Origin of the sequence: Erwinia sp. E602 (assembly GCF_018141005.1) — a bacterium.
Lineage (GTDB): Bacteria > Pseudomonadota > Gammaproteobacteria > Enterobacterales > Enterobacteriaceae > Erwinia.
In genome coordinates this window covers 4345629-4460971 of sequence record NZ_CP046582.1, presented here as the reverse complement: position 1 = coordinate 4460971, position 115343 = coordinate 4345629, and the positions used below count along the sequence as shown (strand labels likewise).

Below are 115343 nucleotides of genomic sequence, written 5' to 3'. Positions count from 1 at the left end.
AATATCGGCATCGGCGGCTCGGATCTCGGTCCGTTTATGGCCACCGAAGCGCTGCGCCCGTACAAAAACCACCTGAATATGCATTTCGTCTCCAACGTGGACGGCACCCATATCGCCGAAACGCTGAAGGACCTCAGCCCGGAAACCACGCTGTTCCTCGTGGCCTCCAAAACCTTCACCACCCAGGAGACCATGACCAACGCCCTGAGCGCGCGCGACTGGTTCCTCAAAGCGGCCGGCGACCAGCAGCACGTCGCGAAGCATTTCGCCGCGCTGTCCACCAACGGCAAGGCGGTGGCGGAGTTCGGTATCGATACCGACAACATGTTCGAGTTCTGGGACTGGGTTGGCGGCCGCTACTCGCTGTGGTCGGCGATTGGTCTGTCGATCGTGCTCTCCATCGGTTATGACAACTTTGAGCAGCTGCTGAGCGGCGCACACGCGATGGATCAGCACTTCGCCAATACCCCGGCTGAGCAGAACCTGCCGGTGCTGCTGGCGCTGATCGGCATCTGGTACAACAACTTCTTCGGTGCTGAAACCGAAGCGATCCTGCCGTACGACCAGTATCTGCACCGTTTTGCCGCCTACTTCCAGCAGGGCAATATGGAGTCTAACGGCAAGTACGTTGACCGTAACGGCAACCCGGTGGATTACCAGACCGGCCCGATCATCTGGGGCGAGCCGGGCACCAACGGCCAGCACGCGTTCTACCAGCTGATCCACCAGGGCACCAAGCTCATCCCGTGCGACTTTATCGCGCCGGCGATCACCCACAACAAGCTGGGCGACCATCACAATAAGCTGCTGTCCAACTTCTTCGCGCAGACCGAGGCGCTGGCCTTTGGTAAGAGCCGTGACGTGGTGGAGAAAGAGTTTGCCGATGCCGGTCTGGCCGCCAGCGCCGTTGAGCACGTGGCGCCGTTCAAGGTGTTTGAAGGCAACCGTCCGACCAACTCGATCCTGCTGCGCGACGTGACGCCGTTCAGCCTCGGCGCGTTAATTGCTCTGTATGAGCACAAGATTTTCACTCAGGGTGCGATTCTGAACATCTTCACCTTCGATCAGTGGGGCGTGGAGCTGGGCAAACAGCTGGCGAACCGTATTCTGCCTGAACTGGCCGATGGTACAGAGGTAACCAGCCACGACAGCTCAACTAACGGCCTGATTAACCGTTATAAGTCCTGGCGTTAATCGGGCTTATCGCAGAACCGCATCACCACCCCGGGCAACCGGGGTTTTTTAACAGTCGTCTTTTTTCGTTTTTTCCAGCATCGGCGTGTGGAAACTGTGCGCCCCCTCTCTAGGATTAATCTTAAAATGCGTTTTTTTTCCTCGCATTTTACGCCGATTTTTTTGAAAATATCCCGCGTTTATCTCTAGTTATGTCCGCTAATGTAAAGTTTAACTGGATGATTTTATAAACTTTTATTTGCAAAAATGACTAATTATTACCATCATGTCGTGCTTAATCTGATTTAAGGCGCTTTTACCATAACAGGGTGTTGTTGCCGCCTTTAATTGGCATTAAGTTTCGTAAAATGGCTATTTTGCATAATTTAATGTGCAAAAAAGCGGTTTGTTGAGCATGGATTAGTGAAACTGACCGGCTAAAGCGACTATTATTAGTCCGCTGATTTCTGGAGTTTTATTCCCCATACTATGAGTGCCGGGTTCCATTCTGGCCCCGGTGTTCATTCATTTCATGAAGGAAAGTGCAATGAAAAAACTGTTATGGGCTGCTGCAGCCTCTGTGTATTTAGTGGGTGCTTCTGCTGCGTTTGCTGCACCTGGTGACGCTGCTGGCGTTGAAGCTGGCGCGCTGTCTTCTGGTGCTGCAACCGCAATCGGCGTCGGCGTTGTTGCCGTTGTTGCTGGCGTTGCAGTCGGTGCAGCAGGTGGCAGTAACGGTTCTAATACCGGAACCACCACTACTACCACCACCAGCACCACCCGCTAAGTATCACTTTTAAACATAACCACACGTCCGTGTGGTTATTTTTTACGTCACCTATTTGCTCAGGGATCCTAACCGGTGCGAAACCTACCTCTGCTGCTAATCTGCCTGCTGTTACAGGCCTGTACCGCCACTCAAAAAGGCTTGAGTGACGCCGCGACCCAGGCTTTCCTTGGCCCCGATGATATTCAGGTGACCGCTGAACGCATTAACGCGCTGCCTTATGCCAGCATGTATTTGCGTGTCGCTGACGGTCAGCAAATTTTCGTGGTACTGGGCTTCAATGAAAACGGCCAGCAGAAGTGGATCACCAGCGATAAAGCGATGGTGGTGACGCAGAACGGCCGCGTAATCAAAACCCTGGGCCTGAGCGACAACCTGAACCAGGTCAGCAACCTGCAGCAGGATCCGCTGCGTAACCCGCTGCAGCTGACCGAGGGGGCCGGCTGGACCCGAACGCTGAGCTGGACCGAACAGGGCCAGCTGCGCGCCGGCGAAGCCGTCTCGCGCTTTACCCGTCTGAAGGATGAGGTGCTGCAGTTAGCCGGGAAGCCGGTCGCCTGCCGCGTCTGGCAGGAAGAGGTCTCTATGGCCAGCAACGGTAAGTCCTGGCGCAATACCTTCTGGATCGATACCACCAGCGGCCAGATGCGTAAAACTGAGCAAGACCTTGGCGCAGACTATCTTCCCGTGACCACCACTATCCTGAAGCCGGCAAAATCATGAAAAAACTGATCGCTTTATGCGCAGGGATAGCGGCCTCGCTGTCGCTGCAGGCCCTGGCCGACAGCCAGGTTACGGTGTTTTATCCCGGCCAGCAGCAGACCGCACAGGTCAGCCACGCCGCTAACCTCGCCCAGCTGGTGGCCAGCCCGGCGCTACAGGGGAAAACCTGGTGGCCCGGCACGGTCATTGCTGAAAAACAGGCCACTGCGGTGGCGCTGCAGCAACAGCAGCAGCTGCTGGCACGCCTGGCGGGCTGGCGTGATGCGCTGCGCGGCGATGATGATGCCGCCCAGGCCGCGGTGGTCGAGAACGTGCGTCAGCAGGTTGCCGCGCTGAAGGTTACCGGCCGTCAGCTGGTCTCCCTCGACCCGGATCGGGTTCGCCTCTCGTCCTCCGCCAACCGCCGGCTGGTGGGTGACTACAGCGTCTACACCCTGGCCGAACCGACCTCCGTTACCCTGTTCGGTGCGGTAGACGGTGCCGGAACAACGCCGTGGGCGGCCGGGCGCAGCGTGGCTGACTACCTGCAGCCGCGTGACCACGTGCGCGGCGCGGAGCGCAATACGGCGCAGCTGATAACGCCGGACGGGCAGGTGAGCGAGGTGCCGGTCGCCTACTGGAACCGCCGCCACGTTGAGCCCGCCGCGGGCAGCATTATCTTTGTAGGCTTCTCCTCCTGGACGCTGCCGCGCGACCTGGCCGATCTTAACCAGCAGATCGTATCTGTTCTGACGCACCGGATCCCTGACTGATGAAAAAACGTTACCTTCTCAGCCTGCTCTCATTCTCTGTCACCTGCGCGCTGCAGGCACAGGCGGCTTCTTACCCGGAACCTGTCGGTCCGTCACAGTCTGACTTCGGCGGCGTCGGCCTGATGCAGGTGCCGACCGCGCGGATGGCGAAAGAGGGCGAGTTCAGCCTCAACTACCGTAACAACGATCAGTATCGCTTCTACTCGGCTTCGGTAGCGCTGTTCCCGTGGCTGGAAGCGACCGTGCGCTACACTGACGTCCGTACCCGTCAATACAGCGGCTCGGAAGAGTTCAGCGGCAATCAGAGCTACAAAGACAAGGCGTTTGACCTCAAGCTGCGCCTGTGGGAAGAGGGCTTCTGGCTGCCGGAAGTGGCGGTCGGCACCCGCGATCTGGGCGGTACCGGGCTGTTTGACAGTGAATACCTGGTGGCGACCAAGGCCTGGGGGCCGTTTGACTTCACCCTCGGCATGGGCTTTGGCTACCTCGGCAACAGCGGCAACGTGACTAACCCGTTCTGCCGGGCCAGCGATAAATACTGCTACCGTGACGGCAGCAACGGCACGCCGGGGTCGGTCAGCATCAGCAACGCCTTCCACGGTCCGGCTGCGATCTTCGGCGGTATCGAATACCAGACGCCGTGGCAGCCTCTGCGCCTGAAGGCCGAATACGAAGGCAACGATTACCAGGGTGACTTTGCCGGCAAGCTGGAGCAGAAAAGTAAGTTCAACGTCGGAGCCATTTACCGCGTCACCGACTGGGCGGACGTCAACGTCAGCTACGAGCGTGGCAACACCTTTATGGCGGGCTTCACCCTGCGCACCAACTTTAATGACAATACCCAGGTGCAGCGTGATAAGCCGGTACCGGCTTACAACCCGCAGCCGCAGGAGCGGTTCCTCGAGCCGACCACCACCGCCGCGCAGCTGACCGACCTGAAATACAACGCCGGCTTCGACGCGCCGCGCATTCAGGTGAAAGGCGACACGTTGTACGCAAGCGGTGAGCAGACCAAATACCGCGACACCGCACGCGGCGTGGAGCGCGCCAACGTGATCCTCGCCAACCATCTGCCGGAAGGCGTAGAGAAGATCCGCGTCACCGAGATCCGCAATAATATGCCGCAGGTGACCACCGAAACCGACGTTGTCAGCCTGAAGCGCCAGCTGGAAGGCTATCCGCTGGGGCATGAAGAGACGCTGCGTCAGGTGCGTATCAACCCGCACCTGCCGGAGAACGCCGAGCAGGGCTTCTACATCGACGGCGATCGCCTCGACTACAGCCTGTCGCCGGTGCTCAACCAGTCGGTTGGCGGCCCGGAAAGCTTCTACATGTACCAGGTGGGCGTGTCGGCTAACGCCAGCTACTGGCTGACCAACCACCTGCTGATTGACGGCAGCGTGTTCGTCAACGTGGCCAACAACTACAACCGCTTTAACTACGACGGCGCGCCGGGCGACTCGAGCCTGCCGCGGGTGCGTACCCACATCCGCGAGTACGTGGAAAACGACGCCTACGTCAACAACCTGCAGGCCAACTACATGCGCCACCTCGGCGGTGATTTCTACGGCCAGGTGTACGGTGGTTATCTGGAGACCATGTACGGCGGCGTCGGCGGTGAACTGCTCTATCGTCCGCTGGACGCCAGCTGGGCGATTGGCGTCGATGCCAACTACGTTAAGCAGCGTGACTGGGACAACATGATGAAGTTCACCAACTACAAGGCCAAGGTGGGCAATCTGACCGGTTACTGGCAGCCGTGGTTCTTCGAGGGCGTGCTGGTCAAGGCCAGCGTCGGGCAGTATCTGGCGGAGGATAAGGGCGTGACCGTTGACGTCTCCAAACGCTTCGACAGCGGCGTGGCCGTCGGCGTCTACGCCACCAAAACCAACGTCTCGTCGGAAGAGTATGGCGAAGGGGACTTCACCAAAGGGTTCTACGTCTCCATCCCGATGGATCTGTTCAGCCTCGATCCGATCCGCGGCCGCGCCCAGATCAACTGGACACCGCTGACGCGTGACGGTGGCCAGCAGCTGGGTCGTAAGTACAACCTCTATGACCTGACCAGCGATCGCGATATTAACTACCGCTGATCCTGCCAGCGCCGGCCCGCCACGGTTAGCCGTACGGGCCGGCGCTGACCCCGCTATTGCCCCGCATCCGGCGGGGTGTCTTGTGATCTGCGTCACACTCAAGCATAGTATCAGCAGCGGTTTTCCCGCCAGATAACAATGACGTTGAGGTATGACCCATGACTCCCCCCGCCCATAACACCCCGGCCACCCGGCTGGCTTTTGCCCTGCAGATGGTGCTGAACGCCGGCCTGATTGCGCTGGCCGTGATCCTGGTGATTTTTCTCGGTAAAGAGACCATCCACCTGGCCAACGTGCTGCTGAACACCGGCGAGCAGACCTCGTCTTACCTGCTGATTGAAGGCATCGTGATCTATTTTCTCTACTTTGAATTTATCGCGTTGATCGTCAAATACTTCCAGTCGGGCTACCACTTCCCGCTACGCTACTTCGTCTATATCGGCATCACGGCGATTATCCGCCTGATTATCGTCGACCATAAAAATCCGCTGGATACGCTGGCCTACACCTTCGCCATTCTTATCCTGGTGTGCACTCTGTGGCTGGCGAACAGTAACCGCCTGAAACGCGAGTAAGAAAATGGGGTACACTCGGGTACCCCATTTTTACGGAGAAGTGTTATGGCTGAGAACGCGCTGTCGCCGTTGCGCGCGATCGACTGGCTGCCCGAATCCTCACCCCTGCTGACCGCCCCCCTGCTTGACTGGCTGATGGAAGTTGACTCAATGACCCGGCGTTTTGAACGCTACTGCGGTGAGGTGACGGTCAACGTGCTGCGCGAAGGCTTTGTCGGCGGAGACGCCTGGCCGGAAGAGTCAGCGCTGTTGCCTGACGAGCCGCGCTACTGGCTGCGTGAAATTGAGCTGTGCGGCGACGGCGTACCCTGGCTGGTGGCGCGCACGCTGGTGCCGGAGTCAACGCTGGTCGGGCCGGAGCAGAAGCTGCAGCAGCTGGGCAGCGTGCCGCTGGGGCGCTATCTGTTTGCCAGCTCAACCCTGACCCGCGATTTTATTGACGTCGGCCACCACGGCGCGCTGTGGGCACGGCGCTCGCGCCTGCGCCTCACGGGCAAGCCGCTGCTGCTGACCGAACTGTTTTTACCCGCTTCGCCGCTGTATGCCAGCCTGGCGCCAGAGCAGAGATCCTGACGTGGAGAGAAGTCTGCCAATGAGTAAATTAGCGGCGTACTGCCGCCTGATGCGCATCGATAAGCCGATCGGCACGGTGCTACTGCTGTGGCCGACGCTGTGGGCGCTGTGGCTGGCGGCGGACGGCGTGCCGCCGCTGAACGTGCTGCTGGTGTTTACGCTGGGGGTAATTACCATGCGCGCTGCCGGCTGCGTGATTAACGACTTCGCCGACCGCAAAATCGACGGCCACGTCAAACGCACCCGGCTGCGCCCGCTGCCGAGCGGGGCGGTCACCAGCCGTGAGGCCAAACTGCTGTTTGCCGGGCTGGTGCTGGTCTCCTTCGCGCTGGTGCTGACCATGAACCGCATGACTATCCTGCTGTCGTTCGGCGGCCTGACGCTGGCGTGGATGTACCCGTTTATGAAGCGTCACACCCACCTGCCGCAGGTGGTGCTGGGCGCGGCGTTTGGCTGGGCGATCCCGATGGGCTGGGCGGCGGTCAGCGAGAGCGTGCCGCTGGTCTGCTGGCTGCTGTTTTTTGCTAACGTCTGCTGGACGGTGGCTTACGACACCCTGTACGCGATGGTCGATCGCGACGACGACCTGAAGATTGGCGTCAAGTCGACGGCGATCCTGTTTGGCCGCTTCGATAAGCTAATCGTCGGACTGCTGCAGCTGGCAACGCTGGCGCTGATGGCGCTGGTCGGCTGGCTGAGCGGGCTGGGCGGGGCGTTCTGGTGGTCCATGCTGCTGGCGGCCGGGCTGTTTATACACCAGCAGAGGCAGGTGGCAGGACGCGATCGCGACGCCTGTTTCAGGGCGTTCCTGAATAACAACTACGTCGGTATGGTGCTGTTTGCCGGCATCGCTATCAGCCTCTGGTAGCCGCGCTCTGCGCCGGTGGCGAGCCTTAGCATCATCAGGCTACCGTCGGGACAGGCGAAAAAAAGGCCGGTCGCGCTGGCGCAGTAAATCATGGGGCTTCCCCTCTTTACTGGCTCAGTGCGACCGGCCTTTTCGTTGCAGGCAACACCGGGTTGCCGTTTAACTGATTTTTACCGCGGGCGTGGCTGGTGGTCAGGGCGTTGCCCCATGACTCCGGGGCAACCGCACTCTCCGTCACCGCGTCACCGTATTACTCCGGCGCGATCGCGCTCTCCGTCACGGCAGCGGCGGAGGGCTCCGGTGCCACAGCACTTTCAATCGTCATCCGCACGTCCTGGGTGATCAGCTCCGCCAGCAGCTGGTAAACGCGCTGGGTCCGTTCAACCTGGGCATCACCGGAATCGCTGATGTAGCCTTCATCACGCAGCGTCAGCACCAGCGAGGTGAACACCGCCTTGTCGAAGAACTCCGGCGCGTTAATGCCGTGCAGCACCGACAGGCGCTGGGCCATGGTGCGGCTCTCTTTCTCCAGCGTGCCGCGGTTAATCGCCGGGTTCGCGCTGAGGATCGAGAAGGTAATGGCATAACGCTGCAGGGTTTCGCGTACGCCGGCGGCCAGCAGCTGAAGGGTGCGGAAACGCGGCGGGTTCAGGCGCAGATGCTGGTCTTCCACCAGCAGCAGGCCCTGACGCGCCATCTCGGCCACCAGCGGCTCAATCACCTGCGGCAGCTCTGCGGCATCCCAGCGCAGGAACAGCTCGCTTTTCAGCATCGGGTAGATCACGCTGACCTGGCGCAGCAGCTCATCACGGCTCAGCTCGCGGTGCTGCATCAGGACCGCGGCAATCAGCGACGGCAGCACCAGCATATGATGAATGTTGTTGCGGTAGTAGGTCATCAGCACCGCCTGCTCGCGCGGCAGAATCACGATCTCACCGATGCTGTCCTGCTCCAGCTCAAACTTATTCATGCTCAGCGCGTGTTCCAGCAGCGCTTCCGGCGTCATATCCGGCACGGTGGCATCCGGCGAATAGGGCACGTTGCGCAGCAGTTCGACGTAGCAGCCGAGCTGTTCGGTCAGCTGGTCACGGGTCATCGAGCGCTGGCGTGAAGCCAGCAGCGCGGTCACGCACAGGTTCATGGCGTTCGCCGCCCCGGCGTTGTTGATGCGCACCATCACTTTCTGGGCAATATCGTTCACCGCCGGGGTTAACCACGCCGGGCGCTGGGCCTCAATCGGGTCAATCGCCTCGCGCCACTCCGGCACCTGCTGGTTAAGATACGCGACCAGCGGCAGCGGTTCGCCAAAGTTGACGTAGCCCTGGCCGAGATTTCGCAGCTTACGCAGCCCGCGCACCATCGACAGGAAGCCCTCTTTCTCTTTGGTCGCGCCGCGCAGCTCTTTAGCGTAGGTACCTACTTCCATCACGTGCTCGTAGCCAATATAGATCGGCACCAGGGTGATTGGCCGGTTGCCGCCGCGCAGCATCGCCTGAATGGTCATCGACAGCGTGCCGGTTTTCGGATCGAGCAGGCGGCCGGTGCGTGAGCGTCCGCCCTCCACGAAGTACTCCACCGAATAGCCGCGGGTAAACAGCTCGCCGAGGTATTCGCGGAATACCGTCGAGTAGAGTTTATTGCCCTTAAAGGTGCGACGGATAAAGAACGCCCCCAGCCGGCGGAAAATCGGCCCGGCCGGCCAGAAGTTCAGGTTAATTCCGGCCGCGATATGCGGCGGCACCAGCCCCTGGTGATAGAGCACGTAGGAGAGCAGCAGGTAATCCATATGGCTGCGGTGGCACGGCACGTAGACGATCTCGTGGCCGTCCTGCGCCAGCTGGCGTACGCGCTCACCGCCGTTGACGTTGATCCCCTGGTAAAGCTTGCTCCAGGTCCAGCCCATAATGCGGTCGGTCAGGCGGATCGCCTCATAGGAGAAGTCGGCCGCCACCTCTTCCATCAGTTCGATGGCGTTCTGCTGGGCCTTCTCATGGGAGATTTTCTTGCTGCGCGCCTCGTCTTCCACCGCCTTGGCGATGGCTTTCGACTGCAGCAGCTTGTTAAACAGGTCCTGACGCACCGGCAGACGCGGGCCGATCGCCGCCAGGCGCTGGCGGGCGAAATGCATACGCGCCACGCGGGCCAGCTTCTGAGCGATGGTTTTATCCGTGCCGTGCTCGGTGGCCATATGGCGCAGCGAGACCATCGGCGAGAAGCGCACGAAGCTGTCGCGCCCCAGCCACAGCACCGCAAAGAATTTTTGAATGCCGTTCAGCACCCGCAGATGCGGCTGGCTTTCGCCCTGCACCTCGCGTCCCGGCGCACGGCCAAACATCACCGACACCGGCACCATCTGCACATCAAGGTCAGGATGGCTGCGGTGCAGGTCCAGATAGTCATGGAACAGCTTGACCGAATCCGGGTTTGGCACGTAGTAAGGGAACAGGCGCGGGCCGTCATGGATAAACACATAACGCGGCAACAGGGTGCCATCGATCTCCAGCGGCTGCAGCGGATCCGGCAGCTCCTGTTTGCGACACTGCTCACGCAGCGCCAGGAGATCGGCCTTTGAATCATAAGGCAGCACATACATAATAGGGCGCGACGTATCGAGCCCGAGCTCAGCAACCGGCTCGGCCGGAATTGCCTTACTCTTTACCAGAAATTTAACTGGCAGATTCAAAAGGTTATAATATAAATTACGCCAACCTGACATAGACAACATGAAGCCTCTTGTTAGCAAAGCGCCGCAAGCATACCAGAAAGCGCCAACAGAATCTGTGGTGTTGCAAATTGTGCTACACCCGTCTCCGACGTCAAACTTCTCAAAGGGTTCCCTGATTATGGCAAATAACGCCACCGGCCTGACACGAATCGTAAAAGCAGCCGGTTATTCGTGGCAAGGATTACGCGCCGCCTGGCAGCATGAAGCGGCCTTTCGCCAGGAAGCGATCGCGGCGATTATCGCGGTGGCGGTGGCCTGCTGGCTGGATGTTGATGCCGTCACGCGCGTACTGCTGATCGGTTCGGTGGTGCTGGTGATTATCGTCGAAGTTCTCAACAGCGCGATTGAGGCGGTGGTGGACCGCATCGGCAGTGAAATGCATCCGCTGGCCGGGCGCGCAAAAGATATGGGCTCCGCCGCCGTCCTGCTGAGCATCTTACTGGCAATCGCTGTCTGGGCCATGTTGTTACTGCCGAATCTGCAATGAGTTATCCAAAAAAGGCACTTTCATGCGGCGAAAGTGCGCCAGCTGACCTCTGCAACGCCCCTCTGATGCAAAATTGATCGCCAGCGGGGCGGGTTTGGGTTCCCAAGGGCGAAATAGCTGTATATACTCACAGTCGACTGTATAAACAACCAGGGGGCGGGATGAAAGCATTAACGGCACGGCAGCAGCAGGTCTATGACCTGATTCGCGACCATATTAACCAGACCGGTATGCCACCGACGCGGGCAGAAATTGCCTCGCAGCTCGGCTTCCGTTCCCCCAATGCCGCCGAAGAGCACCTGAAAGCGCTGGCGCGTAAAGGCGTGATTGAGATCGTCTCCGGCGCCTCGCGCGGCATTCGCCTGATGATGGAAGAGGTCAACGGCCTGCCGCTGATCGGCCGCGTGGCAGCCGGTGAACCGCTGCTGGCGGAAGAGCATATTGAAGGGCACTATCAGGTGGACCCGGAAATGTTCAAACCGAGCGCGGACTTCCTGCTGCGCGTCAGCGGTATGTCGATGCGCGACATCGGTATTCTCGACGGTGACCTGCTGGCGGTACACAAGACCGAAGACGTGCGCAATGGCCAGGTGGTCGTGGCGCGTATCGACGATGAAGTGACGGTAAAACGTCTGAAGAAGCAGGGCAACACCGTGCAGCTGCTGCCGGAAAACCCGGACTTCCAGCCGATCGTGGTCGACCTGCGTGAGCAGACGCTCACCATCGAAGGCCTGGCCGTGGGCGTGATCCGCAACGGCAACTGGCAGTAGCGCGACCCACCACGGCTCATCACGCAGCGGCCTCCTCCCCGCCGCTGCGCATTTCCCCTTTGAATTCCTGCGCACGCTTTCCTGCTGCATGACAGCCTGCCTGAATCAGCAATCTTACCGATCATATCCTTTGTGCTGACGTGCTGACGTGCTGATATATAGCCCTGACCGATCGATGCCTGTGACCCGGCGAACGCGTCCAGCCCGTCAGAGGTCGACAGGCAGTGACAGGTGAAGTTCCAGATACAGGTTCCGCACAGGCAAGGATACCGCTCCAATATGAAACTACTTTCCGTTGCCGATAAGCAGCTCTGGCGGCTGGCGGCTGGCGGCTGGCGCTGTGGGCGATCTGGCGGCGTCACTGGCGGCGGGGCACCTGGTTCAGCGCTGAACGATAATGGAAATATTTAGTTACTTACGTGATGCCCAGTCTTAGTCTCTGATTTACATTCACTTTTATCGGTTTTCTGCCTGCAGGAGAGCCGATTTTATCTTTTAATCGTCCACTCAGCGCATATCCGCGCGTTTCTACTATAATTAACTCTGTGTTCAGCGCTAATCCAGATTTTTATCTGGTAATCAGGCGCACTTACAAGACGAATACGCTAAAGGCTGTTCTAAACCTAAGCTGAGGGAGTTATATGATGAATAAAGACGAAGCGAGCGGTAACTGGAAGCAGTTCAAAGGTAAAGTGAAAGAACAGTGGGGCAAGCTGACCGACGACGACCTGACGGTCGTGGAAGGTAAACGCGATCAGCTGGTCGGAAAAATTCAGGAACGTTACGGCTACCAGAAAGATCAGGCCGAAAAAGAACTGAAGGACTGGGAAACCCGCAACGATCACCGCTGGTAATCTCTGCCTCTGAGAATTGGGCTCCTACCCCAGGCACAAGGATCGTGCCAACTCTCACCAACCCCGTAACAGATCCCCTGACTCACTGAGTAGTGACCCGTTACTGTACTGGCTACAGCTCTGTCGCCATTAACCCCGTTTTCTCTTCAACAGACCTGCCTGCAGAAATATCCCGTTTATCCTACAGGTAACCCTGTCAGCGATCGCATCCGCACCCGGCATGCAGGAGCACTGAACTCAACGTCCGCGTTTTTTCGCCGGTGCGCTGTGATCGTGATCGCAGGCCTCATGGTGAGAGCAGGTTTCAATCTCCGCGCAGCCCGAGCAGAAGCCATGCGCTTCAATCACGCTGTGGCCCAGCGTGAAGCCGGTTTTCAGCGCCAGCGATGTCAGGATCGCCTCAACGCCGTCGGCATGTTGTTCGCTCACCGACCCACAGCGATCGCAAATCAGCATCGCCGACGTGTGGGAGTGCTCTTCGAAATGGTGGCAGACTACGTAACTGTTGGTTGACTCTACGCGGTGAATAAAGCCTTGTTCCAGCAGGAAATCCAGCGCGCGATAGACGGTCGGTGGCTTGGCCTGCGGCTCGGACTCGCGCAGCAGGTCCAGCAGATCGTAGGCGCTGATCGCGCCGTTCTGCACGCTCATCAGGCGCAGCACTTCCAGCCGCTGTGGCGTCAGGCGCACGCTGCGCTGCTGACAAATGACTTCCGCCTGCGTCAGGATATTTTCTGTAGTCGTGGTGTTCATTATTCCCTCCTCAGGCCAGACTGAAACGTTATTTTATCACGTCTGTGCTAAAACGCCGAGTTTGCATACCGCTGCTGCCACCGTCCGCCTGGCGTGGCGGGCAAACCGCGCCTGAACGCTATATCCCTGTCCACCAGCGTGCTATCATTGCGCACAATATCGTCACCCCTTTTGCTACAGAGTTTGCGCGTTTCATGACTGAAAAATTCCCTGCACACCGCTTTTCGATTGCCCCGATGCTTGACTGGACCGACCGTCACTGCCGTTACTTCCACCGCCAGCTGACCCGCCAGACGCTGCTCTACACCGAGATGGTTACCACCGGTGCAATTATTCACGGCAAGGGCGACTATCTGGCCTTCAGCCCGGAAGAGCAGCCGATCGCGCTGCAGCTCGGCGGCAGCGATCCGGCGGCGCTGGCACAGTGTGCGAAGCTGGCCGAACAGCGCGGCTATAACGAGGTCAACCTCAACGTTGGTTGCCCCTCCGATCGCGTGCAGAACGGTCGCTTTGGTGCCTGCCTGATGGGCGAAGCGCAGCTGGTGGCCGACGGCATCAGGGCGATGCGCGACGTGGTGTCGATCCCGGTGACGGTGAAAACACGTATTGGCATCGACGAGCAGGACAGCTACGAATTCCTCTGTGACTTTATCCGCACGGTGGCGGAGCAGGGCGGCTGCGACACCTTTATCATCCACGCCCGCAAGGCCTGGCTCTCCGGCCTCAGCCCGAAAGAGAACCGCGAAATCCCGCCGCTGGACTACCCGCGCGTGTATCAGCTGAAGCGCGACTTCCCGCAGCTGACGCTGGCGATTAACGGCGGCGTGAAGACGCTGGAAGAAGCGAAAACCCATCTGCAGCATCTGGACGGGGTGATGATGGGGCGCGAAGCCTACCAGAACCCGATCCTGCTGGCGCAGGTGGATCGCGAACTGTTTGGCTGCGACGGGCCGGCGGCGGATCCGATCGCCGTGGTGCGCGCCATGTACCCTTACATCGAACAGGAGCTGTCGCAGGGCACTTACCTCGGCCACGTAACGCGGCATATGCTTGGCCTGTTCCAGGGCATTCCCGGCGCGCGCCAGTGGCGTCGTTACCTGAGTGAGAACGCGCACAAGCCCGGCGCCGGCGTCGACGTGGTGGAGAAAGCCCTCGCGCTGGTGGCTGACCGCGTGCCGGCGGACGTTGAGTAATCGCCTGATTTTTTGACCACACCTTCGTTAAATTGACCAGGGCAACCGCTGTCCTGGTCATCCCTGCCCAGAGAATTCAGTTAGTTACGCATTCCCCCAACCTGGCACGCTTCTTGTAATATCCCGCTATACCCCCTGTTTCTGTGGAGAGCAACATGCTGGAGATCCTGTTTGTCATTGGCTTTTTTATGATGCTGTTGCTGACCGGTATTTCGCTGCTGGGCATCCTGGCGGCGCTGGCGGTGGCGACGCTGGTGATGTTTGTCGGCGGGCTGTTTGCCATGGTGATCAAACTGCTGCCGTGGCTGCTGCTGGCGCTGGCCGCCGTCTGGCTGTACCGCACCTTTTTCAAACCCGATTCGGCGCGGCGTGACCGTTTCTTACGCTGAAATCAACCCGGCCTGGCGGTGCGGGCTTAGCTAATGCGGAGTGGATCACATCGTGGCACATTGGCGGACGCGATCGGCAATAAAACATATTTTTTACATCCTGTTTCTGTCAGGATGCCTGCACTGAATCAAAACGACTTCATCGCCGCTGACCCTACAACCAGTGCGAAAACAAAAAATAAAATAAGAAACAAAAAAGAGCCTCCGCAAGGAGGCTCTTTTTTTTATGCCTGCGGCTCAGGGGATCAGCAGGCTGGAGCCCTGGGTGCTGCGGCTCTCCAGCGCGCGGTGCGCCTGCTGCGCATCGGCGAGGGCAAACTTCTGCGACTCGGGCACGTCAACATTGATCGCGCCGCTGGCGATCAGCGAGAACAGCTCGTTGCTGGCCTGCGCCAGCGCTTCGCGGGTGGTGATATAGCCGTTCAGCGACGGGCGAGTCACGTACAGCGAGCCTTTCTGGTTGAGGATCGCCAGGTTAACGCCGGTCACCGGGCCGGAGGCGTTGCCAAAGCTGACCATCAGGCCGCGGCGCTGCAGGCAGTCCAGCGAGGCTTCCCAGGTATCTTTCCCTACCGAGTCATACACCACGCGCAGTTTCTTGCCACCGGTCAGCTCGCTGACGCGCGCGGCAATGTCCTCTTCGCGGTAGTTGATGGTCTGCCAGGCACCGGCCTGCAGCGCCCGTTCGGCCTTTTCAGCGGAACCCACCGTGCCGATCAGCCGTGCGCCGAGCGCCTTCGCCCACTGGCAGGCGATCAGCCCGACGCCGCCGGCAGCGGCGTGGAACAGAAAGGCTTCGTCCGGCTGAATCACATAGGTCTGGCGCAGCAGGTAGTGAACCGTCAGCCCCTTGAGGAATGAGGCAGCTGCCTGTTCGAAGGAGATGGCGTCCGGCAGCAGCGCCAGCTTATCCACCGCCACGTTATGCACCTCGCTGTAGGCACCCGGCGCGGACTGGGCGTAAACCACGCGGTCGCCGACCTTCAGCACCTCCACCCCCGGCCCGACGCGGGTAACAATACCCGCCGCCTCGCTGCCCAGCGCCGCCGGCAGCGATGATGGATAGAGCCCGCTGCGCATGTAGGTATCGATGTAGTTAATGCCGATCGCCTTGTTCTCAACCTGCACTTCGCCGGCGGCGGGATCGCGCGGATCGACGTTCACCAGCTGCAGCACGTCCGGACCGCCGTGCTGATGAAACTCTATACGTTTTGCCATCATAGCTCCTGTGGATTGCGTCTGAATGGAGGAGGACGGAAAGGGTGCAAACGGGTATACTTGCCCGTCCCCTCACACGATTTTCGGTAATTGCATCACTATGGCAGGAAATAAACCCACCAACAAATCCTGGGAAAACCGCGAGCCCCGCGACCGACAGATGGAAGGCCTCAAGCTGCCGCCGCACTCGCTGGAAGCCGAGCAATCGGTGTTGGGCGGTTTAATGCTGGATAACGAACGCTGGGATAACGTCTCGGAGCGCGTGGTGGCGAAAGATTTCTTCAGCCGTCCGCACCGCACGATCTTCGGCGAAATGCAGCGCCTGCTGGAACTGGGCAAACCGATCGACCTGATCACCCTCTCTGAGTCGCTGGAAACCAAAGGTGAGCTGAGCCTGGTGGGCGGCTTTGCCTATCTGGCCGAACTGTCGAAAAACACCCCGAGCGCCGCCAACATCGGTGCCTACGCCGATATCGTGCGCGAGCGCGCGGTGGTGCGTGAAATGATCGCCGTGGCTAACGAAATCGCCGATGCCGGTTACGATCCGCAGGGGCGCAGCAGCGAAGATCTGCTGGATCTGGCCGAGTCGCGGGTGTTCCAGATCGCCGAAAACCGCGCCAACAAGGATGAAGGGCCGAAAAGCGTCGATCAGATCCTCGAAGCTACCATCTCGCGCATCGAGTCGCTGTACCAGACGCCGCACGACGGCGTCACCGGGGTGGATACCGGCTACCAGGATCTGAATAAAAAGACCGCCGGCCTGCAGCGTTCGGATCTGATTATCGTCGCCGCCCGTCCGTCGATGGGGAAAACCACCTTCGCCATGAACCTGTGTGAAAACGCGGCGATGCTGCAGGAGAAACCGGTGCTGATCTTCAGCCTCGAGATGCCCGGCGAGCAGATCATGATGCGTATGCTGGCCTCGCTGTCGCGCGTCGATCAGACCAAAATCCGTACCGGCCAGCTTGATGACGAGGACTGGGCGCGTATCTCCAGCACCATGGGCATCCTGCTGGAGAAGAAGAACATGTTTATCGATGACTCCTCCGGCCTGACCCCGACCGAGGTGCGCTCCCGCGCCCGCCGCATCTTCCGCGAGCACGGCGGCCTGAGCCTGATTATGATCGACTACCTGCAGCTGATGCGCGTACCGGCGCTGTCGGATAACCGTACGCTGGAGATCGCCGAGATCTCCCGCTCGCTCAAAGCGCTGGCGAAAGAGCTGCAGGTGCCGGTAGTGGCGCTGTCGCAGCTGAACCGCTCACTGGAGCAGCGTGCCGACAAACGCCCGGTCAACTCCGACCTGCGTGAGTCAGGCTCTATCGAGCAGGATGCCGACTTAATCATGTTTATCTACCGTGATGAGGTCTATCACGAAAACAGCGACCAGAAAGGGGTGGCGGAAATTATCCTCGGCAAACAGCGTAACGGCCCGATCGGCACCGTGCGCCTGACCTTTAACGGCCAGTGGTCACGTTTTGATAACTACGCCGGCCCGCAGTACGACGACGAGTAACCCACCTTTGCCGCCCGTTTCAGCCGCTGAAACGGGCGGATCCACCGCGCATTTCCGCACGCTGCCTGAAATAACGTTGGACATCCGCAGGAAAAATGCGGTTATCTGTCAGCCGTTTGTTCCTCACACCGGCCGGAAATACGATGACCCAGATTGATGATTTCGACCTTAAAATTCTCACCCTGCTGGAAACCAACGGCCGCCTGACCAATCAGGAGCTGAGCGATCTGGTGGGGCTCTCTGCCTCGCAGTGCTCACGCCGCCGCATCAGCCTTGAACAGTCGGGGATGATCCTCGGCTATCACGCCCGCCTGTCGCCGGATGCGGTGGGGCTGGGGGTGATTGGCCTGATTGAAGTGCGCCTGATTAACCACACCGCCGACTACGTCGACAGCTTCCACCGCATGGTGGCGGGGCAATCCGCTATCGTGGACGCCTATAAAACTACCGGTGACGCTGACTACCTGCTGAAGGTGGCGGTGGGGGATCTGGCCGGGCTGAGCGCGCTGATCAGCCAGCTGGTGGCGGGGCAGCAGAGCATCGCCCATGTCAAAACCTCGGTGGTGCTGAACCGGCTGAAAGAGAACGGCGTGCTGACCCGCACCTGACCGGCTATGCACTATGATGGCGCAAATGGCGCACCATCATGGTGCATCTGCTCTGCGGATGGTGCGCTTTCTGTGCGCGATTTGCCGATTTAATGCGTGATTCTGGCGCTTATTAATAAATATATGCACGGAATCACGATTTAAAGCGTTCTGCATTCAATCAGTTAATTCTTATATCTTTCAGAGATCCCTCTGCGGGCACGCCTCTGGTGCGATTCTTGCAAAGTGTCTGGCGTAGAGTCAGCCAGCATCTGGCATTAATCACCGGAAATCACGATCGATGGATAACGTAGTAGAACAACCCGCAAAAGTCCCCCACAGCCTGGTCGAAGATGTTATGGCTATCGTGCTCGGCACGCTGATGGTCTCTTTCGGCGTCACGCTGATGAAGCAGGCCGGCGCGTTAACCGGCAGCACAGCCGGCATCGCCTTCCTGATCAGCTACCTGACCAAAAGCTCGTTTGGCCTGGCGTTCTTCGCCATCAACCTGCCGTTTTACTGGCTGGCGGTGAAGCGTATGGGCTGGGCGTTCACCATCAAGACCTTCTGCGCGGTGGCGCTGGTCTCGCTGTTTACCCAGCTGCACCCGCTGTTTATTCATTTTGCGGCGCTGGATCCGTTTTATGCGACACTGTTCGGTAACGTGGTGACCGGAATTGGGTTTATAGTGTTGTTCCGCCACAAGGCCAGCCTGGGCGGGATCAATATTCTGGCGCTGTGGCTGCAGGACCGTTACGGCATCCGCGCCGGTAAGCTGCAGATGGGCGTCGACACCTGCGTGGTGCTGGCGTCGCTGTTTGTGGTGTCGCGCGAGATGCTGGTGGCCTCAATTGCCGGTGCGGTGATCCTCAATCTGATTATCGCCATGAACCACCGTCCGGGCCGTTACTACGTGTAACCCCGCTGAAAAATAGCGGCGGTGCCCGACCGGCATCGCCAGAACCACCGAACATACAATGGAGATCTGCACCGTGTTTCAAAACGTTGATGCCTATGCCGGCGATCCAATTCTCTCCCTGATGGAGACCTTCAAACAGGACGACCGCGCGCATAAGGTAAACCTGAGCATTGGCCTGTATTACGACGCACAGGGTGCAATTCCGCAGATGGATGCGGTCGGTAAAGCGGAAGCGGAACTGAATGCCCGCCCGCAGAGCGCCTCGCTCTATCTGCCGATGGAAGGCCTTGCTGCTTACCGTGGTGCGGTGGCGCCGCTGCTGTTCGGTGCCGATCATCCGGTGCTGAAAGCGGGCCGCGTGGCGACCATCCAGACGCTGGGCGGCTCAGGCGCGCTGAAGGTCGGTGCGGACTTCCTCAAGTTCTACTTCCCGAATTCGCAGGTGTGGGTCAGTGACCCGACGTGGGATAACCACAAGGCGATTTTTGCCGGTGCCGGCTTCACCGTTAACACCTACCCGTGGTATGACCCGGCGACTAACGGCGTGAAGTTTGACGCGCTGCTGGAAAAACTCAACGGCCTGCCGGCGCAGAGCATCGTGCTGCTGCACCCGTGCTGCCACAACCCGACCGGTGCCGATCTGACTAACGATCAGTGGGATGCCGTCACTGAGGTGCTGAAGGCGCGCGAGCTGATCCCGTTCCTCGACATCGCCTACCAGGGCTTTGGCGCGGGCATGGAAGAGGACGCTTATGCGATCCGCGCTATCGCCGCGGCCGGCCTGCCGGCGCTGGTCAGCAACTCCTTCTCAAAAATCTTCTCGCTGTACGGCGAGCGCGTCGGCGGCCTGTCGATCGTCTGTGACGACGCCGATGAAGCCGCACGCGTGCTTGGCCAGCTGAAAGCCACCGTGCGCCGCAACTACTCCAGCCCGCCAAACTTTGGTGCGCAGGTGGTCTCATGCGTGCTGAACGACGCGGATCTGAAAGCCAACTGGCTGGCGGAAGTAGAAGGCATGCGCACCCGCATCCTTGAGATGCGCCAGACGCTGGTTAACGTGCTGGCGGAAGCGCTGCCGGGTAAAGACTTCAGCTATCTGCTGCAGCAACGCGGCATGTTCAGCTACACCGGCCTGAGCGCGGCACAGGTGGATCGCCTGCGTAACGAGTTCGGCGTCTACCTGATCGCCAGCGGCCGTATCTGCATGTCCGGCCTGAACCACAGTAACGTGCGTCAGGTGGCGGAAGCTATCGCGGCCGTCGTCTGATGTTGACTGGCCGGGGCAGCCCGGCCAGTTTTTCGCCATTTTTACCCCGCCGGTTGCTCGCCGCGATATTCCCGCCCGTTATTTCAGTACGATCGACGCGCCTGCCTGCCTTGCGGCTCTTCCCACTCTTCTGCCGTCAGATTTCCAATGCCATGAATCACCCGTTCCCGGTTTTCCCGCTTGCGGATAGCGATATAGACATCAATATTCAGCAACTGTGACTCGGTGGTGTTCAGCCTGCGGTAACACAGCCCCTGTTGATTAAACGTACACATCGATTGGGGTAGCAGGGCAAAACCTTTGCTTCTTGCCACCCCTGCCAGTAATACCAGCGAGTCATCCGGTTCCTTAATCCGTTTCAGTACAAACGGCAGCTGGCGCAGGTAACGCTCGCACTTATCGTAGAACGCCGGATTGGCATTGCGGGCAAACCAGAACAGCGGCAGGTCTGCCACATCCGCGAGTGAAACCTCCTCCTGCAGACTGGCCGGGTGGGCAGAGGGCATTGCCACCAGCAGTGGTTCCTGGTAAATCCAGTAAAAGCTGAACTCCTCTTCGCCGGGCAGGCTGCGCTCACCGGTTATCACCATATCCATCTGGCCCTTAGACAACGACTGCAGCAGCTGGGCAGACGTCTGGTTCTGTATTTCAATTTCCTCTTCGCTGATCAGCTGTTTTATTTTCTCACTGACCTGCGGAATATTATTGAAATTGAGGGTGCGGGTCAGACCAATACGCAGCTGATCCTTCTCGTGATGCGAATCGCCAATAAAACTACCCAGATCGTCCAGCAGCTTTGCCGCCCGGCCAGTCAGCTGCACGCCACTTTCCGTCAGCCGGACATCATGGGTATTACGGATAAAAAGATCGTAGCCCAACGTCTCTTCCAGCGATTTTATTTGCCGGGTTAACGGCGGCTGCGTCATACGCAGGCGGTCTGCCGCTTTCCTGAAGTTCAGCTCCTGGGCAACCACCAGGAAGCACTGCAACTGTTTAATACTGGGCAATTTACGATTGAGGTTATCCACAACATCTCCGTGGCTGGGGGGGTGAATCTGTCAGCCTTTTCCTGATCAATCCTACTTTATCCTATCACCACCTGCTTTGTACATTCAGCCGCAAGGCTGGTAATACCCTGTTCGGTGATACCTTAAAGGTATTACAAAATTAACAATTCTCAAATAATACCGGGGTGATAAATTCATTCCCGAAGACCACTAATTAAGAGAACAACAATCATGTCAGCGAAATATATTCTGGTTTCACGTTTCCCATTAAAAAGCAACGCTAATGTTTCCGAGCTCAGGACGCTTAAATCTTCAGCTGAAAAAAAACTTTTCATCTGTGAAGAAGACAATATTCATGAGCTACTGGAGCTGCGCGCTTTTAACGATATTAAAGAGATTGCCTGGGTTGAGGGAGAACTCGAAGCCGAGTTTCATCACCTGGCGGCCCACCTGTCCGGTGATATTCGTCGCGAGCTGCTGAAATATGTAGAAGCACCGATTGAGACGGATCTGCCGCTGCCGCAGACGCAATATATCCAGCTGCGTCACGTTGAAGTTCCGGCAGAAAACTACGCACAGTACCGCCAGTGGCGCGACCAGACCATTTTTAATGTGGTGCGCGACCATCAGGATAAGATCACCAGCTTTGAGGCGTTCCACTCGCTGATTAGCGGGCAACCGGGCGTGATGTTTATCTCCGCCTTTAACGGTGATAAAGCGGCCTATAAAGAAGCATTCACCAACGCGCGCTACCAGCACATCATTCAGCAGGCCGGTGATAACTACATCACCGGCGGCAATGAAGGTCTGTATACCCGTATTTATCGTGCTTTATCCTGATGAGAGTAGAAGAATATGTCCAATAAAAAAGTTTTTATTGTCGGTGATAAATTTAGCGAATTCAGTAATGAGAAAGATGTACTGACTATTTCTCAGCTGGAATTACTGACTCAGATCCCGGCGAAAATTATCGATAATGAACATGAATTTATCGTAGGCCAGGGTGTCCGGGACGATTACGCCAGAAAAGTGCTGAATAATCATAAGCGTAATCAGATTCATAATAATAAGTTAGATCTTGCGTCATTAGACAAACTGGCCTCGACCAGTAAGAACGCACACACGCATAAAAAATTAAAACATAACGTGCTGATTGGCAGCGCGGAGAAGGTCGGCGATACCCTCTATACCCTGCCGCTGCTGATTGATGAGCGCTGTGAGCTGATGGCAGACCATCAGACCGGGCAGCACATCCAGGGCATGCTGCTGGTGGAAGCCTGCCGACAGACCTTTATTGCCGTGACCGAAGAATTTTTCTTTAACGGTGACAACAACAAGTACTACGTGATTAACGGCATGGCGGTCGACTTCAGCAATTTCCTGTTCCCGCTGCCGGCGCAGATCCACTACGACATTGTCGACCAGGATGTTCGCCAACGCCGCGCGCGGTTTAAAGCACAAATCCGGGTCACGCAGCAGCAGACCCTGTGCGCCACCATGGAGGTGTCGTTTACCGTCTATCCGTCCGAGGTGATCAGCAACAAAGAGCATGAGCTGGCGATCCAGGCCGCATTCAGCGCACTTGCTGCCGTACACAGCCCGCTGCAGGAGGCCACCCGTGTCTGAACAGCGCCGCCACTATCAGCTGGCGGCCACCACGCAGGGGCCGCTGTACCCCCCTGCGGAGGTGATGGACAGCGAAGGTAACTTTGTGGTGGTCGGGATGATCGCCGGTGAGCAGGGAGTGTCCTGGGGGGCGGCGGTGGTCTCTGCACACAGCCCGCTGCCGGCATTCGGCCAGGTTGCACCCTATCAGATCGTGCGTCATCTGGACGGCATAGCACCCGCCGCGTTGCAGGACACGGTGCTGTATACGCTGCCGCTGCCGATCCCGCTGAACAACTATCCGATGCTGTTTGCACCGGAGCAGCGGCCGGGCGCGCATGCCGATCTCCGCGACAGCCTGCCGTTGCACCAGGGGTGGATTGCGGATTACCGCATCGGCGACGGGCTGCGCCACACCGCGCCGATCACCCTCGGCAACTGGTTACAGGCGCAGGGTGAGCTGCAGGTCAGCGTGGCGGCCGATCGGAAAAGCGCCCGCTTTGACTTTACCTTCAGCCACCTGGTGCCGGACAGCCTGTATACGGTGATGAGCCTGCGTGAGCGCGATCTGCACCCGGAGAACCCGACCCGGCCGGGGCCGCTGGGGATCCCTAACGTCTTTATCACCGATGCCAGCGGCAGCGCCCGCTTCTGGGCTGAATTACCCAACCCTTTCCCCGCCGCCAGTGAGGAGAGCAATCGCGTTATCAACGTGGTGGTGCTGTATATGAGCGCCCGCCAGAGCTATGGCGGCGCAATCGGACTTTATGGCCTGGGCGGCGATATTCACGCCCAGCTCAAACTGAAAACCCGCTCATTTGATGAGTTCACTACGCAGGATTAAGGAAAAACGATGCCCTTTGTACAAATCACAACCTGGAAAATGAGTGATGAGAGCCAGGTGAAAGCGATGGTGGAGGCGGTAACGCTGGCGGTGCATACCACCAGCGGTGCGCCGCTGGACAAAATCTCGGTGGTGATAAGCGAGGTGGAACCCTCACGCTGGTGCGACGCCGGCGTGCTGGGCAGTGACCCGGAATTCCCGGTCAAAAGCCGCAGAAAGGGTTACGGGGAGTGAGCGTGAACACAGTCGCGGCGTTTTTTGATGTCGATGAAACCCTGATCAACCTGAAAAGCATGTTCCATTTCTACGACTACTGGTGCAACGAGAAGGGGCTGAATCCACAGCGCGAGGAATACACCCGCCGCTTTAAGCAGGATGTGCAAGAGGGCAAGCGGCGGGAACTGCTGAATCAGGAGTATTACCAGCAGTTTATCAACGTTTCGCTCGCTGAGCTGGTGACCTTCGGTCAGCGCTGGTTCCTGACCTGCCTGAACGAGAGCCATTTTATTGCAAGCGGGCTCAGCGCGCTGCGTCAGCACCAGCAGCGGGGCGATACGGTGGTGTTTGTATCGGGTTCCATGCAACCGATCCTGCAGCCGATCGCCGACTGCTTAGCGGTGGAGCATCTGCTCTGCGCGCCGCTGATTATTAATGAACGGGGGTACCTGACCGGGGGAATTGGCACCCCCCAGACCATCGGCAACGGCAAAAAAGAGGCGCTGCTGGCGTTCTGTCAGCAGCAGGGTCTGCAGCCGGCGCACTGCTATGCCTACGGCGATGACATCTCGGATGTGCCGATGCTGGAAGCCACCGGTCACCCGGTTTGCGTGGGTGAAAATCCCGCGCTGCTGAATTATGCGCAGCTCAGGGGCTGGCGCACCATTTAAAGTCTGAAAACAAAGGTTGTTATTATGTCTGCTGTTATTAAAGAGTCGGCCATGACGCTACGTATCTGGGTGGCATTGTTTATTCTGGCGCTCTCCACCTTCACCATTGTTACCACCGAGCTGGCACCGGTGGGCCTGCTGACGCCTATCGCCTGCGGCCTGCAGGCATCGGAAGCGGAAATTGGCCTGACCGTGTCGCTCTATGCCTGGGTCGGTGCCCTGAGTGCGCTGTTTGCCTCGGTCTTTCTGGGCAATCTGCCGAAAAAAATGCTGCTGCTGGCGCTGACGCTGGTGCTGTTTATCTCCAACGTCTGGTCGGCTACGGTGGATACGTTCAGCGCGCTGCTGGCCGCACGGGTGGTGGGGGCGCTGGCGCACGGCGCGTTCTGGGCGATGATCGGCGCCACGGCTGTGGCAATGGTACCGGCCCGGTATCTGGGAACCGCGACCTCGATCGTCTTCGGTGGCGTTTCTGCCGCCAGCGTGTTTGGCGTGCCGCTGGCTAACTACATTGGCCTGAACCTTGGCTGGAGACAGGCGTTCTGGCTGATGTCTGCCCTGAGCGTGGTCGCGCTGGTGGGGATGATCTGGGCGCTGCCTAACGTCACCGCCCGCAGTGCGATTGGAGTGGCTGCGCTGAAAAGCGTGCTGCGATCGTCCACGCTGTGGAAAATCTATTCGGCCACGCTGCTGGCCATCACCGCGCACTTTGCGGCTTTCACCTTTATTGAACCCTGGCTGCAGACCCAGCCCGCCCTCTCAGCGGCGTTTATTCCGCTGGTGTTATTTGTTTATGGCGTGGCCGGGCTGGCAGGGAACTTCCTGACCGGTGCCATCATCGATCGCCATCTCAAAACCACCGTTGCGCTGTCGGTACTGCTGATCGGTGCGGTGCTGGTGCTGCTGGGCACCCAGGGCCAGGCGCTTTCCCGTCCGCTGCTGCTGGCGGCTATGGCTGTCTGGGGCGTCGCGGTATCAGGCATCTTTGTCGGTTTCCAGACCTGGGTACTGCGCACCGCGGGGGAGCAGGCGTTTCCGGCTTCGGCCATCTATGTCTCCTTCTTTAATGCTGCCATCGGTATCGGTGCTTCCGTCGGTGCCTGGATGGTTGCCGCATTGTCGCTGCCGACACTGTTTATCGTCGCCGGCCTCGCCATTGCGATCTCCTTCCTGCTGGTGGCGTTTATCCCGGGTAACCAACCGGCGGCCGCCCTGAAGGAGAGCGTTGCATGATAATTCCGCTGTTGATGTACGCAGGCCTGCCGGCCTGCGTTAACCCATTCACTGTTTTTCGCGCCGCCGCCTCTGCGGCTGTTTTCGTTTCTACCTCCCGGAGAGTTACACCATGAATGATATCGTTATTATTGCAGCCAAAAGGACGGCCACCGGTGCCTTCCTTGGCGGACTGTCCGGGCACTCGGCCGCCAGCCTGGGCAGTATTGTGATCAAAGCGCTGCTCAAAGAGAGCGGGGTGGCGGCAGAAGCGATCGACCAGGTGGTAATGGGGCAGGTGCTGACCGCCGGGTGCGGTCAGAATCCGGCCAGACAGGCAGCATTACGTGCCGGTCTGGCCGTTGCCGTTAATGCGCTGACCATCAACAAAGTCTGCGGCTCCGGGCTGAAAGCCGTTCATCTGGCCATGCAGGCGCTGGCGCTGGGGGAAGCGGAGTTTGTGATTGCCGGTGGGCAGGAGAGCATGTCCGGTGCGCCACACCTTCTGCAGAACTCCAGACAGGGCATCCGTCTTGGCGAGGGGATGCTGCAGGACAGCGTGATTGCTGACGGCCTGACCGATGCCTTCAACCACTATCATATGGGCGTGACGGCGGAAAATATCGCGCAGCGCTACAACATTACGCGCAGTATGCAGGACGAGTACGCGCTGCTCTCCCATCGTCGGGCGCTGAAAGCGCAGGGCGATGGCTTCTTCTCGGAAGAGATCGTGCCGGTCAGCGGGCTCACCACTAAAGGTGAAAGCAAAATCGTCAGCCAGGACGAATGCCCGCGCCATAGCAGTATTGAGAAACTCTCGGCGCTGAAACCCCTGTTTAAGCAGGAGGGGACCGTCACCGCCGGCAACGCCTCGCCACTGAATGACGGCGCAGCCGCCGTACTGATGTGCCGCCGCGAAACGGCTGAACAACGGGGGCTGGAGATCCTTGCCTCGGTGGGGGCTTTCACTAACAGCGGGATTGAACCTGCAATGATGGGGGCCGCGACGCTCGAAGCCATTGAGATGAACCTGAAGCGTATGAACTGGTCGCCGGAGCAGGTTGATATTCTGGAGTCGAATGAAGCATTTGCTGCCCAGGCGCTGGCGGTGGTGCACGGCTGCGGTGTGCCGGCCGAACGCATCAACCCGCATGGCGGTGCCATTGCGCTGGGGCATGCCATTGGTGCCTCCGGCTGTCGTATTCTGGTGACGCTGATTCATACCATGATCCGCGAAAACCGTCAGCGTGGCATGGCCGCGCTGTGCATCGGCGGCGGTGAAGGGGTGGCGCTGAGCCTGGTGCGTCGTTAAAGAGGAAGACCGGTTAAACCCGCAGGCCGCAGCGCAGAACGTTGCGGCCTCTGTGACTCAAAGAAAACAGGCGTTACGCATTAACCCCTTTCATCCCTTCCTCGCTGTAGCGGTTACCTTTGATCGACATGCGCTGGTGGATCTGATTCAGCGTCAGCACATCTTCTGCATCCAGCACCAGATCGGCGGCCGCGGCGTTTTCCGCCAGATAACGCGGGTTTTTGGTGCCCGGAATCGGCACCGTTTTTTCATACTGTGCCAGCAGCCACGCCAGTGCGATCTGCCCGGAGGTGCAGCGGTATTTTGCGGTCAGCGGGGTAATCGCATCCAGTAACTGGCGGTTGTGCTCGATGCTTTCCTGCTGGAAACGGGCATTGTGCTTGCGGAAATCACCGTCACCAAAATCGGCGTGGTTAAGATATTTGCCGGTCAGAAAACCGCGCCCCAGAGGGGAATAAGGCACCAGCCCGATATCCAGCGCTTTCACCACTGGCAGAATGCTCTCTTCAATATCCCGCGTCCACAGCGAGTATTCGGTTTGCAGCGCGGTGACCGGAAACACGGCGTGGGCTTTCTGCAGGGTGGCGGCCGACACTTCACACAGGCCGATATGGCCAATTTTCCCCGCCTTGACCAGTTCGCCCAGCGTGTGCATGCTCTCTTCAATGCAGGCAGCGCTATCGACGCGGTGCAGATAGAACAGATCGATGCGCTCCATACCCAGCCGCTGCAGCGATTCGTTGCAGCACTGGACGATATAGTCCGGGTGATTATTGATTCTGCGGGCATAGGCCGCATTCGGGTCGCGATCGATGCCGCACTTGGTGGCGATTTTAAACTGCTGACGGACAGAATTATCCAGCTTCGCCAGAAAGTGGCCGATCAGTCGCTCATTATGACCACGCCCGTACAGATTGGCACTGTCGATAAAATTTACGCCCTGTTCCGCCAGCTGATTCAGCAGCGCCAGCGACTGCCGATCGTCAGTCTCGCCGTAAAACTCGCTCAGCCCCATTGCGCCAAAGCCGATCGCGCCAACGTGAAGATCCTGAGATAAGTGTCTGGTTTGCATAATCCCTCCTGATTGTGGAAGGTGATTGTTTCACAACGGGATCCCGCGCTGAATTTCAATTATGGCGATACTTTTTTAGTATCAATTCAGGGAAGGAAGGGGGGGAAAGGGGGAGGGTGGGCTAACGCCCACCCTTGAGGCTTATCCGCGCAGTGAATCGATATCGATCACAAAGCGGTATTTCACATCGCTCTTCAGAATGCGTTCGTAGGCGTTATTGATCTCTTTGATATCAATCAGCTCAATATCTGAGGTGATATTGTGTTTGCCGCAGAAATCCAGCATCTCCTGGGTCTCTTTGATGCCGCCGATCAGTGAACCGGCCACGCTGCGGCGTTTCATAATCAGGTTAAACACCTGCGGTGACGGGTGGTCGTGCTCCGGCGCGCCGACCAGCGTCAGGGTGCCGTCGCGGCGCAGCAGCGAGATAAACGGGTTGAGATCGTGCTGGGCCGCCACCGTATTGAGAATAAAGTCGAAGCTGTTGGCATGCTGCGCCATCTGGTCGGCATCTTTCGAAATCACCACTTCATCGGCACCGAGACGTTTACCGTCCTCAATCTTTGACGGCGAAGTGGTAAACAGCACCACGTGCGCGCCCATCGCATGGGCAATCTTCACGCCCATATGGCCGAGTCCGCCGAGGCCGACGATGCCCACTTTTTTGCCGGGACCCACGTTCCAGTGGTTAAGCGGTGAAAAGGTGGTGATGCCGGCGCACAGCAGCGGTGCAGCGGCCGCCGGGTCGAGGTTCTCCGGCACGCGCAGCACGAAATCTTCGTGAACGACAACGGAAGTGGCATAGCCGCCGTAGGTGATGTCGCCGCTGTGGCGATCCTGGCCGTTATAGGTGCCGACAAAGCCCTCTTCGCAGTACTGCTCAAGATCTTCCTGACAGCTGTCGCAGGTGCGACAGGAGTCGACCATACAGCCAACGCCCACCAGGTCGCCGACCTGATATTTATGGCCGTGCGCGCCCACCGCGCTGACGCGGCCGACGATCTCATGGCCCGGCACCACCGGGAACACAGTGTTGCGCCACTCGTTGCGCGCCTGATGCAGGTCCGAGTGGCAGACGCCGCAATACAGCACGTCAATCTGCACATCATGTTCGCGCAGTTCACGCGGCTGATACTGGAAAGGTGCCAGTGGAGAGGTCGCGTCCTGGGCGGCATAAGCGTGCGTAATATTCATCGGTGTCTCCGGTTAATCACAGATGGCGCTGAGGCCAGGGAAGGAAGGCGGGCAGGCAAGCGTTACCCGTTCCGTTAAAGCTGAGGAGTAAGCATAGCCAGCGGAGAGTGACCGGGATATGTCAGTATGTCGCTAAATCTTGCCTGATCCTGCTGAACCCGGCAATTTTCGTCTGCGGCCAGTGGGCGAATACGCAGGAGGAACAAGCCAGCGGATAGCGGCGCAACCGGGCCATTGGGAAAGCCGGTTAGCGTGGTAAAGAAGGGGCCGGCGTGTCGCTGAACCCTGACGAACCCGCGGAAAAATGGGCAGAATCGACGGCCGCGAACGCATAAGAAGTGAGCGGGGCAGAATAATCTGCCCCGCCGTGGCCAGCCGGTCAGCAAACCGGTCCGGCCAGAGAGTTACTTCGCCAGCAGCGGCTTCAGGAAGCGCGCGGTGTGCGAACGCTCGCACTCTGCCACGGTTTCCGGCGTGCCGGACACGAGGATCTCCCCGCCGCCGCTGCCGCCTTCCGGCCCCAGGTCAACGATCCAGTCGGCGGTTTTGATCACGTCAAGGTTGTGCTCAATCACCACGATGGTGTTGCCCTGGTCGCGCAGCTGGTGCAGCACTTCCAGCAGCTGCTGGATATCGGCGAAGTGCAGGCCGGTGGTCGGCTCATCGAGGATATAGAGCGTCTGGCCGGTACCGCGCTTCGACAGCTCGCGCGCCAGCTTAACGCGCTGCGCCTCACCGCCGGACAGGGTAGTGGCCGACTGGCCAAGGCGGATGTAGGAGAGGCCAACGTCGATCAGCGTCTGCAGCTTACGCGCCAGCGCCGGTACGGCATCGAAGAACTCGCGCGCTTCTTCGATGGTCATCTCCAGCACTTCGTGGATGCTCTTGCCCTTGTACTTCACTTCCAGCGTCTCGCGGTTATAGCGCTTGCCTTTACACTGGTCGCACGGCACGTAGATATCCGGCAGGAAGTGCATCTCCACCTTAATCACCCCGTCACCCTGACAGGCTTCGCAGCGGCCGCCGCGCACGTTAAAGCTGAAGCGGCCCGGCGTATAGCCACGGGTGCGCGACTCCGGCACCCCGGCAAACAGCTCCCGCACCGGGGTAAAGATGCCGGTGTAAGTGGCCGGGTTCGAGCGCGGCGTGCGGCCAATCGGGCTCTGATCGATGTCGATCACCTTGTCGAAATGCTCCATGCCGCTGACGTCGCGGTAGGGGGCCGGTTCGGCGATGGTCGCACCGTTCAGCTGACGCTGGGCGATCGGGAACAGCGTATCGTTAATCAGCGTCGATTTGCCCGAACCGGAAACCCCGGTAACGCAGGTAAACAGCCCGACCGGCAGCGTTAAGGTCACATCTTTCAGGTTGTTACCGCGCGCGCCGGTGATCTGCAGCACCTTCGACGGATCGCCTTTCACCCGCTCTTCCGGGATGCGGATGCCGCGCTTGCCGCTCAGGTACTGGCCGGTCAGCGAGGCGTCCACCGCCATTATGTCGTCCACCGTGCCTTCGGCGACGATCTGCCCGCCGTGCACGCCGGCACCGGGGCCGATATCGATCACGTGGTCGGCGGCGCGGATCGCATCCTCATCGTGTTCAACCACGATCACCGTGTTGCCGAGGTTACGCAGGTGGACCAGCGTCTCCAGCAGCCGTTCGTTATCGCGCTGATGCAGACCGATCGACGGCTCATCCAGCACGTACATCACGCCGACCAGCCCGGCCCCGATCTGGCTGGCCAGGCGAATACGCTGCGCTTCGCCGCCGGAGAGGGTCTCCGCGGAGCGCGACATCGACAGGTAGTTCAGCCCGACGTTGACCAGGAACTTCAGGCGATCGCCAATCTCTTTCAGCACTTTCTCAGCGATTTGGGCGCGCTGGCCGCTGAGCTTCAGGTTCTGGAAGAACTCCATCGCATGGCCGATGCTCATATCCGAGATGGTCGGCAGCGTGGTGTTTTCCACAAATACGTGGCGCGCTTCACGACGCAGGCGGGTGCCGTCACAGCTGGCACAGGCGCGGTTGCTGATAAACTTCGCCAGATCCTCACGCACGGCGCTGGACTCCGTCTCTTTATAACGGCGCTCCATGTTGTGCAGCACGCCCTCAAACGGATGGCGACGCACCGAGGTATCACCGCGATCGTTGACGTACTTAAACTCGATATTCTCTTTGCCGGAGCCGTTGAGGATCACCTTGCGGCTGTAAGCATCCAGCGTGTTGAACGGCGCTTCGATATCAAAATCCAGGTGCTCGGCCAGCGAACGCAGCATCTGGAAGTAGTAGAAGTTGCGGCGGTCCCAGCCGCGGATCGCGCCGCCGGCCAGCGACAGCTCGGGGTTCTGCACCACGCGGTCCGGGTCAAAGTACTGCTGCACGCCCAGCCCGTCGCAGGTCGGGCAGGCACCGGCCGGGTTGTTGAAGGAGAACAGGCGCGGCTCCAGCTCGCTCATGCTGTAGCCGCACACCGGACAGGCGAAGTTGGCGGAGAACAGCAGCTCCTCGGCCTTAGGATCGTCCATATCCGCCACCACGGCGGTGCCGCCGGAGAGCTCCAGCGCGGTTTCAAACGACTCGGCCAGCCGCTGCGCCAGATCCTCTCGCACCTTAAAGCGATCGATGACCACCTCTATGGTGTGTTTCTTCTGCAGCTCCAGCTTCGGTGGATCCGAGAGATCGCACACTTCACCGTCGATACGCGCGCGGATATAGCCCTGGCTGGCGAGGTTTTCCAGCGTTTTGGTGTGCTCACCCTTACGCTCTTTAATAATCGGCGCCAGCAGCATCAGGCGGCGGCCTTCCGGCTGTGCCAGCACGTTATCCACCATCTGGCTGACGGTTTGCGCCGCCAGCGTCACATCGTGATCCGGGCAGCGCGGTTCGCCCACGCGGGCAAACAGCAGGCGCAGGTAATCGTGGATCTCGGTGATGGTGCCGACGGTGGATCGCGGGTTATGCGAGGTGGATTTCTGCTCGATGGAGATCGCCGGAGACAGCCCCTCGATATGGTCGACGTCCGGTTTTTCCATCAGCGACAGGAACTGACGGGCGTAGGCGGAGAGCGACTCAACGTAGCGGCGCTGCCCTTCGGCATACAGCGTGTCAAACGCCAGCGACGATTTGCCGGAACCCGACAGGCCGGTGACCACGATCAGCTTGTCACGCGGAATGGTCAGGTTAATGTTTTTCAAATTGTGGGTGCGGGCACCCCGTACTTCGATCTTATCCATTCACACTTCCCGGATTAGCGCAAACCTCACCATGCCTGCCCGGCATGGCCAGAAACGAAACGAGTAATTATGGCACAAAAAAACCTGAATGGATATACAGTACTTTGTCGGCCTGTGCGCAGGAAAGCAGCGTTTCGTGTGAACCTGCTTCCACGGCGGCATGTAACGCTGCACGTCAGGCCGTTACCCGCGGATCGCGATCCGAAAGTAGGATCTGCGGGGGTGTCATGCTAGAATTTTGCGCCTAGACTTAAAGCAGATCATTAACCGGAGAGAGCAACATGGCCAGCAGAGGCGTAAACAAAGTAATTTTAGTCGGGAATCTGGGTCAGGATCCGGAAGTCCGCTACATGCCGAACGGCGGTGCCGTTGCCAACATCACTCTGGCCACCTCTGAAAGCTGGCGTGACAAGCAAACCGGCGAAACCAAAGAGAAGACCGAGTGGCACCGCGTGGTGCTGTTCGGCAAACTGGCCGAAGTGGCCGGTGAGTACCTGCGTAAAGGCTCTCAGGTCTATATCGAAGGCGCCCTGCAGACCCGCAAATGGACCGACCAGGCCGGCGTGGAAAAATACACCACCGAAGTGGTGGTGAACGTCGGCGGCACCATGCAGATGCTGGGCGGCCGTGGCCAGGGCGGCGGCGCACCGGCAGGCGGCGGCCAGGGCGGCAGCAACAACAATAACAACGGCTGGGGCCAGCCACAGCAGCCACAGGGCGGCAACCAGTTCAGCGGCGGCGCGCAGCAGTCTCGCCCGCAGCAGCAGCCACAGCAGAACAGCGCACCGGCGAACAATGAACCGCCGATGGACTTTGATGACGATATTCCGTTCTAAGATAAATCTTAGACATAAAGTGTAAACTTTCCCCTGAAGGCCCCAGGAATCAAATGCCTGGGGCTTTTTCTTTGCCCTTACAAAGGTAGAACTTTTAGCCATAAGTATCGGGAGGGGGACGTCCTTTCTGGAGAACGAACAGGTGAGGCTTCAGCCACATCTCTTATACAGACGCGCCTTAAGTCGCTCACTGTCAAGCCATACGGGTTGAGCATACAACCTCAGAACGTTACCTGAATTATTCTAAGAGCGCCCATCCCCCCTCTGAAGGCATTAAGTGTAATGGCTCTCGGTGAAGAATGCTGCTCGCCAGGGCAAACCAGGTCAGAAGTTTAGTCAAAAAATGATTATTAGCTGCGCAGCTAATGGTAAAATAATACCTAATGTTTAGCTAATATATTATTATTTGCTGTTCAGCTAATGACGCCTTGGAGGCTAATCTTATGGGCCATTTTTCACATCGTTCAGGGCACGAATTCGAAAGGCAGGTACTGGAAGAGCTAGCTATTGCCCTTGCGGACGCGTTTGGTTCCGAAGCCACTGTAAAGGGTCATCCAGGCAAGCAGTTATCTTCACAGATGGATTCCGAGCCTGATGGATTGATTGAGATCCGTAGGCCAGACCGGACGCTGATGCTTTACGTAGAGGTCAAAAAAAACGTTTATCCAAGAGACGCCAGAGATGCAGTGTGGAAATTCAATAACCACATGCGTTACCGGGATCATCGTCATGAGGCTATCGGAATGCTTGCCGCAGGTTCACTTAGCCCCGGTGCTAAGGAGGAGCTGAGGGCTCACGGAATCGCATCATTTGAGCTGGGAGGAAGCCTTTACCTTAAACACGACTGCTGGTTCATTAACATCGAAAAACCTACCAGGCGTCCCAGGAAGTCCTTCCACGGCGTAGACCTCTTCACTGATGCACGTGGGAGTGTTGTCCATGCCCTTTTGATGCATGCTAACGAGTGGCTTACCGGCGCGGAGCTAGCCGAGCGGGCTGAGACCTCCCCCTACACCTGCTCTCTCGTTTTGCAGGAGTTAACGTTGCGTGAATGGGTGAAGTCTGCAGGTGGAGGGCCGAGCAAGCGCAGAATGCTCATTCGCCCGGAAAAGCTTCTGGATGCCTGGGCTGAGCAATGGCAGGAGCGTAAAGAGAAGCAGACGAAATGGTACTCCTTCGTTGAAAACCCCAGGCACATACTGGCTCATTTTGCCGATCGCATTGACCATGCCAGAATCGATTTTCCATGGGCGTTCACTGGTGCTGCGGCTGCAAACGCTGTGGTCCCATTTTTGACCAGCACTGATGGTGTGGAAATTATTGTGCCCAAAGGGTATGCCGATGACATGGCCGAAGCACTTCGCCTTAAGCCTGTCAGCAAAGGAGCGAATGTCACGCTCATCGAGCGTGAATCTTCGAGCTTGCTTTACCGGGACAGACATTCGGATCATTCTGCATTTTTTGCAAGCGCGTACATCCTGTACCTGGATTTGCTGGATGGTAGAGGGCGAAACAAAGAGTTAGCTGACCAACTTAGAGGACGTTTGGAGTCGTTATGGGAAAGGAAATAAAGCCGCGAACGGCTGAGGGATATAGCATTGACGTGACGCTCGCCTGTGAAAAAACGCTGCTCACACTGTTGAGTGCATTCGGCAACCTTAGGGAAACCCTCCGTTTGGTTGGTGGTCTTGTCCCTCGCTACCTCACACCAGAGGCCCCACCAGACATTCCGATGCACGCGGGAACCTCAGACGTAGATATCGTGCTGAATCTGGAAGTACTGGCCATCGGAAATGAATACACCAGTTTGGCTGACCAGCTCAAAGCACGTGGTTTCATCCGTTGGGTCGAAGATGGAAAGGCTGCGTCCTGGCGGTGGCGCCTTAAGATTGAAGAGCACGTGGAGGTAGTCGTTGAGCTACTCCGTGATGCTGGTGATGAGGAGGCAGGAAAAACCATCAGTGTCAGTGGGGAGCAGGTCTCGGCCCTCACAATCAAGCATGCCAGGATTGTACACGATTGGTATCAAGAAAAGCGCATCGGGGCTCCACTGCCTGATGGGAAAGGCATATCAGTTGATGTGGTGCGTTTCGCGGACGTACCCGCATTCGTGATATTGAAGGCTATCGCGCTCCACCAACGGGAAGAGAACAAGGATGCTGCAGATCTTATTCATGTCATTCGCTATTCTGGATCGCTGGAATATGTCGCAGGGCTATTTGTTCAGCGTATTCGGTCAGGCCAGCATCCTGAGGCTGTAGAGGCTGGTCTTACGGCTTTAAGAAACCGTTTCAGCGATGATGAGTTCGGTGAGGGGTTCGAAAAAGTCGGGGCCGTTGCCTACGCCCAATTTCATGGCGGCGATGAGGATGGAATCGTGGGAGCGCAGCGTTTTGCAGCGGGCCTTATCCAGGGTTTGCTGGCCGAGATTGAGGCACAATTGGCAACAGCCTGTTAGGCTGTTTTCAATAGTTCAGGCAGGCCTTTGGTCAGTCGCCGCATGCGTATCGGATGCGGCTGTGCACCGCTCGAATCCTGCTGGCTGACGAGCTGCACCGGCCCAGGTTGCCGCCGCCACCGGCTTCGCCGACCAGTGCCATCTCGGCCGCTGGTTCCAGCGCGCGTACCGCCTGAAGCCAGCCGATTACCAGCGCCGCTGTGGCAATAATAAGCATCTTTAGGCACTTTCAGGAATAGTGTTCTGATAAATTCTCTCTGTCTAATAATGGAGGCAGGGAATATGAAACAGAATCAGGCCGCACCCGCGCCACACGACGTGGCATTCAAACATGTTTTATCAGACCCGGAAATTCTGCGAGATTTTATGCAGCTTCACCTTCCGGCACACCTTCAGGATATCTGCGATCTCAGTACGCTGCGGCAGGAGCAGGGGATCCTGGCGGATGAGAACTCCCGTACCGGTTTTAGCGATATGCTCTATGGCGTTGATACGACTGCCGGGGAAGCTTACCTGCTTGTACGCATCGAATATCAGAGTCCGCCCGATCCACACATGGCATTCCGTTTGATGAGTCGCGCCGTTGATCTCATGCAGCGTCATCTGGATACCGGACATGAATTTTTGCCGCTGGTAATTCCCATGCTGATTTATGCCGGCAAGACCAAAGGCTATCCCCACTCTATGAACTGGCTGGACGGGTTTGACCATCCTCAGCTGGCGAAGCAGCCTCACTGCAGCAAACCCTTCTCCGGGAATGCCACAGGGCCACGAACAAGGTGGAATTAGCGCCTGGCCAGCTGGCAGTGGCTGAACGTCACCGCGTTTCTGGCAACCGGTATTGCCACCGCACGGGCCGAAAAAAGCGGTGGATAAGGCTATCAAAGGGCTGTCGCTTCACCCCTGAGCGGGTGTGAGATACGGATAACTGACGCCTTAAGACAATTTTGTGGCAGACTGCTGCACCGTCCGGCGGAGTGTGCCGGGCGGTGATAAGGGCGTGCGCCCTTCATGAATGCCAGCTGCGCCGCGCTGCCTCTGAGGTTTGCCCGGTCCGGTCGGCATTTACGGCATAACCGATCCGCAGCCGCCAGGCTTTGACGGCGTCTGCGGCATGGCAGTGAGATGTCTCCATGACTACAACAACCCATCAGTTAACCCGCCACGACTACAAGATGATCGGCCTGTCGCTGTTAGGCGGGGCGCTTGAAGTGTTCGACTTCATTATTTTTGTTTTCCTGTCTGCGGTGATCGCCGACGTTTTCTTCCCCGCCGACACGCCGGAGTGGGTGCGCCTGCTGCAGAGCATGACCATCTTCTCGGTGGGCTATCTGGCCCGCCCGCTCGGCGGCCTGCTGATTGCCCACTATGCCGATCGCTACGGCCGCAAGCGGATGTTCAACTTCACCGTGTTGTTTATGGCGCTGCCCTGCCTGGCGATGGGGCTGCTGCCCGGCTATGCGCAGATCGGCTACTGGGCGCCGCTGCTGCTGCTGCTGGCGCGCATTATTCAGGGCGCCGCGCTGGGTGGCGAAGTGCCGAATGCCTGGGTGTTTGTTGCCGAGCACACGCCTGCCAGGCACCGTGGTCTGGCGCTGGGTATGCTGCAGGCCGGGCTGACCTTCGGCTATATGCTGGCGGCGCTGACCGTTACCCTGATCACCACGCTGTTCAGCGCCGACGAGATGCGCGACTGGGCGTGGCGCATTCCGTTTATCGTCGGTGGCCTGCTGGGCTTTATCTCGCTGTGGCTGCGGCGCTGGCTGCAGGAAACCCCGGTGTTTATCGCCATGCAGCAGGAGAAGGCGCAGGCTCCGCGCCTGCCGCTGGGGGAGATACTGCGCCAGCACCGCAGAGCGGCGCTGCCGGCGTTCTTTCTGACCGCGGTGCTGACCTCGGCGGTGATCGTCACCGTGGTGGTGCTGCCGCTGATCCTGCAGAAGAGCTGGCATTTTGATGCCGCGACCACCTTCCGCATCAGCTGCGTGGGCATTCTGGCGCTCAACGTGGGCTGTATTGTTGCCGGCTGGATCGCCGACCGGCTGGGCGCGTGGCGCACCTTCGCCATTTATTCGGTGCTGCTGGCGGCAGGCGTCAGCGTGATGGCCGCCAGCCTCAGCGGCGACATCACCCGCGTGCTGCTGAGCTACATCCTGCTCGGCCTGTGCTGTGGGGTGATCGCCGCCGTACCGGCGGTGATGGTGCAGCTGTTCCCGCCGCAGGTGAAGGTGACCGGCATTTCGCTGATCTATAATCTGTCCTACTCGCTCTGTTCCAGCACATTGCCGTTGCTGCTGCTGGCCCTCTATCAGTACGCGCACTGGACGCTGGCCGCCATGGCCTGGGGCGTGGCGGCCATCGGCCTGCTGACCTTTACGGCCTGGCGCAACATCCCACTTTTCCGTTGAACCCCAGCGGCATCCGCACCCCAGCCGGTGCGGATGGAACACGCGACAACCACATCCCCCACCCACCCGTCCGGCCACGACAGCCCATCCTGTCTTGCCTGCCCGACCGCGGTCCCTGTCGGCTGCACGCCCGGCACACGGATGAACAAGGATCCCACACCTGAATGCCATCTCACCCTCTTGCTATAACAAAATTTCAATATTCTGCACCCGGATGCAAAAATAATTGCAATCGGGTGCAAAGATCGAACATAATCGCAACATTAACAGGGGATAACGCTGTGGTCACGGATTGGCCGCGCGAAGCACGGCTAAAGGTTTCTTTTCCCCTGCGTTTAGCGTTCAATGCTGGGTTACGTAACTCGGACACTGGGACGCAGGTGTTATGACAAAAGAGACAAAGACGCGCCACAAGGCCACCGCCAGCGATGTGGCGGCGATGGCGGGTGTGTCTAAATGGACGGTATCACGCGCCTTCACGCCGGGGGCGTCGGTCTCCGGGCGGGCGCGCGAGAAGGTGCTGGCCGCCGCGAAAGAGCTGGGCTACCGGCCCAACCTGCTGGCGCGCAGCCTGTCGAAAAAGCGCACCCACATCATCGGGGTAGTGATCGACCAGATGCAGAACCCGCACTCGATGATGATGATGGATGTGGTGACCCGACAGCTGCAGGCGCGCGGTTATATGGCACTGCTCCTCAACATCACCACCGGGGAAAACTACCGCTCGGTGATGGCGATGGCAGACCAGCTGCAGGTGGACGGCATCCTGTTTTTAGGCACGGTGCTGACCGACCAGCTGATTGCGATAGCGCATGAGCTGCACCATATCCCGCTGGTGCAGGTGTGCCGTAACAGCGATGTGGAAGACATCGAAGTGGTGAATATTGACGGTCATCAGGCCGGTGCTGAAGTGGCGTCTCTGCTGCTGGCGCAGGGATATCAGCGCTTTGGCTATATGAAGGGGCCTGACACGCTGAGCAGCCAGCTGTACCGCTATGACGGCTACCAGCAGCAGCTGCAGCAGGCCGGGAAAACGGTCGATCGCCTGCTGATCGCCGGGGAATACAGCCGTACCCTGGCAATGCAGGCCCTGCTGGACTATCTGCAGGCGGTGCCGGCCGGGCAGCGCGTTGAGGCACTGTTCTGTGAAAACGATATCCTGGCGCTGGGCGTGCTGGATGCATTACGCCTCACCGGCAACGAGGGTACGATTGCGGTAGTGGGCTTTGATGATATCGAAGAGGCCGGCAGCGAAAGCTATCAGCTGACCAGCTACAGCCAGGGGATTGAGTCGCTGACCGGTGAGTCGCTGAACCGGCTGATTGAGGAGCGTGCCAGCCCACCGGAAGCGTGGCGCAAAGGTGAACTGAAGATCCGCCGTTCCCATCTGCCGGTAACGGTTGAGTAATATCGCGGTAATAACCAAAGGGGTGCGAGAAAGTTCCGCCGTACGCATCCCGCTGATAATAAAAGATGCAGGGTAGTATTTCTCCCTGCGCATAATTCGCCAGCCGCTAACGGGATAACCGGTACGGTGGGCGTTTATTGATACTCTCTGCACCCAAACAGAATGTGCGCACTCGTGCACGCTAATAATACGAACGTGAATACGTCAGCGTAGGGCTGGTCGTAATTAAAATTCACCTCAGGAATACGCCCGAACAGCCAGTCACTGGTCCGGGTGGGGATCGTTACGTCTTTTTTTAGTGTCGGGCAATCGCGGCCATGCTGGCCGCCGTCGTAAAGGAAAAACTATGAACCGCAGAGAGGCGATATTTTCGCTGAGTTCTATCGCGGCGGCATTCGCCGTCGCGCCGAAGCTGGCCGCGCAGGAGCTGCGCAACGTACCGCTGGCCACGCAGATGAATACTGACCATCTGCCGCAACCGGCCTGGCAGCAGGGTTATCAGGTGCTGACCGATGAAACGGCCCGTAAAAATCTGTCGGCGATCTTTGACCGGCTGATCCCCGCTGACCGCCACGGCCCGTCGGCCACCGAAGCGGGCTGCATTGAGTTCGTCGACAGCCAGCTGGCCGGTGACTACGGCTCCGGGGCCGCGCTCTATCTGGACGGTCCGCTGAAACCGGAAAATGAGCAGCGGCTGATGGGCAGTCCGCAGTTTCTTACCCCGCCGCGTGAACGCTACCTGACCGGGCTGTCGGCGCTGGAAAGCTGGGCGCAGAAAAATCATCAGGGCTCGCTGCATACGCTGAACGCTGAACAGATCGACGGCTTCCTCACCGCCATGGAAAAAGGCGCTGTCGATCTCGGCCGTGATATTAACAGCCAGGCGCTGTTTGAGTTAATGCTGCGCAACGCCCGTGAAGGCTATCTGGCCGATCCGATCTACGGTGGGAATAAAAATATGGCCGGCTGGAAAATGATTGGCTTTCCCGGTGCGCGTTACGACTATCGCCCGTATGTCGATCGCCACAACGAAGATTTAAAGCTGATTCCGGTCAGCCTCATCCCGAACGATTAATAAAAACAGCAGGAACAGAGCAAATGTCGCAAATAAGAGCAAAGGCTGACGTAGTGATTGTCGGCATGGGATGGGCTGGCTCGGTGATGGCCGAAGAGTTAACGCGTGCCGGGCTGAACGTGGTGGGGATTGAGCGCGGCGCATGGCGTGATACCTCCACCGACTTCCCACCGGCGGTGGATCCGGACGAGCTGCGCTGGCACACCCGCCGAAAAATCATGCAGCCGATGAGCGTGGAAACCACCACCTTCCGTAACAGCCCGGATCAGGAGGCAGCACCGGTGCGTAACTGGTCGGCCTTCCAGTTTGGCTGGAACGTGGGCGGAGCCGGCACTCACTGGGCGGGCATGTCGTGGCGCTTCTCGCCGTGGGATTTTGAGGTCGCCAGCCAGACCCGCGAGCGCTACGGCGCGGCGAAAATGGCCGGCCTGCAGCTGCAGGACTGGGGCGTGACCTATGATGAAATGGCCCCTTACTATGACCGTTTCGAACGCATAGCCGGTACCTCGGGCAAGGCCGGTAATCTTAACGGTGAAAAAATTCACGGCGGCAACGTATTTGAAGGCTCACGCACGCGCGAGTATCCGACGCCACCGCTGAAAGACACCCACTGGATGCGCAAGTACCGCACCACCACCGAACGGATGGGCTATCACCCGTTTACCGTCCCGGCGGGTAACATTTCGCAGGCGTACGTGAACCCGCTTGGCGTCACCATGGGGCCGTGCACCTACTGCGGCTTCTGCGACTTTCACGGCTGCGGCAACTTCTCCAAATCCTCACCGCAGGCCTGTATTCTGCCCGCGCTGATGCGCCGCCCGAACTTCACCCTGCTGGCCGACACCGAAGTGCTGCACGCGGTAAAGCATGAGGACGGCAAAACGCTCACCGGCGTGAAATTTATTACCAAAGAGGGTACCGAAGGCTTCCAGCCGGCCGATGTGGTCTGCTTCACCGCCTACCAGATGGATAACGTGCGTCTGATGCTGCTCTCCGGCGTCGGCGAGCAGTACGATCCGCACACCGGTCGTGGCACCATCGGCCGTAACTACAATTATCAGACCTGCTCATCGGTCACCGGCTTCTTCGATAACGAGCATATGAACCCGTTTATCGGCGGCGGCGCGCTGGCGGTGCAGATTGACGACTTCAACGGCGATAACTTCGACCACAGCCATCTCGACTTTATCGGTGGTGCCGGGATTATGGGCTTCTCCACCAACGGGCGGCCGATCCAGAATATGGACGGCCTGCGCCCGGGCACCAAACGCTGGGGCAGCGAGTGGAAGGCGGGCTACGCGCGTGACTACCAGACCGCAGGGACTATCTTCTGCCAGGGCACCTCAATGCCGGTGCGCGAGGCGTATCTCGACCTCGACCCGCTCTACAAAGATCGCCACGGCCAGCCGCTGCTGCGCATGACCTTCGACTGGAACAAGAACGATATCCGCATGGCAAAGTACATCACCGATCGCGCCATCAATATCATGAAAGAGATCGGCGGCCAGCATCTGGTGGTGGATAACCAGTCAGAGAAGAGCTGGAACCCCTACATGCAGCACAGCTCGCACACCATCGGCGGGGCGGTGATGGGCAGCGATCCGACCACCTCGGCGCTCAACCCGTACCTGCAGAGCTGGGACGCGCACAACCTGTTCGTGGTTGGCGCCTCGGCCTTCCCGAACAACGGCGGCTATAACCCGACCGTCACCGTCGGTGCACTGGCGATCCGCGCCGCGCGCGCCATCCATGAAACTTACGTTAAAAACCCTGCGCCGCTGGTGGGGGCATAATCCGATGAGCATAAAAAAGAAACTTGCATACAGCCTGGCGGCGCTGGCCGTGCTGGCTGGGATCGGTGCGGCCGGTCGTCTGTGGACGGTGCTGGACACCTCACGTAATGCGGTCGCCGACGATAAGGTGCAGCTGGCCGATTTCAAAAGCAGCGACCCGGCGGCGATTAAACGCGGCGAATACGTGATGCGCCTGGCCGACTGCGCCGCCTGCCATAACGCCGATTTTGCCGGTGGCTACAAGATCGATACGCCGTTTGGCGCGCTGGAGACCTCCAATATTACGCCGGATCGTGAAACCGGTATTGGCCGCATGACCGAGCGTGATTTCTACAACGCGGTGCGCCACGGTCGCGGTGAGAAAGGTTTCCTCTACCCGGCGATGCCTTACACCGCCTACACGCAGATTAGCGATGAGGATATGCATGATTTATGGGCATATTTCTCTGCCATCGCCCCGCGCAGCAAGCGGGTGGATGAAAACGCCGGTATGCACTTCCCGTATAACATCCGCCTGGCAATGGCGGGCTGGAACCTGTTGTTCTTTGATAACAACGGCTTCAGGCCGGATGCTGAGCAGGACGCCGCGTGGAACCGCGGTAAGTATCTGGTGGACGGATCGGCACACTGTAGCGTCTGCCACACGCCCCGCAATGCGCTGGGCGGGGAGATCGGCAGCGCGTATCTGCAGGGCGGCAGCCTCGGAGACTGGTATGCGCCGGATATCTCGCCGAACCCGCACGCGGGTATCGGCAACTGGAGTACGGATGAGGTAGCCGACTATCTGAAAACCGGTTCGAACGGCATCAGCGTGGCGGCGGGGCCAATGGCCGAAGCGGTGGAACACTCAACCCAGTACTTCACCGGTGACGATCTGCAGGCGATTGCTCACTATCTGCGCGGCGTGAAGCCGTCAGAGACGCCGGCCCCGCAGGGGATGGTACTGGATGACGGGCTGAAGAGCCGTGCCGCGCTGAGCTATGAGGTCAACTGTTCGGCCTGCCACGGCCTGCAGGGTGAAGGCATCACCGGCATGGTGCCGGCGTTTGCCGGCAACCTGGCGATGCAGCACAACCCGACCAATATGATCCACGCCATGCTGCGTGGTGCCCGCGCGCCGCACACCGAAGAGCGGCAGACGGCCGCCGGGATGCCCGCGTTCGACTGGAAGATGGACGACCGGCAGATTGCTGAAGTGCTGAACTACGTGCGTAACAGCTGGGGTAACCAGGGCGCGGAAGTTACGGCGCAACAGGTGGCAGAGATGCGCAAGCAGACCGGGGCACTGCAGAAGCTGCAGACGCCAGCGATGAAGTAACCTTCAGGCCCGCCGCGTTCTGCGGCGGGCCTCTGTTTCAGGCATGTGTCACCGTCCTGCGGTCCTTACCGTACTCACCGTTCCCAGCGTCGCTGATGTCTGCGTTTCTCCAGTGCTGGCTGCTTGTCGTCGCTGATGTCTGCGTTTCTCCAGTGCTGGCTGCTTGTCGTCGCAGTTTTTGCCGCTATGGCTGCAGACGCTAATGGCGTCGTTTTCGGGTATCACTATGTTTCATCGCAGAAAAAGCGTCATAATAAATTCTTATGTCATTGTCCAGGCCACTGTTTTGCAATAATTTTTTTATCTGGCGTCTTTAGGTTCTGACTGGATTGTTTCCGGTAGCAGAAAACGTGCCTGAGGCCGCGCCATCACTGACTTCGGTCGCTAATCCGTTATGGTTATGAGATAGAAAACCCCGTAATTAGCAGGTATTTCAGCAGCCTGCGGGTCATAAGTTTTTTATTGTACGGGCAAAAAGCGGTGATATAGTCGACGACGCACAATAATCACCCCGCTGACTATTAAAAAAACAGTCAACCCCGTCAGCGGACGCACATCTGGCATAAGGAATCAGTAATGAAAGGTTATAACTCTCTGGAGTCGTTTCTTACCTCTCTGCAACAGCGCGACCCACACCAGCCGGAATTCCTGCAGGCGGTTCGTGAGGTGTTCACCTCGCTGTGGCCGTTCATTGAGCAGAACCCACGCTACCAGGATCAGGGGCTGCTGGAACGTCTGGTGGAACCAGAGCGTCTGATTCAGTTCCGCGTCGCCTGGACCGATGACAAAGGTCAGGTACATGTTAACCGCGCCTGGCGCGTCCAGTTCAGCTCGGCGATTGGTCCGTTCAAAGGCGGCATGCGTTTCCACCCGTCGGTCAACCTGTCGATTCTGAAGTTCCTCGGTTTTGAACAGACCTTTAAAAATGCCCTGACCACCCTGCCAATGGGCGGCGGTAAAGGCGGTTCTGACTTTAACCCGAAAGGCAAAAGCAACGCGGAAGTGATGCGCTTCTGTCAGGCGCTGATGACCGAGCTGTATCGTCACCTGGGGCCGGACACTGACGTCCCGGCGGGCGATATTGGCGTGGGCGGCCGCGAAGTCGGCTTTATGTCCGGCATGATGAAAAAGCTTTCCAATAACACCGCCTGCGTGTTCACCGGCAAAGGGCTGACCTTTGGCGGCAGTCTGATCCGCCCGGAAGCCACCGGTTATGGTCTGGTCTATTTCACCGAAGCGATGCTCAAGCGTCACGGCCTCGGTTTTGAAGGCAGCCGCGTGTCGGTTTCCGGTTCCGGTAACGTGGCGCAGTACGCGATCGAAAAAGCGCTGGAGCTGGGCGCGCGCGTGGTCACCGTGTCTGACTCCCGCGGTACCGTGGTGGATGAAGAGGGCTTTACCACCGAGAAGCTGGCGCATCTGGCCGATATCAAAAACGTGCGTTACGGCACGGTGGAAGACTATGCCCGCGAGCGCGGTCTGACTTACCTCGAAGGCCAGCAGCCGTGGGGCGTGGCGGTGGATATCGCGCTGCCGTGCGCCACCCAGAACGAACTGGATCTGCCCGCAGCTAAACTGCTGATCGCCAACGGCGTGAAGGCGGTAGCGGAAGGTGCCAATATGCCAACCACGATTCAGGCGACCGATGCCTTCCTTGATGCCGGCGTGCTGTTCGCACCGGGCAAAGCGGCTAACGCCGGTGGCGTGGCGACTTCGGGTCTGGAGATGGCGCAGAATGCCGCGCGTCTGAGCTGGAAGGCCGAGAAGGTGGATATCCGCCTGCAACACATCATGCTGGATATCCATCACTCATGCGTTGAGTACGGTGGTGAAGGCAAGCAGACCCACTACGTACACGGTGCCAACATTGCTGGTTTCGTGAAGGTGGCGGACGCGATGCTGGCACAGGGCGTGCTGTAATCTTTTTAGCTTAAAAGCGGCGTTTGTTTTAACAGTGTGCCCAGCTCAGGGAGCCTGTACACTCTGCAAAGAAGCAACAAGCGTCGTCTGTTGTGGCAGTGTGCCCAGCTCAGGGAGCCTGTACACTCCGCAAAGACGCAAAAAACGTCATCCCTGACAGCTCAGCGCGGGCCATCCGTGGCCCGCGATGCTTTGCTCCGTGTACAGGCTCCCTTCGCTTTACGTTCTGAGTCGCCTGAAGGTAAAAAACCGTTAACATCGTGCCCGACTTAAATCGCTGCGTTTGCGTTGTCTGCAGATGGCATCATCTGCGGGTTCGGTGATCGACGGACTGTGGCAGCAACATCAGAACGTTCGGGCAATCGGGTATATCCGGGTTAGCGGACCGTCGACGGCCATGGATGGCCGGCGCCGAGCCTCCATGGACGGACTCGTGGCGTGTCCGCGTTCCGGATATACCCGATACGCCGGGCACGCGAACCAGCAGCGACCCGCACGTAAAGCGATTACAGCCGCGAGGACGGGCGGCGAAACCTGCAGCGACTTCTGTCATCCCCCGCCGGTGATGCTTTACTCCGTGTACAGCCCCCCATCGCTTTACGTTCTGAGTTGCCTGAAGGTAAAAAACCGTTAACACCGTGCCCGATTCAGCGGCTGGTTTCCAGCTTTAGCACGTCCCGTTCGCGGCGCTGTTTTAGCCGCCACACCCCTTCAAGCAGCACAAACCAGAACGGCATCGCCACCAGGCCCAGCAGCGTGTCCGGGTCAAACACCATCACTACCAGTGAAAACAGGAAGAACAGCAGCGTCAGCCAGCTCATGGTAATGCCCGCCGGCATTTTGAACGCCGAGCGCTGGTGCGCCTGCGGGTTACGCCTGCGGTAGACCAGGTAGGCAATCAGGATCATTGCCCAGGTATAGATCACCAGAATAGCGGCCAGGGTCGAGACGACGGTGAACAGCGTCATCACGTTGGGCACCAGGAACAGCAGCAGCGTACCGATAAACATGCAGAAGCAGGTGAACAGCAGGCTGCGTACCGGAATCGAGGTGGATCGCGACAGAATGCGGAACTGCCGGTGGGCGTGTTTCTCGACGGACAGGCCGTACAGCATGCGGGTGCTGCAGTAGACGCCGCTGTTGGCCGATGACATCGCCGAGGTCAGGGCGACAAAGTTAATAATCGCCGCCGCCGCCGGCAGGCCCGCTTTGGCAAACAGCGTGACGAACGGGCTGGTGTCCGGCGAGATATGCTGCCATGAGGTCACGGCGATGATCACCACCATCGACAGAACGTAGAAAATGATAATGCGCAGCGGAATTGACTTGATCGCCTTCGGCAGCACGGTCTCCGGCGAGCGGGTTTCGGCGCTCATGGTGCCCAGCAGCTCGACGCCGGTATAGGCGAAGATGGCGATCTGGAAGCCGGCAAAGAAGCCGATCACCCCGTGGGGCATAAACACCGCCGGGTCGCTAAGGTTATGCAGCGAGGCCTGCACGCCGTCCGGCGACATCCAGCCGGTGGCAATCATCCAGGCCCCGGTGACGATCAGCGCCACGATGGCAATAATCTTAATGATCGCGAACCAGAATTCGGTTTCGCCGAACATTTTCACCGCCAGCAGGTTAAGCAGGCAAAGGATGCCGAGGGTCAGCAGCGCCGGGATCCACGGCGACAGCTCCGGCAGCCAGTACTGCACGTAGCCGCCGCATACCACCACGTCGGCAATGCAGGTCACCACCCAACTGAGCCAGTAGGACCAGCCGAGATAGAAGCTGGCCTTCGGGCCGAGGTAGTCGGCAACAAAGTCGGCAAATGAGCGATACGACAGCTTGCTCAGCAGCACTTCGCCCATCGCCCGCATCACCATATACATAAAGAAACCCACCACCACGTAGGTGATCAGGATCGAGGTGCCGGAGACGGCGATGGTTTTTCCTGCGCCCATAAACAGGCCGGTGCCGATTGCACCGCCAAGGGAGATCAGCTGAATATGGCGCGAACTGAGGCCACGATGCAGTTCCTGCTGCGCATCCGTCGGGTCAGACATAAGCATCCTCTCACTATTTTCGCGGTCAGCGGGCAACATCAGGCCGTCCCGCAACGATGGGGGTTCAACATGGTCAACGCGACAGGAAGACGCAGAGCGTCGTCATTGGCCAGAGAAGCAGCCGGATGGACTGCTTAAGGAAATCGTCGGGAACTTGCCACGACTCAGTGTCACGATCTGCCCGTTAACCCGTGAGCGTTAATCCGCAGGGTGGGTCAGGTGGCCTAACTCTGGCCGTGCGGAGTAACAATGTCAACACAGTGTAAAGCGCTTTTATTCACTTTTTGATCACATTCAAGATTCTGAAAAACAAGTGAATAATTATCCTTATGCATTTTAACTGCATATTTTTTGCATAAAAATGCTTTCCCTATACCTGAGAAAATTCTAACTATTTATTCACCGATAGCGAAAAAGTCAGGTGGAAAAATTTTCCCCGCCGATGGCGGCGGCGACAGCGATATTCACGCCGGACCAGAGGGGTATGGCGGAAGATAGTGATGGCTGTGAGCGCCTGAGGCCGGATAAATCACTTTATTACCCGGCACAATTCGCGCAGCAAAACGCAACGCTGGCTCTCAACCTCACCCCCCGGTACACTCTTTGCGCATAACTTCAGTTCCAGGGAGCGGCAGCGCGACGATGCAACACTCTACAGTCCTTCAACAGCTGAGCGACGTGGTTGGTTCAGGCCAGCTGATCACCGATAGCTACAAGAAAGCGTATTACTGCAAAGGCTTCCGCGTTGGCCACGGCGACGCGCTGGCCGTGGCGGTGCCGCAAACCCTGCTGCAGCTGTGGCAGGTGCTGCAGGTCTGCCAGCAGAACGACACCATTATTCTGATGCAGGCGTCCAACACCGGCGTCACCGGTGGCTCCACGCCGCACGGCGATGACTATGACCGGCCGGTGATCGTCGTCAGCACCCGGCAGATTAAGGGGGTGCAGGTGATCGATAATGCACGGCAGGCGATCGCCTTCCCCGGCAGCACCCTGACCGAACTGGAAGCGGCGCTGAAGCCTCACCATAAAGAGCCGCACTCGGTGATTGGTTCCTCCTGTATCGGCGCGTCGGTGGTCGGCGGCATCTGCAATAACTCCGGCGGTTCGCTGCTGCAGCGTGGCCCGGCGTTTACCGAAAAATCACTGTTTGCTCGCATTAACGACGCGGGTGAGCTGCAGCTGATTAATCACCTGGGGATCGATCTTGGCGAGACGCCGGAGGCGATGCTCGCCAATCTGCAGGCCGGCAGCTATACCACCGGCAGCGCGCCGGACTGGGCGGGGAAGATCTGGGCCGATGACTATGCGTCTGTGATCAAAGATGTTGATGCGGTAACCCCGACGCGCTTTAACGGTAATCCTCAGTACCTGCACGACAGCGCGGGCTGCGCCGGTAAGGTGATCGTCTTCGCCGTTCGCCTCGCCACCTTTGACGCCAGCGAGCAGGAGGATACATTCTACCTCGGCACCAACGATGAGCAGGTGCTGCTGGCGCTGCGCCGTTACCTGATTGAGAACATGGAGCAGCTGCCGGTTCAGGCCGAATATATCCACCGCAACGCCTTCCGCCTGACCCTGCGTTACGCGCGGCATATGCTGCTGTCTATCCGGCGGCTGGGCCCGGCGGCGCTGCCTGGGCTGATGGCGAAGAAGGCCCGCTGGGATGCGTGGGTGAAAAAGCTCAACCTGTTGCCGCAGAACACCATTGATAAGCTGATCCAGCTGGGCAACCGCATTACCCCCTCCGGCATTGCGCCGCGGCTGCTCTCCTGGCACCGTCGCTATGAGCATCACCTGATGATTAAGGTGGCGCACAGTGAGGTGGCGCAAATGCACCGGCTGCTGACCGTCTTTTTCAGCGGGCACAACGGCGAGTGGTTCCACTGCGATGAGACGGAACAGCGTGACGCGTTCCTGGTGCGCTTTGGCGTCGGCGCCTGCACGGTGTTTTACTGCGATGCCTACGGCATTAACACCGACCAGCGGCTGATCGCCTTTGACGTGGCGCTGCGCCGTAACGACACGCAGTGGCGTATCGAGCTGCCCGCCGAGCTACAGGCACAGGTGCTTGAGGAGTCCTGCTGCGGCCACTTCTTCTGCCTGGTCAACCATCAGGACTATATTCTGCAACCCGGTGTGGACGGCGCGCAGTTTAAACAGGCGGTGCTGGCGTATCTTGACCAGCGCGGGGCGAAGTATCCGGCCGAACATAATATTGGCCATCTTTATCAGGCCTCGGAAGAGCATCAGCACCACTTCCATCAGCTTGATCCCACCAACAGCTGTAACCCCGGCATCGGTAAAACCAGTAAGAACAAGCACTGGGCCTGACGCTGCCGCGTCAGCCGTTCCGCGCCGCAGGTAACCCTGGGTTGCCTGCGGCCGCGGCCTGCATAAACCTGCAATAAAAAATAGTGGCAAAAGCGGGGCAACGGGGGCGTTGCAGGCTGGATTCGCTGCGTAATTTCAATACAATCACTGGCAGCCAGGAGGCTGACGGCAGAGTGAGGGAGCGAAAGGGGTGGCAAAGGTTATTCGGGATGGTTTGCATGAAAAAGTGGTGGCTGATGCTGCTGGCATCAACAATGGCCTTCCAGACGCTGGCGGCAGAGCATAACGCCGACCCGCAGGGGACCAGCCTGGCTTTTTACAACTGGTATCTGACGGCGTTAAGCCATGAAGAGAGCCCGATTGATGAGCACGACCCGCTGTTAAAAGAGTACGTTACCGAACGGTTGCTGAAAAAAATCACGCTGCTGATCAAAAGCCCGCAGGGGATGGATGACGACTACTTCTTACAGGATCAGGATTACAGCGACGGCTGGGTCAATAACGTCAGCGTAAGTGATTTTACCCTCAACGGTAATCAGGCCAGCGGCGAGGTGGTGCTGGGTCGCGATCCGGCCGATCGGCAACAGCTGCTGGTGACGCTGACCCACGACCGCGACGGCTGGAAAATTGATGACGTGCAGCTGGAATCTCCCACCCGTTAACGCAACGGGTGCGCAGAAGAATGATTAGCACCGCGCGTGCTTTCAGCGGCGCTGGTGATTATCTGGCCGGTTAACATTAAGCATTGATAACGTGTCTTTTTACGTCCGGCTGGAGGGTGCCAGCCGTCGGGCAACGTCAATGATTTTCACAGTGACAGGAATAGTGGTAAACGCTGCGGCTGATATCCAGCAGGCGACAGCTGTGGCGGGTGCCAATCTGGTAAGTTTCCTGCAGGAAATTAACCGCCTGGCGTTTATCGCCGGTGCTGAAAAAGTTCTTCACCACGCCCTGGAGCATCTCTTTGTCGCCCGCCAGCTGCTGCAGTTCACGGCTCAGGCTCTGCAGCGCTTCCTCTAATTCTCTGATTTTCCTTCCCTGTTCCGAATCCAGCCCGGCATACTTTTTCTTCCAGCTGTAGAAGGTCGCTTCAGAGATGCCCAGCGAGTCACAAATGTCTTTCGTCCGGGACCCGTTTTCCGATGCTTTAATAGCGCTGGTGATTTGTTCTTCGGTATAACGTGACTTTCTCATTAATGCGATTACCTTGCTTAATTATGCCGGAGTGATAATAATTTATTTATATATCTTAACTGTATCGGGATATTAACCTGGTATAAATGTAAGTGCGATTCTAATAATCGACATTGCATGTGAAACAGACCGGATTCACAAAATAATGAGATTTTTTCCTGCTGTTTAAAACACGCGGCCTTGCCGAATTAAACGGCGTTTAAACACGAAAAAAGGCTGGCTGATACCATCCGCCATCTTCGGGGCAACCGCGCACTCCTCCCTGCGTTGGGTGAGTCAGGGTAACGGCCGGAAAATGCCTGAGCGTATTCATCGCGGATCGGCTAATCCACTCTACGCGCTATTATCTGTGGTTTATAACAGGGGAGATTCAGGACGAAATCAGATCGTCAGCGGGGAAGACGCGCCGGGGCCGCCGAATGCTGGCAGGTTGTGCAGCACCCGATGCGGCCCGTCAGGCATCAGGCTCAGGGCAGCGGCCACTCGGGTGGCGTGCGGCTCATCACGTCAACAAACACCTCTTTGGTGATGTGCCAGAAGTTGTGCAGGTTTTCCATGCTCAGCGTGATGCCCAGCAGGCCGGTGACGAACCAGCACGACATGCCGATACCGATACCGGTGAAAACAAACGCCATCGCGTTGCGGCTGGCCTGGCGACACTTCACGTTGAAGGTGCTGGCCAGAAACATCATCACTGCGCTTAACAGCTCCCACCTCATCAGCAGCACGCTGGCGGTAATCGTACCCATTCTTAACACTCCGCAATAACAGACCTGACAGGAAAAAGTGCCACCAGCTGGCGGAGGAGAGCAGCCAGGAGGGCTCTTTCCGATCGAATACGAGGGTAAAGTGTGATGGCGGTCACATTGTACCATCTGGATTATTTTTTTGAACAATTTTTAGCTTGCAAATGACCATTTTTTCACCGACTCGTGCTTGAGGACGATCGGCAACAGGGGCGCGAAATAATAACATCATGGTACGAATATGATATTGAATGTTTACAGGCGAAAGTCATTAATGAAATTAAATTTCCGCTGACCGCAGGTGATTTTTTGCCATCACGAAGAATGGACGCTGTCATGACAGTTTTATATTTTCTGTTAAAGGTATGGCAGGCTAATTTATTGCTGCGAAACTTCAGCGAGAGAGTGTTTCACTTTGTACAAGTTTTTCCGGCAGGGCTAAGTTCCATTCTCAAGCTATCGCCTCTCAGGATAAAACCATATATTTTAATTTAAACATCTGATTATTATTGTTTTTATTTTATTTATTTGCTCTCTAATCGTCAAGTTTTGTATGATTTAAGATGAATCCTAGCATGGTAAAAGTTGTACGGTTAACCAACCCCGTGTAGGATTTTTTTCAGAGTTGAAATATCGGTATCGTTTTTTCATTATTGCCAGATATAAAATTAGAGCTATGAACTAATCGTGTGTCAATAAAATAATTCTCCAATGGACTGGGTTAAATAAATGGCTTCACCGCTGATTTTCACCGTGCGCAGCCGGCTGCCGCGATTAATCGACCTGTTACTCACGCCGCTGGCGTGGTGCGGATTTGTCTGGTTGTTTGTCACCGGATTGCTGCATATCCTGCGCGCAACACCTTACGGCGGCCCGCGGCCGCTGAGCTCGGGGATGAATACCCTGACGCTCTGTTTTGCTATCGCGCTGTTTAACGCCCGGGTGCCGACCGGCTGGGCCAGGTACAACCCGCTGCGCTTTCGCACCGAGCGCCGCCGTCCGGGTCTGGATCCGGACGAAGTGGCGGAGAGCTTTGCCATCAGTGAAAGCGACGTCAGCGTGTTAAGCAGCAACGACCTGCTGCGGGTCACCCACGATCGCCAGGGACGTATTACCGGGGTGGAAGCCCTGCGGGGCCGCCGTTAAACGGCGCGGCAACTGAGGAACCTATGATGAAAAATCGTCGCGCCGGGAGCGCATTTTCACCGGGCGTCCCGACCATTCGTAAACAGGTTCAGCGTATGCATCTGCTGATGGTCGGCGTGGCGCTGCTGTTTGGCAGCGTCTCGCTGCTGGCGATGAGAATGTCGCAGCCGCAGCGGGGGGAAACCGCCCCCGATGCGATCTGGCTGGTGCTGCTGCTGCTGAGCGCCATGCTGCTGGTGGTGGCGCTGCTGGCCTGGTTCCTGTCGCGCCGGCTGCATGCGGAGCTGGAGAGCTGGCAGCAGAAGCTTTCAAGCGAAAACGCCTCGCTGGCGCACAAGGCGCTGCACGACCCGCTCACCGGCCTGCCGAACCGGGCCGCCTTCGAACACCAGCTGGCCTCGCTGTGGCAGGAGCCCCGGTGTCGCGAGCGGATGGTGGTACTGTTCATCGACGGCGATCGCTTTAAGCAGATTAACGATCGGTACGGCCATGCGGCGGGGGACTGGGTGCTGAAGGAGACCGGCCGGCGGCTGCGCGCGCGGCTGCGGCGTGACGACCTGGTGGCGCGGATGGGCGGCGATGAGTTTGCGGTACTGCTGGCGACCGTTGAGCGGCCGGATCAGGTGGCGCGGGTGGCGCAGGATATTATCACCGCGATGGCGCAGCCGATGGTGCTGCAGGACGGCACCCGGGTGGTGCAGTCGTTGAGCATCGGCGCGGCGCGGGGGAAAGATCACAGCAGCGTGCAGGCGCTGATGGCGCAGGCCGACGCGGCGATGTATCACGTTAAAGCGTCAGGCGGCGGCTGGTATCTGTCACCCTCCTGCTGCATGACGGGCGTCGTGCTACCTCAGGTGGTCACCTCGCGGCAGGCTTAATTACGCGCCGGGCTGTTTTTCTCGGCGATACGCTGGGCAAAACCGCCCGCCGGATAGTCACTGCAGTCAAAGCTCCAGCTGCTGCGTGCCAGCGCCTGGCGGCGCATATGGTGACGATAGGCGGTGGGCGTCTGCATAAACTGGCGGCGGAACACGCGGGAAAAGGTCTGCTGCGAGTCGTAGCCGTACTGCATGGCGATATCAAATACCGGCCGCTGGGTCTGACGCAGCGCTTCTGCTGCCAGGGTCAGGCGGCGCTCACGAATATAATTCCCCAGCGTCTGTTTGGTGACGGCGCGGAACATCCGCTGCAGGTGCCATTTCGAATACCCCGATTTTGCGGCTACTTCATCAATCGACAGCGTCTTATCCAGATTGCTGTCGATCCAGTCGGTCAGGGTGCTGATGATGTCGTCATGCATACAGGTTTCTCCCGGTTTTCTGCGCCATGCTGGCGGATAAAAAAGTAAAGAGGTCCGTTGCCCCTCGCGGTATCAATGGTGGCTGAGTATAATTCCTCAAGTTAACTTGAGGTAAAGGGCTAAATGAAAAAAACTCGTACCACGCCGAACAAGCGCGAACTGACTCCCGGCGACGTGGCGCAGCGCTGCGGCGTGGCGGTCTCCGCGCTGCATTTCTATGAAAGTAAAGGCTTAATCAGCAGCCACCGCAATGCCGGCAACCAGCGGCGCTATCACCGTGACGTACTGCGCCGGGTGGCGGTAATCAAGATCGCCCAGCGTATCGGCATCCCGCTGGCGACCATCGGCGACAGCCTGATGCAGTACCCGGCGGACAAACGCATGTCGCCAAAAGAGTGGGCGGTGCTGTCCCAGCAGTGGCGTGACGAGCTGGACCGGCGCATTGAAACCCTCACTCATCTGCGCGACGATCTTAACGGCTGCATCGGCTGCGGCTGCCTGTCGATGCAGGACTGCCCGCTGCGCAACCCGAACGACCGGCTGAGCGAGCAGGGCACCGGCGCGATCCTGCTGGATGTGAAGGGTGGCTGAGCCTGGACTGGACGATCAGAGCAGGAGCGCCGGGGCGTTAAATGGCCAGTTTGAGGTGACCAATCGGTGAGGAGGAGGGGGTAATCACAATCTCAATATCACAACCGAGCCGGTTAAGGCACTCCATCAGCTTACGCTCCGAGAGGTGAGTAAAGTCACCACGCAGCAGATTGGAGACCTTGGCCTGACTGATACCCATGCGTTCGCCAGCGGCAGCCTGGGTCAGCCCCAGCCGCCGGATCGACTTGATGATTTCAATGGCCAGCCCGGACTTAATTTTGTGTTTCTCCGCGTCGCGTAACCCCAGGTCGGCGAACACGTTGTCTGAACCCTGCTCAACGGTGATACCGTCAATGACTGTCTTTTTCATTTCTTAACTCCTGAGCAATGGTTTCTGCCACCTTGAGACGAATTCGAACGATCTCCATATCCTCTTTTGGCGTCATGATTCCCTGTTTACTCTTCTTTTGGAAAGCATGCAGTACGAACACGGCTTCAGAAAACTTAACGGTATAGACCGCGCGGTAAGTACCGCCAATATCATCCTCCACGACCTCCAGAACACCGGCGCTGCCAAATCCCTTAAGAACCTTCACGCTGTCGTGTTTTTCGCCGCGCTGGGCAAAATCCAGTGCGAAGCCAAAAAAACGCTGGATCGCGGTGGGCAGCGACATCAAATCTTTTTTACTGCTGCCCAGTCAGATTAACGGCCTTTCTCCCTGTGTACCCATCTCCCTGTTCCTTTACCTTGTGGTGATATTATCACCATACCTGAACAGGTATAAAGGACAATCTGGCGGCAGGGCTTTTCGGTGAAACGACGACTTCAACGCGGATGGGTGCAGCGAAAATGTGACCCTCATTGAAATATTACCGCCGGCACGTCGTCACCTATACTCAGACGTTACCGACGTTTTTATGCCGGGCACACAACAGGAGCCACTATGATCACCGTTCACCATCTGAATAACTCGCGCTCGCAGCGTATCCTGTGGCTGCTGGAAGAGCTGGAGGTGCCGTACCAGATCCGCCGCTACCAGCGTGAGGGCACGCTGCTGGCCCCACCTGAACTGAAAAAAATCCATCCGCTGGGCAAATCGCCGGTGATTACCGATGGTGACCGGGTGGTGGCCGAGTCCGGCGCTATCCTTGAGTACCTGGCCAGCCGCTACGATCCGCAACAAAAGCTGGCGCTGTCCGATGAAGAGGAGCAGCTGCAGGCGCGCTACTGGCTGCACTACGCGGAAGGTTCGCTGATGCCGCTGCTGGTGATGAAGCTGATCTTCGGTCGTATGGGGAAACCGCCGGTGCCGTGGCTGCTGCGCCCGGTGGGTAGCGCCTTTGGCGCGGGCGTGCAGAAAGGCTATCTCAACCCGCAGCTGGTTACCCATCGCGAGTTTATCGAACAGCACCTGACGCAACATGCGTGGTTCGCCGGCAGCCGCATCAGCATTGCCGACGTGCAGATGAGCTTCCCGCTGCAGGCGCTCAGCGCGCGCGGCGGCGGTAAAGAGTCCCCGGCGATTCAGGCCTGGCTGCAGAAGGTGCAGGCGCGGGAGGCCTGGCAGCGTGCGGTGCAGCAGGGTGGTGAACTCACGCTATCCTGAACCCATAAGAAAGGGCTATTTCGCACCCTGGCTTTTCGCCGTTACCCTCTCTGTGTAACGGCGTTGCGCAACGGCTGACTGCCATCCGGCAAAAAATCACGTGAACAGGTGTTGAAAATACCTCATTAAAGGCTGGATAATCGTTTGCCTTTCCGTGAATCGTTTCAGGTCTCATCACGGCCGGGCTTTTTTTGCGTGAAAATAGTAAACGTTTGCCTTTATCCGGTCAGCGCCTCTCCCTGAGGTCCGCTGCACCGCGACTATTGTGCCAGGGATGCAAACGTCGATCGCGGCTCTGCCCGCGATACCGCGCAGCAATAACTCATAAGAAATCTCAGAGGATTATCATGTCGACTCCTTCTCAACCGGCCGGCGGCCTGGACGCCTGGTTTAAAATTTCTGCACGCGGCAGCAGCGTGCGTCAGGAAATTATTGCCGGACTTACGACCTTCCTGGCGATGGTCTACTCGGTGATTGTGGTGCCGTCCATGCTTGGTAAAGCCGGCTTCCCGCCAACGGCGGTGTTTGTGGCCACCTGTCTGGTGGCGGGCTTTGGCTCGCTGCTGATGGGGCTGTGGGCGAACCTGCCGATGGCGATCGGTTGTGCCATCTCGCTGACCGCCTTTACCGCCTTCAGCCTGGTGCTGGGGCAGCAGATCAGCGTGCCGGTGGCGCTGGGTGCGGTGTTCCTGATGGGTATCCTGTTTACCCTGATCTCCGCCACCGGCATTCGCGCCTGGATCCTGCGCAACCTGCCGATGGGCGTTGCGCACGGTACCGGAGTCGGTATCGGTCTGTTCCTGCTGCTGATCGCCGCGGACAGCGTCGGCCTGGTGGTGAAGAACCCGGCGGCCGGTCTGCCGGTGGCGATGGGCCACTTCACCTCCTTCCCGGTGATCATGACGCTGGTCGGACTGGCGGCCATCTTTGGTCTGGAGAAACTGCGCGTGCCGGGCGGCATTTTACTGACCATTATCGCCATCTCGGTGATCGGCCTGCTGTTTGACCCGTCGGTTAAGTATCAGGGGCTGTTCGCCATGCCAAGCCTGAGCGATGCGCAGGGGAATTCGCTGGTGTTCAGCCTGGATATCCTCGGCGCGCTGCAACCGGCGGTGCTGCCAAGCGTACTGGCACTGGTGATGACCGCGGTGTTTGATGCCACCGGCACCATCCGCGCGGTGGCCGGCCAGGCCAACCTGCTGGATAAAGACAACCAGATTATCAACGGCGGTAAGGCGTTAACCAGCGACTCGCTGAGCAGCATCTTCTCCGGTCTGGTCGGTGCGGCCCCGGCGGCGGTCTATATCGAATCGGCGGCGGGCACCGCGGCGGGCGGCAAAACCGGCCTGACGGCGATCGTGGTCGGCGTGCTGTTCCTGATGATCCTGTTCCTGTCACCGCTGGCCTACCTGGTGCCGGGCTATGCCACGGCGCCGGCGCTGATGTACGTTGGCCTGCTGATGCTCAGCAACGTCTCTAAAATCGACTTTGATGACTTTGTTGATGCGATGTCCGGCCTGCTGGCGGCGGTGTTTATCGTGCTGACCTGCAACATCGTGACCGGCATTATGCTTGGCTTCGGTGCGCTGGTGATCGGCCGCATCTTTGCCGGCGAGTGGCGCAAGCTGAACGCCGGTACGGTGATTATCGCGGCGATCCTTGTCGCTTTCTATGCCGGCGGCTGGGCGATTTAATGCTGTTTCGGGGCCGCAGACGGCGGCCCCACCTTCAGAACCTACTGAATTTCCCTCCTGAGCACATCCTGTTTTTCAACGGTTTACTATTTTGTTTTACTATAATCTGTGTCCCGTCACGCTGGCTGTGCCGCTGACGGTGATGTTCTGCAAGGTGCATTGCGCTGCCGTCTTTGCATGAAACCCCACCGGAAGACAGAGTAAGGTAAACATGGAAATCTTCTTCACCATCCTCATTTTGACGCTGGTCGTGTCGCTCTCGGGCGTGGCCGCGCGTATTATCCCGTTTCAGATCCCCCTGCCGCTGGTGCAGATTGCCGTGGGGGCGCTGCTGGCCTGGCCGACGTTCGGCCTGCACGTCGACTTTGACCCCGAGCTGTTTCTGGTGCTGTTTATCCCGCCGCTGCTGTTTGCCGACGGCTGGAAAACCCCGACCAGCGAGTTCCTGCACCACGGGCGGGAGATTATCGGCCTGGCGCTGGCGCTGGTGCTGGTTACCGTGGTCGGTATTGGTTACCTGATTTACTGGCTGGTGCCGGGCATCCCGCTGATCCCGGCGTTTGCGCTGGCCGCCGTCCTGTCACCGACCGATGCGGTGGCGCTCTCCGGCATCGTCGGTGAAGGGCGTATTCCGAAAAAAATCATGTCGATCCTGCAGGGCGAGGCGTTGATGAACGACGCCTCCGGCCTGGTGTCGCTGAAGTTTGCCGTGGCGGTAGTGATGGGCACCATGGTGTTTACCGTCTCCGGTGCTACGGTCGAATTTCTTAAGGTGGCAATTGGCGGTCTGCTGGCCGGTATCGCCATCTGCTGGCTGTACGGTAAATCGCTGCGCCTGTTCAGCCGCCTGAGCGGTGACGATCCGGCGACGCAGACCGTGCTGCTGCTGCTGCTGCCGTTTGCCTCCTACCTGATTGCCGAGCATATCGGCGTCTCCGGCATCCTCGCCGCCGTGGCGGCCGGGATGACCATTTCTCGCTCCGGCATTATTCGCCAGGCGCCGCTGGCAATGCGCCTGCGTGCCAACAGCGTCTGGCAGATGCTGGAGTTTGTGTTTAACGGCATGGTGTTCCTGATGCTCGGCCTGCAGCTGCCGGGGATTCTGGAAATCTCGGTCAGGCAGGCCGATGCCGACCCTAACGTCGAGCTGTGGGTGCTGTTTGCCTCGGTGGTACTGGTCTATTTTGCGCTGATGATCGTGCGTTTCGGCTGGCTGTGGACCATGCGCGCCATCAGTCGCCGCCTGCTGAAAAAGCGGCCGATGGAGTTTTCCAGCTACTCCACCCGCGAGCTGCTGATCGCCACCTTTGCCGGCGTGCGCGGGGCGATTACCCTCGCCGGCGTGCTGTCGATTCCGCTGCTGCTGAGCAACGGCAGCGACTTCCCGGCGCGCTACGAGCTGGTGTTTCTCGCCACCGGGGTGATCCTGTTCTCGCTGCTGGTTGGTGTGGTGCTGCTGCCGCTGCTGCTGCGCGGTATTGACGGTATCGATAAAAGCGTGCACCGCCGCGAAGTGCAGACCGCGCGGGCGGTGATGGCCGGCGTGGCGATGGAGAGCCTGTATAAGATGGAAGAGCGGCTGACGGCGGACACCGAAGAGAACATCGATACCGAGCTACTGAAAGAGGTGAGTTCGCGGGTAATTGGTAACCTGCGCCGCCGGGTGGACGGCAAAGACGATCTGGAACGTTCGCAGTTTGCCGAGAACCTCGAACGCCGCTTCCGCCTGAACGCGGTGCGTGCCGAACGCGCCGAGCTCTACCACCTGCGCGCCACCCAGCAGATCAGCAACGAAACCATGCAGCAGCTGCTGCACGAGCTCGACCTGCTGGAAACGCTGCTGAGCGGTAAAGAGGAGTAAACCGGCGGGCGGGGCACGGCCCCGCCCGTATGCTGGTAGCACAAAAATGTGCGGATTAGTTCTCAGCATCTCCGCAACAGATAACCGCGCATTTTCTGAATTTTACAGTGACAGCCCTGGTGCTTCACCCGGCAGGCACTCGCGGCAGCAGCTGATCCACGCCTGGGCGCTGCGCGACAGGTAGCTGCCCTCGCGCCAGATTAGCCCCAGCTGCCACACCAGATCCGACTCCAGCGGCAGCCACAGCAGCTGGCTCTTATCCAGCCGCTGGCAGACTGGCTCCGGCAAAATCGCTACCCCCATTCCTGCCTGTACCATTGCCGCCAGAAAGTCCCACTGGCCGCTGCGCACGGCGATCTGCGGCGTAAAGCCGCTGGCCTGAAATGCGCGCATCAGCTGGCGGTTGAGGGAAAATTCTTCGTTATAAATCAGGATCGGATGCCCGGCCAGCTCGGCCAGCGGCACGTGGGTGCGGCGCAGCCAGGCCTCGGTACGCGGCACCAGCACGCACAGCGGATGGCTGACCAGCGGCAGCGCGTTGAGTGGCTGATCGTCAGCGATTGGCAGAGCGGTCATGGCAATGTCCAGGCTGCCGGTCAGCACCGCCTGCTGCACCGTCAGGCCGCCAAACTCAGAGATCTTCAGCACCACACCCGGGTAACGCTGGCGGAAGGCGGAGACCGCACCGGCGATCTGCATGCCGACCATCGGCGGAATGCCCAGCCGCAGCTCGCCGGTTTTCAGCTCGTTGATATCGCTGATCTCGGCTTCCAGCTGTTTAAACTCCTGCAGGATAGTCAGCCCGCGCTGATAGACCGCCTGGCCGGTGTCGGTCAGATGCAGCCTGCGCCCTTCGCGCAGCAGCAGCGTGCAGCCCAGCTCCTCTTCCAGCTGGCGCAGCATCTTGCTGATGGTCGGCTGGGTGACGTACAGCTGTTCCGCCGCGCGGGTAAAACTCTGCTGGCGAACCACTTCCACAAAATAGCGCAACGCGCGAACGTCCATCATCATTCCTTTCTGGCATAGCTGGAATAATATTAATTCATTTTTTTCACCCTTTGTCGCGGATTTATAATCATTTCTGTCGAAGTACTACCGAGGATAAAAAGTGAGTCGCAGCACCCCACAGCACCTGACCGGCCCGCTACCGTCTGCCCCCGCCTGGCGGCAGCGCCTGCAGGTGCCACTGCAGGTCTTACTCTACATCGCGCTGTTTGTATTCTCTGAGCAACTGGTGATCTGGCTGCACCTGCCGCTGCCGGCCAATATCGTCGGCCTGCTGCTGTTGCTGGCGATGATCGTGCTGCGGGTGCTGCCGCTCGGCTGGGTCAAAGCCGGCGCGAACTGGCTGCTGGCCGAAATGCTGCTGTTCTTTATCCCGGCGGTGGTGGCGGTGGTGAACTATGCGGAGCTGCTGCGGCTGGAGGGCTGGCGCATTCTGCTGGTGATCGGCGTCAGTACCCTGCTGGTGCTGGCGGCGACCAGCGTGGTGGTGGAGCGGGTCTACCGTTTTGAGTGCTGGCTGAGCGCGCGGCGGGAGGCTAAACGTCATGCGTGATCTGCTGCTGAGCGTGGTGTGCCTGCTGGTCACGCTGGGCGTCTACTTCTGCAATAAGCGCCTCTACCGCCGCTGGCACCGTCTGCTGCTGATGCCGCTGGTGATGACGCCGATGGTGCTGGTGGCGCTGCTGCTGGTAACAAAAGTCTCCTGGCAGGACTATATCGGTGAGAGCCGCTGGCTGCTGTGGCTGCTCGGCCCGGCGACGCTTGCGTTTGCCGTGCCGGTATATGAAAACCTGGCGATTATTCGCCGCCACTGGCTGTCGCTGACCGCCGGGGTGATCGTCGCCACGCTGGTCGCCGTGTTCAGCTCGGTGTGGCTGGCCCGGTTGCTGATGCTGCCCGAGGCTATTCAGCGCAGCCTGGCGGTGCGTTCGATCACCACGCCGTTTGCGCTGGCGGCGGCGAAACAGCTCGGCGGCCAGCCGGACCTGGTGGCGCTGTTTGTGGTGATCACCGGGGTATTTGGCATGGCCGTGGGGGATATTCTTTTCCTGCGGCTGGCAATAACCCAGGGGATGGCGAAGGGTGCGGGCTTTGGTGCCGCCTCCCACGGTGCCGGTACCGCCCGTGCTTACGAACTGGGTGCACAGGAGGGCGTGGTATCCAGCCTGGTGATGATGCTGTCCGGTATTCTCACCGTGGTGCTGGCCCCGGCCATTGGTCACCTGATGTGGGCCGGATAAGAAATATTTGCTTACCGCCATTTTTGTAATGTTAATCAAATTCAGGCGCTTTCCCCTGTTTCTCATATAATTCTTAGTGTGATTGCTTTAGTCTTCACGCTCGCCGCCTTGCGGCATGCGTAATTTTTACCAGGAGAAAACAATGAAAAGAGTGGCAATGACAACCGGTGCGCTGGCACTGCTGGCGCTGGCAGGCTCTGCCCAGGCTATCGAAGGCGGCGTGAGCGTGGGCAAAGACTACACTGACGTTCACGTCGGTCTGGGCACCAACACCCCGGGCTTTGCGCTGTCCGGCGACTGGCTGCGCAGCGACCACGACGGCAACGTGGAAAGCCTTGGTCTGGGCTACAACGTGGCGGTCGGCGACGTGTTCCTGTCACCGACCGTCAAAGCACTGTCCACCAACCCGAAAGACACCCGTGACGGCTATGCCATCGCCATCGGCGGCGGCGTTAAGGTGCCGGTAACCAGCATGTTTAACGTCTACGGTGAGTACTTCTACGCGCCGGACGCGACCTCCAGCCACATCGACAACTATCAGGAAGCCGCTGCCGGCGTCAGCTTCCAGCCGATCTCGCTGGTTGACGTCAGCGTGGGCTACAAATATATGAGCCTGAACGGCAAAGACGGTCGTAAAGACAACGTCGTCGCCAACGGCCCTTACGTGGGTGCGGCACTGCACTTCTAACCTGTTCTGCCTACAGGCAACTCGGAACGTTAAGCGCAGGGAGGCTGTATCTTGAAAGGTGTTTTCTTTCAGGCAGCTCCGAACCTAAAGCGCAGGGAGCCTGTACACGGAGCAAAGCATCACGGGTCATGGATGGCCCGCACAAAGCAGAAGTCGCTGCGTGTTCCGGTGCCCGGCGTATCGGGTCTTTCCGGAACACGGACACGCTATGAACACGTCCCTGGCCGCTGACGGTCCGCTTATCCGGAAAGACCCGATTGCCCGAAATTTCTGGCGTCGCTGCCTGAGCCTGTCGATCACTGAACCCGCAGGCGATGACTCCTGCGGACAATGCAAAACGATGGGAGTCGGGCGCGGTGCTCTTCCTTCAGGCAACTCCGAACGTAAAGTGAAGAGAGTCTGTACATGGAGCAAAGCATCACGGGCCAGGAATTGTCCCGCACAGAGCAGAAATCGCTGCTGATTCCAGTGCCCGGCGTATCAGGGAGTTCATTTTACGTTCTGGTCGCTGTCAGTTCGGTTGCCCGGCGTATCGGAGTGCCCGCTTTCAGTACCGGGCGCTGCCGGTTTCGGTACCTGGCTTATCGGGTATATCCGGAACGCGGACACGCTGTAAATACCTCCCTTGTATCTTGAATCTTGTAGTGGGTGGTGGTTAGCTACCACCATCTGAAACAGGGTGAATTTGATACATCCATAAGGTTATGACCTTGTCGTACAGCATAAATCCCCTGCTTCACCTTTCACGCCAGAACAGACTTTGAACGGTTGCCGGGAGCACTGACTCCGCATGCACAAGGATAATGGGCGTGATGGTTATATGTGAAAGGAGATGCATGATGATCCAGTTAGGTATTGACGTTGGAAAAAGTAAAATCGACCTCTGCCTGCTTCCCGACGGTCCCGACGGCAGGAAGAAAACGAAAGTACTGAGCAATGGTCCCCGGGTTGCAGCGGCCGTTCTTGAATGGGTTGTGGCCAGGAAAGTGAACGTGGCCGACCTGCAGGTCGTTCTGGAACCCACGGGCACCTATCACGAACATCTGGCCTTTGGCCTTTACGACCAGGGCGTCAGAGTGGTTATCGCTAATCCGGCCCGCGTGAGGAACTTTGCTAATGGCATGGGGATCCTGACCAAAACGGACCGGGTGGATGCGTTTGTTCTTGCCTGCTGTACGCTCGGCGGCGGCCATCCATGGCCGCCGACGGTCCGCTAACCCGGATATACCCGATAGCTCTTAAGCTGCTGAGCTGCTGTGAGACGTTTTTTTCAGCCAGGCATTAAATAGCCGATCCTAACAGCACTACACTTGAGCCAGACTTTGTTGCCCACTCGGGAAGGCGTTGAGTTACTCATAACATGCCTGAAGAGCAGGGCGCTTTTCTCGCTCTTTGAATCATGGGCGTGGCTTCAGGCGATGATACGTACTCTCAATCTTAAAGCGATGGATAGGTTTCAACACCCCACCGCTCATATACAGGTAACGAGAAGGCCATATTTCTTCTGCTTTGGCGCCGATAGCCTCTGCAATAATCTCTTCACCTTTAGTCCACGGGCGTGTCAGTGCGTTGCTCAACGTCCCCGGACTGAGTCCGTGAGCCCTCGAAAGTGCGGCGAGGGAACCATATTTTTTCCTCACTGCGGCGAGGATATCGGCACGGTGCCAGTCACATCCGGATGTCTCCTTTTTCATACTCAGTCCTCATTGATAATCACGATTAATAGCCTTATTTTTTAATAAAAAACGAACTGTGTAATAATGCACATGATTTTCTTAAGTTTAATCTGTGCATAGGTATAGTCTGGTACTATACCTATGTTCACTGCCTGGGTTTTATAGGCGTCTACTAAGGTTTCATTTTTGATTCCTTATGGAAATAAGCTCCATAAATAAACGACTGACTCCAGGAGTTGAACAGGGTTTTATCTAATTAAATGATATTTTTTAAATTTAATAAGGTGTTTTTTATGATGGCCATTAAGTTGTTTTCTTTTCACGAGTTGCCGCGCTCGCTTGCTAATGAAATGTTTTTTCTGAGATTTGAGACCTTTAAAGAAAGACTAAACTGGAAAGTTGTGGGAGATAGTCATATGGAGTTTGATGAATATGACAACGAAAACGCAAGTTATCTCTTAGGATTTGACTGTGAAAATCTTGTTTGCGGTGTTCGTCTTATAGATTTAAAGTTTCCTAATATGATTATAAATACCTTTAGTGATTTCTTTGATAGTATAAATCTTCCTCAGGGGCATTTTCTGGAGTCCAGTCGTATATTTGTCGATAAAAAAGGCAAAGAGACTGCGCTCAAGAGGTTTTATTATAAGTCTAAGGTTGTGTTCGGAAATGATTAGTTTTGCACGTGATAAAATCACGATGGTATCTGGGTCATGTTTAATTACCCGATGTTGAAAATTCTTTCATCTGCGGCATGTATGGGAGACATAGTAGAAGAAGGAATCTCAGAAAGAAATGAGAGTGTTCATTATACCCTCCCACACTCATTTTTATTTTTAGGGATAACTTAATTTTCAAGAAGATATCATCTATTTCAATAAGCAGAGTCAGGAGTGATGATAATATTTAGTTCTGTTCCCAGGTGAATGGCATGTTTAGCATTTACTACTCCTAATTTTTTTACTACCTTAGCCATATGAAACTTAACTGTTCCAACCTTAAGATCGAGAATGATTGAGATGTCCTGGTAGGTCTTACCCATGCTTGCCCAATAAAGTATCTCATTCTCTCTTGTGGAAAATATACCATCATAACAACTTCGGTCCATTGTCTTTGTGGTGGCGTAGTCCTTCAGTGTTGAAAAGTATCTTTCGTGAGTTTTTATAAGTAGCATCTGAAGTTCAGCTGTATTATTTATTATTATGTTTTCATTTTTACAAACATCATTTTTTTCTGTCAGTAATGAAAGCAATGCAATATTATTAATGTTGTCATGGAGCACAAATGTAAATCCATTCTTGATATTATGTTTTTTAGAGTAAGTAAATATTTTTGATGCAGTGTCAATACTTTCACCCCATAAAAAAGGACTGGTTCTTTTTAGTGCATGTAAAACAACAGGGTCTATGTACTGAAATTTATGGGATTTGTATATATCAATCCATTCAGTAGGGTAGTTAGATATTATCTTGATTTTTCCAGTGTCTTTTTTGTTAATGATGAAGTAAGAATATAGAAAATTCCCATAACCTTTTAGGTTTCTTTCCAAAAACGATCTTATTTTTTTATCCTCACACTCATAATTAGAAAAAAAGTTTATCATAATGGATCCTTTTTACATTATTGAGGGTTTTATTTCTGTAAAGATGACGAGTGCCTTATAAAGAAGCATCTTTTTCTTCACATTAATCATGAAAGTACGTCTGAATGCACATGTGTTTTTTTAAAGTCTATACAGTATGGCATTTTAACTGCTCATGCCAGCTATACTAAGGTTCAGTTTTTTTTGATTTGTTTTTTGTTGATGATGGTTTTGCTGAGTGTGCTTTATCTTTTATTGGATTGAGTGCTGTTGATCTATGTTTTTATCATGTGTCTGTGAGGTTTATTGGTTGTTTGGTTGGGTTTTATAAATCGTTAATTTTGGCTTGTGAATATGGTCTGTTTTTACCCCCCCCCCTGTGCGCAGGAATATGAGGAAATTATAACATATTCAACATAGTATTCGGCGCTAATAAACTATCATGTAATATTGATTTCCAATTCAGTCAAGAATGAGTAGGAATTTGCCTGATTCTCTCAGTCACTTCTGCATCCGCACTAACATACACATCTTCCAAATATTAGCTTAGCCTGCTGAGTTGCTCTGGCAGATGGTGCTTTCTCTGGCGATTGTGTTGCTGTCTGAGCAGGTTATTCTGGGGACTTGTGCCTGGCTTATTGGGTTAGTGAGTTGATGTTCAAGACGGTAGCTGCACGCTCGGCGCTGCTCATCCATCTTCTTGAAGGCAACTCTGAACGTAAAGCGATGGGAGCCTGTACACGGAGCAAAGCATCACGGGCCAGGGAGGGCCCGTGCTGAGCTATCAGGGATGATGCTTTTTGCGTCTTTGCGGAGTGTACAGGCTCCCTGAGCCAGAGACGTTGTTAACGATTTTTTACCTTCAGGCAGCTCCGAACCTAAAGCGAAGGGAGCCTGTACACGGAGCAAAGCATCGCGGGCCAGGGAGGGCCCGCGCTGAGCTGTCATGGATGACGCTTGTTGCGTCTTTGCGGAGTGTACAGGCTCCCTGAGCCGGGCACGGTGTCAAGCCCTGGCCCTTGCCTGAGACGGGCACAGTATTCAGCCATGCCCGGCTCTCGTTACTGCATCAGTGCCCCTTACCACCCTCAATCCCAATCCCGGTCTGTGAACGGATAAACTGCGCCTGGAAGCGCTGGCGCTCCTGCGCGCCGCTGGCGGAGTTATCGGTCACCGAGAACAGCCAGGTCCCGATAAAGGCGGCCAGCATCGAAAACAGCGCCGGATACTCATACGGATATATCGGCTTCGCGTGGCCCAGCACCTGCACCCACACCGTCGGGCCGAGGATCATCAGCCCCACCGCCGTCAGCAGCCCCAGCCAGCCGCCGATCATCGCGCCGCGGGTGGTCAGCTTCGACCAGTACATCGACAACAGGATAATCGGGAAGTTACAACTGGCGGCGATCGAGAACGCCAGCCCGACCATAAAGGCGATGTTCTGCTTCTCAAACAGAATGCCCAGCGCAATCGCCACCACCCCCAGCACCAGCACGGTGATTTTCGACACCCGCAGCTCATCTTTCTCGCTTGCCTGCCCCTTACGGAACACGCTGGCATAGAGATCGTGCGACACCGCCGATGCCCCGGCCAGCGTCAGCCCGGCCACCACCGCCAGAATGGTGGCAAAGGCCACGGCGGAGATAAAGCCGAGGAACAGGCTACCGCCCACCGCGTCGGCCAGATGCACCGCCGCCATATTATTGCCTCCAATCAGCGCGCCCGCGGCGTCTTTAAACGCCGGGTTGGCACCGACCAGCAGAATGGCACCGAAGCCGATAATAAAGGTCAGGAAGTAGAAGTAACCCATAAAGCCGGTGGCGTAAAACACGCTTTTACGCGCCTCGCGGGCGTCGCTGACGGTGAAGAAGCGCATCAGAATATGCGGCAGCCCGGCGGTACCAAACATCAGCCCCAGCCCGAGCGACAGCGCCGAGATCGGATCTTTCACCAGCCCGCCCGGGCTCATAATATCAACGCCTTTCGGATGGACCTTCATCGCCTCGCTGAACAGCGTATTAAAGCTGAAGCCGACGCTCTTCATCACCATAATTGCCATAAAGCTGGCGCCGAACAGCAGCAGCACCGCCTTAATAATCTGCACCCAGGTGGTGGCCAGCATGCCGCCAAACAGCACGTAGAGCACCATCAGAATGCCCACCAGCACCACCGCCACGTGATAGTCGAGGCCAAACAGCAGCTGGATCAGCTTGCCGGCACCGACCATCTGCGCAATCAGATACAGCGCCACCACCACCAGCGAACCGCAGGCGGAGAGGGTGCGGATCGGCTTCTGCTGCAGACGGTAAGAGGCGACGTCGGCAAAAGTGTAGCGGCCAAGATTGCGCAGCCGTTCGGCAATCAGGAACAGGATAATCGGCCAGCCCACCAGGAAACCGAGCGAGTAGATAAGCCCGTCGTAGCCGGAGGTATAGACCAGCGCCGAAATACCGAGGAACGAGGCGGCTGACATAAAGTCACCGGCCATCGCCAGGCCGTTCTGGAAGCCGGTAATGTTGCCGCCGGCGGTATAGTAGTCGCTGCGCGAACGGGTGCGCTTCGACGCCCAGTAGGTGATCCCCAGCGTGGCGGCGACGAAAATCAGGAACATCACGATCGCTTCAATATTGGTCGGCTGACGCTCGACCGCGCCGCTGATGGCGTCGGCCGCCAGCGCCGGTACCGGCAGCAGCGCCAGCAGGCTGAACAGGCGTAAAGGCTGTTTCATTGCTTCACCTCGGCAAGCAGTTCGCGGGTCAGGCGGTCAAATTCACCGTTGGCGCGCCAGACGTAGACGCCGGTCAGCACAAAGGAGATGACGATCAGGCCGACGCCGATCGGGATGCCGCGCGTCACGCTGGTGCCGGCGTGCAGCGGGGTGCCGAGCCAGCCGGGGGCAAAGGCGATCAGCAGGATAAAGCCGACGTAGAGCACCAGCATAATCAGCGACAGCAGGGTGGCAAAGGCCTGGCGCTTGCTGACCAGCTCCTTAAAGCGCGCACTGTGTTCAATGCGTTGGATGATGACATCGTTCATTAACGCCTCCAGAGATGGTGAACGGAGGGGTGCGGACAGGCACCACGCCCCGATCAGGGAGTTTTTTGTTATTGATATCAACGGTGTTTCGAATGAAAGAGCATTACGGCAGGCCCTGCTCTGCGGCAGGTAAAACAGGGGCACGGAGGCCCCTGTGAGTTACGGCATCTTAATGGTCTGTTTCTCTTCCAGCAGCTTCTCCACCACGCCCGGATCGGCCAGCGTGGAGGTATCGCCGAGATTGCCGGTATCGCCGGTGGCAATTTTGCGCAGAATGCGCCGCATAATTTTGCCGGAGCGGGTTTTTGGCAGCGAGTCGGTCCAGTGCAGCACGTCCGGCGTGGCGATCGGGCCGATCTCTTTTCGCACCCAGTTACGCACCTCGGTGTACAGCTCCGGCGTCGGCTCTTCGCCGCTGTTCAGAGTGATATAGGCGTAAATGGCCTGGCCCTTCAGACTGTGCGGAATGCCGACCACCGCCGCTTCGGCAATTTTCGGGTGGGAAACCAGCGCGGACTCAATCTCCGCCGTGCCCAGCCGGTGGCCGGAGATATTCAGCACATCGTCAACGCGGCCGGTGATCCAGTAGTCGCCGTCCTCATCGCGCCGCGCACCGTCGCCGCTGAAGTACATATTCTTAAAGGTGGAGAAGTAGGTCTGTTCAAAGCGATCGTGATTGCCGAACAGGGTACGCGCCTGGCCCGGCCATGAATCGGCAATCGCCAGGTTGCCTTCGGTCGCGCCCTCCAGCACCTTGCCTTCGTTATCCAGCAGCACCGGCTGCACGCCAAAGAACGGCTGCATCGCCGACCCCGGCTTCTGTGCACAGACGCCCGGCAGCGGCAGGATCATAAAGCCGCCGGTTTCGGTCTGCCACCAGGTATCGGTAATCGGGCACTTACCGTTACCGATTTTCTTGTGGTACCACTCCCAGGCTTCCGGGTTAATCGGTTCGCCCACGGAACCGAGAATGCGCAGCGAACTGCGTTGGGTGCCCTCGATCGCCTTATCGCCTTCGGCCATCAATGCGCGCACCGCGGTCGGCGCGGTGTAGAGAATGGTGACCTGATGCTTATCGACCACCTCGGCCATGCGGCTCGGTTTCGGCCAGTTGGGCACGCCCTCAAACATCAGCGTGGTGGCACCGCAGGCCAGCGGGCCGTACAGCAGGTAGCTGTGGCCGGTGACCCAGCCGACGTCGGCGGTACACCAGTAAATATCATCCGGCTGGTAGTCAAAGGCGTACTTAAAGGTGCTGGCCGCGTAGACCAGATAGCCGCCGGTGGTGTGCAGCACCCCTTTCGGTTTGCCGGTGGAGCCGGAGGTATAAAGGATAAACAGCGGGTCCTCGGCGTTCATCGGCTCTGGCTGGTGATGGTCGCTGGCTTTGCTGACCAGCTCGTGCCACCACAGGTCGCGCTGGTTGTCCCAGCCGGTGGCCTTACCGGTGCGTTTCAGCACCACCACGTTACTGACGCTGGTGACGTTCGGGTTGTTCAGCGCATCGTCAACGTTGCGCTTGAGCGGAATGGCTCGCCCGGCGCGCACGCCTTCATCGGCGGTGATCACCAGACGTGAATTACTGTCGATGATACGGCCGGCCACCGCCTCTGGTGAGAAGCCGCCGAAGATCACCGAATGGATGGCGCCGATGCGCGCACAGGCCAGCATCGCCACAGCCGCTTCCGGCACCATCGGCATATAGATGGCGACCACGTCGCCTTTTTTAATGCCGAGATCCAACAGCACGTTGGCAAAGCGGCAGACGTCGCGGTGCAGCTCGCGGTAGGTCAGGGTAGTGCTTTCGCCGGCATCATCGCCTTCCCAGATAATCGCCGGGTGGTCGCCGCGGGCGTCGAGGTGGCGATCGAGGCAGTTGGCGGCCAGGTTCAGCGTGCCGTCTTCATACCAGCGAATGGAAATATTGCCGGGGGCAAAAGAGGTGTTCTTCACCGTCTGATAGGGGGTCATCCAGTCGAGAATTTTTCCCTGCTCTCCCCAGAATGCGTCGGGGTTTTCGACCGACTGTTGATACATCGACTGGTACTGCCGGGCATTGATCAGCGTATGTTCCGCAATATTTGCGGGAACCGGGTAACGGTGTTTTTCTGTCATGGCTCGCCTCCTTGAAGATGTTAATAATATGTCAATCAAAGGTTAATTGAAGACCGGTGTCTGGCTTTGTTTTCTTTTTGCGCGGCAGATCACGTCATAACAGCCGGTGATGAAAGCCGCCCGACAGTGGTCGTTTCCGTTGGGGATGGCGCGCCGTTATGCCGGTTGCAGTACAGCACGCCGTGCAAAAAAAACGCAAATAGACCTTTTTATTTCTGCGGGCAACGCCGCTTTTTTGCATCACTATGCGCATTTTTTAGATTAATAAACGCTTTCATAACAACGGTTTATTATGCTGGCTATTTTTCAGACGTTTATCCTGTCGCTGATTAAATAAGTAGCCGCATATCGCGTAGGGTTGCATTCATGCCGTTGAAAATGGTACTGATTACGCGCCTGTAAATCAGGAATCAACCATCCATCACCTGCGAATTGTCCGAATTCGGACTGCCTCCTCTGAGCGCCATTCATGCCGTATGTCTCATGCGGTAAGCAGGTTGTGTTAAGGAAAAAGACAAGTTATGAAATCTGTAAAGTTCAGCCTTGCCTGGCAAATATTGATTGCGTTGGTACTGGGGATCGCCGTCGGTGCGGTACTGCATAATCAGCAGGAGAGCCGCGAGTGGCTGGTCACTAACGTGCTCAGCCCGGCCGGTGATATCTTTATCCACCTGATCAAAATGATCGTGGTGCCGATCGTGATTTCCACGCTGATCGTCGGCATTGCCGGCGTGGGTGATGCGAAAAAGCTCGGGCGTATTGGTGTCAAAACCATCATCTATTTTGAAGTGATTACCACCATTGCCATTGTGACAGGGATTACTCTGGCGAACGTGTTTCAGCCCGGCTCCGGCATAGATATGTCGACGCTGGCAACGGTGGACATCTCTAAGTATGAAGCCACCACCGCGCAGGTGCAGGGACAGCCGCACAGCCTGGTGACCACCATCCTGTCGCTGATCCCGCAGAATATTTTTGCGGCGATCGCGAAAGGCGACATGCTGCCGATCATCTTCTTCTCGGTGCTGTTTGGCCTTGGGCTGTCATCGCTGCCGGCGGAACACCGCGATCCGCTGGTGAAGGTATTCCGCTCCACTTCGGAAGCGATGTTCAAAGTGACCAACATGATTATGCGCTACGCGCCGGTCGGGGTGTTTGCGCTGATCTCGGTGACCGTCGCTAACTTTGGCTTCGCCTCGCTGTGGCCGCTGGCTAAGCTGGTGGTGCTGGTCTATGCGGCAATCCTGTTCTTTGCGCTGGTGGTGATGGGAGCGGTCGCCCGCTTCTGTAATCTGCGCATCACTACGCTGATCCGCATCCTCAAGGATGAGCTGATCCTCTCTTACTCCACCGCCAGCTCGGAAACCGTGCTGCCGCGCATTATGGAGAAGATGGAGGCCTACGGCGCGCCGAAGGCGATCACCAGTTTTGTGGTGCCGACCGGCTACTCGTTTAACCTCGACGGTTCGACGCTGTATCAGAGCATTGCGGCGATCTTTATCGCCCAGCTGTACGGCATCGATCTGTCGCTGGGCCAGGAGATTATCCTGGTGCTGACGCTGATGGTCACCTCGAAAGGGATCGCCGGCGTGCCGGGCGTCTCCTTTGTGGTGCTGCTGGCGACGCTGGGCAGCGTCGGCATCCCGCTGGAAGGGCTGGCGTTTATCGCCGGCGTGGATCGTATCCTCGATATGGCGCGTACCGCGCTGAACGTGGTCGGTAACGCGCTGGCGGTGCTGGTAATCGCCAAGTGGGAAGATCAGTTTGATGCGAAACAGGCGGTGGCCTACGAGGCGCAGCTGAAACAGGTGGCCGGTTGACCGCCTGCCGTTAACCTGAGTATCCGGCGCCGCGTGCGCTGAAGGAGACCAGCCTGCGGGCTGGTCTTTTTTTATTCCCGCCGAAGATACATCTGTAATACTCTAAAATCTGACTTAAGTTTAATCACTTACCGCACTCAGGGTTTTTCTGCCCGTTGCAACTGACCGTTCACCGGCGACCACCTGCCGCCACTGAGCGAGTGGATATGCTACCTGCGTCATGTGATTTGTGTTAAGTCCACTAAAGATCTGCCCGTTCGCGCCGAAAATATAAAAAAATATAACTCATCCCCTCTTACCTCACTTTTGTTAATCCCATGAAGGATTTAACCCATGCGTAATAACTTGCCCGTTACACAGCAAGAGTACCTGTTTGACGATGATGCCACGCTGATGTCGACCACCGACGCCAGCAGCCGCATCACCTACGCCAATGATGCGTTTATTGAGGTCAGCGGTTTTACGCCTGAAGAGATTAACGGCCAGCCGCACAATATGGTGCGCCATCCGGATATGCCGCCTGAAGCCTTTGCCGATATGTGGGCGACGCTGAAAAAAGGGGAGCCATGGAGTGCGCTGGTGAAAAACCGCCGTAAAAATGGCGATCACTACTGGGTGCGTGCCAACGCCATCCCGGTAGTGCGCAACGGCCAGGTGCAGGGCTATATGTCGGTGCGCACTAAGCCCGGCCAGCAGGAGGTACGCGAGACCGCCGCGCTGTATCAAAAATTCCGCGATGGCAAAGCGAAAGGCGTGCGTTTTCATAAAGGGCTGGTGGTGCGCACCGGCCTTATGCGCTGGCGTTCACTGTTTAAGACCCAGCCGCTGCGCTGGCGCATCCGCAGCCCGCTGCTGCTGCTGCTGCCGCTGACCACGCTGGGCGTCTGGGGGCTGGGGCTGAGCGCTACCGCGACCGGCATCTTCGCTGCCGGTATGGCGCTGCTGCTGCTGCTCGTCTCCGCCTGGCTGGAGAGCCAGATCTCGCGGCCGATCGAGCGTGTTTACCAGCAGGCGCTGGGCGTGGCCACCGGGGACAGCCAGAAAGTTGAGCAGATGGACCGGGTTGATGAGGTGGGCATGACGCTGCGCGCCATCGGCCAGCTGGGGCTGATGTTCCGCTGGCTGGTGGGTGACGTCAGCGGTCAGGCAATCAACGTGCTCAGCGCCAGCGATGCCATCGCGCAGAGCAATGCCGAGCTGAGCCGCCGTACCGAGCAGGCGGCCGCTAACGTGCAGCAGACCGCCGCCACCATGAATGAGATGACCGCCACGGTGAAGAACAACACCGATACCGCCGCCGAGGTCAATACGCTGTCGATCGGTACCAGCAGAAGCGCGCTGCAGGGCGGTGCAGCGATGCAGGAGATGGTCAAAATGATGGCGGAAATTACCGACAGTTCGAAAAAGATCGCCAGCATTACCAGCGTGATTGACGGCATCGCCTTCCAGACCAATATTCTGGCGCTGAACGCCGCGGTGGAAGCCGCCCGCGCCGGCGAGCAGGGCAAAGGCTTTGCGGTGGTGGCCGGTGAGGTGCGTAACCTGGCGCAGCGCAGCGCGGCGGCGGCCAGCGAGATCAAGTCGCTGGTGGAGACCAGCACCACCAAAGTGCAGTCGGGCACCCTGCAGGTGAACGACACCGGTAAAACGATGGAAAATATCGTCAGCCAGGTGCAGAACGTCACCACGCTGATTACCCGGATTAGCGAAGCCACCGCCGAGCAGGCCACCGCGCTGAGCGAAGTGAGCCTGGCAGTGGAGGATCTGGACCACATTACCCATCAGAACGCCGCCCGGGTGGAGGAGAGCGCCCAGGCATCCGGCAGGATGAACCGCCAGGCCACCCGGCTGGTGGAGGCGATCAGCGTGTTCCGTTAAGCACAAAGCGTCTTTACCCGTTGCCGGTGTGCCGCTTTACGCGCCGCCGCCGCCACACCGGCTCCGGTTCGCTGTCTTTTGAAACGATGCCCGGGTGTGCCGCCATAAGCGGATGCCCGGGGGCTTCTGCCATTGTGTGTACCCGGAGCCTGGCCGCTGTCACCCCTGTCTGGCCGCCAGCGGGCGATCGTCCTGTGATAAGCTTGAGGCCTGAACGCTATCGCGAGCCTGTTATGTCCTCCACTATCGACTTCAGCTTTGCCACCCGCCCGCTGGTGCCTTTTGCCCATGACTACCGCCACGGCGAGCATCAGCCGCGCCATTATCATAACTGTGCGCAGCTGGTGCATACGCTGACCGGTGTCGTCCGGGTCGAGACCGATAGCGGGCACTGGATCGTGCCGCCGGGACGCGGCGTCTGGCTGCCGGCCGGCGTGCATCATGCGCTGCAGATTACCGGTGACGTTGCGGCGCGGACGCTGTTTATCGATCCGCTGGCGCGCGCCGATCTGCCCGCCAGCTGTCAGGTGGTGCAGGTGTCGCCGCTGCTGCGCGAACTGATCGTCAGCGCGCTGGCGCTGCCGGAGGTGTACCCACCCGCCAGCCGCGCCGAGCGCATCTATGAGCTGATCCTGGATGAGATACGGGGGCTGGATGAGCTGCCGCTGCGCCTGCCGGAACCGTCCAGCGACGCGCTGGTGGCGCTGTGCCGTGCGGTACGCGCGCGGCCTGGCGATCGCTGGACGCTGGAGAACGGCGCGCGGCAGATTAACGCCAGCAGCCGCACGCTGGCCCGGCGCTTCAGTCAGGAGACCGGGCTGCAGTTCAGCGACTGGGTGCGGCGTGCGCGGCTGATGGAGGCGCTGACGCGGCTGGCGCGCGGCGACTCGGTGCTGAGCGTCTCTCTGGAGCTGGGTTACGAAAGCCAGAGCGCGTTCAGCGCCATGTTCCGCCGCATTATGGGCGTGGCACCCAGCGACTACTTTCCGGCGCGCGGCTGAGCCTGCCCGGCGACGAGGCTCCTGCCTGCGGCCCTGTCGGTGACACGCCGGCGGCGGGCTGAACCTGTGCTGGCCGTCATTTCCCTGCGGCGGACAGAGCCTGCCCCAGCGCGTTGAGCAGCGCCTGCAGCGACGCGCGTGACACGTCGCTGTCGATGCCGACGCCCCACAGGCTGCGGTTGTCGCCGAAGGTGCAGCGCAGATAGGCAACGGAACGGCTGTCGCTACGCTGGCCGAGGGTGTGCTCATGGTAGTCCTGAATGGCAAAGGGGACGTCGAACGCCTGGCGCAGCGCGTCTACCGCGGCCGACAGCAGCCCGTTGCCGCAGCCGCTGATGACGATCGCCTGCTCACCGCGCTGCACGCTGGCCGCAAACTGCAGCTGCCCGTGGTGGTCGCTCTGGCTGCGGTAGTCGTTCAGGCGTAAGGCCGGGGCATCCAGGCCATACGCCTGGCGGAACAGCTGCCAGATCGCCGCCTGGGTCATCTCTTTGCTGTCGCCGTCGGTGACCTGCTGCACCCGCTGGCTGAAATCCTGCTGCAGGCCGCGCGGCAGGGTCAGGCCATGATTCTGTTCGATCATCCAGGCGGCACCGCTCTTGCCCGACTGGCTGTTAACGCGGATCACCGCTTCATAGCTGCAGCCGATATCCGCCGGATCGAGCGGCAGATAGGGCACTTCCCAGTGCGGCTCCTGCTGCAGTTTACGCGCGGCAAAGCCCTTCTTAATCGCATCCTGGTGGGAGCCGGAAAACGCGGTAAACACCAGCTCTCCCGCGTAAGGGTGGCGCGGATGCACCGGCAGCTGGTTACACTGCTCCACCACGTCCACCACCCGTTTCATCTGGCTGAAATCCAGCCCGGGGGCGATCCCCTGGGTATAAAAGTTCAGCGCCATGGTCACCAGATCGACGTTGCCGGTGCGTTCGCCGTTGCCAAACAGGCAGCCCTCCACCCGGTCAGCCCCCGCCAGCAGCGCCAGCTCGGCGGCGGCAATGCCGGTGCCGCGATCGTTATGCGGATGCACGCTGATGCACACCTGCCGGCGCTGCGAGAAGTGGCGGCAGAAGTACTCAATCTGATCGGCATAGACGTTCGGCGTGCTGACCTCCACGGTGGCCGGCAGGTTGATAATCATTGGGCGTGCGTCGCAGGGCTGCCAGACGGCGGCCACCGCTTCACAGATCTGCAGGGCAAACTCCATTTCGGTAAAGCAGAAGGTTTCGGGCGAGTATTCGAAGGTCCAGCGGGTCTGCGGCTGCTCTTCGCAACGCTGGCGGATCTGGCGGGCGGCGCTGACGGCCAGTTCGATAATCTGTTCACGGCTCTGGCGGAACACCAGCCGGCGAAATACCGGCGCGGTGGCGTTATACAGATGGACGATCGCCCGATCCACCCCTTCCAGCGCGGCGAAGGTACGATCGATCAGATCCGATCGCGCTTGGGTCAGCACCTGGATGGTAACGTCCTGCGGGATCATCCGCTGCCCGATCAGCTGGCGCACAAAGTTGAAATCGGTCAGCGAGGCCGACGGAAAGGCGACCTCGATCTCTTTAAAGCCGCACTGCAGCAGCAGCTGCCAGAACAGCATTTTGCGTTCGGCGTCCATTGGTTCCGCCAGCGACTGGTTGCCGTCGCGCAGATCGGTGGAGAGCCAGCGCGGTGCCTGGCGCAGGGTGCGGCCGGGCCACTGGCGGTCTGGCAGCGTCAGGGCGGGAAAGGGGCGATATTTTTCGGCGGGATGTGGCAGCATGGTCAGGCTCCTGAAGGTGTCTTCGATCGCGTCAAAGGTGAACAGCTAGTGTGCCGTAAGCCGGCGCGGGCTGGCTGGCGCAAAACTGACAATCTCAGGCGAAAAGCGGACAAGCGGCGGCAAAAAAAAAGAGCAGATCTGTCGATCTGCTCCCTGTAACGCCCTGGTGTTGGCGTGTGTCTGGATTATTTTTGCTTAAGGTTAAAACAGGGACTGCCGGTAATCATTAAAATATTTATCTTATGTATCCTGAAGGCGTTAGCCGATTCAACGTTCCGATTGAGATCCCTGTAGATAGTTTTAGAACTTTTTTAAGATAAATGCACCTTAATTTACCTTGATTTGTGATTGATACTGCAATTTCAAACTGATTTCGTTTTTTTTCAATTAATGAATAAAATATGCATGTTTTATATAATCTTTTAACTTCATGGTGTTATGGTATTTGTGGTGGGTGTTTTTATTCGTTCCATTTAAGGGTTTGATTCGAGTTCTAATTACTTTAATTGTTCGGTAAGGGATCGTTTTTAGGATTATGATTACGCGGATGATTAAAATGAATGGCGAAAGTTTATTTCTAAAAGTAACAGACAGCGGTCATTATTATCGACTTCGTCTGAAAGATATGTCCTGATACGCAGGGCAGCCAGCAAGGTGCATTCAGAAAAGCGAGCATATCTGCAGGATCGGTCTGCCTCACAGGGTGTCTCAACGTGGAGAAAAGCGATGTATCAATTTTTTGTCGATCAGAAACAAAATTTGGTAAATGAAGCGATTGACGGGGCGCTGATGTCGTCTCCGTACCCGAATCTGGCCCGCCTGGCGCTGGGTCCGCAGACCCGGGTGGTGGTGCGGCGTGACTGGGACAAATCACAGGTAGCGCTGATTTCCGGCGGTGGGTCGGGGCATGAGCCGGCGCACATCGGTTTTGTCGGCAAGGGGATGTTAACCGCGGCGGTGTGTGGCGATATCTTTGCCTCACCGAGCGTCGATGCGGTGCTGCATGCCATCATCAACGTTACCGGGCCAGCCGGCTGCCTGCTGATCGTGAAAAATTACACCGGCGATCGCCTTAACTTCGGCCTGGCGGCGGAAAAGGCCCGTCTGCTGGGTTATGAGGTCGCGATGGTCATCGTGCGCGATGATATTGCGCTGGCGGATAACCCGCAGCCGCGCGGTATCGCCGGTACCGCGCTGGTACACAAAGTGGCGGGCTTTGCCGCAGAGCAGGGGCGGGCCTTAAGCGACGTGACGGCAGCGGCGCAGCGGGCGATTGAGGCTACCGCTTCAATCGGCCTCGCCTTCAGCCCATGCCACGTGCCGGGCGAAGTGCGTGACGACCGCGTGCCGCCCGGCCACAGCGAGCTGGGAATGGGCATTCACGGCGAGCCGGGGGCCTCCACGCTGGCAACGCAGAACAGCCGCAGGATCGTCGACGAACTGAGCCAGCGCCTGCAGCGCGTCAGCGGGGACGGGCCGCTGGCACTGCTGGTCAACAATCTCGGCGGTTTTTCCCAGCTGGAGATGGCGGTTTTGACCCGCGAGGTGCTGCGCTCCACGCTGGGCAAACGGGTCACGCTGCTGGTCGGGCCGGCCACGCTGGTCAGCGCGCTGGATATGAAAGGCTTCTCGCTGTCGGTGTTACGGCTGGATCCTGTGCGTGACGCGGCGCTGCGGGCGTCGGTGGAGGCGGCAGGCTGGCCCGGGGTGAGTATCCCGCAACCGCCGGTGACGCTAGCGGCGGAGCCGATCGCCACGCAGACGTCGTTTACCCCGTCAGAGAATGCCGGCGCGGCCGCCGTGCTGACCACCGTCTGCCAGACCCTGATCGGCCTGGAGAGCGAGCTGAACCAGCTGGATGCGCGGGTTGGCGATGGTGATACCGGCTCGACCTTCGCGGCCGGCAGCCGCGCGCTGCTGCACGCCTGTGAAGCGCGACAGCTGCCGCTGGATAACCCTGCGGCGCTGTTGAGCGTGGTAGGCGAACAGCTGGCGGCGGTGATGGGCGGCTCCAGTGGGGTGCTGCTATCGATCCTGTTTACCGCCGCCGGTCAGCGCCTGCAGCAGGGGGATCCGCTGCCTGAGGCGCTGACCGCGGGGCTGGAGCGGCTGCAGCACTACGGTGGCGCACGGGTCGGCGACCGTACCATGATTGATGCGCTGGCACCGGCTTTTGCCGCGCTGCTGGCGGGTGAAGGGTTGTCAGTCGCCGCCGCCGCCGCGAAAGAGGGGGCGGACAGCACCAGCCGGATGCAGAAAGCGGGCGCGGGCCGCGCGTCTTACCTCAACGCGCAGAGCCTTGACGGGGTGAAAGATCCCGGTGCCTGGGCCGTACAGCAGGTGTTTGCCGCGCTGGCCTCGCGGTAAGCGTGGCCGCGCGCGGTTAGCCAGCCGCCAGCCCTGGCGGCGGTCCGGCCAGCGCCTGCTCGAAACCGCGCAGGCGCTTATAGATCGACATCAGCTCAACCAGCGTGGTCCACGAGGTGATCAGATACTGAAACGCGCCGCGAACCTGATCGAACACGTTGGTAATCTGATTCAGCAGCCCCAGCGTCATGCCGCCGGCGACGATGGCGGGGAACAGCACCAGCAGGCCGAACACCGCGTCCAGCTGCAGATAGAAGATGCGCGCAATATTGAAATAGAGATAGTGGAAATAGAGGCGGAAGTAGTTTTTTCGTACCTGCAGGAACATCTGCCGCACGGTGGGCGGCGCGGCGCGGGTGGGGTCATCTTCGCCGTAAACCAGTTCTTTACGGTAGGCGGCTTCCACCCGCTGATTACGGAACGACAGCCCCGGCAGCTTGATGCCGATCGTGGCCAGTAACCCGGTGCCCAGCAGTGACCAGAGCACGGCGGCGATCACCAGCGCATAGGGGATGCTGCCGAGCAGCGGCACGCTTTTTACGTGGGCCGACAGCGCCACCAGCACCGGCAGAAAGGCGATCAGCGTCATCAGAGCGGTAATCAGGCTGCCGCCCATCTCTTCTACCGTGGCGGCGAAGCGCATGGTGTCCTCCTGTACGCGCTGGGCGGCCCCCTCAATGCCGCGCAGCTGCGGCCAGTGCGTCATATAGTAGTCATTCATTGCGGTGCGCCAGCGAAATACGTAATGGCTGATCAGAAACAGGTTCAGCACGTCTATCAGCACCGCCAGCAGCGCAATACTGAGAAAATCCAGCAGCTGGACGTACAGCGTGCCAGTCTGCACGCTGCCGGGTTTGTCCAGCGCGCTCTGAATCAGGTTATAAAACGGGCCGTACCAGCTGTTAATCGCCACGCCGACCTGCACCGAAAACCAGGTGAAGAAAATAATCATTGCGGTGCCGATGACCGACCAGCGCTGCCACGGGTGCGGGCTGAGGCAGAACCAGGCCGCGCTGAACAGACCGACCACCAGCAGATAGTAGCCGTCAAAGGCCAGCGAGGTGGGGGCGATAAAACGCAGCGCGTTATCGGGCAGCTGTCCGGGCGGCACCGGAGAGAAAAACATCAGATGCGTAAACAGCCGACTGGCAAACGTGAACCACAGCAGGATAGCCAGTGCGCTCCAGGCCACGGCGCTGATGAAAAGCAGGCCGGGCCGCGGGAAAAAGGATTTAAACATCGCAACTCCTGAATTTTTTAATTTTATAGCCTGAATGTCGGTAAATAATCTCGCTACGGTTGTATCCGTTCATGTCTGCAGGAAATCTGTGTAACTGGCCACGGGCAGGTTGCCCGGCGACCTCAGGGCATTTTTTTGGAAATGTCGTGGCGCGGGTTTTGACTTCTGCTTCCCTGAGGTAAGCATTGATGTCGCGCCACTGAATATTTTTTAAGCAATGCCGATACTGTTGAAATGAACCAGGATGGGTAAGTGGAATTATCTTGGACAGGCAGCGATTTTCAGTTTATACCCGAACCCTGGAACAAGACTGTAACCGACATCATCGCCGCTTTCGCAGGGAAGCCCCGGTGACATTTTGCGCCCGTCAGAGGCGTTTTTCAGCCGGCCGCGTTTTGCAGCAATAAAATACCGCCGGTGACCAGGTAACACTAAAAATGAAAGATGATTCAGATGTCATGTACCGCATGCTGGTACAAAGCGTGGTGGATTACGCCATTTATATGCTGAAGCCGGATGGCGTGGTCGCCAACTGGAACGCCGGCGCTCAGCGCGCCAAGGGATATACCCCGGAAGAGATCATCGGTAAAAACTTCAGCTGCTTCTACAGCGCAGAAGATCGCGAGAAGGGCGTGCCGCAGAACGGGCTGAATATCGCACGCGAAACCGGTCGTTACGACACCAAAGGCTGGCGCTACCGTAAGGACGGCACCGCGTTCTGGGCGCACGTGGTGATCGATGCGATTCGCAACGATGAGGGGCTGCTGCTCGGCTTTGCCAAAGTGACCCGTGACTACACCGAGCTGCGCGAATACGAGCAGCAGATGCAGCAGGCGCGTGAGCTGGCGGAGCGTAACGGCGAGAAGATGGCGGCGCTTTCCACCTTCCTGGATACCATCGTCTCCAATATTCCCTCCTGCGTAATCGTTGAAGACGCGGTATCACGCGAAATCCTGCTGATCAACAGCAAAGCCGAGCAGCTGCTCGGCGGCTCCGAGCGTGATTTTGTCGGTAAGAAGCTGGCAGAATGCATGACGGAAGAAATGAGCGAATACTTTATGCAGCTCTCTGACGCGGTGCAGCGTAAACAGGGGATGCAGCGCAACGAGCGTCTGCTGGCCAGTCCGCTGGGCGACCGTATTATCAGCGCCAGCGCCTCGGTTATTCGCGGTAACGACGAACACCGTAACTACGTGCTGCTGATCGCCGACGATGTCACCGATCAACGGGCGGCCGATGCGCGTATCCACCATATGGCGCACCACGACAACCTGACCAGCCTGCCGAACCGCGTACTGTTCAGCCAGCGGCTGACCGAGGCGCTGCGCGAGGATCGCGATGCCCGGCGCGTCACCGCCACCCTGTGCCTCGATCTCGACAACTTTAAAAACGTTAACGATGCGCTGGGGCACCAGGTCGGCGACGATCTGCTGCGTACGGTGGCAGCCAGGCTGCGCGGCGTGCTGCGCGAGCAGGATACGCTGGCGCGCAACGGCGGTGACGAGTTCGCCATCGTGCTGCCTGGCCTGCGCGGTGGCGAAGAGGCCGAGCTGGTCGCCGGCCGGCTGATTGACGTGATCCGCCCGCCGTTCAGCGTGGACGGCCATGCGCTGTCGGTGGGGCTGAGCATCGGTATCTCCCTTGCCGAGCGTGGAACCAGTTCGCCGGATCAGCAGCTGCGCTGTGCCGATATGGCGCTGTACGAAGCTAAACGTAACGGCCGAAACCGTTTTGAACACTTTACCCATCAGATGGGTGAACAGGCCGAGAAGCGCCGCCTGATTGAGAACGATCTGCGCGAGGCGATCACCCGGCGTCAGCTTAAGCTCTACTATCAGCCAATCACCAACAACCAGCACTGCGAGATCGTCGGTTATGAGGCGCTGATGCGCTGGCATCACCCTGAGAAGGGGATGATTATGCCGATGGACTTTATCCCGATTGCCGAGGAGACCGGGCTGATCCACAGCCTGGGTGCCTATGCGCTGCATGAAGCCTGCCGCGAAGCGGCCGGCTGGGCGGGCGGGCAGAGCGTGGCGGTCAACCTGTCGCCGCTGCAGTTTAAAAACAGCGCGCTGGTCTCGGTGGTGGAGGCCGCGCTGCGCGATTCCGGGCTGGCACCGGAGCGGCTGGAGGTGGAGATCACCGAGTCGGTGCTGCTGGATAACAACTCGGTGAATATTGAGACGCTGCAGAAGCTGAAAGCGCTGGGCGTGCGCATCGCGCTGGATGATTTTGGCACCGGCTACTCGTCCCTCAGCTACCTGCGATCCTTCCCGTTCGACAAAATCAAAATCGATAAATCCTTTATCAGCGATATGAAGGACAGCCGCGAGGCGCTGGCGATTATCCGCGCTATCACCGGCATGAGCCGTAGCCTGGATATTCAGATCACCGCCGAAGGGGTGGAGAGCAACGAGCAGTTTGAACGGCTGAAAGAAGAGGGCTGTACGCTGTTCCAGGGCTACTACTTTGGCCGCCCGCAGCCGTCTGAGACGCGGCTGGAGGCGTTCACGCCGGGGTGAGTGCCGGCCGGCAGAAAAGCGCGGCTAAAATCTACCTTCTCCAGTGAGTACCCACTGCCTCTGCGTGCTGTCCGGTTAACGGTGCGCCAGGCTGAGCCCCTTTAACTCACCGCTGATAAAAGATGCGCAGATGAAAATTTGCGCATCTTTTGTACGTCATTATCTGGAATTTTCTGTAAATTAAGTTTCCGTATCGTTCCCCGCCTGAAGTGGTCAGACGCGAACTTTGGGCGGCTTGAAATATGTCATGCCTGTTACTCAGGCCTGTTACTGACAAAGGGAGAAACGAGATGGAAGAGTTAAACAAACGCGTGGAGCAGCTTGAAAAGGATACGCATAAAATCAGCGTAGATTTGGCAACGCTGACCGAACGCTCCAAAAATTTTGCCACGACGGCTTCGGTGGATGCGCTGGTTGCGCGTTGCGATAGCTTTGTCACTAAGGCGGAGTTCAACGGCAAGCTGCATGATTTTGAAGTGCGACTGAACGATCGTCTGGATCGGATGGACAACCGGATGAACGAACGGTTCGCAAAGATGGATGATCGGCACATGGCGATGATCAGCCGTTTAGATTCCAGAATCAACGCCACAGAATCAAGGATCAACGCCGTCGATTCCAAAATCTTCTGGGGGATTTTCTTACCGGGCATGACCGCCGCGATTGGCTGGTTTATCCGCACCGCCGTCATGACCTGAATGGCCGTGGGTAACCGATCAACCCGGATGCGCGGTGCCGCCACTTGCGGATGCTGTGCAGAATCAGCACTGACAAAGGGAGAAACGAGATGGATGAATTAAATAAACGTATTGAGCAGCTTGAAAAGGATACGCATCAAATCCGGCTGGATGTGACGGCGCTAACCGAGCGCTCCAAAAATTTTGCCACCACCGCTTCGGTGGAAAAGCTGATTGAGCGTTGTGATACGTTTGCCACTAAAGCCTCGGTGGAAAAGCTGATTGAGCGTTGTGATACGTTTGTCACCAAAGCCGAATTCACCGGCACACTGCATGCTTTTGAAGTTCGGCTTAATGAACGCTTAGATAACATGGATAGCCGGCATCAGGCGATGATTGAGAAACTGAATTCGCGTATCAACTCCAGCGACTCGAAGGTTTTTTGGGGCATTTTCCTGCCGATGATGACCGCAGCGATAACCTGGTTTGTTAAAACTGCAGTGCTGCAGGTCTGACACCTCACCTAAACGAGTAGCAGAAGCCCAGCCCGATGCCGACGAGGAAGCGGTAGCCCGTCAGAGTGCGGGCTTGTTAATGAATTTGTGCCTTTTTGTTTCAATCCCCTCACTTTCTGCGCGGGTTACTGTTACACTCTGCAAAATTGTTACCGGTAACAAAAAAGTGGCGTCTACAATAAAACCCTACGGCCCGTAGCACTATTCACCCGCGTTAACCCATTTTTCACGCCTGCAGCCGCCGGCGTCTGATAAGGCAATGTGATGTCAGAGCAAAAAACAGGAAGCACCCGCAGAGATTTTCTGCTGCGGACCATCAGCATCGCGCCGGCGATGGCGATCGGTTCCGGCCTCGGCTCGCTGGCCGTGGCCCCGGCCGCAGCCAGCGCCGCTGAAACGCCCCAGGCCACCGGCCCGCAGCAGGCCCGTGATTACCAGCCGACCTGGTTTACCTCGGAAGAGTTTGCCTTTATCCGCGCGGCGGTCGCCCGGCTGATCCCGGCGGACGATCGTGGCCCCGGCGCGCTGGAGGCCGGCGTGCCGGAGTATATCGATCGGCAGATGAACACCCCGTACGCCACCGGTGCCAACTGGTATATGCAGGGCCCGTTCCACCCGGATGCCGATAAAGCGCTGGGCTACCAGCTGCCGCTGGTCCCACGTGACATCTATCGTCTCGGGCTCGCTGATGCTGACGCACTGGCAAAACAGCAGCACGGCAAAGTGTTTGCACAGCTGAATGCGGAACAGCAGGACGCTTTCCTGCAGGCGCTGGAATCCGGCAACGCGACGCTGCCGCAGCTGCCGGCGAAAACCTTCTTCTCTTTCCTGCTGCAGAACACCCGCGAAGGCTTCTTCAGCGACCCGATCCACGGCGGTAATCAGGGGCTGGTGGGCTGGAAGCTGATCAACTTCCCGGGCGCGCGCGCCGACTTTATGGACTGGGTGGAACGCGGTGAGCGCTATACGCTGCCGCCGGTGGGGATTCGCGGGGAGAGATCGTAAGCATGGCAAACGTACTGAAAAAAGTGGACGCGGTGATCGTTGGTTTCGGCTGGGCCGGATCGATCATGGCGAAAGAGCTGACCGAAGCCGGTCTTAACGTGGTGGCGCTGGAGCGCGGCCCACATCGTGATACCTATCCTGACGGTGCCTATCCGCAGGTGATTGACGAGCTGACCTACAACATCCGCAAAAAGCTGTTCCAGGATCTGTCGAAAAGCACCGTGACCATCCGGCATAACGCGGCGCAGACCGCACAGCCCTACCGTCAGCTGGCGGCGTTTCTGCCGGGCACCGGCACCGGCGGCGCGGGGCTGCACTGGTCCGGCGTCCACTTCCGCGTCGACCCGATCGAGTTGCGGATGCGCAGCCACTACGAAGAGCGCTACGGCAAAAACTTTATTCCGGAAGGGATGACCATCCAGGACTTCGGCGTCAGCTATGACGAGCTGGAGCCGTTCTTTGACCAGGCGGAAAAGGTGTTTGGCACCTCCGGCTCGGCGTGGAGCGTGAAGGGTAAGGTGGTCGGTCAGGGCGGCAAAGGTAACCCGTTTGCCCCGGACCGCTCGGCGGACTTCCCGCTGCCGGCACAGAAGCGCACCTACTCGGCGCAGCTGTTTGCACAGGCGGCCGAAAGCATCGGCTATCATCCCTACGATCTGCCGTCGGCCAACACCTCCGGCCCGTACACCAATACCTACGGCGCGCAGATGGGGCCGTGCAACTTCTGCGGTTACTGCAGCGGCTACGCCTGCTATATGTATTCGAAGGCATCACCGAACGTTAACGTGCTGCCCGCGCTGCGCCAGGAGGCGAAGTTCGAGCTGCGTAACAACGCCTACGTGCTGCGGGTAAACCTTACCGACGATAAGAAACGTGCCACCGGCGTGACCTACGTCGATGGCCTCGGGCGTGAACAGGAGCAGCCGGCCGATCTGGTGATCCTCTCCGCCTTCCAGTTCCATAACGTGCACCTGATGCTGCTTTCCGGCATCGGCAAACCTTACGATCCGGTGACCAATGAAGGCACCATCGGGCGTAACTTCGCCTACCAGAACATCTCCACCATCAAAGCGTTCTTTGATAAAGACGTGTTTACCAACAACTTTATTGGTGCCGGCGGCGCGGGCGTTGGCGTTGATGACTTTAACGCCGATAACTTCGACCACGCGCAGTACGGCTTTGTCGGTGGATCGCCGATGTGGGTCAACCAGGCGGGCGTGAAGCCGATCTCCGGCCTGCCGACCCCGCCGGGCACGCCGAACTGGGGCAGCCAGTGGAAGGCGGCGGTGGCCGATCGCTACACCCATCACGTGTCGATGGATGCTCACGGCGCGCACCAGTCGTACCGCAGTAACTACCTCGATCTCGATCCGAACTACAGGAACGTTTACGGCCAGCCGCTGCTGCGTATGACCTTCGACTGGCAGGAAAACGACATCAAAATGTCGCAGTTTATGCACGGGCGCATGCACAAAATTGCCGAAGCAATGAATCCGCAGCTGATCAGCGGCGCGCCGAAAATGCCGGGTACCCACTTTGATACCACCGTGTATCAGACCACCCATATGAACGGCGGTGCGATTATGGGTGAAGACCCGAAAACCAGCGCGCTGAACCGCTATCTGCAGAGCTGGGACGTGCCGAACGTGTTTGTGCCGGGCGCTTCCGCCTTCCCGCAGGGGCTGGGTTATAACCCGACCGGGATGGTGGCCGCGCTGACCTACTGGTCGGCGAAGGCGATTCGCGAGCAGTATCTGAAAAACCCCGGCCCGCTGGTACAGGCATAAGGACACGCAGATGAAAAAGATGATTTCAGGCCTGCTGCTGGGCATGGCGGCGTTGGGCGCATCCGCAGCGACCGCCAACACAGCGGCAGCAGATAACGCGACCGCACAGGCGGCGGGCGAGGAGAGCGGCGCGGCGCTGATCCGGCGCGGTGAGTACCTGGCACGCGCCGGTGACTGCGTGGCCTGCCACACTCAGGCGGGCGGTCAGCCGTTTGCCGGCGGGCTGCCGATGGCGACGCCGATCGGTACCATTTACTCCACCAATATCACCCCGGATAAGCAGAGCGGGATCGGCGACTACAGCTACGACGACTTCCAGAAAGCGGTGCGTCACGGCGTGGCGAAGAACGGCGACACGCTCTACCCGGCGATGCCGTATCCGTCCTACGCGGTGGTCAGCGACGAGGATATGCAGGCGCTGTACGCGTACTTTATGCACGGCGTGCAGCCGGTGGCACAGGCGAACCGGGAAAGCGATATTCCCTGGCCGCTGTCGATGCGCTGGCCGCTGGCTGTCTGGCGCGGCGTATTTGCCCCGGACGTGAAGGCCTTCCGGCCATTACCGGGGCAGGATGCGACGCTGGCGCGCGGCCAGTATCTGGTGGAGGGGCTGGGCCACTGCGGCGCCTGCCATACGCCGCGCAGCATCACCATGCAGGAGAAGGCGCTGAACGACCATCAGGGCAGCGACTTCCTCTCCGGCAGCAGTGCGCCGATCGACGGCTGGACCGCCAGCAACCTCAGAGGCGACGGCCGTGACGGGCTGGGTCGCTGGAGCGAAGACGATCTCGCGCAGTTCCTGCGCTACGGCCGCAACGACCATACTGCGGTATTTGGCGGCATGACCGACGTGGTGCAGCACAGCCTGCAGTATCTGACCGCGGACGATATCACGGCGATTGCCCGTTATCTGAAGTCGCTGGGGGCGAAAGACCCGAATCAGGCCGGTTTTGCCCCGGATGACAGGGTGGCGAAGGCGCTGTGGCAAGGGGATGACGGTAAAACAGGGGCGGCGGCCTACGTGGACAGCTGCGCTGCCTGCCATAAGACCGACGGCAGCGGCTATCAGCGCTTCTTCCCGGCGCTGCGCGGTAACCCGGTGGTGCTGGCTGAGGATCCGACCTCGCTGATCCATATCGTGCTGACCGGCGCACAGCTGCCGGGCGTGCAGGGTGCTCCGTCGACCATCACCATGCCGGCCTTCGGCTGGCGGCTGAACGACCAGCAGGTGGCGGACGTGGTCAACTTTATCCGCACCAGCTGGGGCAATACCGCGAAATCAACCGTTTCCGCCCGCGACGTGGCGAAACTGCGCAAGGATGAAACGGTGGCCGGGCGCCAGGGTAACGCCGACGTGGAGAAGCTGACGCCGTAACAACAGCCATTCAGGGGCCGGATGATCACCGGCCCTTAAAAAGCGTTAAACCAACACTTTTTTAAGTGGTGTGACGAAATCAACACCCATGGCAGCGGCGTAGCCGATAAGGGTATCAATGGTCGGCGATGCCCTGCCTTTCTCCAGTTTGCTGATAGCCTGACGGCTGACGCCCACGGACTTTGCAATGTCGTTCTGAGTCAGATTACGGTTTTTACGCATATCAACAAACTGTGCCATCAGTTCCTGTCTTTTCAGCACCACCGCGTAAGCTTTAGCCGTTTCTTCGTCTTGCAGTAGTTCTGTCCGAACGTCATCCCATGCGTGTAAATCGTGGCTTTCTTTCATTGATTTCTGCTCCGGTCGCACTGACGATTTTGTATTTGGCGCACGGCTATAAAGTCTTGCCAGCGCTTCAACCCCTTGTGCTTGTTTGTCACGGGCGTGGCATTGCTCTTTTTGGCAAAGATATGGGTGATGATGTATTTACTTTCATGGTAGTGAAAATAAAAGCCTCTCAACCAGTGGCTGGGTGACTGTGTTTTCAGTTCGTACATATCGCCCTGAATCTTCTCAACGTCCGGTATACCTGAAGCGGGACCGTACTTTTCGAAAGTCTCAATGGCTGCGATAAACTCTGCTCTGTTAGCGGGATTCAGGTCGAAAAGCTCTTTTCTCGCCGCTGCCAGTAACATCACCGGGTAGCGTTTTGCTGTTTTTTTATTCTCTTTTCCTTGTGTCATTTTGTCAACCTTAAGGTTTACTTTATGTGGATCACAAGGCCGAAAACTACCATCAGCAGGGGGGGCAATGAGGTGCATGTAATGCGCTATTTAGCATTAGGGGCCGGTTGACCACCGGCCCCGTTTTGTCACTGACCGTAATAGGCGGACGCCCCGTGCTTGCGCAGATAGTGTTTATCCAGCAGCACCTGCTGCATCGACCCGATCCCCGGCGTCAGCTGGCGTGAGAACAGGTTCATATAGGCTATCTCTTCCAGTACCACCGCGTTATGTACCGCATTGTCTGCGCTGCTGCCCCAGGCGAACGGGCCGTGGGCGTTGACCAGCACCGCCGGGATCGCCGTCGGGCTGATCCCGCGGCGGTGGAAGGTGTCGATAATCACTTCGCCGGTGTTGTGCTCGTAGTCGCTGGCGATCTCCTGCGGCGTCATCAGCCTGGTGCAGGGGATCGCGCCGTAGAAGTAGTCGGCGTGGGTGGTGCCCCAGGCGGGCAGATCCAGCCCGGCCTGCGCCCAGATGGTGGCGTGGCGCGAGTGGGTGTGCACGATGCCACCGATATCGGCAAAGGCGCGGTACAGCGCCAGGTGAGTGGCGGTATCCGAAGAGGGCTTTTTGCTGCCCTCGACGACCCGGCCGCTCTCCACATCGACCACCACGATATCGTCCACCATCATGCCCTCATAGTCGACGCCGGACGGCTTAATCGCCACCCGGCCGCTGGTGCGATCGATGGCGCTGACGTTGCCCCAGGTAAAGGTCACCAGCCGGTGGCGCGGCAGCGCCAGATTGGCCTCCAGGACCTGCTGTTTCAGCGAAGATAAGCTCATTGTAATCCTCCTTCCTGCATTTTCTGTTCAATCCAGCGCCGTGCCTGCACGATCTCGGCCACCGGCTCTTCGGCTTTTTCGGTCCACATCTCAATCAGAAACGCGCCGCGATAGTTAAGCTGCTTCAGCGTGCGGAACACGCCAACGAAATCGACGCAGCCCTCACCAAAGGGCACGTCGCGGAACTGCCCCGGCGAACGGTCGGTGACCGGCTGGGTGTCCTTCAGGTGGATGGCGGCGATGCGATCAATGCCCAGCGCCAGCTCCGCGGCGACGTCGTTGCCCCAGGCGCTGAGGTTGCCGACGTCGGGGTAGACCGTGAACCACGGCGAGGCCTGCTGCTGGTCCCACTGTTTCCACTTGCTGATGGCGTTCATAAATTCAGTGTCCATAATCTCTACCGCCAGCATCACCTGGGCGGCGGCGGCGCGATCCACCGCCCAGGCGATGCCCTCGGCGAAACGTGCCACCGTACCTTCGTCGCGCGGTTCGTAGTAGACGTCATAGCCGGCCAGCTGAATGGTGCGGATACCGACATCCTTCGCCAGCTGAATCGCCTGCTCCATCAGCGTATAGGCCTGCTGGCGCACCGCCGGATCGCGGCTGCCGAACGGGAAGCGGCGGTGGCCGGAGAGGCACATCGAGGGCACGGTGACGCCGGTTTCCAGCATCGCGTTGACCAGCGACAGCCGCTGCTCGCGGCTCCACTGCAGCCGCGCCAGCCGGATGTCCGTTTCGTCCACCGACATCTCAACAAAATCAAAGCCGCAGGCCTTCGCCAGCGCCAGCCGTTCCGGCCAGCTGAGGTTGGCGGGCAGCGCTTTTTCATAAATTCCCAGTGGGTGCTGGCGCATTATTTTTTCCCCCAGATGGCGTCAATCGCCTGATGAAATTCCGCCGCCACGGCCACGCCGTGCGGGCCGTCGGTCAGCGCGCGTCCGGCGATAAACGCCTTCACGTTAATCTGTGCAAACTGCGGCAGGTCGGCGGGGGTGATGCCGCCGGTCACCGACAGGGCGAAGCCGAGATCGGAGAGCGCCTTCATCGCATCCAGATCCTGTGGCCCCCACTGCTGGCCGCTGGCCTGGGCATCGCGTCCGCGGTGGTAAATCGCCTGGCGCAGCCCGAGACGCCGCCATTCGCGGGCGTCGTCCAGCGTCCAGTGGCCGAACAGCTCGATCTGGATCTCGCCGCCGTGCGCCTCGGCCACCTGCTGTGCGCTGGCAAAGGTGGCCAGCGGCGCGGCGCAGATCACCGTCATCCAGCTGGCCCCGGCCTGAAACGCCAGTGCGGCCAGCGTGCTGCCGGCGTCGGCAACCTTAAAGTCGGCGACCAGCGTTTTTTCGGGCAGCAGTTCGCGTAGCGCGCGCACCGCGGCAGCGCCTTCGCTCAGGCACAGCAGGGTGCCAGCTTCCACGATATCCACATGGGCATGCAGCCGCCGGGCGGCGTCCAGCGCCTGCTCCAGCCGGGTGTGATCCAGCGCCAGCTGCAGCTGTGGCAAGGGGTGACGGTTCATGGTGTGGTTTCCTGTTCCACGGCGGTCAGTGCCGCCACCAGCCGCTGATAGCGCTGATATTTTTGTTGGTAGAGCCGATGGCGTTCCGCATCCGGCTGATAACAGACGACTTCCGGTGCCAGAGTCTGCTGTGCGGCCAGCAGCGACGGATACGCCCCGGTGCCGGTCATCGCCACCAGCGCCGCGCCCAGGCAGCCGCTCTCCTCAATCTGCGGGATCTCCACCGGCAGGCCGCTGATATCGGCGAACATCTGCATCCAGCAGGCGGAGCGGGTCGGTCCGCCGCTGAGGCGCAGGGCCGTGACGCGCGGGAAGCGCTGGCGGATGCGGTTGAGGTGAGTCAGATGGGCGAACACCACCCCCTCGTAGATCGCCTGTAACAGATGGCCGCGCTGGTGTGCAGCCTGCAGGCCGTAGAAACTGGCGTGCAGATTGCCCCCGGCGTTATTGCCGTACAGGAAGGGGACAAACAGCAGCGAGCTGGCCGCCGGTGGCAGTTCCGCCACCCACTGATTAAGGCGCGGGTAGTCGTTCAGCCCCCACTGCTGGCAGAACCACTCGAGGTTGGCGGCGGAGGTCGGACTGGCCTCGTGAATAATGTACTGGCCGTCGATGGCGTAGCGGCCGTAAACAAACGGGTAGTCGACCTCATCGCTCAGGCGGTCGGTGATGCCGCTGGTCACCGACCAGGTGCCCATCACCGCGTTGATACGGGTGTCGTCATCCAGCCCGGCGCACAGCGCGGTGGAGACCACGTCAAACAGCCCGCCGACCACCGGCGTACCCGGCTTAAGCCCGCACAGCGCGGCGGCCCCGGCCGTCACCGTACCCGCCACGGCAGCAGAGCCGATAATCGCTGGCAGGGCCGGCAGGATCTCTACAATTCCCAGCCGCTGTGCCAGCGCGGGCGAAAAGTCGCCCTGCTGCATATCGTACAGGTTGGATTCGGAGATATTGGTCTCTTCACAGGCCAGCTCGCCGGTCAGGCGGTAGCGCAGGTAGTCGTGCGCCATCAGCACGCTGCCAATGGCGGCATAACGCTGCGGTTCATGCAGTTTCACCCAGCGCAGCAGCGACACCGGGTGGCCGGTCCACAGCGTCTGGCGGGTGACCGGGTAGAGCGCGGCGGGCACCCCGTCGCGCTGCCACTGCTGCACCAGCGCCAGCGCCCGGCGGTCGGAGGAGAGGATGCCGTTGCCGAGCGGCTCGCCCTGCTTATCCAGCAGAAACAGCCCTTTACCCTGTGCGGAGATGCCCACCCCGGCCACCTGCGCGGCGTCCAGCCCGCTGTTCTCCAGCACCTGACGGATTACCGTCGCCGCCTGTTGCCACAGCTGGTGCAGGTCGCGCTCGGCGCGGCCCGGTTCCGGCACCAGCACCGGCAGGCTCTGCCGGGCGACCGCCAGCTCGCGGCCCTGTGCGTTATACAGCCCGGCCTTAATAAAGGTGCCGCCGCAGTCAAGCCCTAACCAGTAGCTCATACCACCGCCTTACGTGCGTTATCGCAGCGGGCTGGCAGGGTCAGCGCCAGCAGCGAGGCCAGCGCCAGCGAGACCGCCAGGCTGTAAACGCCGGCATCCTTGCTGTATTCGGCGATCAGTACGCCAACCATATAGGGGCCGCAGAAACCGCCAAGGTTGCCCAGCGCGTTAATCACCCCGCGCGCGCCGCCGGCCACTTCGGCGTTAAACAGCCGCGGCGGAATACTCCAGAACACCCCGGCCGCCGACTGAATAAACACCCCGCAGCCGACCAGCGCGGCGTAGGACCACCAGATATGCGCCTTCAGCACCACCGACAGCGCCATGCACAGCGCAAAGCCGGCCAGCGGCAGCGTTACGAACAGCCTGCGGCGGCCGCTGGCGTCCGACAGGCTGGAGAACAGAAACATGCCGAAAATAGCCCCGACGTAAGGCAGGATCGCCAGCCAGCCGACCTGGGCAATATTGCCGTGGGTCAGCTCTTTCAGGATGGTCGGCAGCCACAGCGTGTAGCCGTAGATACCGGTCTGATAGAAGAAGTTGACCATAATCAGCCGCCACATCACCGGTTCGCGCATCACCTGGCGCAGCGAGGCTTTGCGGGTGTTCTGGCCTTTGATCTGCAGCTGTTCGTCGTGCAGCGTTTTAATCAGATACTGCTTCTCGGCGGCGGAGATCCACTTCGCCTCCTGCGGACGGTTGCTGATGGTAAAGTGCCACAGCGCCATCACCACCAGCGACATGCCCCCCTCAACGAAGAACAGCATGCGCCAGTCCCAGCCGGTGATGATCCAGCCGGAGAGCGGGGCGGTGAGGATGCCGGCGATCGGCACGAACATGATCACGATGGCGTTGGCGCGGCCGCGCTCGGCGTCCGGGAACCAGTTGCCGATCATGGTCAGCACCACCGGCAGCATGCCGCCCTCGGAGACGCCGAGCGCAAAGCGCAGCGCCAGCAGCTGATAATGGTTGCTGGCAAAGCCGGTCAGCACCGAGATCACCGCCCAGGCCAGCAGCGACCAGCCGATAAAGCGCTTGCCGTTGCCGTACACCGCCAGCCTGCCGCCGGGCACCTGCAGAAACAGGTAGCCGATAAAGAAGATGCCGCCGGCCAGGCCGGCCATCGAGGCGCTGATGCCGAGGTCGGCATCCATACCGCCGGGCATGGCGAAGGCGATATTCACCCGGTCCATATAGGAGATGATGCAGGTGATCAGGATCGGCGGCACGATGCGCAGCCAGCGCATCGCCGGGACCGCGTCGCGGGTGTCAGTGGTGGAGGTCAGACTCATAGCGATCCTCGTTGCTCAGGCCAGGTCGGCGACAGGAATTTTTACCACCACCTTGCGGATCGCCTGTGGCGTCTCCAGCATGCCGTTCGGGCGGTGAATATCTTGCGGATAGAACACCGCAAAGTTGCCCGGCTGCATCAGCAGCTGGCTCTCATGCGGTGCGTCCTGATAGAACACGATGTCGCGCGCTTCATCGTAGGGCTGCTGCACGGGCAGATCGGCCTGCGCCGTTGCGACACCGATCAGCTCGCTGCCGCTCACCAGGAACTGCACGTCGAGATGGCGGCGGTGCGCTTCCGGGAAGTTCTCATGGCCCGGCGAGGTCTGCAGATCCAGCACCTGCACCACCCAGCCGGTGGCGTCGTCCTGATAGCGCCCGGCGGCCATCGCCGCCAGGTCATGGCCGCGCAGGTAGTCGAGCGCGCGGGCGATGGCGGCGGGATAGTGGCGGGTATCGGTATTCTCAATGTGACCAAAGATCATCGCGTTGCTCCTTACAGGGCCTGGATACGTGCCCAGACGCGTTCATCAACCGGGATACCGAGCCGCTGGTTTTCAGCGCGGATGCCGGGGAATTTGTGGCCGGGCAGGCGGATCGCCTGCTGGCTGTCGGCACGTTCGGCACCGCTGATCGACTCGCGGATGCGCTGCAGCTTGCTATCGCGGGTCGGGCCGTCGATCAGCCGGTCAACGTCGATGGCGATAAACACCTGGGAGATACCGAATTCGTCGCCGTTGTCTTCGGTCACCTCGGTCACCGAGGCACCGTTAGAGAGCAGGGTGGCGACCATATCCAGCACGATGGAGAGCGCCGATCCCTTCCAGTAACCCATCGGCAGAATGCGGCGGTTGGCCTCAATGGTGGCCGGGTCGCGGGTGTAGTGGCCGTCGTCGTCAAAGCCGCCGTCCACCGGCAGCGTATTGCCCGCCAGGCGGTTAATTTCCAGCATGCCGTAGGAGAACATCGACATCGACATATCGACCATGGTGATCGGATCGCCCGGTACGGCGACGATCAGCGGATTGGTACCGATGGCGCAGTTTTTTGCCCCCCACGGCGGCATCACCGCAATCGAGTTGGTCCAGCAGACGCCGATATAGCCCTTTTCTGCCGCCTGCCAGCCGTAGCTGCCGCCGCGCATCCAGTGGTTGGCGTTACGCAGCGCCACCAGCCCGATGCCGTGGCCGTCGGCCAGCGCCATGGCGCGATCCATCATGCTCCGGGCGGTGAGGTTACCGATGGCGCGGTGGGCGTCCCACTGTTCGATCGCCCCCAGCGACAGGATCTTCTGCGGCTCGGCGTCCGGTACGATATGCCCGGCGTCCAGCTGCTGGATAAAGCGCGGGAAGCGGTTGACGCCGTGGGAATAGACGCCGTTTTCGCTGGTGTCGGCAAACAGGGTGGCGCAGGCGTCGGCTTTCTCCTCCGTCACGCCGCGTGCCAGTAACACTCTTAAGAACTCCTGCTTTAACTGCGCGTAGCTGATTCTCATTCTGCTGGTTCCCTGCCGCCGGGTACGCACCCGGTACTGGCGGCGTAATTTCAATATATGGAATGACGTTTCAAATAAATCCTATGGGGAACAGCGGGGGAAGTCAAAAAAAGAGGGTGTAAATTTTTCTTTAAAAATCAATGAAATAAAACCGTGTTTGGCTTCTGTGATCGCGGGCACATCGGGCGGGAATGGGGCGCGGGGCATCGCAGAACAGTCAGACCGATCTGTGGATCCTCCCCCGTAGAAAACAGGGGGAGGCTGTTATGTGCAGGTCAGCGGCGGCCGCTGCAATCCCGCTCTGTTACTGGCGCAGTGGTCGACACTGGCAGGCAGGTTAGCGGGCGGGATACGGCGCGGTGGCTTTCGGCTGGCCTGCACGTGGCCGGTGGCCGGCGACCCTTACCGCCCGATCCGCACCCGGTAGAGCGAGGTGGTGGCGGTGATATACAGCTCGTCACCGTCCGGGCCGCCGAAGGTGCAGTTCGACACCCGCTCCGGCACCGCGATCTTGCCCTGGCGCTGTCCCTGGCTGTCGAACAGGATCACGCCGTCATCGCAGCTGCACCAGATCGATCCTTGTGGATCAACGCAGAAGCCGTCCGGGATACCCGGATCCACCCCGGCAAACTGGCGCCCGTCCACCAGCTGCATGCCGTCAACCCGGTAGACCCGCAGCTCACGGCGGCCCAGCGTCGGAAAGTCGATAACCGACATATCCGCCACGTAGAGCAGGCTTTCATCCGGTGAAAACGCCAGCCCGTTTGGACGCTGCACGTCGCTGGCGGCGATACTTAGCTGCCGGGTGGCCGGATCGAAGCAATATACGTAGCAGCCGATCACCTGGCTGTGCGCGTGGTAGCCCTCGTCGTCGCTGATAATGCCGTAGGGGGGATCGGTAAACCAGATCGTCCCGTCGGAGCGCACCACCACGTCGTTCGGCGAGTTGAAGCGCTTGCCGTCGACCTTCTCCACCAGCAGCCGGACGCTGCCGTCCGCCTCGGTGCGGCTGATGGCGCGGCGGCCGTGTTCACAGCTCACTACCCGCCCTTCGCGGTCCAGCGCGTTGCCGTTAGCGTAGTGTGACGGTGAGCGCCACAGGCTCAGCTCACCGTTGCGCTGCCAGCGGAACATGCGGTTGCCTTTCACGTCGCTGAACACCACCGCATCCTGCTGCGGCAGCCATACCGGCCCTTCGGCCCAGATGGCCGGCGAGCAGAGTTTTTCCAGGATGAGTCCGTCCGTTACTGACATAGATCCTCCGTTATTTCACGCCCCAGATGGCCTTGTAGTGCCCCTGGTAGTCATTTTGCGGGTCGTAGTGGTTCTGCGGCCCGCCGTCGCTGCCGATATTCTCTTTAGTGATCAGGTGCGCCGGGGTGATATAGCCGGACGGCGGCTGGCCGGCAAAGGCGCGGTTAAACTCGTCCAGCAGCTGCCAGCCGTGCAGCGCCAGCGGTTCAGCCACCGTGCCCAGCTGGCTGTCGCCGTTGCGGATGCGCTGGAAGGCCGAGATCGAGCCGTCGCCGGCGGAGATGTTATACGGCGCGTTGCTGCCGCCTTTACCGGCGGTTTTCAGCGCCGGGGCCATAAAGTCAAAGTAAAGATCGTTGATCGCCAGCGCGTACTGGAAGCGGTCGCCGTACTTCTGCAGCAGGCTGAAGGTCATCGACGGCATGCGGTTGGCGGTATCCGCCAGCGGCGTATCGATAAACTCCACCAGCTGACAGCCGCTGCATTTGGCGATCTCCGCCTTCATCACGTTGGCCTTATCCAGCGCGATCTGGTACAGCGAGTCGGTGAAGATCAGCACCTTCGCGGTGCCGCCGGATTTCACCACCGCGTACTGCGCGGCGAGGCGGGCCACCTCGTTAGAGTCAGAAGTAATGTTGGTGACGATATTGTACTGCGCCAGCGGCCCCGGCTGCGGTTTGGCGTGCCAGGCCATCAGCACGATCTTCTGCTGGTGGGCCTTCTTCAGCAAAATTTTCGCCACGTTCGGATCCCAGCCGCCGATCACAATGCCGTCCGGGCGCTGGGCGATCGCCTGGTTCAGCGCCGCCAGCTGATCTTTCACCGAACCCCCGCCGTCCAGGGTGTCCAGCTGCCAACCTGCCGCCTTCGCGGCGTCGCTCAGCCCCTGCTGCACGCCCTGGATGCCGCCGTTTTTCATATCGGCGGCGATGAAAATCACCTTTTTATTCGGCTGCAGACGCGGGCCGCTGGTCGGGCCGTCCCACTCGCTGACGCTGGCGGTGGCTCTGGTGACCGCCGCCGTGGCCTGGTCAAGGTAGCTGTCGGCCCAGGCGGGCAGCGATCCGGCAAGCAGGGTACAGAGGGCAAGAGCAGGAACATGACGTTTCATAGCGAACTCCCTGGAGTGATGGTTTTCTGATTATTGTCTGGCGTGCTGGCCGGGGTGCTCTGGTTGCGCACTACGGCTTTCTGATTGAGCATCCGGCGGCGCTGGGCGTAACCGGCAAGGGTGATTGACAGCAGCAGGGTGGCACCGTTAAACAGCGGTTCGACCCAGAATTCCCCGCCAAACTGCTGGATGCCGGCGATGCCGATGGCGAGAATAGCGATACCGACCACGGTGCCCCAGACGTTGACCCGCCCCGGACGAATGGTGGTGCTGCCGAGGAAGGCGCCGACCAGCGCCGGTAACAGGTAGTCCATGCCGACGCTGGCCTGGCCGACGCCCTGTTCGGCGGCGATCAGCACGCCGCTAAAGCCGGTCAGCACGCTGGAGGCGATAAACGCGCCGATGGTAAATTTATTCACCGCGATGCCGTTCAGCCGCGCCGCCGCCGGGTTTCCGCCCACCGCGTACATGCAGCGGCCGAGCGGGGTATGTTCGGTTACCAGCCACAGCACCACCGCCACCGCCAGCACGTAAAACGCCCCGATCGGAATGCCGAACAGCTCGGTGTACTGCAGCGCGGTGAAGGCATCGGGCAGGTCGCCGACGATCTGGCGGCCGCCGGAGTGCCACAGCGCCACCGCGTAGAGCACGGTGCCGGAGCCCAGCGTGGCGACAAAGCTGTCGATATCGGCCAGCGCGACCAGGATGCCGTTCAGCAGCCCGTACAGCGCCGAGATCGCCAGCACCGTCAGCACCGCCATCTGCCACGAGAAGCCGTACTGCACCTGCAGCGTGATGGCAAGAATGTGCCACAGCACGATGCCGAAGCCGACGTTAAGGTCGATTTTACCGACGATCATCGGCAGGGTGGCCGCCAGCGCCAGCAGGGCGATCTTGGCTTTGCTGGCAAGGATCGCCTGCAGGGTCAGCATGCTGGCGAACGACGGCGACAGCAGCGAGAACAGCAGCGTCAGCAGCACGCACAGCAGCAGCAGGCCGTAGCGGGTGATCACCTGCATCGACCAGGGGCCAATGCCGTGCTGGCCGAGGCTGACCCGCTGCTCCAGTGCCGTAGACTTAACGGATGTTTTGTTGGACATATCGCTTCTCCTGCCACCTTCCGGGCGGCGTAGTGGCTCAGACAGTGGCTAACGGGGCGGTGGAGCTGGCCGAAGCCAGTTCCAGTAATTGGGCAAAGGTCACCTGCTCGTTTTTCAGTTCACCCACCACCTGGCCGCGGTTAAACACCAGCGCGCGGTTACAGATATGGGCGATCTCTTCAAAGTCGCTGGAGATCACCAGCACCGCCACGCCGTCGGCCAGCGCTTTGTTCAGCAGGTGGTAGATCTCTTCACGCGCGCCGACGTCGACCCCGGCGGTCGGGTCTTCGAGGATCAGCAGCGGGGCGTTGAGGTGCATCCAGCGCGCCATCACCACCTTCTGCTGGTTGCCGCCGGAGAGCGCGCTGATATCGAGGTTGACGTCTTTCGGGCGCACGTCAAACAGCTGCACCTTCCACCAGCTGGCGCCAATTTCGGCGCGCCGGCCGTAGCGCGACAGCAGACGGTGGCCGCTGGCGCACGGATTAATAAACAGGTTTTCGCGCACGCTCATTGACATCACCAGGCTCTCACCGGTGCGATCGCCAGCCACCAGCGAGACGCCGGCATCCATCGCCTGGCGCGGCGACTGCGGCTGATAACGCTGCTGGCGGAACTGAATAGAGCCCGCGCTGGCCTGGCGCAGGCCGAACAGCAGGCGACCGATCTCCTCCTGCCCGGCGCCGCGCAACCCGGCCAGCGCCAGCATTTCTCCCGGCTGCAGGTCAAAGGAGATCGGACCGACCTCGCCAGTGCGCAGCTGCTGCAGGCTGAGCACCGGGTCACGCTGCTCCGGCAGCGGCAGGCGCTGGTTATCGGCCAGCGCTTCGCCGACGATGGTTTCCACCAGGCCCCGCAGGCTGTACTCGCTGGTGTGCCCCCCTGCCACGCGCCGGCCGTCACGCATCACGCAGACCCGGTCGGCGATTTCGATCACCTCATCGAGCCGGTGGGTGACGTAGATCATGCCGACCTTTTTCGCTTTCAGCCGTTCGATTACGCCGAACAGGTGGCGCACGTCGTTGGCGGGCAGCGAGGCGGTGGGTTCATCCAGCACCAGCACTTCGGCATTCACCGCTACCGCACGGGCGATGGCCAGCAGCGATTTTTCGGTGCGCGTCAGCTCAAAAACCCGCGCATCCGGGTCGAGGGCGATACCGACTTCCTCCAGCGCGGCGCGGGAACGTTCACGCACGGCACGCCAGTCGATCAGCCCCAGCCTGCGGCGGAATCCCATCACCAGCGCCATGTTCTCCGCTACCGTCATCCACTCGATCAGCCCGAGATCCTGATGGATAAAGGCGATCGGCTGGCGCTGCGCGGTTTTCAACTGTGCTGCGGAGCTGATGCTCTGCCCGTGGAAAATGATGTCGCCGCCGTCACGCGGGTAGACCCCGGCCAGCACTTTGATCAGCGTGGATTTGCCGGCACCGTTTTCGCCCAGCAGGGCGAGGACCTCGCCGGGATGAACGTCCAGACTGACATCGTTAACGGCGAGGGTGCCGCCGAAGCGTTTGGTAATGTGCGCAAGCGTCAGAACGGGATCGGGAGATGACGGCATTATGGCCTCCTGCAACAGGTGAATGTTTACAACGGCGACGGCAATGACATGGCGATTAATGGTTCAACTAATTCCAACATGCGAAATCAAGTTTCAAAAATAGTATTCTTCCTGAACCGGGAAAGCAAAGGGTCAGACATTTTATTTGTTATTTAAAAACAGTGACTTATTTTTTTTGTTGCGGAATTGTGATGGACTGCTCACTTCTGATTGCCGCTGTTCGCCGGCCGGGATGACCGCTACAATGGGGAAAACACCGTGCCATATTCCCAATCTGCCAGGGCTGAGTTACCCTCTGGCAACCCGGTGAAACCAAGAGGAAGCGTGGATGCGCACCAAGGCGGAAAATGAAGTGAAGGATGATAAAAAAGAGCAGCCTGCCGGTACCCAGAGCCTGTTTCGCGGACTGCAGCTGATTGAAATTCTGAGTAACTATCCGAACGGCTGCCCGCTGGCCCACCTGTCTGAGCTGTCGGGGATGAATAAAAGTACCGTGCACCGCCTGCTGCAGGGGCTGCACAGCAGCGGCTACGTCACCCAGGCACCGTCAGCGGGCAGCTACCGGCTGACCACGAAGTTTATCTCGGTCGGGCAGAAGGCGCTGTCGTCGCTGAACGTGATCCACGTGGCGGCCCCGCATCTGGAGAGGCTGAATCTTGAGGTGGGAGAAACCATCAACTTCTCCAGCCGCGAAGACGACCATGTGATCCTGATTTACAAGCTGGAACCGACTACCGGCATGCTGCGCACCCGCGCCTATATCGGCCAGCATATGCCGCTGTACTGCTCGGCGATGGGCAAGATCTTTATGGCGTGGGATAACGCAGAGTATCCGGCGCACTACTGGCAGACCCATCAGGACGTTATTCAGCCGCTGACCAGAAATACCATCACCGGCCTGCCGGAGATGCTGCAGGAGCTGCAGAGCATCCGCCAGCATCAGACCGCGATGGACAGGGAGGAGAACGAACTGGGCGTCTCCTGTATCGCCGCGCCGGTTTTTGATATCAATCAGCAGGTGCAGTACGCGGTCTCCGTTTCACTGCCGACCGCCAAGATGCAGCAGATCGGCGTGAAGAAGCTGATGGCACCGGTGGTGGCGACGGCGAAAGCCATCTCCGCCGAACTGGGTTTTCATGGTTAAACTGCGGTCTGTACGCTCTGCTGACCTGCGATTGACGGCTGAGACCGCACAGTTGTTTCCTGTGGGAAACAATAAAGGGTTTAATCGCTTAATTGTTGCGAAGAAATCTGGCTGTGGCAGGATGGTTTCAACGGGAAATGACCCACACTCTTTTGAACCAAATCCGAATACGAAGGTGTAGCGATGAACGATAAAGTAGTTAACTGGAATGGTGGCTTACAGCCGGAAGCCGTTGAGATCCTGTCTGCTGAAGGCGGCATGATCGTCTGCCCGACCAAAGTCGGCTACATCATCATGACCTCTGATGCCAAAGGCCTGGAGCGCAAGTTCGACGCCAAGCAGCGTAACCGTAACAAGCCGGGCGTGGTGCTGTGCGGCTCGCTGGAGCAGCTGAAAGAGCTGGCGCAGCTGAACCCGGAAATCGAATCGCTGTATCAGCAGCACTGGGACCAGGACGTGCTGCTGGGCTGCATCCTGCCGTGGAAAGAAGAAGCGGTGGCGCGTATTCCTGAAGACGGTTCCAAAGACCTGATGATGGATGGCCGTCAGACCAGCTGCTTCGTGATCAAGTTTGGTGTCCCGGGCGAAAACCTGGCGAAAGAGCTGTGGGAAAACCACGGTAAGTTCTCCTTCGCCAGCTCGGCTAACCCGTCTGGCAAAGGCAACCGTGGCCTGGTGGAAGGCATCGGCGAGCGCATCGAGCAGCACGCTGACCTGATTATTGCGGCCAACGACTACGTGAAATCTATCCAGCCAAATGAGTCTGAAAAGACCCGTTACGAGCAGGGTGTGATGGTGGCGATGGTAGACGAAACCGGTAAACTGGTTCCTGAGCAGAAAGGCGAGCGCAACATCACGCCATGCCCGGTACTGATCCGTAAAGGTCTGGACGTGGATAAGATTATGTCGATGCTGTCTGACACCTTTACCACCTGGGACTACCGCCACGGTAACTACTATTAATTCAGCCGCTTAACCCGCTCAGGTTAAACAGACTTAAGCCCGCATACTGCGGGCTTTTTCGTTGCTGTAAGGCGGTGCCCGGAACGTAAAGCGAACGCCTGCGGGATTTTTATTATGCTAATGCTTTCTGTAACGCTTCCACAAATAAGCGCACGCGTGGAGAGATATAGTTTTCACTCTTCATGATCACGTAAGATTTATACACATCCATTTCCCAGTCGGGCAATACCTGTACCAGGCTGCCGCTGGCCACCGCCTCTTCCGAAATATAGCTGGGAAGATAGGCAATCCCCGTTTGCGCCTGTGCTGAGGTTAACAGTGCAATACTGTTATTAGCGCGAAAACGGCTGCGCACCTCAATATCTTTTTTCAGCTTCTCTTTGCGAAACGGCAGTGAAATGGTGTGGGCTGGCCCGCGGAAAAGAATAAAGTCGTGGCGCGGCAGATCGTCAGGGGTGCTGATGGCCGGATGCTGCTGTAAATAACCCGGCGCGGCGTACAGCCCCCAGGCGATATCCATCAGCGGGCGGTAGTGGCCGTGGCCGGGCAGCTCGCGGCGGATGGCAATCACCAGGTCAACGCCGTCGTCGTCGAGGCTGACCGGGCGGTCGGTCAGATCGAGATCGACGCTGACGTGAATATTGCTGGCGACGAACTGATTGAGCACCGGCACGATGCACTGGCAGCCGAAGGTCACCGGGGCTGCCACCCGCAGGCTGCCGGTTGGCTCTTCATGAAACTGGCGGATAAACAGGTCGGCGCTTTTCACCTCCTGCAGGATGCGATAGCAGTAGTGATAGTAGGTCATGCCAACTTCGGTGACCTTAATTCGCCGGGTGGTACGCTCCAGCAGGCGGGCACCGAGACGCACTTCCAGCGCGGAGATCTCCTTGCTGATCGACGATTTTGCCAGCCCGAGTACTTTTGCCGTCTCCGTATAGCTCAGCGTCTCGACCACTTTGGCAAAAATAATCATCCCGCTCAGGTTTTCAAAATCGCTCATCTCGGTCCTGGATTGTTTTTAGAGGGAAACAATGGCTGATATTAGCATGTTCCCGGTTTACTGCGCAGAGAAAAAGAGTAAGTTAATAAATAACAGCAACGGCAATGTGGGTTCAATAAAAAAGAGAGCGATTTAAATGGGGCAGACCATCAGTCAGAAAATTCTCGCTCAAGCCAGCGGGCGCGATAGCGCATTGCCCGGAGAAATTGTCTGGGCAAAAGTGGATATATTAATGTCGCACGATCCCTGTATGCCGGGCGTCGCCAGCGTATTTAAAAAAGAGTTTGGCGAACGGGCAAAAATATGGGATGCAGAGCGGTTTATTTTAATACCGGACCACTTCGTCTATTCCGCCGACCCGCAGGCCAATCAGAATATTCGCGTGATGCGTGAATTCGCCCGCGAGCAGGGGGTGAAATATTTCTATGACGTCGGCACGCCGGATTATAAAGGCGTGTGCCATATTGGCCTGGCCGAGGGCGGCCACACCCGCCCCGGCGAGGTGCTGCTGGGCACCGACTCGCATACCGTGACCGCCGGGGCGTTTGGCTGCTTCGCCATCGGGCTTGGCATCACCGACGCCGCCTATGCGCTGGGCACCGGTGAGATCCCGCTCAAGGTGCCGGCCAGCATTCGCGTCAACTACCGCGGCGTGAAGCCGCGCTACGTGCAGGCCAAAGATCTGATCCTCGCGCTGCTGGCCGAGCTGACCGTCGACGGTGCCACCTATGAAAGCATCGAGTTCGGCGGCCCGGCGATCGACGCGATGTCGGTGGAGGAACGGATGACGATGTGCAATATGGTGGTGGAGTGCGGGGCCAAAAACGGCATTATGGTGCCGAACCAGGCCACCCTCGACTATCTGGCCACGCGCACCGACGTGCCTTACGCCGTAGTTGAACCGGATGCGGACGCCGTCTACAGCCGGGTGGTGGAGATTGACGTCAGCGCCATGCAGCCGCTGGTGGCGCGGCCGCACTCGCCGGATAACGTGGTGCCGATCGACCGGCTGCGCAACGTGCAGGTCGCCCGCGCCTATATCGGTTCCTGCACCGGCGGCAAGCTGGAGGACTTTATCGCGGTGGCGCAGATCCTGCGCGGGCAGAAGGTCGCGATCCCTACCTTTGCCGTGCCGGCCACCAGAGAGGTGTTTCACCGGCTGATTATGACGCAAATCGAGGGCGAATCGGTGTACCAGATCCTCACCGGTGCCGGAGTGCAGCTCTCCTCCGAGCCAGGCTGCGCCGCCTGCTGCGGAGGGCCAGCCGACACTTTTGGCCGGGTGAACGAGCCGGTGTCGGTGATTTCCACCACTAACCGTAACTTTGTCGGCCGCATGGGGCACAAAAGCGCGCAGATTTACCTCGCCTCACCCTATGCGGTGGCCGCCGCCGCCGTGCGCGGTGAAATCACCGATCCGGCGCTGCTGGCAGGAGTATGCCCATGAATCACATCATCACAGGTCCGGTCTACGTGCTGGGCGACAATATTGATACCGATCAGATCCTCACCGCTGAATATCTTAAGGTCAATCCGTCAACGGCTGCGGGCTATGCCCAGCTGGCCGGGCTGGCGATGTGCGGGCTGCCGCCGGGGGCAACGCCATTCCTTGATGCCAGCGGTGAGCGGGCGGCGTACCCGATTATCGTTGCCGGCAACAACTTTGGCTGCGGGTCGTCGCGCGAGCACGCGGTGATCGCGCTGGGGGCGGCCGGGGTGCAGGCGGTGATTGCTCAGTCCTATGCACGTATCTTTTTCCGCAACTGCGTGGCAACCGGCGAAGTGCTGCCGGTGGCCTCGCCTGAACGGTTGTGTGACCGGCTGAGGACCGGCGATCGGGTGGCCATCGATCCGCTAACGCAGGAGGTACGACTGCTGGAAACCGGCGAGACGCTGGCGATTGAACCGGTAGGCGAGCTGGCGAATATTATTGCCGCCGGCGGGCTGTTTGCCTACGCGCGGGCCAGCGGCCGTATCCCTGCGGCCTGAAGAGCCGTTTTCAGCAGCAGAACATCGCTAACGAAGCGGCCTCAACGGGGACGCCGCAGCAGGTCAGTAAGTCTCTGCCCCGCCGTGCCCCGGGGGAGGGCGGCGTAGATAAAAAAAGCCTGCGAATATGCAGGCTTTATCGCTTTTCCAGTAACGCCGGAGCAGGTTTACTTCGCCGAGGCGACCAGCGCACCGCCGGCAAACACAAACAGCGTGCCGGTCGAGCGGTTCAGCAGGCGCAGGCGTTTCGGGTTAGCGAACAGCCCGGAGAGACGGCGACCGGCGCAGGCATAGGCGAACATAATGCTGCCGTCCAGCACCGCCCAGGTCAGCGCCAGGGTGGCAAACTGCAGCGCATGCGGCTGGCTGGCATCGATAAAGTTCGGGAACAGCGCCGCGAAGAACAGCAGGTCTTTCGGGTTGCTGATGCCGACCATAAAGCCTTTGCGGAACAGACGCAGCGCACCGGCGGACTCTTCCACATCCGGCGTCGCCATCGGCGTTTCATCGCCTTTATCGCGCCAGGCGGAGATGCCCAGCCAGATCAGATAAGCGGCACCCACCACTTTCAGCACGGTAAACGCCGTGGTGGAGGCGGCCAGAATCGCGCCGAGGCCCAGCGCCGAGGCGGTCATCAGCATCAGCGCGGCCAGCACCCCACCGGTGATGGTGGCCAGCGCCTTCTGGCGGCCGTAGCGCAGGCCGTGGGTCATGCTGATGAGTGCCGACGGGCCGGGGATGGCGATCAGCGCGGCGATCACGCCGGTATAAGCCAGCCAGAGATGCAGGGTCATATCAATCCTTTCAGGTTAACCCTCTGCCTGAGGGGCGCGGGTGAATACAGAAATCGGGTCATTCTACAATGGTGCGATAGTTTATTTTCCCGGCAGTGAGAAGTAAATCACAGCGGTAAAATTTGTGCGTCTGGGTGCTGGGGTCTGTGCGGCTCGCGGCTGCCGGACGCAGGGTACAGGTGGCAAAGGGGGAATCCGGGAAGGTGCTGCAGAGCGTGAGGCGCGAGGCTGCCAGCCAGGTTTTATCACTGCTTATTGCAAAATCATTGCGCAAAAAACGGGCAATTGTTAGAGTTTACAAATCTGTAATATCACCGGTGAGCCTGATTATTTACCTGACTTTACCCTGGGGGAGAAAATAAACTCAGCGTTTTCCGGTAAATAGAAATATTCTCACGCCACAGTTATTTTTAGACATATTTACATATTAACTGTAATAGAAACATTGGGTTGCAGTGTCACTCCTGACGACTATAATGAGTGTTCGCCATAACATTCACCACGCTAATTATTGCCAGTAGCGTTTGGCATCAGGAGGTTCTTATCACTTTTAATCAGAATCAAGCGATGATCGACAACAACCATACTGAATATGAAGCCTGGTACCACGATTACGAAGCCGGACCGGACGCGGTAGTCGAACCGCAGCCGGAGACCATTCGCGGCCTGCCGGTTTCGGATATCCTCACCCCGGCAGATCGTTATCAGGACCTGTTTGAGGCGGTGCAGATGTCACGCGTCTTTGCGGACAGCAAAACTTTTGCCGACTGTACCCCGAAGCGGGAGCCGGAGCAGATCCTGTTCCGCTACTACCTGGCGCGCGAGCGCGACGACTTCAGTCTGCTGGATTTTGTGCTGGAGAACTTCGAGCTGCCGGTCGTCCATGAGAGCCATTACGTTTCCGATCCGCAAAACAGCATGGCGGAACATATTGACGGGCTGTGGCCGGTTCTGACCCGCCATCCGGCCAGCCACGGCGAGTTTTCGTCGCTGCTGCCGCTGCCAAAACCCTATGTGGTACCGGGCGGGCGGTTTGGTGAAGCCTACTACTGGGATTCGTACTTCAGCATGCTCGGTTTTGCCGCCAGCGGGCGCGGCGATCTGCTGCGGCATATGGCGGACAATTTTGCCTGGATGATTGATACCTACGGCCATATCCCTAACGGTAACCGGACCTACTATCTCAGCCGTTCGCAGCCGCCGGTATTCGCGATGATGGTCGAACTGTTCGAGAAAAACGGCATTAATGAAGCGACGCGCTACCTGAAGCAGCTGAAAAGCGAATACGCCTTCTGGATGGACGGGCAGGATGACCTTGTCCCGAACCAGGCTTACCGCCATGCGGTAAGGATGCCTGACGGATCGGTGCTGAACCGCTACTGGGACGACCGCGATACGCCGCGCGATGAGTCGTACTTTGAGGATGTGGAAACCGCCCGCCGTTCAGCGCGCCCGGCCAGCGAGGTGTATCGCGATCTGCGCGCCGGGGCGGCGTCCGGCTGGGATTTCAGCTCACGCTGGCTGAGTGAAGCAGGGCGGATGGAGAGCATCCAGACCACCAGCATCGTGCCGGTCGATCTGAACGCGCTGATTTATAAGCTGGAAACCGCGATTGCGCGTCTTTCGGCCGCCGAAGGCGATCTGGATACCGCCGAGCGCTTCCAGCAGCTGGCGCTGAAACGCCGTAAGGCGGTCAATCACTACCTGTGGGATGACCAGGCCGGACTCTACCGCGACTATAACTGGCGCGAAGGCGGGCAGGCGACGTTCTCGGCGGCGGCGGTGACGCCGGTCTACGTGGGCATGTCCAGCCTCGACCAGGCTGCCCGTACCGCGAAGGCGGTGCGCGACTACCTGCTGGCGCCGGGCGGGCTGCTGAGCAGCATGGAGGAGAGCGGCGAACAGTGGGACAGCCCCAACGGCTGGGCACCGCTGCAGTGGATGGCGATTAAAGGCTTCAGCAGCTACGGTGACGCGCTGCTGGCGCAGGAGATCGCCCGCCGCTGGCTGCATACGGTCAGCGCCACCTATCAGCAGCACCATAAGATGGTGGAGAAATACAACGTGACCGGCGATGCGGCGCTGCTCGGCGGCGGCGGCGAGTATCCGCTGCAGGACGGCTTCGGCTGGACCAACGGCGTGACGCGCCGCCTGCTGGAGATGTACCCGGATCTGTAACCGGCCGCGGGCGGCACCGCTGCCCGCGCTCTTGCCCACCAATTTCCGCAGGTAAAAAAAAGAATCTGGCGTTAAGCCAGATTCTTTTTTTGTCTTTGGGGCAGTTGGTGGCTGCCCGTAAGACGATTATCACATGCACCCACCGTTAACGATGAGAGGTTAATCGCAACCTTTTATCAGGTCAAAAATTCATCATTGATAAAAAATCACCCTCGTTAGCGGAACAGCTTCTCCACGAAGCGGATATAGGCCGGCCGCCAGAAATCCATCTCGTGGCCGCGGTCCGGCACCGCCTGGTAGTCAAACTTCACGCCGTTCTGCTCCAGCGTCTGCTTCAGCCCGGCGATATCCTTACCGGTGATGCTGTCCTCAGCGCCCACCGCCACGGTGAAATTCACCAGCTGGCGGTTGATCTCATCCGGCCGCGCCAGCTGTGCCGATACTTTTGCATCCGGCACCGTGGTCACCGTCACGCCGCTTAAGGTCGCCAGCGCGCTGAACGACTCCAGGTGGCGCATGCCGGAGACCAGCGCCTGATAGCCGCCCTGCGACAGCCCGGCCAGGGCGCGGCCGCCGGCGTCGCGACGGACGTTAAAGCGCTGGTTAATCAGCGGAATAATATCGTGGATCAGCTCACGGTCGGCCGCATCGGCGTTAAGCGGATAGAACTCCTTGCGGCGCTCTTTCGGCACGTAGGTTTCCGGGGTGGTGGTGGCGGTATCGGTTTCGGTATCCGGGATCACCAGCAGCATCGGTTTGATCTTCCCCTCTGCCAGCAGGTTATCCATGATCTGTGGGAAACGTCCCTGATCCACCGCCGAGCGGATGCTGTCACCAAAGCCGTGATAGAAGTAGAGCACCGGCAGCGGTGCCCCACGGCCATCGTAGCCCGGCGGCGTCCACACCAGCACCTGGCGTTCGCGTTTCAGCTCAGCCGAGTGATAGGTCAGCGCGCGCAGCTCGCCGTGCGGCACCTGGCGTTCATCCAGCACGCTGCCCGGCACCAGCACCAGGCTGGTATTGACCTGGCGCTGCGGCTTAACGCTGGCGGTGCCGGTATCCACGCTGCGGAAACCGTCTACGGTGAAGAAGTACTCATACAGGTTCGGCTGCAGCCGCGCGGAGCGGAAGCTCCAGATACCGTCGGCGTCGCGGGTCATCGGCTGTGAGACGATGGTTTCCGGCGGCACGCTGGTAAACAGCGTCACCTGTTTTGCCTGGGGGGCAAACAGGCGGAAGGTGATGCTGTTGTCCGCGTTAACGCCGGTCACATACTGCGTGACCGGCCGGTCCTGCGGCGGCAGGGTCGGAAAATCCGCCGGCAGCGTCAGCGCCTGAGCGGGCAGGGTGCCCCCCAGCAGCAGGCCGGAGAGCAGCAGTGTAAGCGTACGTTTCTTCATGGTCGGTTTCCTTATTTCGCGTGATTAGCCGGGCGTATTACCACCAGACCTCAGCCTGCACGCCGACGGTAAACTGGTCTTTTTTGTTATCGGCAAAGCTGTAGTTGGACAGCTCATTATCCAGCATACGCAGCCAGGTGCCGTAGAAGCGGATCTCCGGACGCGAGTTGAGGATGCTGGTATCCACCTTCAGCGCATGGTAGAGGGTGGTTTTGTAACCAGACTCTTTCAGCTTCTCGCCGTCCTCTTTTTTGTTGGTCTGGGTAAACCAGCCCAGCTCTACGCCGGTCTGATTATAGGTGTCCCAGATCCACGCCGGACGTACCACGGTGCGCACGCTGCTAAAGTCGCTGTGCGCGCCGGTGTCATAGCTGTAGACGTCACTACCCTGTGACAGCACCACGGCGTTGGCCATAATGATCCTGTCGCTGAGGTAGGCTTCGCCCTGCGAGAACAGGCGGTAGGCGGTACCGTTGGTGTGGTCGCCATAATAGTAGCCGTTGAAGCTCATCGCCGAGCTGGCACCCGAGTAGTTAGCAAAGCTGCTGGCTGAGGAGTTGGTGGCCCCCTGCAGGCCGATATCGTTGTAGCCTTTCTCACCGATCTTCTGGTGCAGGATCGCCGTTAACAGGGCAGAATCCTTGACCGCGAAGTAGCTTTTGTCATTTTCAGCGCTCTTCTGCGTGTCATTTTTATTGGCCATGGTGTACTTGGCCATCAGGCTCAGCGTGGCGCTGTCCCACAGCGGCAGATCGTTATAGCGTGCTTCCACCGAGTTGCTGTTCATCTGGGTTTTGCTGCTCAGATCGCGCGAGTAGACGTCGAAGTCTTCCCGGGTCAGAGCGAGGTCCAGTTTACCGGCGCCCACCTGCCAGTTTTCTATGCCAAGGCCGCCGCCGACGTCGGTACGCAGGCTTTTCCAGTCGAGCATCTGGATTTCATATTTCTTCAGACCGTGTTTACCGACCCAGAAGTCCGCTTCCGGTGCAAACGGCAGGAAGCCGGTGGTGGTCAGGTACATATCGGAGAACTGCATGATGTTTTCGTTGCCGGCGTTTTCACCGAACCAGCCGGAGCCGTACTGCTGGCCAACGTTACCGTCCAGCATCACCACCGCGTGGGCGGTTTTACCGTTCTGGTTATACACCCGCTGTTTAAACTGCAGATCGTACCAGCCGGAGTGCTCGTTGCCGAAGCGGCCTACCGAACCGATAGCGTAGGATTTCGGTGAACCGTGGTTACCGGTTGCCCAGCCGGTGCGGATATAGCCGTTGTAGCTGAAGCCGATATCCTCTTTCACGTACTTGCTGATATCTTTCAGGCTGACCGGCTGGCTGTTCTGGCCGTTGCTGCTGGCCACGTCGACGGTGGAGCTGGCGTCAACCGGCACGGGAGCCGTCGCGCTGCCAGCGGTGCCAGAGGTATCCAGATCCGCGGCGTTTGCCGTGGTCGGCCGGGTGGCAGCACGTTTTGCTATAGTCTGATTTTCGTGCTGTGCCTTATATTCACGGAATTCGCTTTTAGTCTGTTGCAGCTCTTTCTCTAATAATTCCAGACGCTGTTCGAGGGTCAGCTTCGCCGCGAATACGTGGGGCGTAGCCAGTGCCGAAGTCATTAAAACCGCTATCATCTTAAGGGCATGTTTTTTCACTTTTGAGTTTCCCCTGGTGAATTATTATTAATTAAAGGTAATAAAATCCCCTGCCGGTCAACCTGCTGACTGGCATTATTTAATCGCTGCAATCCCTCCGGCAGCGAGATGTTTTTAAAAGCGTTTTATATTTTTTTCTCTGACGCTGGCAATTCCCCCACCTTGTTCTGGCCTTTTTTTGAGCAAAAAAAAACCTGAATGACGTCGCGGTCGTAGCATTCACTACGCGCTGACGTCATTCAGGTTTTGCCCGTTAATCGGCATGCCGAAAAACAGTAACAACCCTGTGTTGCAATTAACAAACTCGTGTCTAAATATTTCGCTAAGAAGATTCTCTATCAGCTGAGGTTGCCGCTGCAATCTGTTTTTAATCTCCGTTTACGTTCTGTGATGCAACTAACACTTAACGGCTGGCTGGCTGCTATCCTGCGATGGGGCGTTTTACCGACGTTGTCAGGAGAAAATAAATGGGTGAAAGATTTATCAGCGCGGACCATATTCGCGATCGTTTTTCTAAGGCCATGTCGGCGATGTATCAGACGGAAGTGCCGCAGTACGGCACCCTGCTGCAGCTGGTACGTGAGGTGAATCAGCAGGTGCTGCAGGACACGCCGCTGCCGCTGCCCACGGAAGAGTGGCCCGCTGCCCTGAACCGGCTGAGCGTAGAGCGCCACGGGGCAATTCGCCTCGGCAGCGCGGCTGAGCTTGCCACCCTGCGCCAGCTGTTTGCGGTAATGGGGATGGAACCGGTGGGCTATTACGATCTCTCTGCCGCCGGCGTGCCGGTGCACTCCACGGCGTTCCGCCCGGTCAGCGAGCAGGCGCTGCAGATTAACCCGTTTCGCGTGTTTACCTCGCTGCTGCGACCAGAGCTGATTGAGGACCCGGCGCTGCGCCAGACGGTGTGTGAGGTGGTGGCACAGCGCGATATCTTTACCCCGCGCCTGCGCGAGCTGCTGGCGCTGTGGCAGCAGCAGGGGGGATTTGACGACGGTGAGGCCGACGAATTTGTGCGCCAGGCGCTGGAAACCTTCCGCTGGCATCAGCAGGCGTCCGTCGATCTTGCCACCTACCAGGCCCTGCTCGGCCAGCACCGGCTGGTGGCCGACGTTGCCTGCTTCCGTGGGCCGCATATCAACCATCTGACGCCGCGCACGCTGGATATCGATCGGGTGCAGCAGCTGATGCCGGAGTACGGTATTACGCCGAAAGAGATCATCGAAGGGCCACCGCGGCGGCGCTGCCCGATCCTGCTGCGGCAGACCAGTTTCAAGGCGCTGAACGAGGAGATTTACTTTGCCGATCGGCAGCAGGGCACCCACACCGCCCGCTTTGGCGAAATCGAACAGCGCGGCGTGGCGCTGACCCGTAAGGGGCGCGCGCTCTACGACCGCCTGCTGCTGGAGGCATCACTGGAGAAACAGGCGGATAACGCCAGCCACCAGCGCCACCTCAGCGCGGTGTTTGCCGCCTTCCCGGATGATGACGATACGCTGCGCCGCGAAGGGCTGGCCTGGTATCGCTTCCGGCGTAACCCGCAGGTCCCGGCAGAGCCGGGTGAAGATCTGGATGCGCTGATCGCCCGCGGGGCGGTGGTGGCCGAACCGATTATCTACGAAGATTTTCTGCCGGTCAGCGCGGCGGGAATTTTCCAGTCCAACCTCGGCACGGATAAGGGCCAGGTGAACAGCGGCAACCCCAGCCAGGGCCTGTTTGAGCAGGCGCTGGGCCGCGCGGTGATTGATGAGTTCAGCCTCTATCAGCAGCTGCAGCAGGACTCTCTGGATCGGCTGTGGGCGGAAGTGGAATAAGCGGGCAGAAACCTCGCGGCGTTCATACGCGTGGATCAGGCGAAAGGTGGCTGGCGGTTGAGTACGCGATCGATCACGTTCAGCGCCCCTTCATGGTTGTTACTTTCGGTATGGAAGCGCGCCACCTGTTTTACCGCCGGTTGTGCGTTAGCCATCGCGAAGCCAAAGCCGGCGTGAGCGACCATCTCGACATCATTACCGCTGTCGCCTACCGCCACCACTTCATTATCTGCAATCTGCCAGCGCTGTTGCAACAGCGCCAGGCCGTGCGCCTTGTGCACGCCGGGGATAATCAGGTCGACAAAACCAAAGCCGCTGGAGACCGGGGTGACAATGCCGTCAAGGGCGTGGCCGACGTGGGCCATCAGCTGCGGGATATGTTCGTCATCCATATTCAGCGAAAACTTAAAGATGG

103 protein-coding genes and 1 pseudogene (2 of these 104 cut by a window edge) are annotated in these 115343 nt (G+C 58.9%); 64 read left to right on the top strand and 40 right to left on the bottom strand.

The window, feature by feature from the left end; genetic code table 11:
- From pgi to ubiA, 8 genes are all read left to right on the top strand, one after another.
- Positions 1–1194: the 3' portion of a glucose-6-phosphate isomerase gene (pgi, locus tag GKQ23_RS22075; RefSeq protein ID WP_056235028.1), read on the top strand. 453 nt of this gene lie to the left of the window's left edge; only the last 1194 of its 1647 coding nucleotides appear in the window; its start codon lies beyond the left edge, outside the window; the stop codon is at positions 1192–1194.
- Positions 1195–1720: 526 nt separating this feature from the next.
- The gene (gene yjbE, locus GKQ23_RS22070) at positions 1721–1960 is read left to right on the top strand and encodes an exopolysaccharide production protein YjbE (RefSeq protein WP_072166337.1); all 240 of its coding nucleotides are present in this window, start codon (positions 1721–1723) and stop codon (positions 1958–1960) included.
- 75 nt (positions 1961–2035) lie between these two features.
- Positions 2036–2683, top strand: a complete 648-nt coding sequence (locus tag GKQ23_RS22065; protein WP_212409444.1) for a YjbF family lipoprotein — start codon at positions 2036–2038, stop codon at positions 2681–2683.
- Positions 2680–3435: a capsule biosynthesis GfcC D2 domain-containing protein gene (locus GKQ23_RS22060; RefSeq protein WP_101506423.1), complete on the top strand. Its 756-nt coding sequence runs from the start codon at positions 2680–2682 to the stop codon at positions 3433–3435. The genes GKQ23_RS22065 and GKQ23_RS22060 overlap by 4 nt, the downstream gene beginning before the upstream one ends.
- Positions 3435–5528 carry a YjbH domain-containing protein gene (locus GKQ23_RS22055; protein WP_056235036.1) on the top strand — a complete coding sequence of 698 codons (2094 nt, stop codon included), beginning with the start codon at positions 3435–3437 and terminating at the stop codon, positions 5526–5528. The genes GKQ23_RS22060 and GKQ23_RS22055 overlap by 1 nt, the downstream gene beginning before the upstream one ends.
- Positions 5529–5686: 158 nt before the next feature.
- On the top strand, positions 5687–6103 hold the full coding sequence (psiE, locus tag GKQ23_RS22050; RefSeq protein WP_056235038.1) for a phosphate-starvation-inducible protein PsiE: 417 nt from the start codon (positions 5687–5689) through the stop codon (positions 6101–6103).
- 45 nt (positions 6104–6148) lie between these two features.
- Complete coding sequence (ubiC, locus tag GKQ23_RS22045; RefSeq protein ID WP_056235041.1) at positions 6149–6676, top strand: chorismate lyase; 528 nt, start codon at positions 6149–6151, stop codon at positions 6674–6676.
- 1 nt (position 6677) lies between these two features.
- Positions 6678–7544, top strand: a complete 867-nt coding sequence (ubiA, locus tag GKQ23_RS22040) for a 4-hydroxybenzoate octaprenyltransferase (protein WP_212409443.1) — start codon at positions 6678–6680, stop codon at positions 7542–7544.
- A gap of 106 nt (positions 7545–7650) precedes the next feature.
- Here the strand turns inward: ubiA and GKQ23_RS24110 are convergent, their stop codons facing one another.
- Positions 7651–7782: a hypothetical protein gene (locus tag GKQ23_RS24110; RefSeq protein WP_256442826.1), complete on the bottom strand. Its 132-nt coding sequence runs from the start codon at positions 7780–7782 to the stop codon at positions 7651–7653.
- Between the two features lie 12 nt (positions 7783–7794).
- Positions 7795–10260, bottom strand: a complete 2466-nt coding sequence (gene plsB, locus GKQ23_RS22035) for a glycerol-3-phosphate 1-O-acyltransferase PlsB (protein ID WP_212411932.1) — start codon at positions 10258–10260, stop codon at positions 7795–7797.
- Positions 10261–10387: 127 nt separating this feature from the next.
- Here plsB and GKQ23_RS22030 point away from each other — a divergent pair, with 127 nt between their 5' ends.
- The 3 genes from GKQ23_RS22030 (at position 10388) to GKQ23_RS22020 (ending at position 12380) form a co-directional block, all read left to right on the top strand.
- A complete protein-coding gene (locus tag GKQ23_RS22030; protein WP_212409442.1) occupies positions 10388–10756 on the top strand; it encodes a diacylglycerol kinase in 369 nt (122 codons plus the stop codon).
- A 161-nt stretch (positions 10757–10917) separates the two neighbouring features.
- Positions 10918–11526, top strand: coding sequence for a transcriptional repressor LexA (lexA, locus tag GKQ23_RS22025; protein WP_056235050.1), 609 nt, complete (start codon positions 10918–10920; stop codon positions 11524–11526).
- Between the two features lie 644 nt (positions 11527–12170).
- Positions 12171–12380, top strand: a complete 210-nt coding sequence (locus GKQ23_RS22020; protein WP_056235052.1) for a CsbD family protein — start codon at positions 12171–12173, stop codon at positions 12378–12380.
- A gap of 237 nt (positions 12381–12617) precedes the next feature.
- Here the strand turns inward: GKQ23_RS22020 and zur are convergent, their stop codons facing one another.
- Positions 12618–13133: a zinc uptake transcriptional repressor Zur gene (gene zur, locus GKQ23_RS22015; protein WP_056235055.1), complete on the bottom strand. Its 516-nt coding sequence runs from the start codon at positions 13131–13133 to the stop codon at positions 12618–12620.
- A gap of 194 nt (positions 13134–13327) precedes the next feature.
- Here zur and dusA point away from each other — a divergent pair, with 194 nt between their 5' ends.
- Positions 13328–14326, top strand: a complete 999-nt coding sequence (gene dusA, locus GKQ23_RS22010; protein ID WP_101506421.1) for a tRNA dihydrouridine(20/20a) synthase DusA — start codon at positions 13328–13330, stop codon at positions 14324–14326.
- 158 nt (positions 14327–14484) lie between these two features.
- The gene (gene pspG, locus GKQ23_RS22005; RefSeq protein WP_212411930.1) at positions 14485–14715 is read left to right on the top strand and encodes an envelope stress response protein PspG; all 231 of its coding nucleotides are present in this window, start codon (positions 14485–14487) and stop codon (positions 14713–14715) included.
- A gap of 237 nt (positions 14716–14952) precedes the next feature.
- Here the strand turns inward: pspG and GKQ23_RS22000 are convergent, their stop codons facing one another.
- Positions 14953–15933 (bottom strand): quinone oxidoreductase, encoded by a 981-nt coding sequence (locus GKQ23_RS22000; protein ID WP_212409441.1) that lies wholly within the window; start codon positions 15931–15933, stop codon positions 14953–14955.
- 100 nt (positions 15934–16033) lie between these two features.
- Here GKQ23_RS22000 and dnaB point away from each other — a divergent pair, with 100 nt between their 5' ends.
- The 4 genes from dnaB (at position 16034) to GKQ23_RS21980 (ending at position 20222) form a co-directional block, all read left to right on the top strand.
- Positions 16034–17449, top strand: a complete 1416-nt coding sequence (gene dnaB / locus GKQ23_RS21995; protein WP_056235065.1) for a replicative DNA helicase — start codon at positions 16034–16036, stop codon at positions 17447–17449.
- Between the two features lie 143 nt (positions 17450–17592).
- On the top strand, positions 17593–18057 hold the full coding sequence (locus GKQ23_RS21990; protein ID WP_056235068.1) for an Lrp/AsnC family transcriptional regulator: 465 nt from the start codon (positions 17593–17595) through the stop codon (positions 18055–18057).
- Positions 18058–18337: 280 nt separating this feature from the next.
- Positions 18338–18955 carry a YitT family protein gene (locus GKQ23_RS21985; RefSeq protein ID WP_056235070.1) on the top strand — a complete coding sequence of 206 codons (618 nt, stop codon included), beginning with the start codon at positions 18338–18340 and terminating at the stop codon, positions 18953–18955.
- 73 nt (positions 18956–19028) lie between these two features.
- Positions 19029–20222, top strand: coding sequence for an amino acid aminotransferase (locus GKQ23_RS21980; RefSeq protein WP_212411928.1), 1194 nt, complete (start codon positions 19029–19031; stop codon positions 20220–20222).
- Between the two features lie 83 nt (positions 20223–20305).
- Here GKQ23_RS21980 and GKQ23_RS21975 read toward each other — a convergent pair whose 3' ends face one another.
- Positions 20306–21250 (bottom strand): LysR family transcriptional regulator, encoded by a 945-nt coding sequence (locus GKQ23_RS21975; protein ID WP_101506418.1) that lies wholly within the window; start codon positions 21248–21250, stop codon positions 20306–20308.
- 210 nt (positions 21251–21460) lie between these two features.
- Here GKQ23_RS21975 and GKQ23_RS21970 point away from each other — a divergent pair, with 210 nt between their 5' ends.
- From GKQ23_RS21970 to GKQ23_RS21940, 7 genes are all read left to right on the top strand, one after another.
- Positions 21461–22069 carry a hypothetical protein gene (locus GKQ23_RS21970; RefSeq protein ID WP_056235078.1) on the top strand — a complete coding sequence of 203 codons (609 nt, stop codon included), beginning with the start codon at positions 21461–21463 and terminating at the stop codon, positions 22067–22069.
- A 15-nt stretch (positions 22070–22084) separates the two neighbouring features.
- Complete coding sequence (locus GKQ23_RS21965) at positions 22085–22855, top strand: AfsA-related hotdog domain-containing protein (RefSeq protein ID WP_212409440.1); 771 nt, start codon at positions 22085–22087, stop codon at positions 22853–22855.
- On the top strand, positions 22848–23678 hold the full coding sequence (locus GKQ23_RS21960) for a hypothetical protein (protein ID WP_212409439.1): 831 nt from the start codon (positions 22848–22850) through the stop codon (positions 23676–23678). The genes GKQ23_RS21965 and GKQ23_RS21960 overlap by 8 nt, the downstream gene beginning before the upstream one ends.
- A 9-nt stretch (positions 23679–23687) precedes the next feature.
- Entirely contained in the window at positions 23688–23912 is a 225-nt protein-coding gene (locus GKQ23_RS21955; protein ID WP_056235087.1) for a tautomerase family protein, read from the top strand.
- A 2-nt stretch (positions 23913–23914) separates the two neighbouring features.
- On the top strand, positions 23915–24565 hold the full coding sequence (locus GKQ23_RS21950) for an HAD family phosphatase (RefSeq protein ID WP_212409438.1): 651 nt from the start codon (positions 23915–23917) through the stop codon (positions 24563–24565).
- 24 nt (positions 24566–24589) lie between these two features.
- Positions 24590–25798 (top strand): MFS transporter, encoded by a 1209-nt coding sequence (locus GKQ23_RS21945; RefSeq protein ID WP_056235090.1) that lies wholly within the window; start codon positions 24590–24592, stop codon positions 25796–25798.
- 112 nt (positions 25799–25910) lie between these two features.
- On the top strand, positions 25911–27089 hold the full coding sequence (locus GKQ23_RS21940) for an acetyl-CoA C-acetyltransferase (protein WP_212409437.1): 1179 nt from the start codon (positions 25911–25913) through the stop codon (positions 27087–27089).
- A 73-nt stretch (positions 27090–27162) separates the two neighbouring features.
- Here GKQ23_RS21940 and GKQ23_RS21935 read toward each other — a convergent pair whose 3' ends face one another.
- The 3 genes from GKQ23_RS21935 to uvrA all read right to left on the bottom strand — a co-directional run bounded on the left by GKQ23_RS21935 (position 27163) and on the right by uvrA (position 32588).
- Positions 27163–28161 (bottom strand): aldo/keto reductase, encoded by a 999-nt coding sequence (locus tag GKQ23_RS21935; protein WP_212409436.1) that lies wholly within the window; start codon positions 28159–28161, stop codon positions 27163–27165.
- A 141-nt stretch (positions 28162–28302) separates the two neighbouring features.
- A complete protein-coding gene (locus tag GKQ23_RS21930) occupies positions 28303–29355 on the bottom strand; it encodes an NAD(P)-dependent alcohol dehydrogenase (protein WP_056235101.1) in 1053 nt (350 codons plus the stop codon).
- A 404-nt stretch (positions 29356–29759) separates the two neighbouring features.
- A complete protein-coding gene (gene uvrA, locus GKQ23_RS21925; protein ID WP_212409435.1) occupies positions 29760–32588 on the bottom strand; it encodes an excinuclease ABC subunit UvrA in 2829 nt (942 codons plus the stop codon).
- A gap of 281 nt (positions 32589–32869) precedes the next feature.
- Between uvrA and ssb1 the strand changes: the two genes are divergently transcribed.
- From ssb1 to gdhA, 11 genes and pseudogenes are all read left to right on the top strand, one after another.
- On the top strand, positions 32870–33424 hold the full coding sequence (ssb1, locus tag GKQ23_RS21920) for a single-stranded DNA-binding protein SSB1 (protein WP_056235107.1): 555 nt from the start codon (positions 32870–32872) through the stop codon (positions 33422–33424).
- A 443-nt stretch (positions 33425–33867) separates the two neighbouring features.
- Positions 33868–34995, top strand: a complete 1128-nt coding sequence (locus GKQ23_RS21915; RefSeq protein ID WP_212409434.1) for a type IV toxin-antitoxin system AbiEi family antitoxin — start codon at positions 33868–33870, stop codon at positions 34993–34995.
- Positions 34980–35882, top strand: a complete 903-nt coding sequence (locus GKQ23_RS21910; RefSeq protein ID WP_212409433.1) for a hypothetical protein — start codon at positions 34980–34982, stop codon at positions 35880–35882. Before GKQ23_RS21915 ends, GKQ23_RS21910 begins: the two co-directional genes overlap by 16 nt.
- 14 nt (positions 35883–35896) lie before the next feature.
- Positions 35897–36105: pseudogene (locus tag GKQ23_RS24030) on the top strand (helix-turn-helix domain-containing protein); the annotation flags it as partial.
- A 59-nt stretch (positions 36106–36164) separates the two neighbouring features.
- The gene (locus GKQ23_RS21900) at positions 36165–36671 is read left to right on the top strand and encodes an Rpn family recombination-promoting nuclease/putative transposase (RefSeq protein ID WP_212409431.1); all 507 of its coding nucleotides are present in this window, start codon (positions 36165–36167) and stop codon (positions 36669–36671) included.
- A 344-nt stretch (positions 36672–37015) separates the two neighbouring features.
- On the top strand, positions 37016–38290 hold the full coding sequence (locus GKQ23_RS21895; RefSeq protein ID WP_212409430.1) for an MFS transporter: 1275 nt from the start codon (positions 37016–37018) through the stop codon (positions 38288–38290).
- 385 nt (positions 38291–38675) lie between these two features.
- On the top strand, positions 38676–39698 hold the full coding sequence (locus GKQ23_RS21890; protein ID WP_212409429.1) for a LacI family DNA-binding transcriptional regulator: 1023 nt from the start codon (positions 38676–38678) through the stop codon (positions 39696–39698).
- A 346-nt stretch (positions 39699–40044) separates the two neighbouring features.
- Complete coding sequence (locus tag GKQ23_RS21885; protein ID WP_101506128.1) at positions 40045–40773, top strand: gluconate 2-dehydrogenase subunit 3 family protein; 729 nt, start codon at positions 40045–40047, stop codon at positions 40771–40773.
- A gap of 23 nt (positions 40774–40796) precedes the next feature.
- Positions 40797–42566 (top strand): GMC family oxidoreductase, encoded by a 1770-nt coding sequence (locus GKQ23_RS21880; protein WP_212409428.1) that lies wholly within the window; start codon positions 40797–40799, stop codon positions 42564–42566.
- 4 nt (positions 42567–42570) lie between these two features.
- A complete protein-coding gene (locus tag GKQ23_RS21875) occupies positions 42571–43884 on the top strand; it encodes a c-type cytochrome (protein ID WP_212411926.1) in 1314 nt (437 codons plus the stop codon).
- A 576-nt stretch (positions 43885–44460) separates the two neighbouring features.
- Positions 44461–45804: an NADP-specific glutamate dehydrogenase gene (gene gdhA, locus GKQ23_RS21870; protein WP_101506130.1), complete on the top strand. Its 1344-nt coding sequence runs from the start codon at positions 44461–44463 to the stop codon at positions 45802–45804.
- Between the two features lie 647 nt (positions 45805–46451).
- On the opposite strand, the gene GKQ23_RS21865 is transcribed toward gdhA, so the two are convergent.
- On the bottom strand, positions 46452–47855 hold the full coding sequence (locus GKQ23_RS21865) for an amino acid permease (RefSeq protein ID WP_249168451.1): 1404 nt from the start codon (positions 47853–47855) through the stop codon (positions 46452–46454).
- Between the two features lie 642 nt (positions 47856–48497).
- Here GKQ23_RS21865 and dld point away from each other — a divergent pair.
- On the top strand, positions 48498–50189 hold the full coding sequence (dld, locus tag GKQ23_RS21860) for a D-lactate dehydrogenase (protein ID WP_056235130.1): 1692 nt from the start codon (positions 48498–48500) through the stop codon (positions 50187–50189).
- Positions 50190–50407: 218 nt separating this feature from the next.
- Positions 50408–50851 (top strand): DUF3828 domain-containing protein, encoded by a 444-nt coding sequence (locus tag GKQ23_RS21855; protein WP_101506133.1) that lies wholly within the window; start codon positions 50408–50410, stop codon positions 50849–50851.
- A gap of 136 nt (positions 50852–50987) precedes the next feature.
- Here GKQ23_RS21855 and GKQ23_RS21850 read toward each other — a convergent pair whose 3' ends face one another.
- A complete protein-coding gene (locus tag GKQ23_RS21850; RefSeq protein ID WP_056235135.1) occupies positions 50988–51383 on the bottom strand; it encodes a transposase in 396 nt (131 codons plus the stop codon).
- Between the two features lie 467 nt (positions 51384–51850).
- The gene (locus GKQ23_RS21845) at positions 51851–52132 is read right to left on the bottom strand and encodes a YjcB family protein (protein WP_056235137.1); all 282 of its coding nucleotides are present in this window, start codon (positions 52130–52132) and stop codon (positions 51851–51853) included.
- A gap of 726 nt (positions 52133–52858) precedes the next feature.
- Here GKQ23_RS21845 and pgaD point away from each other — a divergent pair.
- Complete coding sequence (gene pgaD / locus GKQ23_RS21840; protein ID WP_212409426.1) at positions 52859–53275, top strand: poly-beta-1,6-N-acetyl-D-glucosamine biosynthesis protein PgaD; 417 nt, start codon at positions 52859–52861, stop codon at positions 53273–53275.
- Between the two features lie 23 nt (positions 53276–53298).
- Positions 53299–54153, top strand: a complete 855-nt coding sequence (locus GKQ23_RS21835) for a GGDEF domain-containing protein (RefSeq protein WP_212409425.1) — start codon at positions 53299–53301, stop codon at positions 54151–54153.
- Here GKQ23_RS21835 and soxS read toward each other — a convergent pair.
- Positions 54150–54575, bottom strand: a complete 426-nt coding sequence (gene soxS, locus GKQ23_RS21830) for a superoxide response transcriptional regulator SoxS (protein WP_212409424.1) — start codon at positions 54573–54575, stop codon at positions 54150–54152. The genes GKQ23_RS21835 and soxS overlap by 4 nt on opposite strands.
- Positions 54576–54698: 123 nt before the next feature.
- Between soxS and soxR the strand changes: the two genes are divergently transcribed.
- Entirely contained in the window at positions 54699–55166 is a 468-nt protein-coding gene (gene soxR / locus GKQ23_RS21825; RefSeq protein ID WP_056235155.1) for a redox-sensitive transcriptional activator SoxR, read from the top strand.
- Between the two features lie 37 nt (positions 55167–55203).
- Here the strand turns inward: soxR and GKQ23_RS21820 are convergent, their stop codons facing one another.
- Positions 55204–55536 (bottom strand): helix-turn-helix domain-containing protein, encoded by a 333-nt coding sequence (locus tag GKQ23_RS21820; RefSeq protein WP_212409423.1) that lies wholly within the window; start codon positions 55534–55536, stop codon positions 55204–55206.
- Complete coding sequence (locus tag GKQ23_RS21815; protein ID WP_212409422.1) at positions 55517–55840, bottom strand: type II toxin-antitoxin system RelE/ParE family toxin; 324 nt, start codon at positions 55838–55840, stop codon at positions 55517–55519. The genes GKQ23_RS21820 and GKQ23_RS21815 overlap by 20 nt, the downstream gene beginning before the upstream one ends.
- A 270-nt stretch (positions 55841–56110) precedes the next feature.
- Here GKQ23_RS21815 and GKQ23_RS21810 point away from each other — a divergent pair, with 270 nt between their 5' ends.
- The 3 genes from GKQ23_RS21810 (at position 56111) to GKQ23_RS21800 (ending at position 60328) form a co-directional block, all read left to right on the top strand.
- Positions 56111–56773: a glutathione S-transferase family protein gene (locus GKQ23_RS21810; RefSeq protein WP_056235165.1), complete on the top strand. Its 663-nt coding sequence runs from the start codon at positions 56111–56113 to the stop codon at positions 56771–56773.
- A gap of 347 nt (positions 56774–57120) precedes the next feature.
- Complete coding sequence (locus tag GKQ23_RS21805; protein ID WP_056235168.1) at positions 57121–58467, top strand: NCS2 family permease; 1347 nt, start codon at positions 57121–57123, stop codon at positions 58465–58467.
- 211 nt (positions 58468–58678) lie between these two features.
- Positions 58679–60328 (top strand): Na+/H+ antiporter, encoded by a 1650-nt coding sequence (locus GKQ23_RS21800; protein WP_056235171.1) that lies wholly within the window; start codon positions 58679–58681, stop codon positions 60326–60328.
- Positions 60329–60430: 102 nt separating this feature from the next.
- Here GKQ23_RS21800 and GKQ23_RS21795 read toward each other — a convergent pair whose 3' ends face one another.
- Complete coding sequence (locus GKQ23_RS21795) at positions 60431–61333, bottom strand: LysR family transcriptional regulator (RefSeq protein ID WP_056235172.1); 903 nt, start codon at positions 61331–61333, stop codon at positions 60431–60433.
- A 103-nt stretch (positions 61334–61436) separates the two neighbouring features.
- On the opposite strand from GKQ23_RS21795, the gene GKQ23_RS21790 reads away from it, so the two are divergent.
- The 4 genes from GKQ23_RS21790 (at position 61437) to GKQ23_RS21775 (ending at position 64479) form a co-directional block, all read left to right on the top strand.
- The gene (locus GKQ23_RS21790) at positions 61437–61886 is read left to right on the top strand and encodes a CidA/LrgA family protein (RefSeq protein ID WP_369814371.1); all 450 of its coding nucleotides are present in this window, start codon (positions 61437–61439) and stop codon (positions 61884–61886) included.
- Complete coding sequence (locus GKQ23_RS21785) at positions 61879–62574, top strand: LrgB family protein (RefSeq protein ID WP_056235175.1); 696 nt, start codon at positions 61879–61881, stop codon at positions 62572–62574. Before GKQ23_RS21790 ends, GKQ23_RS21785 begins: the two co-directional genes overlap by 8 nt.
- A gap of 142 nt (positions 62575–62716) precedes the next feature.
- Positions 62717–63262 carry a YfaZ family outer membrane protein gene (locus tag GKQ23_RS21780; RefSeq protein ID WP_056235178.1) on the top strand — a complete coding sequence of 182 codons (546 nt, stop codon included), beginning with the start codon at positions 62717–62719 and terminating at the stop codon, positions 63260–63262.
- 836 nt (positions 63263–64098) lie between these two features.
- Entirely contained in the window at positions 64099–64479 is a 381-nt protein-coding gene (locus tag GKQ23_RS21775) for a transposase (RefSeq protein WP_212409421.1), read from the top strand.
- 180 nt (positions 64480–64659) lie between these two features.
- On the opposite strand, the gene GKQ23_RS21770 is transcribed toward GKQ23_RS21775, so the two are convergent.
- A complete protein-coding gene (locus GKQ23_RS21770; protein WP_212409420.1) occupies positions 64660–64956 on the bottom strand; it encodes a helix-turn-helix transcriptional regulator in 297 nt (98 codons plus the stop codon).
- 275 nt (positions 64957–65231) lie between these two features.
- Here GKQ23_RS21770 and GKQ23_RS21765 point away from each other — a divergent pair, with 275 nt between their 5' ends.
- Positions 65232–65615, top strand: a complete 384-nt coding sequence (locus GKQ23_RS21765; RefSeq protein ID WP_212409419.1) for an acyl-homoserine-lactone synthase — start codon at positions 65232–65234, stop codon at positions 65613–65615.
- A 197-nt stretch (positions 65616–65812) separates the two neighbouring features.
- Here GKQ23_RS21765 and GKQ23_RS21760 read toward each other — a convergent pair whose 3' ends face one another.
- The 4 genes from GKQ23_RS21760 to acs form a co-directional block, all read right to left on the bottom strand.
- A complete protein-coding gene (locus tag GKQ23_RS21760) occupies positions 65813–66541 on the bottom strand; it encodes a LuxR family transcriptional regulator (protein WP_212409418.1) in 729 nt (242 codons plus the stop codon).
- A gap of 1048 nt (positions 66542–67589) precedes the next feature.
- The gene (actP, locus tag GKQ23_RS21755; RefSeq protein WP_212409417.1) at positions 67590–69248 is read right to left on the bottom strand and encodes a cation/acetate symporter ActP; all 1659 of its coding nucleotides are present in this window, start codon (positions 69246–69248) and stop codon (positions 67590–67592) included.
- Positions 69245–69556: a DUF485 domain-containing protein gene (locus tag GKQ23_RS21750; protein ID WP_056235184.1), complete on the bottom strand. Its 312-nt coding sequence runs from the start codon at positions 69554–69556 to the stop codon at positions 69245–69247. Before GKQ23_RS21750 ends, actP begins: the two co-directional genes overlap by 4 nt.
- Positions 69557–69715: 159 nt before the next feature.
- Positions 69716–71671, bottom strand: coding sequence for an acetate--CoA ligase (gene acs / locus GKQ23_RS21745; protein ID WP_212409416.1), 1956 nt, complete (start codon positions 71669–71671; stop codon positions 69716–69718).
- A gap of 521 nt (positions 71672–72192) precedes the next feature.
- Between acs and gltP the strand changes: the two genes are divergently transcribed.
- From gltP to GKQ23_RS21730, 3 genes are all read left to right on the top strand, one after another.
- On the top strand, positions 72193–73491 hold the full coding sequence (gene gltP, locus GKQ23_RS21740) for a glutamate/aspartate:proton symporter GltP (RefSeq protein WP_101506141.1): 1299 nt from the start codon (positions 72193–72195) through the stop codon (positions 73489–73491).
- A gap of 333 nt (positions 73492–73824) precedes the next feature.
- Complete coding sequence (locus GKQ23_RS21735) at positions 73825–75369, top strand: PAS domain-containing methyl-accepting chemotaxis protein (RefSeq protein WP_056235191.1); 1545 nt, start codon at positions 73825–73827, stop codon at positions 75367–75369.
- Between the two features lie 233 nt (positions 75370–75602).
- Entirely contained in the window at positions 75603–76370 is a 768-nt protein-coding gene (locus tag GKQ23_RS21730; protein ID WP_056235194.1) for a helix-turn-helix transcriptional regulator, read from the top strand.
- A 76-nt stretch (positions 76371–76446) separates the two neighbouring features.
- Here the strand turns inward: GKQ23_RS21730 and leuA are convergent, their stop codons facing one another.
- Complete coding sequence (gene leuA, locus GKQ23_RS21725) at positions 76447–78123, bottom strand: 2-isopropylmalate synthase (RefSeq protein WP_212409415.1); 1677 nt, start codon at positions 78121–78123, stop codon at positions 76447–76449.
- 726 nt (positions 78124–78849) lie between these two features.
- Here leuA and GKQ23_RS21720 point away from each other — a divergent pair.
- On the top strand, positions 78850–80490 hold the full coding sequence (locus GKQ23_RS21720) for a dihydroxyacetone kinase subunit DhaK (RefSeq protein ID WP_212409414.1): 1641 nt from the start codon (positions 78850–78852) through the stop codon (positions 80488–80490).
- A 16-nt stretch (positions 80491–80506) separates the two neighbouring features.
- Here the strand turns inward: GKQ23_RS21720 and sbmA are convergent, their stop codons facing one another.
- A complete protein-coding gene (gene sbmA / locus GKQ23_RS21715; RefSeq protein ID WP_212409413.1) occupies positions 80507–81730 on the bottom strand; it encodes a peptide antibiotic transporter SbmA in 1224 nt (407 codons plus the stop codon).
- 437 nt (positions 81731–82167) lie between these two features.
- On the opposite strand from sbmA, the gene GKQ23_RS21710 reads away from it, so the two are divergent.
- The 6 genes from GKQ23_RS21710 (at position 82168) to GKQ23_RS21685 (ending at position 89614) form a co-directional block, all read left to right on the top strand.
- On the top strand, positions 82168–84255 hold the full coding sequence (locus GKQ23_RS21710; protein WP_056235203.1) for an EAL domain-containing protein: 2088 nt from the start codon (positions 82168–82170) through the stop codon (positions 84253–84255).
- Positions 84256–84545: 290 nt separating this feature from the next.
- A complete protein-coding gene (locus GKQ23_RS21705) occupies positions 84546–84953 on the top strand; it encodes a hypothetical protein (RefSeq protein ID WP_212409412.1) in 408 nt (135 codons plus the stop codon).
- 89 nt (positions 84954–85042) lie between these two features.
- Positions 85043–85447, top strand: coding sequence for a hypothetical protein (locus GKQ23_RS21700; protein WP_212409411.1), 405 nt, complete (start codon positions 85043–85045; stop codon positions 85445–85447).
- 264 nt (positions 85448–85711) lie between these two features.
- Entirely contained in the window at positions 85712–86452 is a 741-nt protein-coding gene (locus tag GKQ23_RS21695; RefSeq protein ID WP_212409410.1) for a gluconate 2-dehydrogenase subunit 3 family protein, read from the top strand.
- A 2-nt stretch (positions 86453–86454) separates the two neighbouring features.
- Positions 86455–88239, top strand: a complete 1785-nt coding sequence (locus tag GKQ23_RS21690; protein WP_056235212.1) for a GMC family oxidoreductase — start codon at positions 86455–86457, stop codon at positions 88237–88239.
- A gap of 10 nt (positions 88240–88249) precedes the next feature.
- Positions 88250–89614, top strand: coding sequence for a cytochrome c (locus GKQ23_RS21685; RefSeq protein ID WP_212409409.1), 1365 nt, complete (start codon positions 88250–88252; stop codon positions 89612–89614).
- Between the two features lie 45 nt (positions 89615–89659).
- On the opposite strand, the gene GKQ23_RS21680 is transcribed toward GKQ23_RS21685, so the two are convergent.
- The 13 genes from GKQ23_RS21680 to GKQ23_RS21620 all read right to left on the bottom strand — a co-directional run bounded on the left by GKQ23_RS21680 (position 89660) and on the right by GKQ23_RS21620 (position 101995).
- Positions 89660–89962 (bottom strand): helix-turn-helix transcriptional regulator, encoded by a 303-nt coding sequence (locus GKQ23_RS21680; protein WP_056235216.1) that lies wholly within the window; start codon positions 89960–89962, stop codon positions 89660–89662.
- Positions 89959–90357: a type II toxin-antitoxin system RelE/ParE family toxin gene (locus tag GKQ23_RS21675; RefSeq protein WP_212409408.1), complete on the bottom strand. Its 399-nt coding sequence runs from the start codon at positions 90355–90357 to the stop codon at positions 89959–89961. Before GKQ23_RS21675 ends, GKQ23_RS21680 begins: the two co-directional genes overlap by 4 nt.
- Before the next feature lie 128 nt (positions 90358–90485).
- Positions 90486–91184, bottom strand: coding sequence for an L-ribulose-5-phosphate 4-epimerase (araD, locus tag GKQ23_RS21670; protein WP_212409407.1), 699 nt, complete (start codon positions 91182–91184; stop codon positions 90486–90488).
- A complete protein-coding gene (locus GKQ23_RS21665; RefSeq protein WP_056236359.1) occupies positions 91181–92038 on the bottom strand; it encodes an L-ribulose-5-phosphate 3-epimerase in 858 nt (285 codons plus the stop codon). The genes araD and GKQ23_RS21665 overlap by 4 nt, the downstream gene beginning before the upstream one ends.
- Positions 92038–92703 (bottom strand): 3-keto-L-gulonate-6-phosphate decarboxylase UlaD, encoded by a 666-nt coding sequence (ulaD, locus tag GKQ23_RS21660; RefSeq protein ID WP_056235223.1) that lies wholly within the window; start codon positions 92701–92703, stop codon positions 92038–92040. Before ulaD ends, GKQ23_RS21665 begins: the two co-directional genes overlap by 1 nt.
- Entirely contained in the window at positions 92700–94184 is a 1485-nt protein-coding gene (locus tag GKQ23_RS21655; protein ID WP_212409406.1) for an FGGY-family carbohydrate kinase, read from the bottom strand. Before GKQ23_RS21655 ends, ulaD begins: the two co-directional genes overlap by 4 nt.
- Positions 94181–95476 (bottom strand): MFS transporter, encoded by a 1296-nt coding sequence (locus GKQ23_RS21650; RefSeq protein ID WP_056235228.1) that lies wholly within the window; start codon positions 95474–95476, stop codon positions 94181–94183. Before GKQ23_RS21650 ends, GKQ23_RS21655 begins: the two co-directional genes overlap by 4 nt.
- Positions 95477–95491: 15 nt before the next feature.
- Positions 95492–95959 (bottom strand): YhcH/YjgK/YiaL family protein, encoded by a 468-nt coding sequence (locus GKQ23_RS21645; protein WP_212409405.1) that lies wholly within the window; start codon positions 95957–95959, stop codon positions 95492–95494.
- An 11-nt stretch (positions 95960–95970) separates the two neighbouring features.
- Positions 95971–96969: a 3-dehydro-L-gulonate 2-dehydrogenase gene (gene yiaK / locus GKQ23_RS21640; RefSeq protein ID WP_212409404.1), complete on the bottom strand. Its 999-nt coding sequence runs from the start codon at positions 96967–96969 to the stop codon at positions 95971–95973.
- Positions 96970–97371: 402 nt separating this feature from the next.
- The gene (locus GKQ23_RS21635; RefSeq protein ID WP_212409403.1) at positions 97372–98223 is read right to left on the bottom strand and encodes an SMP-30/gluconolactonase/LRE family protein; all 852 of its coding nucleotides are present in this window, start codon (positions 98221–98223) and stop codon (positions 97372–97374) included.
- Positions 98224–98233: 10 nt separating this feature from the next.
- Positions 98234–99334: a substrate-binding domain-containing protein gene (locus tag GKQ23_RS21630; protein ID WP_056235238.1), complete on the bottom strand. Its 1101-nt coding sequence runs from the start codon at positions 99332–99334 to the stop codon at positions 98234–98236.
- Positions 99331–100434 (bottom strand): ABC transporter permease, encoded by a 1104-nt coding sequence (locus GKQ23_RS21625; protein ID WP_056235240.1) that lies wholly within the window; start codon positions 100432–100434, stop codon positions 99331–99333. Before GKQ23_RS21625 ends, GKQ23_RS21630 begins: the two co-directional genes overlap by 4 nt.
- Before the next feature lie 37 nt (positions 100435–100471).
- Positions 100472–101995: a sugar ABC transporter ATP-binding protein gene (locus tag GKQ23_RS21620; protein ID WP_212409402.1), complete on the bottom strand. Its 1524-nt coding sequence runs from the start codon at positions 101993–101995 to the stop codon at positions 100472–100474.
- Between the two features lie 328 nt (positions 101996–102323).
- Between GKQ23_RS21620 and GKQ23_RS21615 the strand changes: the two genes are divergently transcribed.
- Together GKQ23_RS21615 and GKQ23_RS21610 are read left to right on the top strand one after the other, a co-directional pair.
- On the top strand, positions 102324–103139 hold the full coding sequence (locus GKQ23_RS21615) for an IclR family transcriptional regulator (RefSeq protein ID WP_056235246.1): 816 nt from the start codon (positions 102324–102326) through the stop codon (positions 103137–103139).
- 183 nt (positions 103140–103322) lie between these two features.
- Positions 103323–104102: an L-threonylcarbamoyladenylate synthase gene (locus GKQ23_RS21610; RefSeq protein WP_056235251.1), complete on the top strand. Its 780-nt coding sequence runs from the start codon at positions 103323–103325 to the stop codon at positions 104100–104102.
- A 112-nt stretch (positions 104103–104214) separates the two neighbouring features.
- Here the strand turns inward: GKQ23_RS21610 and GKQ23_RS21605 are convergent, their stop codons facing one another.
- Complete coding sequence (locus GKQ23_RS21605) at positions 104215–105105, bottom strand: LysR family transcriptional regulator (RefSeq protein WP_212409401.1); 891 nt, start codon at positions 105103–105105, stop codon at positions 104215–104217.
- 136 nt (positions 105106–105241) lie between these two features.
- On the opposite strand from GKQ23_RS21605, the gene GKQ23_RS21600 reads away from it, so the two are divergent.
- Both GKQ23_RS21600 and GKQ23_RS21595 read left to right on the top strand, forming a co-directional pair.
- Positions 105242–106552: an aconitase/3-isopropylmalate dehydratase large subunit family protein gene (locus GKQ23_RS21600; protein WP_212409400.1), complete on the top strand. Its 1311-nt coding sequence runs from the start codon at positions 105242–105244 to the stop codon at positions 106550–106552.
- Positions 106549–107094, top strand: coding sequence for a 3-isopropylmalate dehydratase (locus GKQ23_RS21595; RefSeq protein ID WP_249168450.1), 546 nt, complete (start codon positions 106549–106551; stop codon positions 107092–107094). The genes GKQ23_RS21600 and GKQ23_RS21595 overlap by 4 nt, the downstream gene beginning before the upstream one ends.
- Before the next feature lie 167 nt (positions 107095–107261).
- Here GKQ23_RS21595 and GKQ23_RS21590 read toward each other — a convergent pair whose 3' ends face one another.
- Positions 107262–107888 carry a LysE family translocator gene (locus tag GKQ23_RS21590; protein ID WP_056235261.1) on the bottom strand — a complete coding sequence of 209 codons (627 nt, stop codon included), beginning with the start codon at positions 107886–107888 and terminating at the stop codon, positions 107262–107264.
- Positions 107889–108455: 567 nt separating this feature from the next.
- Between GKQ23_RS21590 and treF the strand changes: the two genes are divergently transcribed.
- Complete coding sequence (gene treF, locus GKQ23_RS21585; protein WP_212409398.1) at positions 108456–110066, top strand: alpha,alpha-trehalase TreF; 1611 nt, start codon at positions 108456–108458, stop codon at positions 110064–110066.
- Between the two features lie 215 nt (positions 110067–110281).
- Here treF and GKQ23_RS21580 read toward each other — a convergent pair whose 3' ends face one another.
- Positions 110282–111466: an esterase gene (locus tag GKQ23_RS21580; RefSeq protein WP_212409397.1), complete on the bottom strand. Its 1185-nt coding sequence runs from the start codon at positions 111464–111466 to the stop codon at positions 110282–110284.
- Positions 111467–111503: 37 nt separating this feature from the next.
- Positions 111504–113081, bottom strand: a complete 1578-nt coding sequence (locus GKQ23_RS21575) for a carbohydrate porin (protein ID WP_233208990.1) — start codon at positions 113079–113081, stop codon at positions 111504–111506.
- A gap of 503 nt (positions 113082–113584) precedes the next feature.
- Here GKQ23_RS21575 and GKQ23_RS21570 point away from each other — a divergent pair.
- Positions 113585–114928 (top strand): VOC family protein, encoded by a 1344-nt coding sequence (locus tag GKQ23_RS21570; protein WP_212409396.1) that lies wholly within the window; start codon positions 113585–113587, stop codon positions 114926–114928.
- A 35-nt stretch (positions 114929–114963) separates the two neighbouring features.
- On the opposite strand, the gene GKQ23_RS21565 is transcribed toward GKQ23_RS21570, so the two are convergent.
- Positions 114964–115343, bottom strand: partial view of a Cof-type HAD-IIB family hydrolase gene (locus GKQ23_RS21565; RefSeq protein ID WP_212409395.1) — the 3' portion only. It continues 430 nt past the right edge of the window; only the last 380 of its 810 coding nucleotides appear in the window; its start codon lies off the right edge, out of view; its stop codon occupies positions 114964–114966.

Excerpts from the sequence above, each read along its gene's own strand:
- yjbE (WP_072166337.1), top strand. The coding sequence starts at position 1,721 with ATGAAAAAACTGTTATGGGCTGCTGCAGCCTCTGTGTATTTAGTGGGT.
- GKQ23_RS22060 (WP_101506423.1), top strand. The coding sequence starts at position 2,680 with ATGAAAAAACTGATCGCTTTATGCGCAGGGATAGCGGCCTCGCTGTCG.
- GKQ23_RS22055 (WP_056235036.1), top strand. The coding sequence starts at position 3,435 with ATGAAAAAACGTTACCTTCTCAGCCTGCTCTCATTCTCTGTCACCTGC.
- psiE (WP_056235038.1), top strand. The coding sequence starts at position 5,687 with ATGACTCCCCCCGCCCATAACACCCCGGCCACCCGGCTGGCTTTTGCC.
- ubiC (WP_056235041.1), top strand. The coding sequence starts at position 6,149 with ATGGCTGAGAACGCGCTGTCGCCGTTGCGCGCGATCGACTGGCTGCCC.
- plsB (WP_212411932.1), bottom strand. The coding sequence starts at position 10,260 with ATGTCAGGTTGGCGTAATTTATATTATAACCTTTTGAATCTGCCAGTT.
- GKQ23_RS22030 (WP_212409442.1), top strand. The coding sequence starts at position 10,388 with ATGGCAAATAACGCCACCGGCCTGACACGAATCGTAAAAGCAGCCGGT.
- lexA (WP_056235050.1), top strand. The coding sequence starts at position 10,918 with ATGAAAGCATTAACGGCACGGCAGCAGCAGGTCTATGACCTGATTCGC.
- GKQ23_RS22020 (WP_056235052.1), top strand. The coding sequence starts at position 12,171 with ATGAATAAAGACGAAGCGAGCGGTAACTGGAAGCAGTTCAAAGGTAAA.
- zur (WP_056235055.1), bottom strand. The coding sequence starts at position 13,133 with ATGAACACCACGACTACAGAAAATATCCTGACGCAGGCGGAAGTCATT.
- dusA (WP_101506421.1), top strand. The coding sequence starts at position 13,328 with ATGACTGAAAAATTCCCTGCACACCGCTTTTCGATTGCCCCGATGCTT.
- GKQ23_RS22000 (WP_212409441.1), bottom strand. The coding sequence starts at position 15,933 with ATGGCAAAACGTATAGAGTTTCATCAGCACGGCGGTCCGGACGTGCTG.
- dnaB (WP_056235065.1), top strand. The coding sequence starts at position 16,034 with ATGGCAGGAAATAAACCCACCAACAAATCCTGGGAAAACCGCGAGCCC.
- GKQ23_RS21990 (WP_056235068.1), top strand. The coding sequence starts at position 17,593 with ATGACCCAGATTGATGATTTCGACCTTAAAATTCTCACCCTGCTGGAA.
- GKQ23_RS21985 (WP_056235070.1), top strand. The coding sequence starts at position 18,338 with ATGGATAACGTAGTAGAACAACCCGCAAAAGTCCCCCACAGCCTGGTC.
- GKQ23_RS21970 (WP_056235078.1), top strand. The coding sequence starts at position 21,461 with ATGTCAGCGAAATATATTCTGGTTTCACGTTTCCCATTAAAAAGCAAC.
- GKQ23_RS21965 (WP_212409440.1), top strand. The coding sequence starts at position 22,085 with ATGTCCAATAAAAAAGTTTTTATTGTCGGTGATAAATTTAGCGAATTC.
- GKQ23_RS21955 (WP_056235087.1), top strand. The coding sequence starts at position 23,688 with ATGCCCTTTGTACAAATCACAACCTGGAAAATGAGTGATGAGAGCCAG.
- GKQ23_RS21945 (WP_056235090.1), top strand. The coding sequence starts at position 24,590 with ATGTCTGCTGTTATTAAAGAGTCGGCCATGACGCTACGTATCTGGGTG.
- GKQ23_RS21940 (WP_212409437.1), top strand. The coding sequence starts at position 25,911 with ATGAATGATATCGTTATTATTGCAGCCAAAAGGACGGCCACCGGTGCC.
- GKQ23_RS21935 (WP_212409436.1), bottom strand. The coding sequence starts at position 28,161 with ATGCAAACCAGACACTTATCTCAGGATCTTCACGTTGGCGCGATCGGC.
- GKQ23_RS21930 (WP_056235101.1), bottom strand. The coding sequence starts at position 29,355 with ATGAATATTACGCACGCTTATGCCGCCCAGGACGCGACCTCTCCACTG.
- uvrA (WP_212409435.1), bottom strand. The coding sequence starts at position 32,588 with ATGGATAAGATCGAAGTACGGGGTGCCCGCACCCACAATTTGAAAAAC.
- ssb1 (WP_056235107.1), top strand. The coding sequence starts at position 32,870 with ATGGCCAGCAGAGGCGTAAACAAAGTAATTTTAGTCGGGAATCTGGGT.
- GKQ23_RS21915 (WP_212409434.1), top strand. The coding sequence starts at position 33,868 with ATGGGCCATTTTTCACATCGTTCAGGGCACGAATTCGAAAGGCAGGTA.
- GKQ23_RS21910 (WP_212409433.1), top strand. The coding sequence starts at position 34,980 with ATGGGAAAGGAAATAAAGCCGCGAACGGCTGAGGGATATAGCATTGAC.
- GKQ23_RS21900 (WP_212409431.1), top strand. The coding sequence starts at position 36,165 with ATGAAACAGAATCAGGCCGCACCCGCGCCACACGACGTGGCATTCAAA.
- GKQ23_RS21895 (WP_212409430.1), top strand. The coding sequence starts at position 37,016 with ATGACTACAACAACCCATCAGTTAACCCGCCACGACTACAAGATGATC.
- GKQ23_RS21890 (WP_212409429.1), top strand. The coding sequence starts at position 38,676 with ATGACAAAAGAGACAAAGACGCGCCACAAGGCCACCGCCAGCGATGTG.
- GKQ23_RS21885 (WP_101506128.1), top strand. The coding sequence starts at position 40,045 with ATGAACCGCAGAGAGGCGATATTTTCGCTGAGTTCTATCGCGGCGGCA.
- GKQ23_RS21880 (WP_212409428.1), top strand. The coding sequence starts at position 40,797 with ATGTCGCAAATAAGAGCAAAGGCTGACGTAGTGATTGTCGGCATGGGA.
- GKQ23_RS21875 (WP_212411926.1), top strand. The coding sequence starts at position 42,571 with ATGAGCATAAAAAAGAAACTTGCATACAGCCTGGCGGCGCTGGCCGTG.
- gdhA (WP_101506130.1), top strand. The coding sequence starts at position 44,461 with ATGAAAGGTTATAACTCTCTGGAGTCGTTTCTTACCTCTCTGCAACAG.
- GKQ23_RS21865 (WP_249168451.1), bottom strand. The coding sequence starts at position 47,855 with ATGTCTGACCCGACGGATGCGCAGCAGGAACTGCATCGTGGCCTCAGT.
- dld (WP_056235130.1), top strand. The coding sequence starts at position 48,498 with ATGCAACACTCTACAGTCCTTCAACAGCTGAGCGACGTGGTTGGTTCA.
- GKQ23_RS21855 (WP_101506133.1), top strand. The coding sequence starts at position 50,408 with ATGAAAAAGTGGTGGCTGATGCTGCTGGCATCAACAATGGCCTTCCAG.
- GKQ23_RS21850 (WP_056235135.1), bottom strand. The coding sequence starts at position 51,383 with ATGAGAAAGTCACGTTATACCGAAGAACAAATCACCAGCGCTATTAAA.
- GKQ23_RS21845 (WP_056235137.1), bottom strand. The coding sequence starts at position 52,132 with ATGGGTACGATTACCGCCAGCGTGCTGCTGATGAGGTGGGAGCTGTTA.
- pgaD (WP_212409426.1), top strand. The coding sequence starts at position 52,859 with ATGGCTTCACCGCTGATTTTCACCGTGCGCAGCCGGCTGCCGCGATTA.
- GKQ23_RS21835 (WP_212409425.1), top strand. The coding sequence starts at position 53,299 with ATGATGAAAAATCGTCGCGCCGGGAGCGCATTTTCACCGGGCGTCCCG.
- soxS (WP_212409424.1), bottom strand. The coding sequence starts at position 54,575 with ATGCATGACGACATCATCAGCACCCTGACCGACTGGATCGACAGCAAT.
- soxR (WP_056235155.1), top strand. The coding sequence starts at position 54,699 with ATGAAAAAAACTCGTACCACGCCGAACAAGCGCGAACTGACTCCCGGC.
- GKQ23_RS21820 (WP_212409423.1), bottom strand. The coding sequence starts at position 55,536 with ATGAAAAAGACAGTCATTGACGGTATCACCGTTGAGCAGGGTTCAGAC.
- GKQ23_RS21815 (WP_212409422.1), bottom strand. The coding sequence starts at position 55,840 with ATGTCGCTGCCCACCGCGATCCAGCGTTTTTTTGGCTTCGCACTGGAT.
- GKQ23_RS21810 (WP_056235165.1), top strand. The coding sequence starts at position 56,111 with ATGATCACCGTTCACCATCTGAATAACTCGCGCTCGCAGCGTATCCTG.
- GKQ23_RS21805 (WP_056235168.1), top strand. The coding sequence starts at position 57,121 with ATGTCGACTCCTTCTCAACCGGCCGGCGGCCTGGACGCCTGGTTTAAA.
- GKQ23_RS21800 (WP_056235171.1), top strand. The coding sequence starts at position 58,679 with ATGGAAATCTTCTTCACCATCCTCATTTTGACGCTGGTCGTGTCGCTC.
- GKQ23_RS21795 (WP_056235172.1), bottom strand. The coding sequence starts at position 61,333 with ATGGACGTTCGCGCGTTGCGCTATTTTGTGGAAGTGGTTCGCCAGCAG.
- GKQ23_RS21785 (WP_056235175.1), top strand. The coding sequence starts at position 61,879 with ATGCGTGATCTGCTGCTGAGCGTGGTGTGCCTGCTGGTCACGCTGGGC.
- GKQ23_RS21780 (WP_056235178.1), top strand. The coding sequence starts at position 62,717 with ATGAAAAGAGTGGCAATGACAACCGGTGCGCTGGCACTGCTGGCGCTG.
- GKQ23_RS21775 (WP_212409421.1), top strand. The coding sequence starts at position 64,099 with ATGATGATCCAGTTAGGTATTGACGTTGGAAAAAGTAAAATCGACCTC.
- GKQ23_RS21770 (WP_212409420.1), bottom strand. The coding sequence starts at position 64,956 with ATGAAAAAGGAGACATCCGGATGTGACTGGCACCGTGCCGATATCCTC.
- GKQ23_RS21765 (WP_212409419.1), top strand. The coding sequence starts at position 65,232 with ATGATGGCCATTAAGTTGTTTTCTTTTCACGAGTTGCCGCGCTCGCTT.
- GKQ23_RS21760 (WP_212409418.1), bottom strand. The coding sequence starts at position 66,541 with ATGATAAACTTTTTTTCTAATTATGAGTGTGAGGATAAAAAAATAAGA.
- actP (WP_212409417.1), bottom strand. The coding sequence starts at position 69,248 with ATGAAACAGCCTTTACGCCTGTTCAGCCTGCTGGCGCTGCTGCCGGTA.
- GKQ23_RS21750 (WP_056235184.1), bottom strand. The coding sequence starts at position 69,556 with ATGAACGATGTCATCATCCAACGCATTGAACACAGTGCGCGCTTTAAG.
- acs (WP_212409416.1), bottom strand. The coding sequence starts at position 71,671 with ATGACAGAAAAACACCGTTACCCGGTTCCCGCAAATATTGCGGAACAT.
- gltP (WP_101506141.1), top strand. The coding sequence starts at position 72,193 with ATGAAATCTGTAAAGTTCAGCCTTGCCTGGCAAATATTGATTGCGTTG.
- GKQ23_RS21735 (WP_056235191.1), top strand. The coding sequence starts at position 73,825 with ATGCGTAATAACTTGCCCGTTACACAGCAAGAGTACCTGTTTGACGAT.
- GKQ23_RS21730 (WP_056235194.1), top strand. The coding sequence starts at position 75,603 with ATGTCCTCCACTATCGACTTCAGCTTTGCCACCCGCCCGCTGGTGCCT.
- leuA (WP_212409415.1), bottom strand. The coding sequence starts at position 78,123 with ATGCTGCCACATCCCGCCGAAAAATATCGCCCCTTTCCCGCCCTGACG.
- GKQ23_RS21720 (WP_212409414.1), top strand. The coding sequence starts at position 78,850 with ATGTATCAATTTTTTGTCGATCAGAAACAAAATTTGGTAAATGAAGCG.
- sbmA (WP_212409413.1), bottom strand. The coding sequence starts at position 81,730 with ATGTTTAAATCCTTTTTCCCGCGGCCCGGCCTGCTTTTCATCAGCGCC.
- GKQ23_RS21710 (WP_056235203.1), top strand. The coding sequence starts at position 82,168 with ATGAAAGATGATTCAGATGTCATGTACCGCATGCTGGTACAAAGCGTG.
- GKQ23_RS21705 (WP_212409412.1), top strand. The coding sequence starts at position 84,546 with ATGGAAGAGTTAAACAAACGCGTGGAGCAGCTTGAAAAGGATACGCAT.
- GKQ23_RS21700 (WP_212409411.1), top strand. The coding sequence starts at position 85,043 with ATGGATGAATTAAATAAACGTATTGAGCAGCTTGAAAAGGATACGCAT.
- GKQ23_RS21695 (WP_212409410.1), top strand. The coding sequence starts at position 85,712 with ATGTCAGAGCAAAAAACAGGAAGCACCCGCAGAGATTTTCTGCTGCGG.
- GKQ23_RS21690 (WP_056235212.1), top strand. The coding sequence starts at position 86,455 with ATGGCAAACGTACTGAAAAAAGTGGACGCGGTGATCGTTGGTTTCGGC.
- GKQ23_RS21685 (WP_212409409.1), top strand. The coding sequence starts at position 88,250 with ATGAAAAAGATGATTTCAGGCCTGCTGCTGGGCATGGCGGCGTTGGGC.
- GKQ23_RS21680 (WP_056235216.1), bottom strand. The coding sequence starts at position 89,962 with ATGAAAGAAAGCCACGATTTACACGCATGGGATGACGTTCGGACAGAA.
- GKQ23_RS21675 (WP_212409408.1), bottom strand. The coding sequence starts at position 90,357 with ATGACACAAGGAAAAGAGAATAAAAAAACAGCAAAACGCTACCCGGTG.
- araD (WP_212409407.1), bottom strand. The coding sequence starts at position 91,184 with ATGAGCTTATCTTCGCTGAAACAGCAGGTCCTGGAGGCCAATCTGGCG.
- GKQ23_RS21665 (WP_056236359.1), bottom strand. The coding sequence starts at position 92,038 with ATGCGCCAGCACCCACTGGGAATTTATGAAAAAGCGCTGCCCGCCAAC.
- ulaD (WP_056235223.1), bottom strand. The coding sequence starts at position 92,703 with ATGAACCGTCACCCCTTGCCACAGCTGCAGCTGGCGCTGGATCACACC.
- GKQ23_RS21655 (WP_212409406.1), bottom strand. The coding sequence starts at position 94,184 with ATGAGCTACTGGTTAGGGCTTGACTGCGGCGGCACCTTTATTAAGGCC.
- GKQ23_RS21650 (WP_056235228.1), bottom strand. The coding sequence starts at position 95,476 with ATGAGTCTGACCTCCACCACTGACACCCGCGACGCGGTCCCGGCGATG.
- GKQ23_RS21645 (WP_212409405.1), bottom strand. The coding sequence starts at position 95,959 with ATGATCTTTGGTCACATTGAGAATACCGATACCCGCCACTATCCCGCC.
- yiaK (WP_212409404.1), bottom strand. The coding sequence starts at position 96,969 with ATGAGAATCAGCTACGCGCAGTTAAAGCAGGAGTTCTTAAGAGTGTTA.
- GKQ23_RS21635 (WP_212409403.1), bottom strand. The coding sequence starts at position 98,223 with ATGTCAGTAACGGACGGACTCATCCTGGAAAAACTCTGCTCGCCGGCC.
- GKQ23_RS21630 (WP_056235238.1), bottom strand. The coding sequence starts at position 99,334 with ATGAAACGTCATGTTCCTGCTCTTGCCCTCTGTACCCTGCTTGCCGGA.
- GKQ23_RS21625 (WP_056235240.1), bottom strand. The coding sequence starts at position 100,434 with ATGTCCAACAAAACATCCGTTAAGTCTACGGCACTGGAGCAGCGGGTC.
- GKQ23_RS21620 (WP_212409402.1), bottom strand. The coding sequence starts at position 101,995 with ATGCCGTCATCTCCCGATCCCGTTCTGACGCTTGCGCACATTACCAAA.
- GKQ23_RS21615 (WP_056235246.1), top strand. The coding sequence starts at position 102,324 with ATGCGCACCAAGGCGGAAAATGAAGTGAAGGATGATAAAAAAGAGCAG.
- GKQ23_RS21610 (WP_056235251.1), top strand. The coding sequence starts at position 103,323 with ATGAACGATAAAGTAGTTAACTGGAATGGTGGCTTACAGCCGGAAGCC.
- GKQ23_RS21605 (WP_212409401.1), bottom strand. The coding sequence starts at position 105,105 with ATGAGCGATTTTGAAAACCTGAGCGGGATGATTATTTTTGCCAAAGTG.
- GKQ23_RS21600 (WP_212409400.1), top strand. The coding sequence starts at position 105,242 with ATGGGGCAGACCATCAGTCAGAAAATTCTCGCTCAAGCCAGCGGGCGC.
- GKQ23_RS21595 (WP_249168450.1), top strand. The coding sequence starts at position 106,549 with ATGAATCACATCATCACAGGTCCGGTCTACGTGCTGGGCGACAATATT.
- GKQ23_RS21590 (WP_056235261.1), bottom strand. The coding sequence starts at position 107,888 with ATGACCCTGCATCTCTGGCTGGCTTATACCGGCGTGATCGCCGCGCTG.
- treF (WP_212409398.1), top strand. The coding sequence starts at position 108,456 with ATGATCGACAACAACCATACTGAATATGAAGCCTGGTACCACGATTAC.
- GKQ23_RS21580 (WP_212409397.1), bottom strand. The coding sequence starts at position 111,466 with ATGAAGAAACGTACGCTTACACTGCTGCTCTCCGGCCTGCTGCTGGGG.
- GKQ23_RS21575 (WP_233208990.1), bottom strand. The coding sequence starts at position 113,081 with ATGACTTCGGCACTGGCTACGCCCCACGTATTCGCGGCGAAGCTGACC.
- GKQ23_RS21570 (WP_212409396.1), top strand. The coding sequence starts at position 113,585 with ATGGGTGAAAGATTTATCAGCGCGGACCATATTCGCGATCGTTTTTCT.